Annotated in this window: 98 protein-coding genes, 1 tRNA gene and 2 pseudogenes (1 of these 101 only partly in view); 40 read left to right on the top strand and 61 right to left on the bottom strand. The window is 73.3% G+C overall.

The features are described from left to right. Positions 1-1148 carry the final stretch of a glycoside hydrolase family 2 TIM barrel-domain containing protein gene (locus ABEE00_RS12910; RefSeq protein ID WP_345745544.1) on the top strand. The gene continues 1831 nt to the left of window position 1, outside the view, so only the last 1148 of its 2979 coding nucleotides appear in the window; the start codon falls outside the window, past its left edge; its stop codon occupies positions 1146-1148. A gap of 177 nt (positions 1149-1325) precedes the next feature. Here ABEE00_RS12910 and ABEE00_RS12905 read toward each other — a convergent pair whose 3' ends face one another. From ABEE00_RS12905 to ABEE00_RS12895, 3 genes are all read right to left on the bottom strand, one after another. Further along, entirely contained in the window at positions 1326-2153 is an 828-nt protein-coding gene (locus ABEE00_RS12905) for an SAM-dependent methyltransferase (protein ID WP_345745543.1), read from the bottom strand. Between the two features lie 64 nt (positions 2154-2217). Further along, entirely contained in the window at positions 2218-2460 is a 243-nt protein-coding gene (locus ABEE00_RS12900) for a DUF397 domain-containing protein (protein ID WP_345745542.1), read from the bottom strand. Between the two features lie 3 nt (positions 2461-2463). Next, a complete protein-coding gene (locus ABEE00_RS12895; protein ID WP_345745541.1) occupies positions 2464-3333 on the bottom strand; it encodes a helix-turn-helix domain-containing protein in 870 nt (289 codons plus the stop codon). A gap of 137 nt (positions 3334-3470) precedes the next feature. Here ABEE00_RS12895 and ABEE00_RS12890 point away from each other — a divergent pair, with 137 nt between their 5' ends. Together ABEE00_RS12890 and ABEE00_RS12885 are read left to right on the top strand one after the other, a co-directional pair. Next, a complete protein-coding gene (locus ABEE00_RS12890; RefSeq protein ID WP_345745540.1) occupies positions 3471-3974 on the top strand; it encodes an ATP-binding protein in 504 nt (167 codons plus the stop codon). Positions 3975-4224: 250 nt separating this feature from the next. Continuing rightward, positions 4225-5253 (top strand): DMT family transporter, encoded by a 1029-nt coding sequence (locus ABEE00_RS12885; RefSeq protein WP_345745539.1) that lies wholly within the window; start codon positions 4225-4227, stop codon positions 5251-5253. Between the two features lie 38 nt (positions 5254-5291). Here the strand turns inward: ABEE00_RS12885 and ABEE00_RS12880 are convergent, their stop codons facing one another. After that, complete coding sequence (locus tag ABEE00_RS12880) at positions 5292-6773, bottom strand: amino acid permease (protein ID WP_345745538.1); 1482 nt, start codon at positions 6771-6773, stop codon at positions 5292-5294. 262 nt (positions 6774-7035) lie between these two features. Between ABEE00_RS12880 and ABEE00_RS12875 the strand changes: the two genes are divergently transcribed. Then, positions 7036-7308, top strand: a complete 273-nt coding sequence (locus ABEE00_RS12875; RefSeq protein WP_345745537.1) for an SGM_3592 family protein — start codon at positions 7036-7038, stop codon at positions 7306-7308. 149 nt (positions 7309-7457) lie between these two features. Continuing rightward, positions 7458-8606 carry a sigma-70 family RNA polymerase sigma factor gene (locus tag ABEE00_RS12870; RefSeq protein ID WP_345745536.1) on the top strand — a complete coding sequence of 383 codons (1149 nt, stop codon included), beginning with the start codon at positions 7458-7460 and terminating at the stop codon, positions 8604-8606. Between the two features lie 51 nt (positions 8607-8657). On the opposite strand, the gene xylA is transcribed toward ABEE00_RS12870, so the two are convergent. Then, positions 8658-9830 (bottom strand): xylose isomerase, encoded by a 1173-nt coding sequence (xylA, locus tag ABEE00_RS12865; RefSeq protein ID WP_345745535.1) that lies wholly within the window; start codon positions 9828-9830, stop codon positions 8658-8660. Between the two features lie 143 nt (positions 9831-9973). Between xylA and xylB the strand changes: the two genes are divergently transcribed. The 3 genes from xylB (at position 9974) to ABEE00_RS12850 (ending at position 13741) form a co-directional block, all read left to right on the top strand. After that, on the top strand, positions 9974-11401 hold the full coding sequence (gene xylB / locus ABEE00_RS12860) for a xylulokinase (RefSeq protein WP_345745534.1): 1428 nt from the start codon (positions 9974-9976) through the stop codon (positions 11399-11401). A 101-nt stretch (positions 11402-11502) separates the two neighbouring features. Beyond that, positions 11503-12834 (top strand): ROK family transcriptional regulator, encoded by a 1332-nt coding sequence (locus ABEE00_RS12855; RefSeq protein WP_345745533.1) that lies wholly within the window; start codon positions 11503-11505, stop codon positions 12832-12834. Between the two features lie 262 nt (positions 12835-13096). Next, a complete protein-coding gene (locus ABEE00_RS12850) occupies positions 13097-13741 on the top strand; it encodes an N-acetylmuramoyl-L-alanine amidase (protein ID WP_345745532.1) in 645 nt (214 codons plus the stop codon). A 54-nt stretch (positions 13742-13795) separates the two neighbouring features. On the opposite strand, the gene ABEE00_RS12845 is transcribed toward ABEE00_RS12850, so the two are convergent. After that, positions 13796-14257 (bottom strand): MarR family winged helix-turn-helix transcriptional regulator, encoded by a 462-nt coding sequence (locus tag ABEE00_RS12845; protein WP_345745531.1) that lies wholly within the window; start codon positions 14255-14257, stop codon positions 13796-13798. A 117-nt stretch (positions 14258-14374) separates the two neighbouring features. Between ABEE00_RS12845 and ABEE00_RS12840 the strand changes: the two genes are divergently transcribed. Both ABEE00_RS12840 and ABEE00_RS12835 read left to right on the top strand, forming a co-directional pair. Then, a complete protein-coding gene (locus ABEE00_RS12840; RefSeq protein WP_345745530.1) occupies positions 14375-15838 on the top strand; it encodes an acyl-CoA synthetase in 1464 nt (487 codons plus the stop codon). 75 nt (positions 15839-15913) lie between these two features. Next, on the top strand, positions 15914-17239 hold the full coding sequence (locus tag ABEE00_RS12835; RefSeq protein ID WP_451918573.1) for a carboxyl transferase domain-containing protein: 1326 nt from the start codon (positions 15914-15916) through the stop codon (positions 17237-17239). Positions 17240-17533: 294 nt separating this feature from the next. On the opposite strand, the gene ABEE00_RS12830 is transcribed toward ABEE00_RS12835, so the two are convergent. The 3 genes from ABEE00_RS12830 to ABEE00_RS12820 are packed head-to-tail and all read right to left on the bottom strand — an operon-like array spanning position 17534 to position 20520. Further along, on the bottom strand, positions 17534-18559 hold the full coding sequence (locus tag ABEE00_RS12830) for an MsnO8 family LLM class oxidoreductase (RefSeq protein ID WP_345745529.1): 1026 nt from the start codon (positions 18557-18559) through the stop codon (positions 17534-17536). Between the two features lie 24 nt (positions 18560-18583). Continuing rightward, positions 18584-19270, bottom strand: a complete 687-nt coding sequence (locus ABEE00_RS12825) for a response regulator transcription factor (RefSeq protein WP_345745528.1) — start codon at positions 19268-19270, stop codon at positions 18584-18586. Then, positions 19267-20520 (bottom strand): sensor histidine kinase, encoded by a 1254-nt coding sequence (locus ABEE00_RS12820; protein WP_345745527.1) that lies wholly within the window; start codon positions 20518-20520, stop codon positions 19267-19269. Before ABEE00_RS12820 ends, ABEE00_RS12825 begins: the two co-directional genes overlap by 4 nt. Positions 20521-20646: 126 nt before the next feature. On the opposite strand from ABEE00_RS12820, the gene ABEE00_RS12815 reads away from it, so the two are divergent. Beyond that, positions 20647-20853, top strand: a complete 207-nt coding sequence (locus ABEE00_RS12815) for a hypothetical protein (protein WP_345745526.1) — start codon at positions 20647-20649, stop codon at positions 20851-20853. Between the two features lie 31 nt (positions 20854-20884). Here the strand turns inward: ABEE00_RS12815 and ABEE00_RS12810 are convergent, their stop codons facing one another. Together ABEE00_RS12810 and ABEE00_RS12805 are read right to left on the bottom strand one after the other, a co-directional pair. Beyond that, complete coding sequence (locus ABEE00_RS12810) at positions 20885-22162, bottom strand: FAD-dependent monooxygenase (RefSeq protein WP_345745525.1); 1278 nt, start codon at positions 22160-22162, stop codon at positions 20885-20887. A 77-nt stretch (positions 22163-22239) separates the two neighbouring features. Beyond that, positions 22240-24807: an excinuclease ABC subunit UvrA gene (locus ABEE00_RS12805; protein WP_345745524.1), complete on the bottom strand. Its 2568-nt coding sequence runs from the start codon at positions 24805-24807 to the stop codon at positions 22240-22242. Positions 24808-24902: 95 nt separating this feature from the next. Between ABEE00_RS12805 and ABEE00_RS12800 the strand changes: the two genes are divergently transcribed. Beyond that, a complete protein-coding gene (locus ABEE00_RS12800) occupies positions 24903-26339 on the top strand; it encodes a lipase maturation factor family protein (protein WP_345745850.1) in 1437 nt (478 codons plus the stop codon). An 89-nt stretch (positions 26340-26428) separates the two neighbouring features. On the opposite strand, the gene ABEE00_RS12795 is transcribed toward ABEE00_RS12800, so the two are convergent. The 3 genes from ABEE00_RS12795 to ABEE00_RS12785 all read right to left on the bottom strand — a co-directional run bounded on the left by ABEE00_RS12795 (position 26429) and on the right by ABEE00_RS12785 (position 29249). After that, entirely contained in the window at positions 26429-27541 is a 1113-nt protein-coding gene (locus ABEE00_RS12795; protein WP_345745523.1) for a glycosyltransferase family 2 protein, read from the bottom strand. Continuing rightward, positions 27517-27681, bottom strand: a complete 165-nt coding sequence (locus tag ABEE00_RS12790) for a hypothetical protein (RefSeq protein WP_345745522.1) — start codon at positions 27679-27681, stop codon at positions 27517-27519. Before ABEE00_RS12790 ends, ABEE00_RS12795 begins: the two co-directional genes overlap by 25 nt. Before the next feature lie 221 nt (positions 27682-27902). Beyond that, on the bottom strand, positions 27903-29249 hold the full coding sequence (locus ABEE00_RS12785) for an NAD(P)/FAD-dependent oxidoreductase (RefSeq protein WP_345745521.1): 1347 nt from the start codon (positions 29247-29249) through the stop codon (positions 27903-27905). Between the two features lie 197 nt (positions 29250-29446). Here ABEE00_RS12785 and ABEE00_RS12780 point away from each other — a divergent pair. Beyond that, positions 29447-29520: transfer RNA gene (locus tag ABEE00_RS12780), tRNA-Pro, on the top strand. A gap of 140 nt (positions 29521-29660) precedes the next feature. Here the strand turns inward: ABEE00_RS12780 and ABEE00_RS12775 are convergent. Next, the gene (locus ABEE00_RS12775; RefSeq protein ID WP_345745520.1) at positions 29661-30485 is read right to left on the bottom strand and encodes an NmrA family NAD(P)-binding protein; all 825 of its coding nucleotides are present in this window, start codon (positions 30483-30485) and stop codon (positions 29661-29663) included. Positions 30486-30578: 93 nt separating this feature from the next. Here ABEE00_RS12775 and ABEE00_RS12770 point away from each other — a divergent pair, with 93 nt between their 5' ends. From ABEE00_RS12770 to ABEE00_RS12755, 4 genes are all read left to right on the top strand, one after another. After that, a complete protein-coding gene (locus tag ABEE00_RS12770; RefSeq protein WP_345745519.1) occupies positions 30579-31574 on the top strand; it encodes a helix-turn-helix transcriptional regulator in 996 nt (331 codons plus the stop codon). A gap of 386 nt (positions 31575-31960) precedes the next feature. Next, positions 31961-33517: a sugar ABC transporter ATP-binding protein gene (locus ABEE00_RS12765; RefSeq protein ID WP_345745518.1), complete on the top strand. Its 1557-nt coding sequence runs from the start codon at positions 31961-31963 to the stop codon at positions 33515-33517. Between the two features lie 200 nt (positions 33518-33717). Further along, positions 33718-34548, top strand: coding sequence for a trans-aconitate 2-methyltransferase (locus ABEE00_RS12760; RefSeq protein ID WP_345745517.1), 831 nt, complete (start codon positions 33718-33720; stop codon positions 34546-34548). A 369-nt stretch (positions 34549-34917) separates the two neighbouring features. Then, a complete protein-coding gene (locus ABEE00_RS12755; protein WP_345745516.1) occupies positions 34918-35547 on the top strand; it encodes a class I SAM-dependent methyltransferase in 630 nt (209 codons plus the stop codon). A 45-nt stretch (positions 35548-35592) separates the two neighbouring features. On the opposite strand, the gene ABEE00_RS12750 is transcribed toward ABEE00_RS12755, so the two are convergent. Continuing rightward, positions 35593-36387: a VOC family protein gene (locus ABEE00_RS12750; protein WP_345745515.1), complete on the bottom strand. Its 795-nt coding sequence runs from the start codon at positions 36385-36387 to the stop codon at positions 35593-35595. Between the two features lie 135 nt (positions 36388-36522). On the opposite strand from ABEE00_RS12750, the gene ku reads away from it, so the two are divergent. The 3 genes from ku (at position 36523) to ABEE00_RS12735 (ending at position 38938) form a co-directional block, all read left to right on the top strand. Continuing rightward, positions 36523-37527, top strand: coding sequence for a non-homologous end joining protein Ku (gene ku / locus ABEE00_RS12745; RefSeq protein WP_345745514.1), 1005 nt, complete (start codon positions 36523-36525; stop codon positions 37525-37527). A gap of 98 nt (positions 37528-37625) precedes the next feature. Beyond that, positions 37626-38192: a DUF2243 domain-containing protein gene (locus ABEE00_RS12740; protein ID WP_345745513.1), complete on the top strand. Its 567-nt coding sequence runs from the start codon at positions 37626-37628 to the stop codon at positions 38190-38192. Beyond that, entirely contained in the window at positions 38189-38938 is a 750-nt protein-coding gene (locus ABEE00_RS12735; RefSeq protein WP_345745512.1) for a cytochrome c oxidase assembly protein, read from the top strand. Before ABEE00_RS12740 ends, ABEE00_RS12735 begins: the two co-directional genes overlap by 4 nt. Positions 38939-38950: 12 nt before the next feature. Here ABEE00_RS12735 and ABEE00_RS12730 read toward each other — a convergent pair whose 3' ends face one another. Further along, positions 38951-40831, bottom strand: a complete 1881-nt coding sequence (locus tag ABEE00_RS12730) for a glycoside hydrolase family 15 protein (RefSeq protein WP_345745511.1) — start codon at positions 40829-40831, stop codon at positions 38951-38953. A 176-nt stretch (positions 40832-41007) separates the two neighbouring features. On the opposite strand from ABEE00_RS12730, the gene ABEE00_RS12725 reads away from it, so the two are divergent. Further along, the gene (locus ABEE00_RS12725) at positions 41008-42171 is read left to right on the top strand and encodes a C45 family peptidase (RefSeq protein WP_345745510.1); all 1164 of its coding nucleotides are present in this window, start codon (positions 41008-41010) and stop codon (positions 42169-42171) included. A 57-nt stretch (positions 42172-42228) separates the two neighbouring features. Further along, positions 42229-43116 carry a MurR/RpiR family transcriptional regulator gene (locus ABEE00_RS12720; RefSeq protein ID WP_345745509.1) on the top strand — a complete coding sequence of 296 codons (888 nt, stop codon included), beginning with the start codon at positions 42229-42231 and terminating at the stop codon, positions 43114-43116. Between the two features lie 483 nt (positions 43117-43599). On the opposite strand, the gene ABEE00_RS12715 is transcribed toward ABEE00_RS12720, so the two are convergent. Together ABEE00_RS12715 and ABEE00_RS12710 are read right to left on the bottom strand one after the other, a co-directional pair. Beyond that, on the bottom strand, positions 43600-44865 hold the full coding sequence (locus ABEE00_RS12715) for a pyridoxal phosphate-dependent aminotransferase (RefSeq protein ID WP_451918572.1): 1266 nt from the start codon (positions 44863-44865) through the stop codon (positions 43600-43602). A gap of 227 nt (positions 44866-45092) precedes the next feature. Further along, positions 45093-45302, bottom strand: a complete 210-nt coding sequence (locus tag ABEE00_RS12710) for a DUF2277 domain-containing protein (protein ID WP_345745507.1) — start codon at positions 45300-45302, stop codon at positions 45093-45095. 290 nt (positions 45303-45592) lie between these two features. Here ABEE00_RS12710 and ABEE00_RS12705 point away from each other — a divergent pair, with 290 nt between their 5' ends. Next, entirely contained in the window at positions 45593-46570 is a 978-nt protein-coding gene (locus ABEE00_RS12705; protein ID WP_345745506.1) for a PRC and DUF2382 domain-containing protein, read from the top strand. 124 nt (positions 46571-46694) lie between these two features. On the opposite strand, the gene ABEE00_RS12700 is transcribed toward ABEE00_RS12705, so the two are convergent. From ABEE00_RS12700 to ABEE00_RS12680, 5 genes are all read right to left on the bottom strand, one after another. Further along, on the bottom strand, positions 46695-47822 hold the full coding sequence (locus tag ABEE00_RS12700; RefSeq protein ID WP_345745505.1) for an aromatic ring-hydroxylating oxygenase subunit alpha: 1128 nt from the start codon (positions 47820-47822) through the stop codon (positions 46695-46697). Continuing rightward, positions 47819-49030: an N-methyl-L-tryptophan oxidase gene (solA, locus tag ABEE00_RS12695; protein WP_345745504.1), complete on the bottom strand. Its 1212-nt coding sequence runs from the start codon at positions 49028-49030 to the stop codon at positions 47819-47821. Before solA ends, ABEE00_RS12700 begins: the two co-directional genes overlap by 4 nt. Before the next feature lie 36 nt (positions 49031-49066). Beyond that, positions 49067-51526: a GcvT family protein gene (locus tag ABEE00_RS12690; protein WP_345745503.1), complete on the bottom strand. Its 2460-nt coding sequence runs from the start codon at positions 51524-51526 to the stop codon at positions 49067-49069. Between the two features lie 153 nt (positions 51527-51679). Then, on the bottom strand, positions 51680-52780 hold the full coding sequence (locus ABEE00_RS12685; protein ID WP_345745502.1) for an S-(hydroxymethyl)mycothiol dehydrogenase: 1101 nt from the start codon (positions 52778-52780) through the stop codon (positions 51680-51682). 245 nt (positions 52781-53025) lie between these two features. Continuing rightward, complete coding sequence (locus ABEE00_RS12680) at positions 53026-53835, bottom strand: IclR family transcriptional regulator (RefSeq protein ID WP_345745501.1); 810 nt, start codon at positions 53833-53835, stop codon at positions 53026-53028. A 152-nt stretch (positions 53836-53987) separates the two neighbouring features. Here ABEE00_RS12680 and ABEE00_RS12675 point away from each other — a divergent pair, with 152 nt between their 5' ends. After that, positions 53988-54308: a bifunctional 3-phenylpropionate/cinnamic acid dioxygenase ferredoxin subunit gene (locus ABEE00_RS12675; protein ID WP_345745500.1), complete on the top strand. Its 321-nt coding sequence runs from the start codon at positions 53988-53990 to the stop codon at positions 54306-54308. Next, positions 54305-55489, top strand: a complete 1185-nt coding sequence (locus tag ABEE00_RS12670) for an NAD(P)/FAD-dependent oxidoreductase (protein WP_345745499.1) — start codon at positions 54305-54307, stop codon at positions 55487-55489. Before ABEE00_RS12675 ends, ABEE00_RS12670 begins: the two co-directional genes overlap by 4 nt. A 76-nt stretch (positions 55490-55565) precedes the next feature. On the opposite strand, the gene ABEE00_RS12665 is transcribed toward ABEE00_RS12670, so the two are convergent. Together ABEE00_RS12665 and ABEE00_RS12660 are read right to left on the bottom strand one after the other, a co-directional pair. Then, positions 55566-56096: a DUF5709 domain-containing protein gene (locus ABEE00_RS12665; protein ID WP_345745498.1), complete on the bottom strand. Its 531-nt coding sequence runs from the start codon at positions 56094-56096 to the stop codon at positions 55566-55568. 121 nt (positions 56097-56217) lie between these two features. Further along, positions 56218-56904 carry a hypothetical protein gene (locus ABEE00_RS12660; protein ID WP_345745497.1) on the bottom strand — a complete coding sequence of 229 codons (687 nt, stop codon included), beginning with the start codon at positions 56902-56904 and terminating at the stop codon, positions 56218-56220. Between the two features lie 258 nt (positions 56905-57162). Between ABEE00_RS12660 and ABEE00_RS12655 the strand changes: the two genes are divergently transcribed. From ABEE00_RS12655 to ABEE00_RS12645, 3 genes are read left to right on the top strand one after another with little or no spacing between them, the layout of a single operon-like run. Beyond that, entirely contained in the window at positions 57163-58470 is a 1308-nt protein-coding gene (locus ABEE00_RS12655; RefSeq protein ID WP_345745496.1) for a (Fe-S)-binding protein, read from the top strand. Continuing rightward, a complete protein-coding gene (locus ABEE00_RS12650; RefSeq protein ID WP_345745495.1) occupies positions 58467-59975 on the top strand; it encodes an FAD-binding oxidoreductase in 1509 nt (502 codons plus the stop codon). The genes ABEE00_RS12655 and ABEE00_RS12650 overlap by 4 nt, the downstream gene beginning before the upstream one ends. After that, on the top strand, positions 59972-60292 hold the full coding sequence (locus ABEE00_RS12645) for a hypothetical protein (protein ID WP_345745494.1): 321 nt from the start codon (positions 59972-59974) through the stop codon (positions 60290-60292). The genes ABEE00_RS12650 and ABEE00_RS12645 overlap by 4 nt, the downstream gene beginning before the upstream one ends. Here ABEE00_RS12645 and ABEE00_RS12640 read toward each other — a convergent pair. The 3 genes from ABEE00_RS12640 to ABEE00_RS12630 all read right to left on the bottom strand — a co-directional run bounded on the left by ABEE00_RS12640 (position 60261) and on the right by ABEE00_RS12630 (position 63921). Next, positions 60261-61565, bottom strand: coding sequence for a sensor histidine kinase (locus ABEE00_RS12640; protein ID WP_345745493.1), 1305 nt, complete (start codon positions 61563-61565; stop codon positions 60261-60263). The genes ABEE00_RS12645 and ABEE00_RS12640 overlap by 32 nt on opposite strands. Before the next feature lie 92 nt (positions 61566-61657). Then, positions 61658-62809 carry a polyprenyl synthetase family protein gene (locus ABEE00_RS12635; RefSeq protein WP_345745492.1) on the bottom strand — a complete coding sequence of 384 codons (1152 nt, stop codon included), beginning with the start codon at positions 62807-62809 and terminating at the stop codon, positions 61658-61660. Next, positions 62806-63921 (bottom strand): tetratricopeptide repeat protein, encoded by a 1116-nt coding sequence (locus tag ABEE00_RS12630; RefSeq protein ID WP_345745491.1) that lies wholly within the window; start codon positions 63919-63921, stop codon positions 62806-62808. The genes ABEE00_RS12635 and ABEE00_RS12630 overlap by 4 nt, the downstream gene beginning before the upstream one ends. A 381-nt stretch (positions 63922-64302) precedes the next feature. On the opposite strand from ABEE00_RS12630, the gene ABEE00_RS12625 reads away from it, so the two are divergent. Next, the gene (locus ABEE00_RS12625) at positions 64303-65781 is read left to right on the top strand and encodes a dihydrolipoyl dehydrogenase family protein (protein WP_345745490.1); all 1479 of its coding nucleotides are present in this window, start codon (positions 64303-64305) and stop codon (positions 65779-65781) included. 309 nt (positions 65782-66090) lie between these two features. Here ABEE00_RS12625 and ABEE00_RS12620 read toward each other — a convergent pair whose 3' ends face one another. From ABEE00_RS12620 to ABEE00_RS12605, 4 genes are all read right to left on the bottom strand, one after another. Next, on the bottom strand, positions 66091-66414 hold the full coding sequence (locus ABEE00_RS12620) for a putative quinol monooxygenase (protein WP_345745489.1): 324 nt from the start codon (positions 66412-66414) through the stop codon (positions 66091-66093). A gap of 139 nt (positions 66415-66553) precedes the next feature. Next, the gene (locus ABEE00_RS12615) at positions 66554-67387 is read right to left on the bottom strand and encodes an IclR family transcriptional regulator (RefSeq protein WP_345745488.1); all 834 of its coding nucleotides are present in this window, start codon (positions 67385-67387) and stop codon (positions 66554-66556) included. 84 nt (positions 67388-67471) lie between these two features. Then, on the bottom strand, positions 67472-67801 hold the full coding sequence (locus ABEE00_RS12610) for a plasmid stabilization protein (RefSeq protein WP_345745487.1): 330 nt from the start codon (positions 67799-67801) through the stop codon (positions 67472-67474). A gap of 111 nt (positions 67802-67912) precedes the next feature. Beyond that, on the bottom strand, positions 67913-69124 hold the full coding sequence (locus ABEE00_RS12605; RefSeq protein ID WP_345745486.1) for a zinc-dependent alcohol dehydrogenase: 1212 nt from the start codon (positions 69122-69124) through the stop codon (positions 67913-67915). A 179-nt stretch (positions 69125-69303) separates the two neighbouring features. Between ABEE00_RS12605 and ABEE00_RS12600 the strand changes: the two genes are divergently transcribed. Together ABEE00_RS12600 and ABEE00_RS12595 are read left to right on the top strand one after the other, a co-directional pair. Continuing rightward, on the top strand, positions 69304-70548 hold the full coding sequence (locus ABEE00_RS12600; RefSeq protein WP_345745485.1) for a hypothetical protein: 1245 nt from the start codon (positions 69304-69306) through the stop codon (positions 70546-70548). Next, on the top strand, positions 70545-71018 hold the full coding sequence (locus ABEE00_RS12595; RefSeq protein WP_345745484.1) for a hypothetical protein: 474 nt from the start codon (positions 70545-70547) through the stop codon (positions 71016-71018). Before ABEE00_RS12600 ends, ABEE00_RS12595 begins: the two co-directional genes overlap by 4 nt. On the opposite strand, the gene ABEE00_RS12590 is transcribed toward ABEE00_RS12595, so the two are convergent. Then, a complete protein-coding gene (locus ABEE00_RS12590; protein ID WP_345745483.1) occupies positions 70969-73380 on the bottom strand; it encodes an ATP-binding protein in 2412 nt (803 codons plus the stop codon). The genes ABEE00_RS12595 and ABEE00_RS12590 overlap by 50 nt on opposite strands. Positions 73381-73643: 263 nt before the next feature. On the opposite strand from ABEE00_RS12590, the gene ABEE00_RS12585 reads away from it, so the two are divergent. After that, a complete protein-coding gene (locus tag ABEE00_RS12585) occupies positions 73644-76799 on the top strand; it encodes an AfsR/SARP family transcriptional regulator (RefSeq protein WP_345745482.1) in 3156 nt (1051 codons plus the stop codon). Between the two features lie 376 nt (positions 76800-77175). On the opposite strand, the gene nrfD is transcribed toward ABEE00_RS12585, so the two are convergent. The 10 genes from nrfD to ABEE00_RS12535 form a co-directional block, all read right to left on the bottom strand. After that, a complete protein-coding gene (nrfD, locus tag ABEE00_RS12580; protein ID WP_345745481.1) occupies positions 77176-78138 on the bottom strand; it encodes an NrfD/PsrC family molybdoenzyme membrane anchor subunit in 963 nt (320 codons plus the stop codon). After that, positions 78135-79112: a 4Fe-4S dicluster domain-containing protein gene (locus tag ABEE00_RS12575; protein ID WP_345745480.1), complete on the bottom strand. Its 978-nt coding sequence runs from the start codon at positions 79110-79112 to the stop codon at positions 78135-78137. The genes nrfD and ABEE00_RS12575 overlap by 4 nt, the downstream gene beginning before the upstream one ends. Beyond that, entirely contained in the window at positions 79109-82372 is a 3264-nt protein-coding gene (gene fdh, locus ABEE00_RS12570; RefSeq protein WP_345745479.1) for a formate dehydrogenase, read from the bottom strand. The genes ABEE00_RS12575 and fdh overlap by 4 nt, the downstream gene beginning before the upstream one ends. 163 nt (positions 82373-82535) lie before the next feature. Further along, complete coding sequence (locus ABEE00_RS12565; protein WP_345745478.1) at positions 82536-83393, bottom strand: SigB/SigF/SigG family RNA polymerase sigma factor; 858 nt, start codon at positions 83391-83393, stop codon at positions 82536-82538. 265 nt (positions 83394-83658) lie between these two features. Then, a complete protein-coding gene (locus ABEE00_RS12560) occupies positions 83659-84147 on the bottom strand; it encodes a DoxX family protein (protein ID WP_345745477.1) in 489 nt (162 codons plus the stop codon). A gap of 292 nt (positions 84148-84439) precedes the next feature. Then, the gene (locus ABEE00_RS12555; RefSeq protein WP_345745476.1) at positions 84440-85981 is read right to left on the bottom strand and encodes a PTS ascorbate transporter subunit IIC; all 1542 of its coding nucleotides are present in this window, start codon (positions 85979-85981) and stop codon (positions 84440-84442) included. Between the two features lie 68 nt (positions 85982-86049). Next, the gene (locus ABEE00_RS12550) at positions 86050-86871 is read right to left on the bottom strand and encodes a PTS sugar transporter subunit IIAB (protein WP_345745475.1); all 822 of its coding nucleotides are present in this window, start codon (positions 86869-86871) and stop codon (positions 86050-86052) included. A 49-nt stretch (positions 86872-86920) separates the two neighbouring features. Then, positions 86921-87889, bottom strand: coding sequence for an ABC transporter substrate-binding protein (locus ABEE00_RS12545; RefSeq protein ID WP_345745474.1), 969 nt, complete (start codon positions 87887-87889; stop codon positions 86921-86923). Positions 87890-88043: 154 nt separating this feature from the next. Continuing rightward, positions 88044-89057 (bottom strand): ABC transporter permease, encoded by a 1014-nt coding sequence (locus ABEE00_RS12540; RefSeq protein ID WP_345745473.1) that lies wholly within the window; start codon positions 89055-89057, stop codon positions 88044-88046. 71 nt (positions 89058-89128) lie between these two features. After that, the gene (locus ABEE00_RS12535) at positions 89129-90856 is read right to left on the bottom strand and encodes a sugar ABC transporter ATP-binding protein (protein WP_345745472.1); all 1728 of its coding nucleotides are present in this window, start codon (positions 90854-90856) and stop codon (positions 89129-89131) included. A gap of 147 nt (positions 90857-91003) precedes the next feature. On the opposite strand from ABEE00_RS12535, the gene ABEE00_RS12530 reads away from it, so the two are divergent. Continuing rightward, positions 91004-91654 (top strand): class I SAM-dependent DNA methyltransferase, encoded by a 651-nt coding sequence (locus tag ABEE00_RS12530; protein WP_345745471.1) that lies wholly within the window; start codon positions 91004-91006, stop codon positions 91652-91654. Positions 91655-92812: 1158 nt separating this feature from the next. Here ABEE00_RS12530 and ABEE00_RS12525 read toward each other — a convergent pair. Both ABEE00_RS12525 and ABEE00_RS12520 read right to left on the bottom strand, forming a co-directional pair. Continuing rightward, on the bottom strand, positions 92813-93085 hold the full coding sequence (locus ABEE00_RS12525) for a hypothetical protein (RefSeq protein ID WP_345745470.1): 273 nt from the start codon (positions 93083-93085) through the stop codon (positions 92813-92815). 68 nt (positions 93086-93153) lie between these two features. Next, positions 93154-93378 (bottom strand): hypothetical protein, encoded by a 225-nt coding sequence (locus tag ABEE00_RS12520; RefSeq protein ID WP_345745469.1) that lies wholly within the window; start codon positions 93376-93378, stop codon positions 93154-93156. Between the two features lie 205 nt (positions 93379-93583). Here ABEE00_RS12520 and ABEE00_RS12515 point away from each other — a divergent pair. After that, positions 93584-93939, top strand: a pseudogene (locus tag ABEE00_RS12515) (hypothetical protein); the annotation flags it as partial. A gap of 345 nt (positions 93940-94284) precedes the next feature. Here the strand turns inward: ABEE00_RS12515 and ABEE00_RS12510 are convergent. Then, positions 94285-94677 carry a hypothetical protein gene (locus tag ABEE00_RS12510; RefSeq protein WP_345745468.1) on the bottom strand — a complete coding sequence of 131 codons (393 nt, stop codon included), beginning with the start codon at positions 94675-94677 and terminating at the stop codon, positions 94285-94287. Between the two features lie 279 nt (positions 94678-94956). Continuing rightward, on the bottom strand, positions 94957-95184 hold the full coding sequence (locus ABEE00_RS12505; RefSeq protein ID WP_345745467.1) for a hypothetical protein: 228 nt from the start codon (positions 95182-95184) through the stop codon (positions 94957-94959). A gap of 276 nt (positions 95185-95460) precedes the next feature. On the opposite strand from ABEE00_RS12505, the gene ABEE00_RS12500 reads away from it, so the two are divergent. Next, positions 95461-96027, top strand: coding sequence for a GlcG/HbpS family heme-binding protein (locus ABEE00_RS12500; protein ID WP_345745466.1), 567 nt, complete (start codon positions 95461-95463; stop codon positions 96025-96027). Between the two features lie 170 nt (positions 96028-96197). Further along, positions 96198-96773 (top strand): ankyrin repeat domain-containing protein, encoded by a 576-nt coding sequence (locus ABEE00_RS12495; protein ID WP_345745849.1) that lies wholly within the window; start codon positions 96198-96200, stop codon positions 96771-96773. 12 nt (positions 96774-96785) lie between these two features. Here ABEE00_RS12495 and ABEE00_RS12490 read toward each other — a convergent pair whose 3' ends face one another. After that, positions 96786-98000: a pyridoxal phosphate-dependent aminotransferase gene (locus ABEE00_RS12490; protein ID WP_345745465.1), complete on the bottom strand. Its 1215-nt coding sequence runs from the start codon at positions 97998-98000 to the stop codon at positions 96786-96788. A 147-nt stretch (positions 98001-98147) separates the two neighbouring features. Between ABEE00_RS12490 and ABEE00_RS12485 the strand changes: the two genes are divergently transcribed. Continuing rightward, a complete protein-coding gene (locus ABEE00_RS12485) occupies positions 98148-98804 on the top strand; it encodes a winged helix-turn-helix transcriptional regulator (RefSeq protein ID WP_345745464.1) in 657 nt (218 codons plus the stop codon). 112 nt (positions 98805-98916) lie between these two features. On the opposite strand, the gene ABEE00_RS12480 is transcribed toward ABEE00_RS12485, so the two are convergent. Both ABEE00_RS12480 and ABEE00_RS12475 read right to left on the bottom strand, forming a co-directional pair. After that, entirely contained in the window at positions 98917-99315 is a 399-nt protein-coding gene (locus ABEE00_RS12480; RefSeq protein ID WP_345745848.1) for a hypothetical protein, read from the bottom strand. Between the two features lie 84 nt (positions 99316-99399). Next, positions 99400-100032, bottom strand: coding sequence for a sigma-70 family RNA polymerase sigma factor (locus ABEE00_RS12475; RefSeq protein ID WP_345745463.1), 633 nt, complete (start codon positions 100030-100032; stop codon positions 99400-99402). A 134-nt stretch (positions 100033-100166) separates the two neighbouring features. Here ABEE00_RS12475 and ABEE00_RS12470 point away from each other — a divergent pair, with 134 nt between their 5' ends. Continuing rightward, positions 100167-101147, top strand: a complete 981-nt coding sequence (locus ABEE00_RS12470) for a MerR family transcriptional regulator (RefSeq protein ID WP_345745462.1) — start codon at positions 100167-100169, stop codon at positions 101145-101147. 72 nt (positions 101148-101219) lie between these two features. Here ABEE00_RS12470 and ABEE00_RS12465 read toward each other — a convergent pair whose 3' ends face one another. Beyond that, positions 101220-102581: a cryptochrome/photolyase family protein gene (locus ABEE00_RS12465; protein ID WP_345745461.1), complete on the bottom strand. Its 1362-nt coding sequence runs from the start codon at positions 102579-102581 to the stop codon at positions 101220-101222. Between the two features lie 227 nt (positions 102582-102808). On the opposite strand from ABEE00_RS12465, the gene nagB reads away from it, so the two are divergent. After that, entirely contained in the window at positions 102809-103591 is a 783-nt protein-coding gene (gene nagB, locus ABEE00_RS12460; RefSeq protein WP_345745460.1) for a glucosamine-6-phosphate deaminase, read from the top strand. Positions 103592-103676: 85 nt separating this feature from the next. Here the strand turns inward: nagB and ABEE00_RS12455 are convergent, their stop codons facing one another. From ABEE00_RS12455 to ABEE00_RS12415, 9 genes and pseudogenes are all read right to left on the bottom strand, one after another. After that, positions 103677-104885, bottom strand: a complete 1209-nt coding sequence (locus tag ABEE00_RS12455; RefSeq protein WP_345745459.1) for a cysteine desulfurase-like protein — start codon at positions 104883-104885, stop codon at positions 103677-103679. Positions 104886-105047: 162 nt separating this feature from the next. Further along, positions 105048-105959 carry an NmrA family NAD(P)-binding protein gene (locus ABEE00_RS12450; RefSeq protein WP_345745458.1) on the bottom strand — a complete coding sequence of 304 codons (912 nt, stop codon included), beginning with the start codon at positions 105957-105959 and terminating at the stop codon, positions 105048-105050. A 52-nt stretch (positions 105960-106011) separates the two neighbouring features. Continuing rightward, the gene (locus tag ABEE00_RS12445) at positions 106012-107064 is read right to left on the bottom strand and encodes a saccharopine dehydrogenase NADP-binding domain-containing protein (protein ID WP_345745457.1); all 1053 of its coding nucleotides are present in this window, start codon (positions 107062-107064) and stop codon (positions 106012-106014) included. Positions 107065-107439: 375 nt separating this feature from the next. Continuing rightward, entirely contained in the window at positions 107440-108372 is a 933-nt protein-coding gene (locus tag ABEE00_RS12440) for a spore germination protein GerW family protein (protein ID WP_345745456.1), read from the bottom strand. Between the two features lie 158 nt (positions 108373-108530). Further along, positions 108531-108731: a hypothetical protein gene (locus tag ABEE00_RS12435; RefSeq protein ID WP_345745455.1), complete on the bottom strand. Its 201-nt coding sequence runs from the start codon at positions 108729-108731 to the stop codon at positions 108531-108533. Positions 108732-108841: 110 nt separating this feature from the next. Beyond that, positions 108842-109228 (bottom strand): amidohydrolase family protein, encoded by a 387-nt coding sequence (locus tag ABEE00_RS12430; protein WP_345745454.1) that lies wholly within the window; start codon positions 109226-109228, stop codon positions 108842-108844. 83 nt (positions 109229-109311) lie between these two features. After that, positions 109312-109896 (bottom strand): annotated as a pseudogene (locus ABEE00_RS12425) (amidohydrolase family protein); the annotation flags it as partial. Positions 109897-109954: 58 nt separating this feature from the next. Further along, entirely contained in the window at positions 109955-111391 is a 1437-nt protein-coding gene (locus tag ABEE00_RS12420) for an APC family permease (RefSeq protein WP_345745453.1), read from the bottom strand. A gap of 356 nt (positions 111392-111747) precedes the next feature. Then, complete coding sequence (locus ABEE00_RS12415) at positions 111748-112026, bottom strand: GlsB/YeaQ/YmgE family stress response membrane protein (RefSeq protein ID WP_345745452.1); 279 nt, start codon at positions 112024-112026, stop codon at positions 111748-111750. Between the two features lie 168 nt (positions 112027-112194). Between ABEE00_RS12415 and ABEE00_RS12410 the strand changes: the two genes are divergently transcribed. After that, on the top strand, positions 112195-113346 hold the full coding sequence (locus ABEE00_RS12410) for a hypothetical protein (RefSeq protein WP_345745451.1): 1152 nt from the start codon (positions 112195-112197) through the stop codon (positions 113344-113346). Positions 113347-113607 lie beyond the last annotated feature (261 nt).

Raw genomic sequence — 113607 nt, 5'->3', positions numbered from 1 at the left:
TCTGCTGGTCGTACGCGGTCGGCGGCGTGGCGCAGGGCGAGGGCTCGCTCAGCGTGCCGCCGCTCTCCCCCGGCGAGTCGGCCGCGGTGAAGCTCCCCGCGCCGCCGGACACGACCGCCGCCGGCGAGGCGGTGTGGACCGTACGCGCCGTGCTCGCCCACGACACGGTGTGGGCCGCGCAGGGTCACACCGTGGCCTGGGGCCAGCACGCCGGGGTGCCGGTTCCCGGGGGCGGCCGGCGTCCCGGGCCCTTCGCGGTTCCGGTGCCCGTGTCCCGTACGACGGACAGCACGGGCGTGGACGTACTCCGCCTCGGGCCCGGCGAGTTCGACCCGGCGAACGGCGTGCTGCTGCGGCTCGGCGGCATCCCGCTCACGGGGCCGCGGCTGGACGTGTGGCGGGCGCCCACCGACAACGACATGGGCGCCACGTGGCAGCCCGACCCCCGCTTCGGCGCGCTCTGGCGCAGGAACGGGCTGCACCGGATGCGGCACCGCACGGTCGCCGTGGACACCGCCGACGGCGCGCTGGAGGTGCGTACACGGGTGGCCCCGGCCGCCAAGGGCCTCGGCCTGACCACCGTCTACCGCTGGACCAGCGACGGCGAACTGCTGCGCCTCGCCGTCGCGGTGGAGCCCGAGGGCGAGTGGACCTTCCCGCTGCCGCGACTGGGCGTACGGATGGGCCTGCCCGCTTCCTTCGGCGACGCGCGCTGGTACGGCGGCGGCCCCGGCGAGGCGTACCCGGACACCCGCAGCGCGTCCATGACGGGCCTGTGGCACAGCACGGTGGACGCGCTCCAGACGCCGTACGTGTTCCCGCAGGAGAACGGGGCGCGCGCGGACGTGCGCTGGGCCGAACTCCGCGATGCTGCCGCAGGGTCGGGGAGCCCGCGGGTGCTGCGGGTGGAGGCGGACTCCGCGCGGTTCTGGTTCACCGCCAGGCGCTGGACCAGCGAGGAGCTGGACGCGGCGCGGCACACCACGGACCTGGTGCCGGGCGGCACGGTGTGGGTCAACCTGGACCACGGCCAGCACGGCATGGGCTCGCAGTCCTGCGGCCCGCCGGTGCTGCCCAAGGACAGGCTGGAGGTGGCACCGGCGGAGTTCTCGCTGGTGTTCCGGGCCGGCGACGACGGGGACGTCTGAGTACGGGCACGAGGTCCTGAGCCCTCAGTCCTGAGTCGCCAGTCCTGAGTCGCCGTCAGGTGTGACGGGCGGACGGTCCACCGGTGCGCGCAGGCGCCGGCGGACCGGCCGCCCACCCCCGATTCCCCCGCCTCCCGCGTCGGCGGGGGCGTACGGCCCCGTCGCCCTGCGGCGTCCTCAACCGCGCTGCGGCACGCCGCCCTTGACGCCGAAGCCCGCGTAGCCGATGTGCCGGGGCAGCTCGGCCGCGTCCGGCACGGGGCCGTCGGGGCGCCACAGCGGAATCTGCACCAGTCCGGGATCGACCAGGTCGAAGCCCTTGAACAGCGGCAGCACCTCGTCCTTGGTGCGGATCGCGAGATCGGCTGTCGCGTTCTTGTAGACCGAGGCGGCCTGCTCCACCGCGGCGCCGCCGTCGAAGTCGGCGGTGATGTGCGTCATGGCCAGGCAACTGCCCTCGGGGAGCCGCTCGGTGAGCGCGGCCACCAGCCCCTGCGGGTCCTCCTCGTCCCTGATGAAGTGCAGCACCGCCACCATCAGCAGCGCGACGGGCCGGTCGAAGTCGATGAGCTCCTTCAGCTCGGGGTGTTCGAGGATCGCCTGGGGATCCCGGAGGTCGCCGAGCACGAATCCGGCGTTCCCCGAGTTGGTCAGCTTCGCCCCCGCGTACGTGGCGACGATCGGGTCGTTGTCGACGTACGCCACCCGCACCCCGGGGTCGTGCTCGCGGGCCACCTCATGGGTGTTCGGCGAGGTCGGGATGCCGGTGCCGATGTCGATGATCTGCCGGACGCCCATGCCGACGGCGGTGCGCACCGCGCGGTGCAGGAACCCGCGGTTGCTGTGCGCCGTGTCCCGGTAGGACGGGGCGAGGGTGAGCACCTTGTCTGCGGCGTCCCTGTCGACCTCGTAGTTGTCGAAACCGCCGAGGTAGTAGTCGTACATCCGGGCGGGATGCGGCTTGCTGGTGTCGATCCGCTCGGGGGTGAAGCCCTCTTCCGGCACGACGTCGTCCCTCCATGCTTGCTGTGGTCCCCGGGCGGGCAGGGAGCGCCCGCCCGGGCGAGGTCTAAGCGATCAGGAAGTCGGCCTCGCCGGCCTTCGCTCCCCTGATGAAGCTCTCCATCTCGTGCGGCGTGTAGATCAGCGCGGGCCCCTCGGGGTCGGTGGACTGGCGCAGCGCCACCCGCCCGTCGGCGAGCTTCAGCGCCTCGACGCAGCTTCCCCCGTTGCCCCCGCTCCAGGGCTTGCGCCAGCCCTCCTTGCCGAGCCGCGCGGCCGGCATGCCGTTGTAGATCTGTGTCGTGGTCATGGCTCACAGCTCCTTGCGCATCGCGCTGAGAATCGCCCCGGTGCGGGACACCGGCGCGGCCTGGGCGCACATGCGGTCCAGCGCCTCCAGGAAGGAGGCGACCTCGGGGCGTTCATCGAAGTAGACGGCGCCCACCAGGCTCTCCGCGCAGGCGACGTCCGGCAGTTCCTCGATGGGGAACCTGAACAGATGGAAGGGTCCGTACATCGCCGGGTGCGGCCCGACGCTGAACGGCAGGATCTGCAGCCGCACATGGGGCTGCGCCGTGGACTCCAGCAGGAAGTCGATCTGCTCCCGCATCACCCCCGCACCCCCGATGGGGCGGCGCAGCACGGTCTCGTCCATCACCACCCACAGCATGGGCGGACGCTCCCTGCGCAGCACCGTCTGGCGCTCCATCCGGAGCGCGACCTGACGCTGGATCTCCTCCTCGGGCGCCTGCGGCATCCCGGCGCGCAGGACGGCCCGCGCATACGACTCGGTCTGGAGCAGCCCCGGCACGTAGTGCGGCTCGTACGCGCGGATGACCTCGGACTCGCTCTCCAGGCTGACGAAGGCACTGAACCATTCGGGCAGTACGTCCCGGTAACGGTGCCACCAGCCGGGCCTGTTGGCCTGCCGGGCGAGCCCGACGAACTCCTCGATGTCGTCCTCGGCGGTCACGCCGTAGGTGCCAAGGAGCTTCTCGACGTAGGGGACCTTGAGGCCGACTTCCGCCTTCTCCATCCGGCGGACCGTGGCGTGCGTGACGTCCAGTGCCCGTGCGGCCTGCTCGTACGACAGTCCGGCCTTCTCCCGCAGGTGCTGCAGCCGCTTGCCGAGCACCACCCGCAGAACGGTCGGAGCGCCGCCTCCCGCGCGTGAGTCCGCCACTACCGCTCGCCTCCAACTGACCTCATGGACAGGCAGTTTGGCATGCCGCTCCGTACAGCGACAGCCTGAGAACCGTGATTCTGTAATTTACAGAATGATCCTTGCCATCCACCTGTGAGCAGCCGCATAGTGGTCCGGTGGCTTCCCCCCATGACGCCCTCCGTGACTCGCTCACCGACGCGCTCGCTCTCGAACGCCCCGGTGGCGCCCCGCTCGCCCGCCCCCTCAGGGACGCCTTCCACCTCCCCGCGGCGGAGGCCTCCGTTCCGGCGGCCCGCAGACTCGTGACCGACCGGCTGCGCGAGTGGCATGTGGACCAACCCTCTCGCGAGGACGCCCAGTTGCTGGTGTCCGAGCTCTTCACCAACGCGGTGCGGCACACCGACAGCGAGCGGGTGAGCTGCGAACTCTGGGTCATAGGCGTGCGCCTGCGCCTGGAGGTCACCGACCAGGGCGGAGGCGGGGAGCCCGACGCGCCGGAGGGCGCGGAGGAGGACACCGACGGGGAGGGCGGACGCGGGCTGCTGCTGGTCAGCGTGCTCGCCGACGAATGGGGGATCCGCCCGGAGGGCGAGGAGGGCGAGGGCGACAAGGGCCACGCGGTGTGGGCGGAGCTGCCCTGCACGCGCACGCTGGTCTGAGACCTGAGCGCACCCCCATGCCCCGCGTCCCGCGCCTCGTTTAGGGTTCTCGTCATGGACACCACGTACTGGCACACGGTCACGCCGCCTCCCGCGTCCCGCTGAGGGCGCACACACGACGGCCACCGCGGCGGCCCCGCAGGGCCGCGCCGCAGTCGGTGCTGTTCAACTCCGTACGGATTTCTCCGTTTCCTGTGCGCCCATCCGTCTTCTCCCTCACCGGACCTCAACGGATCAGGACGCATCCCGCATGACTCTCCCCACCACGGCTCCCGCGCCCGCGGGGCCGCTCTCCGCGCCGCGCTCGGCCGCCGGACCGCTGCTCGTCCTGCTCGCCGCCACCCTGTGGGGCACCACGGGAACGGCCGCGAGCTTCGCGCCGTCCGGCGCCTCCTCGCTGTCCATAGGCGCCGCCACCATGGGCCTCGGCGGACTCCTCACGCTGCTGCTCGCGGGGCGCTCCGCGCTCGCCGTGCTGCGCGGCGGCGGACGCGCGGCACCGGCCCGCGCCCTGCTGGGCGGCCTCGCCGTCGCCGTCTACCCGCTGGCCTTCTACACCTCGATGGCCTGGGCGGGCGTCGCCACCGGCACCGTGGTCACCATCGGTTCCTCGCCGGTGTTCGCCGCGCTGCTGGAACGCGCACTGGACGGCACCCGGCTCACCGCGCGCTGGCTGGCCGCGACTGCCTCGGCCGGCGTGGGCTGCACGGCCCTCGTGCTGACCGGCCATGCGGGATCCGGCGACGCCGCGGGTGACCGTCCCGCCGCCGGGGTCGCGCTGGGCCTGCTCGCGGGCGCCGCGTACGCCGTCTACACCTGCTACGGCTCGCTGCTGATCCGCGCGGGGCACTCCTCGCGCGCCGCGATGGGCGCCATGTTCGGGCTGGGCGCCGCGGTGCTGCTCCCGGTGTTCGCGCTGACCGGCGGGGCGCTGGTGGGCGAGCCGCGCGGGCTCGCGGTCGCCGGGTACCTGGCGGTGGTGCCGATGTTCCTCGCCTATGTGGCCTTCGGCGCGGGCCTGGCCCGGGTCACGCCGAGCGCGGCCACCACGCTCTCCCTCTTCGAGCCGGTGGTCGCCGCGGCGCTGGGCGTCGTGGTGGTCGGCGAACGCCTGGGCGCCTGGGCGTGGGTGGGCATCGCGCTGGTGTTGGCGGGGCTGCTGATCCTGACCGTACGCAGCAGCCCTCGACGCCCTGGACGCCGCACGACCACTCAACTCCGCCGCAGCGGAAAGCAGTCCAGCGAAAGCGGTCGGCGGTCTCAGCGCAAACCGCACTGAGACCGCCGACAGGCGCGACAGACGACAGGCGAAAGGACTCAGCCCTGGTCGCTCTCGGCACCCGTCGCGGAGTGACCGCTCACAGGCGCGTGACCGCTCACCCCGGCGTGCCGCTGGGCGAAGTGCTGCCGCACGAAGCCGCCGGCCAGCACGAGCGCGCCCACGACCACCGACATCACCATCATCTTGCGGCCCTCGGGGTCGTAGAACATGTAGCCGATGACGAAGACGATGAGCCCGATCGTCACGTACGTGAGGTACGGGTGCAGCCACATCCGCACGGTGTGCCGCTCCGGCATGTCCCGCTCGATCACCGGGCGCATCCGCAGCTGCGAGAGGCAGATGACCAGCCACACGAAGAGGGCGACCGCTCCCGAGGAGTTGAGCAGGAACTCGAAGACGGTGTCCTTCGCGGTGTAGTTGAAGATCACCGCGATGAAGCCGACGGCGACCGAGGACCAGATCGCGGCCGCGGGCACACCGCGCCGGTTGACCCGCCCGAAGGCGGCGGGCGCGTCCCCGCGCTGGCCCAGCGAGAACGCCATCCGGGAGGCCGTGTAGAGGCCGGAGTTGAGACAGGACAGCACCGCGGTCACCACGATCACGTCCATGATCGTGCCGGCGTGCGGGATGCCGATCTGGTTCAGCGCGGCCACGTACGGGCCGTCCTTCACCACCGCCGGGTCGTTCCACGGCAGCAGCGTGACCACGACCAGGATCGAGCCCAGGTAGAAGGTGCCGATGCGCCAGATGACGCTGTTGGTGGCGCGCCGCACCATCTTCGAGGGCTCGGCCGACTCGCCGGCGGCCAGCGTCACGATCTCGCTGCCCATGAAGGAGAAGACCACGAGCAGCATGCCGGAGAGGATCGCGCCGGGCCCGTGCGGCAGGAACCCTCCGTGACCGGTCAGATTCGCGGCGCCGGGCGACTCGGTGCCGGGCAGCAGCCCGAAGACCGCGAGCCCGGCGATCACGATGAACACCACGATGGAGACGACCTTGATCCCCGCGAACCAGAACTCGAACTCGCCGTAGGAGCCCACCGAGGCGAGGTTGGTCGCCGTCAGCACCACCATGACCAGCAGCGCCCAGGCCCACTGGGGCACGGCGGGGAGCCACGAGGTGAGGATCGCGGCGGCGGCCGTCGCTTCGACGGCCAGCACCACGGCCCAGAAGAACCAGTACAGCCAGCCGATGGTGAAGCCAGCCCAGCGGCCCAGCGCGCGGTCGGCGTACGTGGAGAAGGACCCGGACACCGGGTCGGCGGCCGCCATCTCGCCCAGCATCCGCATGACCAGCACGACGAGCGTCCCGGCCAGCGCGTACGAGAGGAGGATGCCGGGGCCCGCCTTGGCGATGCCCGCACCGGAGCCGACGAAGAGGCCCGCGCCGATCACACCGCCGATGGCGATCATCGACAGATGCCGGTTCTTCAGCCCTGCTTTCAGCGAATCCCCGTGGGCCGCTTCGGAGTCTGCGGATTCCGTCGCGCCCGCCGGGTTCGGCGCCTGCTGAACCATGGAACTTTCCTTTGATTTACGGGGTGGAAACCCCGTACCGACCCGTAGCCTCTACACCCTTGTGAGGCATCGACCATGGGTTTCGTCACATCGGTGGGCCATGACACCCCGCCTCGACGCACCCGTCAATGTGATCCACGCCACGAACCGGAATCCGGGCGTGGAACACCCGTTCCTTCTGTGACGTTCTCCGTTTACCGGACTCGGCCCGTTGACCGCGATCGCCCGGACGCATCGCTACGAGGCACCACGGAGGCAGCTCATGGCACACGGACCCCCGGACCGCGCCGGCCCTCACGGGGACGGCGGAGAGGACCGCGAGGGCGGCTGGGACGAGGAGCTGGTGCTCGACGAGGACTTCATACGCAGCGCCGAGGTCTCCGAGCCGGCGGCCCGCACCCGCATGCTGCGGAACAGGTGGCGGGACAGCCCGCCCGAGCCCCAGCCCTGGCGCGCGGACGAGCCGCCGGCCGGCTGGTTCTTCAGCAAGGCCCGCCGCAGGTCCCGCCGGAGGCGCAAGCGCGGGGGCGAGTGAGGCCGGTCGGGGCGAGTGGGATTCCTACGGCGGCTGACGTGCCCGGCGGGCCGCCGAGGTGCCGATATCCCGTCGCGCGGCGGGGCGTTGTCAGTGGCGGCTGTTAGAACTTCCCTATTGCGGCCGGACCGGCGAAGGGCGGGCAAGTGATGGCTGACAGCACCGAGGGCACCACGGCGGAGTCACCCGGCACGTCCGACGGACCAGGCGAGCCCAGCACGCCCGGCACCCCCAGCACACCCGGCGCCTCCGGCGTCACGGACGGCGACGAGCTCCTGGGCCTCGCGCATCCGTACCGTCGCGAACTCCTCGCGCACTGTTACCGCATGCTCGGCTCGGTCCACGAGGCCGAGGACCTGGTGCAGGACACCTATCTGCGCGCCTGGCGCGCCGCCGACCGCTTCGAGGGCCGCTCCTCCCTGCGCACCTGGCTCTATCGCATCGCGACCAACGCCTGCCTCACCGCGCTGGAGAGCCGCGGCCGCCGCCCGCTCCCCTCGGGCCTCGGCGCGCCCGGCGATCCCGAGCGCCCGGTCGTGGAGTCCCCCGAGGTCCCGTGGCTGGAGCCGATGCCGGACGCGATGCTGAGCGGGGGCGGCGGCGCGGCCACCGACCCCGCGGCCGTCGCGGTGTCCCGCTCCAGCACGCGGCTCGCCCTGGTCGCCGCGTTGCAGCACCTGCCGGCGCGGCAGCGCGCCGTGCTGCTGCTGCGCGACGTGCTCAAGTGGCGCGCGGCGGAGGTCGCCGAGCTGCTGGACACCACCACGGCGAGCGTCAACAGCGCATTGCAGCGCGCACACGCCCAACTGGAGAAGGCGGCCCCGGTCGAGGAGGAGATGGCCGAGCCGACGGACCCCGAGCAGCGCAAGCTGCTGGACCGCTATGCGGCGGCCTTCGAGAGCGCCGACACCGCCGCGATCGTGGAGCTGTTCCGCGAGGACGCGGTGTGGGAGATGCCTCCGTTCCCGGAGTGGTTCACCGGGCGCTCCGACATCGCCACGCTCATCTCGACGCAGTGCCCGATCGGCCCCGGCGACGGCCTGATGCTGCCCACCTCGGCCAACGGCCAGCCCGCCTTCGCGCTCTACAGCAAGCACGAGGGCGGCGACTATCTCCCCTTCCACCTCCAGGTGCTGACCCTGGACGCGGAGGGCCGGGTGCGCCAGGTGTCCGCCTTCTTCGGCCCGCACCTCTTCCGTCAGGCGGGGCTCCCTGAGGCGATTCCCGCCGACGCGCCGAAGGAGATACCGGTGATGCAGCGCGACGCCGGCGGCGCCTGGGTACGAGGGGAGGGCTGAGCCACCGAGACCCGGCCGCCCGGCCCTCCCCCGCGCACCGATCGGCCGCGCTCAGCCCCGTACGCCCGTGAGGTGATCCATCGCGAGCTGGTCGAGCCGTTCGAAGGCCATCCCGCGCCGGGCAGCGGCCTCCACGTCGAAGTCCTCGAACGCGGCGCGGTCGGCGAGCAGTTGACCCGGCGTCTCGCCCGCGCCCAGGGTGGGCGTGGCCAGTTCGTGCACCCGTGAGGCGTGCAGCGCCTCCTGCACCTCGGGGTCGGCGCGGAAGGCGGCCGCGCGCTCGCGCAGGATCAGGTAGTTGCGCATGCACCCGGCGGCCGAGGCCCACACGCCCTCGTAGTCCTCGGTGCGCGGCGGCTTGAAGTCGAAGTGCCGCGGCCCGTCGTAGCCCGCGCTCTCCAGGAGGTCCACGGTCCAGAAGGCCTGCCGCAGATCGCCCGCGCCGAAGCGGAGGTCCTGGTCGTACTTGATGCCGGACTGCCCGTTCAGGTCGAGGTGGAAGAGCTTGCCCGCCCACAGGGCCTGCGCGATGCCGTGCGGGAAGTTGAGCCCGGCCATCTGCTCGTGGCCCACCTCCGGGTTGACGCCGAAGAGTTCGGGGCGCTCCAGCCGTTCGACGAAGGCGAGCGCGTGGCCGACGGTGGGCAGCAGGATGTCGCCGCGCGGCTCGTTGGGCTTGGGCTCGATGGCGAAGCGCAGCCCGTAGCCCTGCTCGTGCACGTAATCGGCGAGCAGGTCGAAGGCCTCCTTCATGCGGTCCAGCGCGGCGCGCACGTCCTTGGCCGCGCCGGACTCGGCGCCCTCCCTGCCGCCCCAGGCGACATAGGTGTGCGCGCCGAGTTCGGCAGCGAGGTCGATGTTGCGCAGCGTCTTGCGCAGGGCGTAGCGGCGTACGTCGCGGTCGTTGGCGGTGAAGGCGCCGTCCTTGAAGACGGGGTGGGTGAAGAGGTTGGTGGTGGCCATCGGCACGGTCATCCCGGTGGCGTCCAGCGCCTGCCGGAAGCGCTTGACGTGCCCCTCGCGCTCGGCCTCCGTGCTGCCCGCAGGTATGAGGTCGTCGTCGTGGAAGGTGATGCCGTAGGCGCCGAGTTCGGAGAGCCGCCGCACCGCCTCGACCGGGTCGAGCGGCGCGCGCGAGGCGTCGCCGAAGGGGTCCCTCCCCTGCCAGCCCACCGTCCACAGTCCGAAGCTGAACTTGTCCTCGGGTAGCGGCTGATAGCTCATCCGTGGCCCTCACTTCCGGGTCGTCCCGCGCGCCGCGGCCGCGTGCGGACTCGCGCACGGCGCCGCGCACCTATTCGTCATGTCCGTTGACAAATTAGTATGCGCGCACCGTACGCACCGAGGGAAGAGGGAGTCGGGTTCCCATGTCGGCACCAGAAGGACCGCTCGTCATCGGCGTGGACAGCTCCACGCAGTCCACCAAGGCGCTGGTGGTGGACGCCGCCACCGGCACGGTGGTCGCCCAGGGCCAGTCCGCGCACCCCGCCTTCCCCGGACCCGAGCGCGAGACCGATCCGCGCGAGTGGTGGCGGGCCCTGGAGTCGGCGCTCGACCAGTGCGGCGTCGCGGCCCGCGAGGCGGCGGCCGTCTCGGTGGGAGGCCAGCAGCACGGCCTGGTCACCCTGGACGCGCGCGGCGAACCCGTACGGCCCGCGCTGCTCTGGAACGACGTGCGCTCGGCGCCCCAACGCGACCGCCTCGTCGAGGAGTTGGGCGGCACGAAGGCTTGGGCCGAGCGCACAGGGAGCGTCCCGGCGGCCTCGTTCACGGTCACCAAGTGGGCCTGGCTGCGGGAGAACGAGCCGGAGGCGGCGGCCTCCACGGCGGCCGTACGGCTCCCGCACGACTATCTGACCGAGCGGCTGACCGGCCAGGGCACCACGGACCGCGGCGACGCGTCGGGCACCGGCTGGTGGTCGAGCGCGACGGGGTCGTACGACGAGGAGATCCTGCGGCACGTCGGCCTGGACCCCGCGCTGCTGCCGCGCGTGCTCGCCCCCGGCGAGGCGGCGGGCACGGTGCGCCCCGGACTGCCGCTTCCCGAGGGCGCGTTGGTGGCCCCCGGCACCGGCGACAACATGGCGGCCGCGCTCGGACTCGGCCTGCTGCCGGGCCGGCCGGTGCTCAGCCTGGGCACCTCGGGCACGGTGTACGCGGTCTCCCCGCACCGGTCCACGGACCCGAGCGGCACCGTCGCGGGCTTCGCCGACGCGCGCGGCGACTGGCTCCCGCTGGCCTGCACCCTCAACTGCACCCTCGCCGTGGACAAGGTGGCCGCGCTGCTCGGCCTGGACCGCGAGGCCGTGGAGCCGGGCGGCGACCTCGCCCTGCTCCCCTTCCTCGACGGCGAGCGCACCCCCGACCTCCCCTACTCCTCGGGCCTGTTGACCGGGCTGCGGCACGACACCACGCCGGGCCAGGTGCTCCAGGCCGCCTACGACGGAGCGGTGTACGCGCTGCTCCGCGCCCTGGACGAGGTACTGGACGAGGACGCGGCGCGGGACACCCCTCTCCTGCTGATCGGCGGCGGCGCCAAGGGCACGGCGTGGCGGGAGACGGTGCGGCGGCTGTCCGGGCGGCCCGTTCAGGTGCCGCGCGCGGAGGAGCTGGTCGCACTCGGCGCCGCGGCACAGGCGGCCGGGCTGCTGCTGGGCGAGGACCCCGCGGCGGTGGCCCGGCGCTGGGGCACCGCCGACGGACCCTCGTACGAGGCGGTACAGCGCGATGAGCAGGCACGCGACCGGCTCGCCGCGACCCTGTCGGGGGCGGATACGCTGCTGCGGCAGCGCTGAGCGGACGCGTCCCGCCACGCGCGGGCTCCCGCAAGCCCCGTACGAGCGCGCACACCCCCGTACACCCGCCCGCCCCCGCAGAAGACCGCACAGGAGCCGTCATGGCAGCCCCGACGCCCACGTCCCAGCGGGAGATGCGGCGGCGCAACCTCTCCCGTGTGCTGTACGCGGTGGCGGGCGAGGGCCCCTCGTCCCGCGCGGGTGTGGCCGCGCGCATCGGGCTGACCAGGGCCGCCGTGTCCACCCTCGTCGACGAACTGCTGCGCGCCGGGCTCCTGGTGGAGCTCGGCCCCGGGCCGTCCAGCGGGGTGGGCCGCCCGGGCAGCGCGCTGGCACTGGCCGACGAGGGGCCCTGCGGGCTCGGCGCGGAGATCGGCGTGGACCATCTGACGGTGTGCGCCGTGGATCTGCGCGGCGAGGTACGGGCGCGCGGCCGCGAGGAGGCGGCGTTGCGGGGCAGCGATCCCGCGGCGGCACTGGAACGGCTCGGCGCCCTGGCGGACCGGGTCGCCGGGGAGGCCGCGGCGCAGCGGCTGCGGCCCGCGGGGCTCGCGGTGGCCGTTCCCGGCCTGGTGGCGCGCGGTGCGGCGGGCGTGGTGCGCGCCCCCAACCTCGGCTGGCACGGCACCGACATCGCCGCGCTGCTGCCGACCCCGCTCCCCCTCCGGGTCGACAACGAGGCCAACTACGGAGCGCTGGCCGAACTGTGGCTCGGCGACGGCCCCGCCGCACCGCACAGCCGGGACTTCATCCACGTATCGGCGCAGATCGGCATCGGCGCCGCGCTGGTGCTGAACGGGGAACTCCTGCGCGGCACCCGCGGCTTCGCCGGCGAGCTCGGCCACGTACCGGTGTGGCCGGAGGGACCGCCGTGCGCGTGCGGGGGACGCGGCTGCCTGGAGCAGTACGCCGGCGAGTCGGCCGTGCTGAGCGCGGCGGGGCTCGACGGGGGGTACGAGGCGGGGCCGGGCGGGACGGCGTCCGGCCCGGTGGCGCCCGGTGAGGCCACGTCAGGCCAGGCGGCATCCGGCGGCGCGGCCGTCGGCAGCCGTGCGGCAACCCGCGACGCCGCGCTGCGCGAGCTCACAGCCCGCGCGAGAGAGGGCGACGCCGCGGCGCGCCGCGCCCTGCGCACCGCTGGGCGCGCCCTCGGGATCGCGCTGTCCGGAGCCGTCAACCTGCTCGACCCGCACGCCGTGGTGCTCGGCGGCACGCTGCCCGCGCTGCGCACCTGGCTGCTGCCGCCCCTGGAGCGGGAGCTGACGCGGCGTACCGCGATGCAGGACGCCGCGCCGCGGGTCGCCTTCTCCGCGCTGGGCGCCGACGGGCCGGTGCTCGGGGCCGCTCACTCGGTCGTACGCGAGGTCCTGGACGACCCGCTCGCCCACTCGGGGGACCGGCACTCGCGCGTCCCGGAGCGCGGCCGCCCGTAGCGGAGACACGCCCGCCGCTTCCGCGCCAGGACCGCAACCTCCGTACGCAGGGCGGAAGTTGAGCGCTTCCTCCGCCGTACGGAGGCTCCGCGGTCGCCTCCTCCTGGCCCCGATGACCACAGTCGTTCACAGTCGGTCCACGAAACGGCCAAGCCAGTCACTCTTGGCAGCATCCGGTCGGAGTGCGACTATCGACGCGCGTCAACTTGTCATGCACGTGCCCCCCTTGGCCCCCGCTCCTCCCCCCACACCGGGAGACACCATGACCTCAGCACGGCACCATGTCACCGACTCCCCCACCACCGCCGCCACCTCGCGCCGCGCGCTGCTGCGCGGCGGGCTGGCGCTCGGCGCCGCGGTCACCACCGCGGCGGCCACCGCGCACACCGCCGTGGGAGCGCCCGGCGCGCTGCCGGGACCCGCGGACTATCCGCCGATCGAGTTCATCCCGGCGCACTCCTCCAACTACTCGTCCGCCGGACGCCCTTCGGACAACCCGATCGCGTTCGTGGTCATCCACGTGACCCAGGGCGGCTATGCGGGAACGATCAGCCACTTCCAGAACGCGGGCGCGAACTCCTCGGCGCACTATGTGCTCCGCTCGCGGGACGGGCACCTCGCGCAGATGGTCCGCGAGAAGGACATCGCCTGGCACGCGGGGAACTGGGACTACAACACGCGCAGCATCGGCATCGAGCACGAGGGCTTCATCGACGACCCGAAGTGGTTCACCGAGGCGATGTACAGATCCTCGGCGAAGCTCACCGCCGCCATCTGCGACAAATACGCGATCCCCCGCGAGCGCAGCCGCATCATCGGCCACCACGAGGTGCCGGGCGCGACCCACACCGACCCCGGCAAGCACTGGAACTGGGACCTGTACATGCGGCTGGTCGCGGAGGCGTGAGCGGCGGACCGGCCGCCAAGGCGTGAGCGGCGGCCGCCGGACCGGTGAGTCCCGCTACTGCTCCGAGATCTCGTTGAAGCGGCGCAGATACGCGGCGAAGCGCTCCAGGTCGTCGGCCTGCCAGTCGGCGAGCCTGGTGCGGAAGACCGTGGCGCGCGAGGCGTGCGCCTGGGCCAGCACGGCGCGCCCCTCCGCCGTCAGGTCCAGCACGTGCACGCGCTGGTCGTCGGGGTCGGGCCGGTGCTCGACGTAGCCGAGCTGCTTCAGCGCCGCGACCTGCCTGCTGACCGTGGACTTGTCGAGCATGTAGTGCGCCGCCAGGTCCGTCGCCCGGCAGCCCCGCCGCTCCTCCAGGTGGGCGAGCAGCGTGAAGGAGACCAGCGACAGCTCCGGGTGCAGATGCGCCGCGGTCGCGCGGGCGCGGCGCGCGAAGGCGGTCAGCTCGCGCTGGATCACGGCGATGGAGTCGTCGACGGACGCGTCAGCGGGGTCGGAGGCGGATTCGTCCCGATGCATGGTTGCATAGTACAACTCATGGGGATGCCCCGTGCTCCCGGGCCCTGCTGCCGCGCGGGGACCGGGCCTGATGAGATGCTGACGGCCCGAGAGCCGAGATCACATAAGGAGTCCCGGGTGTCCTTGCTCTTCCCCGCGCTGCACGCGCAGTCCTCGAAGACCGCGCTGCACTTCGGCGACCGCGCCCTCAGCTACCGGCAGCTCGCCGCGGCGGCGAGCGAGGTGGCCTCCCGCATCGACCAGACAGGACGGGTCGCGGTGTGGGCCACGGCCGAGCTGGAGACGGCGGTCGCCGTGGTCGGCGCGCTGCTGGCGGGGGTCCCCGCCGTGCCGGTCAATCCGAAGAGCGGCGAACGGGAGCTGGCCCACCTCGTCGGCGACAGCCAGCCGGCGACGGTGCTCACCGCGCCGGGCGCCGAACTGCCCAAGGAGCTCGCGGGATTGCACCGTACGGAGGTCGTGCTCGACCCCGAGGCGCCCGAGCACGGCGCGACCTGGCAGCCGCTGGCCGAGCCCGACCCGAACTCCCCCGCGCTGATCGTCTACACCTCCGGCACCACCGGGCCGCCGAAGGGCGCGGTGCTCTCCCGGCGCAGCGTGACCAGCACCCTGGACGCGCTGGAGGACGCCTGGCAGTGGAGCGAGGACGACGTGCTGGTGCACGGGCTGCCGCTGTTCCACGTGCACGGGCTGATCCTGGGCGTGCTCGGCCCGCTGCGGCGCGGGGGCACGCTGCGTCACCTGGGCAGGTTCTCCACCGAGGGCGTGACGCGCGAGCTGGCGTCGGGCGGCACCATGCTGTTCGGGGTGCCGACGATGTACCACCGGATCGCCGAATCGCTCGACGCCGAGCCGGAGTTGGCGCAGGCGCTCTCCCGCGCGCGGCTGCTGGTCTCGGGCTCGGCCCCGCTGCCGCTGCCCGACCACGAGCGGATCACGGAGGCCACCGGGCGGCATGTGATCGAGCGGTACGGGATGACCGAGACGCTCATGAACACCAGCGTGCGCGCGGACGGCGCCCCGAAGCCCGGCACCGTGGGCGTGCCGCTCAAGGACGTGGACCTGCGTCTGGTGGACGACTCCGGTGCGCGGATCGAGGTCTGGGACGGTGAGACCGTGGGCGAGGTGGAGGTGCGGGGGCCGAACCTCTTCACCGAGTACCTCAACCGCCCCGACGCGACCGCCGAGGCCTTCGACGGCGGCTGGTTCCGCACAGGGGACATGGCGACCGTCGACGCGGACGGCTATGTGCGGCTGGTCGGCAGGAAGGCCACCGACCTGATCAAGAGCGGCGGCTACAAGATCGGCGCCGGCGAGATCGAGAACGTGCTGCTGGCGCACGCCGGGGTGGCCGAGGCGGCCGTCGCCGGGGTGCCCGACCCCGACCTGGGCGAACGGGTCGCCGCGTGGATCGTCCCCGTCGACGCCGCGAACCCGCCCGCCGAGTCGGAGCTGTCCGAGCGCGTCGCCACCGAGCTCGCGCCGCACAAGCGCCCCCGCGCCGTCCACTTCGTCGAGGCGCTGCCGCGCAACGACATGGGCAAGATCCTGAAGCGGGAGCTGCCCGGCAGGGAGGGCTGAGTGTCCTCGCAGGGGCGGGAACGCGACGGGGCGGAGTCCTCGCAGGGGCGGGAACGCGGCGGTGCGCGGGCCGCGCTGGCTTCGGTCGCGGACGGCTTCGCTGAGCTGCCTCCGCCGCCCGCCTCTGAATCCTCCGGCGCGCCGGACGGGCCCATCGGCTGGGACGGGTACGACGCCGCGCGGGCCCGCGCCCGGGAGCGCACCGGGGAGCAGGAGTCGGTGGTGTGCGGCACCGGGGTGGTCGACGGCGTCGAAGCGGTGCTGGTCTCCTTCGAGTTCGGCTTCCTGGGCGGGTCACTCGGCGAACGTACGGGTGACCTGCTGGAGTCCGCGTTCGTCCACGCCCGTGCGCGGCGGCTGCCGCTGGTCACGCTCGTCGCGACCGGGGGCAGCCGCATGCAGGAGGGCATGCGCGCGCTGTCCCAACTCCAGCGTGTGGCGCGGGAGTCTGCGCTGACGCGGGCCGCGGGGTTGCCGCAGATCGCCGTCGTACGGGACCCGGCCACGGGTGGCGGGTGGGCGACGCTGGCCGCCGGGGCCGACGTGACGCTCGCGCTGCCCGGCGCGCAGGCGGGGTTCGCGGGCTCCCGGGTACGTCCGCCGGGCGCGCCGGCCGAGGCGTACGCCGCCGAGGGGCAGTACGCGGCGGGCCAGATCGACGCGGTCGTCGGGGAGGGCGAGCTGCGGGGTGTGCTGGGGCGGTGGCTCTCCCTGCTGACGGCGGGCGGGGGCGGCGAGGCCGCTGCGCCGCCGCGCGCGATTGCCTCCGGCGGCTCTGACGGGGAGCTTCCCGAGAGTGGCTGGGAGGCCGTGCGGCGTGCGCGTGCCGCCGAACGGCCGCGGGCCGGGGCGTACTTGGACGCGTACTTCGACTGGTACGAGGAGCTGTCCGGGGACCGGTGCGGGGGTGTGGACGCGGGCATGCGGTGCGGGTTCGGGCGTGTGGGGGACGCGACCTTCGCCTTCGCCGCGCAGTGCGGGACCGCTACGCGGCCCGCCGGGTTCCGGACCGCCGAGCGGCTGGTCCGGCTCGCCGGGCGGCTCGGGGTTCCCGTGCTGACGCTGGTGGACACGCCGGGTGCGGACAACGGGCCCGAGGCGGAACGCGCGGGGGCCGGGGCCGCGATCGCCGGGTGCTTCGAGGCGGTGGCCTCGGTGGGGGTGCCGGTCACCACGCTGGTCGTCGGCGAGGGCGGGTCCGGCGGCGCGTTGGCGCTGGCCGCGCCCGGGCGCACGTGGGTCACGCCCGACAGCTACTTCTCGGTGATCGGACCCGAGGCGGCGGCTTCGATCCTCAAGCGGGATGCGGGCTCCGTGCGGTGGACCGCTGATCAGTTGCGGTTGCGTCCGCAGGATGTGGTCGCGCTGGGCGCCGCGTGCGGAGTGGTCCCGTATTCGTAGGCCCGCCGAGTGGGGTGGGTGGCCGCGCCCGGCTTGGGCGGGTCGCTTCGCGCCTTGACCGCCGGTCAGGACCGCTTCTTGTCGCTTCCCGCTGCGGCGGGTTTTGGGTGGGTGGTTGCGCCCGACTTTGTGCGTTGCGGCCCGCCCGGCAACGCTCCGCGCCACCGGACGGGCCTCCGCCCGGTCTGCGGCGTCCGCGGATTACGTACGAACGAGCCGTCGCGCCACGCTGCTGGTCGCCCACCCCACGACTCGCTGCGGACAGCCGCGGCAGCGACCCCGCTCCCGACGGGGCTACAGCCCCGCGAGCCTCGCCAACCTCGCGTAGGAGTCCCACCGCGCCGCCGGCTCATACGTGTTCAGCGTGAGCAGCAGCTCGTCGGCCCCCGTGCGGGCCACGAGGGCGGACAACGTCGCCCTCATCTCGGCCGCGGTCCCACGAAGTTGAGAGCCGCGCGCCTCCTCGTACAACGAAGCCTCACGCGGGGTCATCGGACGCCCCGCCACCTCCTCCGGCGGCAGCAGAGGCGCGAACACCCCCCGCGTACGCGACTCCACCGTCGCCCACGCCTCGGAGGTCTGGAGGCGCTCGGCCTCCTCCGCCGTGGCGGCCACCGCCGCGTTGACGGCGACGACCACGTACGGGACGGCGCACTGCGCGGAGGCGACAAAAGACGCGCGGTACGACTCGATCGCGCGCAGAGTACGGGACTCGTCGCGATGCCCCGCGATCACCAACGGCAGCCCCAGACGGCCGGCGACCGAGGCCCCGGACCCGACGGCCAGCACGAACGCCGGCACCCGCAGCCCCTCAGCGGGCAGCGCCCGCACCGTGCCCCCACCCTCGAAGAAGCGCAGCACCTCGGCGACCTGCTCCTCGAAGCCCTCGGCCGCCTCCTTGCCGACGCCCAGCGCCCTGCGTACGCCGTCGGTGAAGCCCACCGAGCGCCCGAGCCCCATGTCGATACGCCCCGGATGGAGGGACTCCAGCACCCCGAACTGCTCGGCCACCACCAGCGGCCGGTGATTCGGCAGCATCACGCCGCCCGTCCCCACGCGTATGCGAGAGGTCGCGGCGGCCACGGCCGCGGCGAGCACGGTCGGCGCCGAGCCCGCCACCCCCGGCACACCGTGGTGCTCGGCCACCCAGAAGCGGTGAAAACCCAGCTCCTCGGCCTGCCGCGCGAAGTCGACCGTCTCGCGCAGCGCCGTCGCCGGATGCTCGCCCTCGCGGGTCAGCGCCCGGTCCAGTACGGAGAGGCGCGCGGTGCCCAGGGGTGCTGCTGCGGGCCGCGGGGCGGCGGAGGTCTGCGTACTCACCCTCCGTACAACGCATCCGCGGGCTCAGGATTCCCCGTCCTCCAGCAGCCCCGCGTCGTGCGCGAGCAGCGCGATCTGCACCCGGTTGTTCAGGTCCAGCTTGGTGAGGATGCGGGAGACGTGGGTCTTCACGGTGGGCACGCCCATGAAGAGGTCAGCGGCGATCTCCGCGTTGGACTTGCCCTGGCCCACGGCGACGGCCACCTCCCGCTCGCGCTCGGCGAGGCCGTCGAGTGCCGCGCGGGCGCGGGCCCGCCGGGTGTCCCGGCCGGACTCGGCGACGTGCCGGATCAGCCGCTGGGTGACGGCAGGGGAGAGTACGGGATCGCCCGCCGCGACCTTCCGTACCGCGTCCAGGATCTGCGCGGGCGGCGTGTCCTTGAGCAGGAAGCCCGCCGCCCCGGCGCGCAGCGCCCGCAGCACGTGCTCGTCGGTGTCGAAGGTGGTGAGCACGACGACCTCGGGCGGCTCGCGGCGGGCACGCAGCAGCTCGGTCGCGGCGAGGCCGTCGACGGTGGGCATGCGGATGTCCATGAGCACGACGTCGGGCGCGTGCTCGGCGACGAGCGGCGGCACCTCGGAACCGTCCGACGCCTCGCCGACGATCTCCACGTCCTCCCGGCCGCCGAGCATCAGCCGGAGCCCGGCGAGTACCAGCGGGTCATCGTCGACGAGGAGGAGGCGCACGGCGCGCGGAGCGGGGGTCGTCATGGCGACCACGGTAGCCAGGCGGTCAGTTCGAAGGCGTCGCCGGTGGGGCCGTACCGCAGGTCACCCCCGGCGAGGGCCACGCGCTCGGCGAGCCCCGTGAGCCCCTGGCCGGCGCCCGGGATCCCGCCGGGGAGCGCGGCGGCCCCCTCGCGCCCGCGCCCGCCCCCGTACTCGCCGCCGTGCCCGCCGCCGTTCTCGCCACCGTGCGGGAGCCGGTTGCGCACCCGTACCGTCAGCCCCTCCCCCGGCGCGCCCTCCACCGTGACCCGCACCGCCGAACCGGGCGCGTGCTTGCGGGCGTTGGTCAGCCCCTCCTGGACGATCCGGTACGCGGCGCGGCCCACGGTCTGCGGCACCCGTTCCGGCTCGCCGACCTGCTGGTCGAGGGTCACGGGCGCTCCCGCGCCGCCGGATTCGCCCGCGAGGCGGGGCAGGTCGGCGAGGGTGGGCTGCGGGCGGCCCGCCTCCTCGGACGACTCGTCCGCGGCGTCCGGGGGCCCGGCGCGCAGCACTCCGATCACCTCGCGCAGCTCCTCCAGCGCACGGTGCGCGCTGTCCCGGATGACGCCAGCGGCCCGCGCCACATCGCGCGTCGGCGCGTCCGGGCGGAACTCCAGCGCCCCCGCATGCACGCTGAGCAGCGACAACCGGTGCGCGAGCACATCGTGCATCTCCCGCGCGATGGCCTCGCGCTCGGCCCGCTGGGCCCGCTCGGCGCGCAACTCGGCCTCCGCCTCGGCGCGTTCGGCGCGTTCCTGGAGGGACGCCACGAGCTGACGCCTGGACCGTACGAAGAGGCCCCAGCCGATCGCGCCGCCCACCAGCACGCACCCGATGAACAGGTCGCTCGCCCTGCCCGTGTCGGGCACGGGCCGCACCAGCCACTGGAGCGGCAGCGTGGCCAGGCTCGCCGCGCCCAGCACGGCGGTGGTGCGGAACGGCCTGTGCACCGCGACCGTGAACAGCGCCGCGAGCTGCGGGCCCGCCACGAAGTGCGAGAAGACCCCGGCCACCACCAGTACGGCGGCGAGCGTCACGGGCCACCTGCGGCGCAGCCACAGCGCGCAGCAGGCGAGGGCGCCCGCGATCTGGTCGGCGATCAGCGCACCCTCGGGAATCCGGGGGTCGTCGACGACCGCCTCGGAGGTCAGCACGCTGAACGCGGCCGCCAACACGAACGCCGCCAGGTCCACGGCCCAGTCGCGACGGCCGCGCCGGACCGCGGAGCCCGTGTCGTGAGGGTGCTTCATGGGCCCGAATGTACTGCTCGGAGGGGGTGCGGCGGCCGTACCGGCACGGTCGCGGATACCGAAGTCGCCGCCCCGCATACCTTCGGCCGACCCGCGCGCCGGCGGGGCCTCCGTAGCGTCCCCGGCATGAAGTCACTGCTGGGGTTCGTCTCGTTCGTGCTGATCGCGCAGGGCGCGGGCGCGCTCGTGCACCACTTCGTGGGCTGGTTCTCGCTGTGGACCCTGGTGCACCGCGTCGGCTTCCTGTCGGGGTACGAGGTGTACGCGGGGATCGTGCTGCTCGTGCTGGGGGTGGCGGTGGGCGCGGCCTCGGACAAGGTCGAGGACGGTTGAACCGGGGACGGCTGAGCCGGCGACGGCTGGGTCATGGGCGGTTGAGGGGTGCCGGCGCGACGGGCTCGTCCCAGGCGATGCGGTAGTGGGTGAGCCAGGTGCTGGTGCCACCCGGCGGCCTGTCCCCCGCGGCGCGCTCCCCTGCGGCGCGCTCCTCCGGGACGCCCTCCTCCGGCACGGACTTCCCCGGACCGGCCTTCTCCGGCGCGGCCCTCTCCGGACCGTGCACGGCGTGCGCGTTCAACTGCGCGCTCTGCCGTACCAGGCGCTCCACCCGCTCCCTGCGCAGGTGCTCGTACGCGGCGAACGCCCCCTCCGGATGCGGCAGATCGCGCAGGCACTTGGCGAGGACGACGCCGTCCTCGATGGCCATGGAGGCGCCCTGACCCGCGTTGGGAGCCGCGGCGTGCGCGGCGTCGCCGAGCACGGCGAGGGGACCGCTGTGCCACACGGGGGTGCGGGCGATGTCGTACGCGTTGCTCCCGACGATGCCCTCCCCGCTCGCTCCGACGACCGCGGCGGCCGGGGTCCCGTCCTCCGCGAAGAGGGCGCGCAGCCGCTCCCGCCACTCCCCCGCCGTGACGGCGGCGAGCTCCTCCCTGCTCATCTCCTCGCCCGGGGTGTTGGCGAACCACCACACCTCGCCGTCCGGCGCCCGCGTGCAGCCGAGGAAGGCGCGCTTGCCGTGGAGCATCCGGTACGTGCCGACCGCCGGCGACAGCTCGGGGCTCAGGCCCCGCGCGTAACCGCACACCGTGATCTGGCCGGTGTGGCGGGGGCGCGGCGCGTGCGGGTCGAGCAGTCCGCGCACGGTGGAGTGCAGGCCGTCGGCGCCGAGGAGCAGGTCGCCCGTGGCCGAGGTGCCGTCGGCGAAGCGGGCGGTCACCCGGCCGTCCGGCAGGGTCTCGGCGCCGGTGAGCCGCTTGCCGTGCTGTACGTCCACGCCGCGGCGGGCCGCCTCGTCGTGCAGCACCCGGTAGAGCGCGGCCCGCTTGAGGGTGTGCGGGCCGAGGACGCCCGCGCCGTCCTCGTCGCGGGTTCCGGAGGCCGGTCGCTCGGCGATCAACTCGCCCTCGGCGGAGAACAGTTCGACGCTCCCCGCCGGGAACGCGGCGTCCAGCACCGGCTGGTGCGCGCCGATGGTCCGCAGCGCCTCGAGCCCGTTGTTGAACAGCACGAGGAAGGCGCCGACGTCATCGGCGCCGACCGGGTACGCCTCGTACACCGTGGCCCCGATGCCCGCCTTGCGCAGCGCCATCGCGGTCACGGGACCGGCGATCCCGCCGCCGATGATCAGCACATGGGTCATGGGCCCTCCAGGATCGTCGCCGCTGCTGCTGCTGCCGCCGCCGCCGCCGCCGCCGCCGCAACGGAGGACGACGGGCGTCACTCCATGGTTGCCCTCAAGTACCGCGCCGTCGCGCCCTCTCCGCCGCGCGCGACCTCCTCGGGCGTACCGGCCGCGACGACCTTTCCGCCCTGGTCACCGCCGCCGGGGCCCAGGTCGATGACCCAGTCGGCGCCCGCGGCCACGCTCATGTCGTGCTCGACTACCACCACCGTGTCGCTCGCCTCGACCAGCCCGTGGAGCCGCTCCATGAGGAGTTCGGTGTCGGCGGGGTGCAGGCCCGTGGTGGGCTCGTCCAGCAGGTAGAGCGTGTGGCCGCGGCGTACCCGCTGGAGCTCGCCCGCCAGCTTGATCCGCTGCGCCTCGCCGCCGGACAGCTCGGTCGCGGGCTGGCCCAGCCGCAGGTAGCCGAGGCCGACCTGCTGGAGGGTGCGCAGTCCGCGCGCCGCCGCCGGTACGTCGGCGAGGAACTCCGCCGCGTGGTCCACCGTCATCCCGAGCACGTCGGCGATGGTCGCGCCGCGGTAGGTGACCTCCAGCGTCTCGGCGTTGTAGCGCGCGCCGCGGCAGTCGTCGCAGGGCGCATAGGTGCCGGGCAGGAAGAGGAGTTCCACGGCGACGAAGCCCTCACCCTGGCAGGTGGGACAGCGCCCCGGCGCGTTGTTGAACGAGAACCTCCCCGCCTTGTACCCCCGCGCCCGCGCCTCCTCCGTCCCCGCGAACACCTTCCGCACCGCGTCGAACAGCCCCGTGTACGTGGCCAGGTTGGACCGCGGCGTCCTCCCGATCGGCCGCTGGTCCACCCGCACCAGCCGGTCCACGGCGTCCAGCCCCTTCACCGAGGCGACCGTCGCACCCGGGGAACCGGCTGCGACCGCGTCCTCCTCCTCTTCGCCCTCGTCCTCGGGCGCCCCGCCGGCACGCGACCCGGTGTGCTCCCCCACGAGATCCGCCAGCACCTGGCTGACCAGCGTGGACTTCCCGGAACCCGACACTCCGGTGACCGCGGTGAACAGCCCCAGCGGGAACGCCGCGTCCAGCCCCTCCAGGTTGTGACAGGTGACCCCGGACAGCTCCAGCCACCGCCCGGGCGCCGGGCTGCGCGGGACACGCCGCGCCCCGGTGGGCCGCCCCTCGGGGAAGAGGTACCGCCGGGTCGCCGAGCGCTCGTTGTGCGCGAGCTCCTCCACCGGGCCGCTGTGCAGGACCTCGCCGCCGTGCTCGCCCGCGCCGGGGCCGACGTCCACCAGCCAGTCGGCGCGGCGGACCAGCGCCATGTCGTGCTCCACCACGAACAGCGAGTTGCCCGCGGCCTTGAGCCTCCGCAGCACGGTGAACAGCGCCTCGGTGTCGGCCGGATGCAGCCCGGCAGACGGCTCGTCCAGCACGTACACCACCCCGAACAGACCCGACCGCAACTGCGTCGCCAGCCGCAGCCGCTGCAACTCCCCCGGCGAGAGCGTCGGCGTCGGACGCCCGGTGCTGAGATAGCCCAGTCCCAGTTCCGTCAGCACCCCGATGCGCGCGACCAGGTCACGCGCGAGCGTCACCGCGACCCCGTGCGCGGCGCTCGACTCCCCGCCGCCCGACGGCCGTTCACCTCCGTCGCCAACCTCGGCCCCGCCCTCGGCACCTCCCTCGGCGATGGGACGCAGCACCTCGGCGAGGGTGCCCACCGGGAGCGCCGCCATCTCCGCGATGGTGCGCCCGGCGAACGTCACCGCCAGCGCCTCGGGCCGAAGCCTCCGACCGCCGCACGCCGAGCAGTCCGCGCTGACCAGGAAGTTCTCGACCCGCCTGCGCAGCGTGGCGCTCTTGGTACCCGCGTAGGTGTGCAGCACATACCGCTTCGCGCTCTGGTACGTGCCCTGGTACGGCCGGTGGATGCGCCCCGCCTCCCGCACCGGGTGCACCGTGACCACCGGCTGCTCGTCGGTGAAGAGGATCCACTCCCGGTCGGCGCGCGGCAGTTCGCCCCAGGGCCGGTCGATGTCGTAGCCCATCGCGTCCAGGATGTCCCGCAGGTTCTTCCCCAGCCACGCCCCCGGCCAGGCCGCGATCGCTCCTTCCCTGATGCTCAGCGAGGGGTCGGGAACCAGCGAGTCCTCCGTCACCCGGTGCACCGTCCCCAGGCCGTGGCACTCCGGGCAGGCCCCGGCCGCCGTGTTCGGCGAGAAGGCGTCCGAGTCCAGCCGCTCCGCCCCCTCCGGATAGGCACCGGCCCGCGAGAACAGCATCCGCAGCGAGTTGGAAAGCTGCGTCACCGTGCCCACCGAGGACCGCCCGCCCGGCGCCGAACGCCGCTGCTGCAGCGCCACCGCCGGCGGCAGCCCGGTGATCTCGTCCACGTCCGGCGCGCCCGCCTGCTGGATCAGCCGCCGCGCGTACGGGGCGACCGACTCCACGTAGCGGCGCTGCGCCTCGGCGAACAGCGTGCCGAAGGCCAGCGAGGACTTGCCCGAGCCCGAGACCCCCGTGAACGCCACCAGCGCCCCGCGCGGAACCTCCGCCGTCACGTTCCGCAGGTTGTGCTCGCGCGCGCCGCGCACCCGCACGAACCCGTCCACGCCCTCCGTCAGCCCGTCCACCGGTGCGTCCTCGTCCATGGAACCAATGGTCACACGGGGCACATGGGTCACGTTTCCGTCAGGGGGCCTGCCGAGGTCATGCCGTGCCGCTCACGGTGGTACCCATGGCCGCCATGGAGTGGTTCACAGCGGACGGCTACTGGCTCGGCAGGCTCGTGCTGCAGCGCGCCCTGGCCGGGGTGTATCTGGTCGCCTTCCTCTCGACGGCGCTCCAGTTCCGGGCGCTGATCGGCGAGAACGGCATGACCCCCGTGCCCGACCTGGTGCGCAGGATCCCCTTCCGCGCGGCGCCCAGCCTCTTCCACTGGCGCTATTCGGACCGGCTCTTCGCGGGCTGCGCCTGGGCCGGCGCCGCGCTGGCCGCGGCCGTCGCGGCGGGCGCGGCGGACGCCGTACCGCTGCCTGCCGCGATGGCCATGTGGGCGCTCCTGTGGCTGCTGTATCTGTCGGTCGTGAACGTCGGCGGCCGCTGGTACGCGTTCGGCTGGGAGTCCCTGCTGCTGGAGGCCGGATTCCTCGCGGTCTTCCTCGGCAACGCCGAGGTCGCGCCGCCGCTGCCGATGCTGATCCTGCTGCGCTGGCTGCTGTTCCGCGTGGAGTTCGGCGCCGGGCTCATCAAGTGGCGCGGCGACCGCTGCTGGCGCGAGCTCACCTGCCTCTACTACCACCACGAGACCCAGCCGATGCCGGGGCCGCTGAGCTGGCACTTCCACCACCTCCCCAAGCCGCTGCACAAGGTCGAGACCGCCGCCAACCACGTGGCCCAACTGCTGGTCCCCTTCGGCCTCTTCCTCCCGCAGCCCGTCGCCACCGTCGCCGCGCTCGTCGTGCTCGTCACCCAGCTCTGGCTGGTCACCTCCGGAAACTTCGCCTGGCTGAACTGGCTCACCATGGTCCTCGCCTTCTCCGCCGTGGACTTCACCGTGCTGGGCCTCCCCGACGCCGCGGCCCCCGAGGGGCAGGCGGCACACGCCGGAGCGCCGCTCTGGTACGCCGTGCTGGTCTGCGCCGTCACCCTCCTCGTCGCCGTGCTGAGCTACTGGCCCACCCGCAACCTCCTCAGCCGCGAACAGAGCATGAACCGCTCCTTCAACCCCCTCCATCTGGTCAACACCTACGGCGCCTTCGGCAACGTCACCCGGGTCAGGCACGAGATCGTCCTCGAGGGCACCCGCGCGGAGCGGCTGACCGAGGACGCCGAGTGGCGGGCCTACGAGTTCAAGGGCAAGCCGGGCGATGTGCGGCGGCTCCCCCGGCAGTTCGCGCCCTACCACCTGCGGCTGGACTGGCTCATGTGGTTCGCGGCGCTCTCTCCCGCGTTTGCGCGCTCCTGGTTCAGGCCGCTCGTCGTGCGGCTGCTGGACGGGGACCGTGACACCCTCCGGCTGCTGCGCGGCAACCCCTTCCCCGACGCTCCGCCCACCCACGTCCGCGCGCTGCTCTACCGCTACCGCTTCACCACGCGGCAGGAACACCGCGAGACGGGCGCCTGGTGGCACCGGACCTACGTGAGGGAGTTCCTGCCGCCGGTGCGGGCCGAGCGGGAATGAGGCCCCGGGGCGCGCGGGAATGAGGCTGCCCCTTCGCGCGGAGGCAGAGCCCCGGTGGGAGGGCCGCGCCCTCACGCCCCGTGTGCCTCCTAAGCCACCGGCGCCGGCACCACCGTCCCCGCCCCCGCCCCCGCTATCGCCGTCGGCCCGCGCCCCTTCTCGTACACCGTCAGTCCCCGGGACAGGCGCAGCGGCACCAGGATCAGCTCGACCACCAGGGCCTTCCACGCGTACCAGAGGTTGACCAGCTTGGTCGGGTAGACGCACGGGACGTTGAGCAGCACGCGCCACAGGCTGAGGCCGCGTCTGCGGGCCGCGTACACCAACGGCGGGAGGGTGCAGAGCACTTCGGCTCCCAGCCACCAGCCGAGGGTGTCGCCCACGGGCCTGCCCAGGCCCAGGGTCAGCACGAACGGGGCCGCCCACCACAGCGGGGCCGTCAGGATCTCCAGGAGCGCGAGCAGCACCCACAGGGCGAGCAGGGGTTTGCGCAGCAGCAGCCGGCCCGCGTGCCGCCGCACGTTCTGGCAGAAGCCCGCCATCCAGCGCCACACCTGTTTTCTGAGGTAGGTGAGGGTCTCGGGGTCGGCTGCCCAGGCCACGGCCCCGCTCACATATCTCGCCCGCCGCCCCGCGATCTGGCGGCTCCAGGTGTAGTCCATGTCCTCGACGATCGTGCCGACGGGGAAGCCGCCCGCGGCGCTCAGCTCCTCGCGGCGGAAGACCGAGCAGCAGCCGCTGCACACCATGGGGCTGTCGGTGAGGGCCTGGATGGGCCGGTGCCAGTGGAAGCCGAAGAGATACTCCACCGAGCGGCCGCGCTCCCACACCGTCCTGGTGAAGCGGGTCTGCACGGTGCCCGCCGCGACCGCCACCTCAGGGTCGTCGAAGGCGGGGACGACGCGCTCGATGTAGTCGGGCGCGAGGACCGTGTCCGCGTCGACGGCGAGGACGAGGGCGGTGGTGCAGTGCGGCAGCGCGGAGTTCTGCGCCCTGGCCTTGCTGCCCAAGTTGGCCGGCGGGCGCAGCACTTCGGCCCCGTACGCGCGGGCCACCTCGGCGGTGCGGTCCGTCGAGGCGTCGTCGACGACGATCACGCGCTCGGCCGGCAGGGTCTGCCGCAGCACCGAGTCGAGGGTTGCGGGCAGCCCGCGCTCCTCCTCGTGCGCGGGGATGATCACAGTGACGCCGCTGCGCCGCATGCGGCCGCCCTCCCCCGCTGCGCGAGGGCCGGACCACCGCCGCGTACGAGCCTTCTGCGCGCCCTCGCCCACCCGCGGTGCAGCAGCGCGAGCGCCCCCACCGCCCCGTACACCAGCATGCTGAACCCGACGACGGGCATCCCTCCGAGCATCGGCGCCCCGCCTCCCCTCTCATCCCGTGACCACGACCGTGGCCGTGGCCGTGACCGCCGCGGTCCGGAGGTCACGGAACGAAGGTAGGCAGGGCGCCGAACACCGCGATGATCATGGCCGTTCCCTGTGGAGGACCAGCGAGCTGTGGACAACTCGCTCACCCCCACGGGGCATCACGCGGCCATACGGAGCCGAGACGGCCGCCCCCCTAACCCGAAGAAGCCTTCTGCCGCTCCCCCGGCCGATGCGCCACCTCGGGCGAAGCCGTGTCCAACGGCACCGACCACGACCTGACGAGCCCCAACTGCACGGCCTGGCGCGGCAGTACGGCGTCCAGCAGCCAGTCGGCGGCGACCCGCACGCGGTTGCCCGGCATCGCCGCCAGGTGGTAGCCGCGGGTGACGGCGCTGGCCAGCGGCCCGGAGAGCGGCACGTGGAGGGGGTTGGCCGCCGCCTGCATGCCGCCGAGATCCACGGTGAACCCCAGGTCACGGTGCCGGTAGGGCTGCTTCTGGCCGTGGCCGAGGGAGGCGGCGACGTTCCGCGCCACGGTCTTGCCCTGTCGCCACGCGTGTTGCGCGGTCATCGGCGTGTACTGCCCCGGCTTCGTCAGATCGGGTACAGCCGCCGCGTCACCGCAGGCCAGCACCTCGGGGTGACCCGGCACCCGGAGGTACTCGTCCACGCACAGCCGCCCCTTCTCGGTGGGCAGCCCCAGGTCCTCGACCAGCGGGTCGGGCCGCACGCCCACGCACCAGATCAGCGAGTGCGTACGCACCAACTCCCCGTCGTCCAGGAGCACTCCCTCGTTCGTGGCCTCCTTCACCGACATCTCCGTACGGACCTCAACGCCGCGCTTGCGCAGCACGCGGTGCGCGGTGTCGGACAGCCGCCGGTCCATCTCGGGGAGGACGCGCGGGGCGATGTCGAGCAGCATCCAGCGGGGCCTGGCGTCGTCGCGCAGCCAGCCGCCGCGCGCCTTCCCGTGCTGCCGGGCCAGCGCGTCGGTGAACAGCTTGCCGTGCGCGGCGACCTCGGTACCGGTGTAGCCGGCTCCGACTACGACGAAGGTGCAGCGCGCCTCGCGCTCGGCGGGGTCGTCGGTGGCCGAGGCGAGCGCGATCTGCCTGCTCACGTGGTCGCGGAGGTAGAGGGCCTCCGGCATGCCGCGGAAGCCGTGCGCGTGCTCGGCGACGCCGGGGATCGGGAGGAGCTTGTTCACGCTGCCGACGGTCAGGATCAGCCGGTCGTAGCCGAGCTCTCCCCTGCGTCCTTCGGGGTCGGTGTACGTGAGGGTGCGGCCCTCCAGGTCCACCGAACCGACCTCGCCGAGCACCAGCCGTACACCGCGCAGCGTGCCGGCCAGCGAGACCGAGACGCGGCGCGGCTCCAGCGCGCCCGCAGCGACTTCGGGCAGCAGGGGCACGTACAGGAAGTAGTCGTTGGGGTTGACCAGCACGATCTCCGCGGCGTCGCGGTAACGGCGGGACAGGGTGCGCGCCGCCTGGTATCCGGCGAACCCGGCGCCGACGATCACTATGCGGGACCGGTTCACATCCGACTCCAGTGCTCGGGGGCCTGCACGGACAGGTCTCCCGTGGTTCCCGTGCCCCTGATCGGCAAACCCCCAGGTGGGAAGCCGGTGGGGAGGGGCTGGGAGGCGTGTGGGGGGTGGGAGCGAGCACCCCCGCACGTCATGTATTGTTCTTTGTGCGCGAGCGGCGAGGGGACAGCCCCGAGCCGGACGGGCACCGGGACGTGGCGCAGTTTGGTAGCGCACCTGACTGGGGGTCAGGGGGTCGTGGGTTCAAATCCCGCCGTCCCGACAGCGAAGAACCCGAGGGCCGGTCTCCTTGATCAAGGAGACCGGCCCTCGGTCGTGTGTACGCGGGCCGGGCTCAGCCCCTGGGCGTACGAGCGCACCCAACTCGGACCGCATCCCGCCCCGTTGGGCGGACGTCGCCGGTCAGCCCCCGAACATCCCCGCGTTCTCCTCCACCCACTGCGCGAAGGTGCGCGGCGGCTTGCCCGTGATCTTCTCGACCGTGGGGAGCACCGTGCGGCCCGCCTCGGGCGGATTCGTGCGCATTGCCACGAAGAATGCGATGTCGTCCTCGGAGTAACCCTCCCGGCGCCACTGGGCAATGATCTCGTCGCGGGTCAGCTCCACGTAGCGGATCTCGCGGCCGAGCACCTCGGCGATGACGCGGACCTTGTCCGGGGCGGTGAGCGCCTCGGGGCCCGTGAGCCAGTACTCCTGGCCCGCGTGGCCCTCCGTGGTCAGCGCCGTCGCGGCGACGGCCGCGATGTCCGCCTCGTGGATCATCGCGCTCCTGGCCTCGGGGAACGCCTCGCGGACCACGCCCTCGCTGCGTACCGAATCCGCCCACTCGCAGGCGTTCGACATGAACTCCACCGGGGAGAGGCGGGTCCACTCCATGCCGCCCGCTTCGAGCGCCTCCTCCAAGGGGCTCTTGGACACGTCGCCCTTGAGGACGGTCACCCTGCGCACCCCGGACTTCTCCGCCAGCGCGGCGATCTCCGCGCCGTTGGCCAGCGGGGCGAAGTCCGCGCCGTCGAAGCTGATCAGGTGGGCCGCGGTGACCCCGTCGAAGGCTCTCTCCAGGCTCGCGGTGTCCGCCAGGTCGCCCGCCACCACGTCGACGCCCGCGGGCAGGTCCGCCTTCCCCGGGTTGCGGGTGAGGGCGCGCACCGCGTGTCCGGCGGCGGCGAGCCGCTCGACGAGGGGGCGTCCTACGGTGCCCGTGGCTCCGGCGACAAGGATGGTCATGGCGATCTCCGTCCGGTGTGTGACCGACTGTGCGACCGACGTTAGAAGCGATCGCGGTCACCTTCTGTCCGCGGTCGGTGCGAGGCTTTCCCCATGCTGGAGACATCGGCGCGGCTGCTGCGGCTGCTGGCCCTGCTGCAGGCCCGACGCGACTGGCCGGGCGAGGAGTTGGCGTGCCGCCTCGGGGTGAGCGCGCGCACCGTGCGGCGCGACGTGGACAAGCTGCGGCTGCTGGGTTACCCGGTCGAGGCGACCGGCGGCGTGGGCGGCGGCTACCGGCTGGGCGCCGGCGCCGCGCTCCCGCCCCTGCTGCTGGACGACGAGGAGGCCGTGGCCGTCGCGCTCGGCCTGCGTACGGCGGCGGGCGGCGGGGTCACGGGCATCGCGGAGACCTCCGTACGGGCGCTGGCGAAGCTGGACCAGGTGCTGCCCCCGCGGCTGCGCCACCGGGTCGGCACGATCGGCTCCGCGCTGGTCACGCTGCCCGCGGCGGGGCCGACGGTCGATCCGTCCGTGCTGACCGCGATCGCCTCGGCCGTGCGCGACCGCGAGCGGCTGCGCTTCGACTACGTGTCGTACGAGGACGAGGGGAGCGTGCGGGACGTGGAGCCCTGCAAGCTCGTGCACAACGGGCGGCGCTGGTATCTCTTCGCGTGGGACACGGGGAGGGCGGACTGGCGCAGGTTCCGGGCGGACAGGATGACGCTGCGCGTGCCCAACGGGCCGCGCTTCGCGCCGCGCCCGCTGCCGGAGGGCGATCTCGCGGAGCTCCTGGCCCCGGGCGGCGCCGCGGAGGGCTTCCGCTACCGCGCTGTGCTGACGCTGTACGGCTCGGCGCAGGAGGTGGCCGAGGAAGTGCCGCCCACGCTGGGCACGGTGGAGCCGGTGGACGGCAACCACTGCCTCGTGCGCATCGGTTCGGACAGCCTCGACCATCTCGTGGTGTGGGTGGCCGCCTTCGGCTTCGACTTCGACGTGCACGAGCCGCCCGAGCTGGTGGAGCGCGTGCGGACACTGGCGGCGCGCCTGTCCAGGGCCGCGCGCCCGGCGCATGAGCGCACGCGGGACGGGCTGGGGCACGTTCCGTAGGGGCCCGCGCGTTCCGGAGGTCCAGGTTCTGCGGCCGCCCTGCACCCCCGGCGCGGCGCCGCACACCTCGTACGGCCCTTGTAGGAGGACGGGCAGCACGTGCGGGACTGGCTGCACGTGGACGACCACGTGCACGGACGGTCGCCTGGTAGCGCGCCCACCGCTCCTGGTGGGAGCCGCTGCTCCGGGAGGCCGCGGTGCCGCAGCCTGGCTGAGCGGCCCGCGGGGGTACGCGGCCGGGCGCCGGGCCGTACGCCGCCCCGCCCCTGCACCTTGACGCGCTCACGGCGCCCTGGCTTACATGTCCGCGACAGGCGACACAGGACACGGGAACACACACGGGACACACGGGCGGCCGGCCAAGCCGTCGGAATCGGCGGAGGAGCATGACAGCGACCACGGCCCCCGCGCTGCTCGGCGTGCAGGGCCTGCACAAGTCCTTCCCCGGCGTACGGGCCCTGGACGGCGTGGACTTCCAACTGCGCGCGGGCGAGGTCCATGTGCTCCTCGGCGAGAACGGCGCGGGCAAGAGCACGCTCATCAAGGCGCTGTCCGGCGCGCACCGTCCCGACGGCGGGCGGATCACGGTGGACGGCGCCGAGGTGCGCATCCGTTCCGCGCAGGACGCCGAGCGGCTCGGGATCGCCACCATCCACCAGGAGTTCCACCTGGTGCCGGGCATGACGGTCGCCGAGAACGTCTTCCTCGGGCGCCAGCCGCGCCGCTTCGGCCTGGTCGACAAGGCGCGGATGACCGAGGACGCGCGCGCGGTGCTCCGGCGCGTGGGCCTGGAGGTCTCCCCCACGACCCCGGTGCGCGAACTGGGCATCGCGCAGCTCCACTTGGTGGAGATCGCCAAGGCGCTGAGCCTGGAGGCCCGCGTACTGATCATGGACGAGCCCACCGCTGCGCTCACCTCGGAGGAGGTGGACCGGCTCTTCGGGCTGGTGCGGCAACTGCGCGACGAGGGCGTGGGCATCGTGTTCATCACGCACCACCTGGAGGAGATCGCCGCGCTCGGCGACAGGGTGACCGTGCTGCGGGACGGCCGCAGCGTGGCCGAGGTCCCGGCGGACACCGACAGGGACGAGCTGGTGCGCCTGATGGTCGGCCGCGACATCGGGCAGCAGTATCCGCGCGAGTGCGGCGAATTGGGCGAGCCGCTGCTGCGCGTACGGGGCCTGACCCGGCACGCGGGGCCGGGCGCCGACGGGCACGACGACGGGGCGCCGGCCGCCTCCTTCCACGACGTGGGCTTCGAGGTGCGGGCCGGCGAGGTGGTCGGCCTGGCCGGGCTGGTCGGCGCGGGCCGCACGGAGGTGGCCAGGGCGGTCTTCGGGGTGGACCGGTACGCCGCGGGCACGGTCGAGGTCGCGGGGCGGCCGCTGCCCGCTGGCGATGTGCGGGCGGCGATGCGCGCAGGGCTCGGCCTCGTACCGGAGGACCGCAAGGGGCAGGGTCTGGTGCTGGACTCGGACGTGCGGGAGAACCTCGTGCTCGCCCGCCAGGGCAGGGACCGCAGAGCGGGGCTCGTGGACCGCGCGGCGCAGCGCGAGAAGGCGGAGCGGGTCGCCGAGCGGCTGCGGGTGCGGATGAGCGGGCTGGGGCAGCCGGTGCGCACGCTCTCCGGCGGCAACCAGCAGAAGGTGGTGATCGGCCGCTGGCTGCTGGCCGACGCGCGGCTGCTGATCCTGGACGAGCCGACCCGGGGCGTCGACGTGGGCGCCAAGGTGGAGATCTACCGGCTGATCAACGAACTGACCGCGGCGGGCTGCGGAGTGCTGATGATCTCCAGCGACCTGCCGGAGGTGCTGGGCATCAGCGACCGGGTGCTGGTGATGGCGCAGGGCCGGATCGCCGGGGAGCTCTCCGCCGAGGAGGCGGGCCAGGACGCGGTGATGCGGCTCGCCGTCGCGGGAGGGAAGCCCACGGGAGAGGCGTGACGATTCCTCAACTTCCCCTGGCAGCGGGACAGTTGAGGTTACGTCAGTGTCAGGTGCGCGGCTCTCCCCCGTACGGACGAAAACCCGTGACCTTCTCTCGAAGCGGGTACCGAACGCGGCTATCCCTGTGACGTCACCCGGCGATTGCGCACGCAACCGCCGGGCGGTCCGACCGACCGCGACCCACAGGAGGCCAGGCCATGCCGCCCACCCACACCGCAGCGCCCGTCTGGGACCCACGCCAGTACCTGCGCTACGCGGAGCACCGCACGCGCCCCTTCCACGACCTGCTGTCCCGGATACCCGAGCTGCCGGCGCAGGGGCGCCCGGCTCGCATCGCCGACCTGGGCTGCGGCCCCGGCAACGTCACCGCGCTGCTGGCGGTGCGCTGGCCCGACGCGCACATCACGGGCCTGGACAGCTCGGCCGAGATGCTCGACGCGGCGCAGCGCCGGGCGGGACCGACACCCGGGGGCGGGATTCTGGACTTCGCGTTCGCGGACGCCGGGAGATGGGAGCCGGAGGAGCGCTACGACCTGATCGTCTCGAACGCCGCGCTCCAGTGGGTCCCCAACCACCCGGAGGAGCTGCCCCGTTGGCTCGACTCCCTCGCGCCGGGCGGCACCCTCGCCTTCCAGGTGCCGGGCAACGCGGTGCTGCCCAGCCACGCGCTGCTGGGCAAGCTGTGCGGCACGCCGCGCTGGCGCGACCGGCTGGGCGGTCACGGGCGCGGCTTCACCCACCTCCTCGACCCGTCGCAGTATCTGGAGCGGCTCTCGGGGCCCGGGCGCTCGGTGGACGCGTGGGAGACCACCTATGTGCGGCTGCTGCCGGGGCGTGATCCGGTGCTGGAGTGGGTCAAGGGCTCTGCGCTGCGTCCCGTGCTGACCGCGCTGGAGGACGACGCCGAGGCGTGCGCCGCGTTCCTCGCCGAATACCGGGAGCTGCTGCGCACGGCGTATCCGCCGGGGCCGCACGGCACGGTCTTCCCGTTCCGCCGGATCTTCGTGGTCGCGCGCCGCGAGGGGTGAGGCCGGCGCCGTCACCGGTCCGCGGCCGGCGGGAGTCCCGTCGGCCGCGGGCGCCGCGCCGGCCCCGCAGCGCACCTCGCGCACCGTGACACCCAATAAACGGAGGGTGCTCACCGGCGGGTTGCCGCCGTCCGGGAGGGATGTCTCACGCCCCCTGAGCTGCCCTGTTGCCATGCGGTGTCGATAGCGTGGCCGGTAGGGCCGTACAGTGCGGCGTACGGGGCGTGTCCATACTGCTATGCGGCAGTTCCGTGAGAGATTCGTGCAACAGCAGTGCCGGTGCCCGACCTGCGCATGCCGCACGGGAGTTGCGGATGCCCCCGCGCCCGCCACGCTCTGCTGCAGAGGCCGACGGGAAAGGGAAAGAGCGTGGTGTCTTCGGCTGCGCGGCGCTGGCAGGAGCGCCTGCGGTTCATCGCGGCGATCGCGAGGAAACCCAAACAGACCGGGGCGATCTCCCCCAGTTCGCACTGGCTGGCCAAGGCCATTGTCGAGTCCATGCCGGAGCGGGAGCACCCCACGGTGGTCGAACTCGGCGCCGGCGCCGGGGCGTTGACCGGCTCCCTGCTGGAGCGCACGGGCTCCGGGGGACGGCTGCTGTCCCTGGAGGTCGACCCCGACCTGGCCCGCTATGTCTCGGGGCACTTCCCCCAGGCCGAGGTGTGGGAGGCGGACGCCGCCGACCTGTCCGGAATCCTGGAGAAGGCGGGCGCCGAGCAGGTGCAGGCGGTGGTGAGCGCGCTGCCGTGGTCGCTGTTCCCGCCGGACAAGCAGCGGGTCATCCTGGAGCAGGCGCGCGACGCGCTCGCGCCGGACGGCACCTTCGTGAGCATCAGCACCGTGACCGCGGGCCTCACCGCGGCGGGGCGGCTCTTCCCCAGCCTGCTGCCCGAGTACTTCGCCGGCACGGGCCGCCGCTTCGTGCCGGGCAACTTCCCGCCCGCGTACGTGTACGTGGGCTGGCAGCCGGTGCGGCGCGGGGGCACGCAGCGGTCCTAGCCGCAAGAGTCCCGGCCGCGTAAGGCCAGCTCCCGCGCGTACGCCTCAGTGCCCGGTCGCGTGCTGTTCGTGCTGTTCCCAGGGCCGGACCGTGAAGAAGGCGCCCTCGGGGTCGCACAGCACCGCCGCGCCGTCCGGCCGCTCCTCCGCCCTGCTGCCGCCGTGGTCCAGGGCGGCGGCCACCGTTCCCGCGACGTCGGCGACGGGGAAGGACACCTCCCAGCGTGGCCGCACGCGCGGGTCGGGCGCGCTCTCGACCGCGCCGCCGTTGAGGGTGGCCACCGTGTGCTTGCCCACTCGCACGCGGACGGTCTCGTCCGCGTACTCCACCTCGCACGGGCCGTCCTCGGCGGCCCAGTCGAAGAGCTGGCCGTAGAAGATCGCGGCGGCGAAGGCGTCCCGGGTGCGCAGGTCGAGCCGCGCGGGCGGGCTGCCGCCCTCCGCGTGCCAGTTCGCCAGGACGTGCCCCTCCCAGAAGCCGAACCTCGCGCCGTCCGGGTCGGCGGCCACCGCGGTGCGGCCCTCGCCCAGCTTGAGCGGGCCCACCGCGACCGTCCCGCAGCGCTCGGCGACCCGCCCCGCGATGGCGTCGGCCTCGTCGACGGAGAAGAACGGGGTCCAGGAGACCGGCATCCGCAGCCGCCCGGCCACCTCGCCGATCCCGGCCACCGGCACGCCGTCGGTGAGCGCGACGGCGAACTCCTCGCCGAGGCTCGCGCGGCGGAAGGTCCAGCCCAGCACGGCGCCGTAGAAGTCCCTCGCCCCCGCCAGTCCGTGCGTCGCGAGGCTGACCCAGCAGGGAGCCCCGTGTGCGGGCGCGATCCTGTCCACGGTTGTCACGGTGTCTTCGCCTTTCGGGGGGCCGGTCGGGGGTGGGGCTGCTGCTCTCCGGAGTGCCATGAGGGGCGCCGCGTAAACCCGGGCATGGGAGTGACGGCGCGCGGCAACCCGTACGCCGCGAAGGAGGTGACCGGAATGGCACGCCCCGTCTGGTCGGGTTCCGTCACGTTCGGGCTCGTCTCGTTGCCGGTGTCGATGATGGCGGCGACCACGTCCCACACCGTCCGCTTCCACCAGTTGCAGCGCGGCACCTCGGACCGGGTGCGGAACAAGAGGGTCAACGAGCGCACCGGCAAGGAGGTCCCGTACGACAAGATCGTGAAGGGCTATCCGCTGGGGGACGGCGAGTACGTCGTGGTCGAGCCCGAGGAGCTGGACGAGATCGCTCCGGGGCGCTCGCAGGAGATCGAGATCACCGGCTTCGTGGAGCTGGAGTCGATCGACCCGGTCTTCTTCGACGCCACCTACTACCTCCAGCCGCGCAAGGGCTCGGACAGCAAGGTGTACTCGCTGCTGCGGGACACCCTGGAGGAGTCGGAGCAGGCGGGCATCGCGACCATGAGCATGCACCAGAAGGACTACCTGGTCGCGGTGCACGCCGAGAGCGGGGTGCTGGTGCTGCACACGCTGCACTGGTCCGACGAGGTGCGCGATCCCCAGGACATCCTCGGCAACCTTCCCTCGGGGACCGAGTCGCGGCCCCAGGAGCGGAAGATGGCGCGGCAGCTCATCGACACCATGGCCATGGAGTTCGACCCGGAGGACTACCGGGACCGTACGCAGGAGCGGGTGCGGGAGCTGGTGGAGGCCAAGCGGAAGGGCGAGACCGTCCAGCGCAGCGAGCCGGCGCCCGAGCCCACGAACGTGGTCGACCTGATGTCCGCGCTGCGCGAGTCGGTGGAGTCCGGCGGGCGCGGGCGCCGAAGCGGAACCAAGAGGCGGGCCGCTTCGAAGAGCCCGAAGAGCTCGAAATCCTCGGGAACCTCGAAGTCCTCGGGGACCTCGAAGAGCTCGCGGGGCCGTGAGCTCGACGGTCTGACCAAGGCCGAGCTCTACGAGCGCGCCTCGGAGGCGGAGATTCCCGGCCGTTCCAAGATGTCCCGCGACGAGCTCCAGCGGGCGCTGCGCAAGGCCGCGTAGCCGTACCCGGGGCCCGCGGGCCCGTACGGGGCGAGCCATTCGGGCCATTCCGGCGCGGGACCGGGGCGCCCCGCGCCGGAGCGGGCACTCGCTGCGCCATGCGAAAAGGCATCACGCTCCCGGGCATCCTGCTCGGCGTCGGGCTCGGCGGGTTCGTCGACGGGATCCTGCTGCACCAACTGCTGCAGTGGCACCACATGCTGACCAGCGCGGCCACCTCCCACATCGGCCTCCGCCCGTACCCGGCGGACACCGTGCCGGGCCTGCGCATGAACACCGTGTGGGACGGCGTCTTCCACACCGTGTGCTGGCTCTCCGTACTGAGCGGGCTCGCGGTGCTCCACTCCCGCGTCACGCACGACCGCCGCCGGGTGTGGGGCTCGCGCGTGCTGTGGGGGTGGATCCTCGCGGGCTGGGGGCTGTTCAACCTGGTCGAGGGGGTGCTCGACCACCACATCCTGGGCATCCACCACGTACGGAGCGGCCCCGGGCAGCTCTGGTGGGACCTGGGCTTCCTCGCCCTGGGCGCGCTGCTCCTCGCGGGCGGCTGGGCTCTCCAGCGGAGCGGCCGTCCCCTCGGAACGGGACATCCCACCGACGCAGCCGGCGCAGCCGCGCCCACCGAGGACGGCTCGCACGCCCGGCACGCGAGGAGCCGTCGGTGAACGGCGTACGGGACACCCCCGGGCGAGCGCTCAACGCCCTTGCCACGCACGGGAGTTGGCGTCTCGCCAGCCTGCTGACGGGTGTGCTGCTGCTCGCGGTCGCACTGCTGCCGCCGGTCGCCCCGCACGCGCACCACGACTTCCGGCTGCACATGCTGCAGCACCTGCTGATCGGCATGTACGCGCCGCTCGCCCTGGTGCTCGGCGCGCCGGTCACCCTCCTCCTGCGGGCCCTGCCCGCGCCGCGCGCCCGGCGGCTGACCGGCGTGCTGCGCGGCCGGGTGCTGCGGGTGCCGGCGCATCCGGTGACCGCGCTGGTGCTGAGCGTCGGGACGCTGCCCGTCCTCTACTTCACGCCGCTGTACGGGGTGGTCGCGGGGCACCATGCCGCGCCCTGGGCGCACTGGCTGCTGCACGCGCACTTCCTGCTCTCCGGCTGCCTGTTCGCGTGGGCCGTCGCGGGGCCCGATCCTGCGCCGGCCCGGCCCGGGGTGCGCGCCCGGCTGGTGGTGCTCGGGGTCGCCGTGGCCGGGCACGCGGTCGTCTCGCAGCTCATGTACGCGGGCCTGTCCGCGGTCCAGGCGCCGGAGGCGCAGGTCAGGGGCGGTGCGGCGCTCATGTACTACGGCGGGGACATCGCCGAGCTGCTGCTCGCCGCCGCGCTGGTGGCCACCTGGCGCCCCGTACGCGTCATGCGCCAGGCCGGCGCCGGAGCCGAGGCCGGAGCCGCCACGGGGACGGGCTGACCACCGGCCCGCTCACCGAGGCGCCCCGCCCTCGCGTGCCGGATCGCCCAGGCGCAGGGACGCCTCCAGCATCAGCGCGTGCACGAACGCCTGCGGCAGATTGCCCCGGAGCTGGCGCTGCTCGATGTCGTACTCCTCCGCGTACAGGCCCGGACCTCCGGCGGCGGCGCGGTTGCGCTCGAACCAGCGGTACGCGGAGATCTCCCTTCCCTGCTGCTGCTCGGCCAGCGCGACCACGAAGCCGCAGAGCAGGAAGGCGCCCTCGGCCTCGGCGAGCGGGCGCTCGTCGTGCCGGAAGCGGTACGCGAAGAAGTCGTCGGTGAGGTGCGCGAGGTAGGCGTCGAGGGTGGCCCGGGTGCGCGGGTCCTCCACCGGCATCCCGCCGCGCACGGCGGGCAGCAGCAGCGCGCCGTCCAGGCGCGGGTCGCCGGGCGCGCGCTGCCAGCGCCCCACGGGGTGCAGGCTGTGCGCGGCGGTGTCGGCGACCAGCCGGTCGGCGAGCGCGGTCCACTCGGCGGAGCGTGCCGGGGGCGCACCGGCCGCGGCCATCCTGCGCAGTCCCGCCGCGCAGATCAGGCGGCTGTGCGCCCAGGGCCGGTCGTCCAGTTCCCAGATGCCGGCGTCCGGTTCGCGCCACCGGTGCGCGATCGCCCCGGCCGCGGTGCGCGCGGCCTGCCAGCCCTCGCCGTCCAGGCGTCCGTGCCGGGCGGCAGCGGAGAACAGCAGCAGTGCCTCGCCGAAGGAGTCGAGCTGGAACTGCTTGGTCACGTGGTTGCCCACGAGATCGAAGCCGCCGGGGTATCCGGGCAGGTCCAGCGGCCGCTGGTCGGGGATGCGGCCGCCCTCGGCGGTGTACGCGGGGGCCAGCGCGGGCCCGTCGTCCAGGAGCCGGGCCGAGACGAACCGCACGGCGGCGTCGAGGAGTTCGGGCGCCCCGGCGGCGGCAGCGGCCTGCCCGGCGAAGCACTGGTCGCGGATCCACACGTACCGGTAGTCGTAGTTCCGCCCCTCCTCGGCGCGCTCGGGCAGGCTCGTGGTGGCCGCCGCGACCATGCCGTCGCCCGTGCCGGTCAGGCCGCGCAGCACCGCGTACGAGCGCAGCGCGTCCCCCGCGGCGATGCTGCCGCGCAGCGGCGGAACGGTCTCGGCCCACGCGGCCTCGGTGGCCCGCCACTCCCGCGCCGGGTCGGGCGGCCCGGCGGGCAGCGGCCGGTCGGACAGCTCCAGTACGAGGTCGCGGCGCTCGCCCGGGTGCAGGGTCAGCACCGTCTCCAGGCGGTGTCCCGCGCGCCCCGCCGGACGCGCCTCCTCGCCGCCGCTCCAGCGCATCCGCAGGTCACCGGCCGTGCCCGTCCACACGCCCGCCTCGTCCTTGGCGAGGCCGGTCAGCGGCCGCCGCCCGAACCCGGCGCGCGGCTCCAGCACCACCCGCACCCTGGCCGGCGCGTCGCGGGCCTCGATACTGCGGAGGATCACCGCGCGGTGCGGGTCGCCGGGGAAGGCCAGCGCCTCGCGGCAGTCCACCACGCCGTCGTCGGTGACCCAGTGGCTGCGCCAGATCAGCGAGCCCTCCTCGTAGCTGCCGCCCCACACGAAGCGGCCCGTGGGGGTCACCGCGTAGGTGCCGGTGCCGCCGACGAGGGTGGAGAACACCGCGTCGGAGTCCCAGCGCGGCGCGCACATCCACGCGTACTCGCCGCGCGGCCCGACCAGCGCGCCGCGCTCGCCGTCAGCGAGCAGGGCGTATTCACGCAGGGGCTGGGGCAGGCAGGCGGTGGGGGTGGCGGGGTCGGCGTGGCCCGCGTGGTCGCTTGGGCCGCCTCGGTCGCTTCCCGCGCGGTCGTCGTGTGCCTCGCGGCCCTCTCCCGCGTGTGCCGCGTCGCCGCTCACCATGTGATCGCCTCCACGGGAGCCGGGGTCCCTCGCGGACCGACGGCTAAACGTGGCGGGTCCGCACCCAGCCGGTGCAACGTGAATTGCGCGCGCTAGCATGTACGCAATTCCCATGACAGCCACGTGCGTGGCGCGCACGGCGCGTGACGTCCTGAGAGTGCGAGGAGGCCGGGCCCTTGCGCGTCCGTACCCATGACCGCGTCCGCATCCGCGAGCAGGAGTGCGCCGGGATGCGGTGGCTGGTGGCCGAGGGGGAGCGCGAGGACGTGTTCCGCGCTCTCGGCGCCGCCGCCCGCGAGGACGTCCACGCCGTGCAGGAGGCGCTGCCCGAGGGCGGGGCGCTGCGCACCTGGGCCGCCTCGCCGCGGGGCCGCGCACGGCTGGACGCGCTGCTGCGGTGCGCGCGGGAGCGGCACCCCGAGGAGGTCGCCGAGCTGCGCGCGCTGGCCGAGGGCGCGCAACTGGACTTCGAGCGGCTGCTGTTGGCGAATCTGCGCGGCGACATCGGCGGCGAGGACGGGGATGCGGGAGAGGGCGATGTCGGCGGCGCCGGGGACGGCACGGGGTGTACCGATCTGGCCTGGCGCAGGGAGCGCGCGTTCGTCGCGCACAACGAGGACGGCGCGCCCGCGCTGGACGGCCGCCTCACGCTGCTGACGCTGCGCCTCACGGGCGAGGCGCCGGTGACCGTGGAGTGGTATCCCGGCTTCCTGCCCGCCAACACCTTCACCGCCACCGGCAACGGACTGGTGTGGGGCATCAACCACATCCAGGCCGCGCGCCCCGCGACCGCGCCCGGACGGCACTTCGTGGCCCGCGCGATGCAGCGCGCCCGCGACCTGGACGAAGCGGTCGCCCACCTGCGCGGACACCCCTCGGCCGGTGGTTTCGCGTACACCGTCGGGGAGTGCGGTACGGGCCGGATCGCCGTGGTCGAGGCGGTCGCCGGGCAGGTCGCGGTGACCCTCCCTGACGCGCGGGATCCGCTGCACTGGCACACCAACCACCTGCGCCGGCTGCCCGGGCTCGACGCGTCCGAGGACTCCGGTGCGGGCCGCAGCCTCGGCCTGTACGAGGAGAGCGTGGCGCGCGGTGCGGCGCTCTCCCGGCTCGCCGCGCCCGAACGGGAGCCGGACGCGCGGTGGTTCACCGAGGCGCTGACCGGGGCACCGCTGCCGGAGGGCGTGCACCGTACGGCGGCCGGCTCCGACCCGCTGATGACGCTGTGCACCGCGGTGGCCGAGCTCACCGGCGATCGGATCACCTTCCGGGGCGCGCACGGCGAGACGCGGCGGCTGCGGCTGTCGGCGTGCGCCCGCGGCGAATCCGTCCCCGCCTGACGACCGTCCCGCTCCACTTCCCGAACCGCTTCCCCCCTCCCCCATGGAGAGTTCCACATGGCCGACGCTTCCTCCGCTCCTCGTACGTACGACGAGCTGCTGGACGAGCTGCGGCGGCGCGGCTCCGCGCTCACCCGCTCGCAGCGGCTGCTCGCCGACCGGCTGATGGCCGACCCCGAGGGGGTGGCCTTCATGACGGTCTCCGAACTGGCCGCCGCCGTCGGCGTCAACGAGGCCACCGTCGTCCGCTTCGCGACCGGGCTCGGCCTGGAGGGCTACCCGGGCCTGACCCGGCTGTGCCGCGAACGGCTGCGCGAGCAGGCCCAGTTGCTGCGCCGGTACGAGAGCCTGGAACGGCTCGGCGCGGGCGAGGAGGACCTCGTGGAGCAGTCCGCCGCGCTGGACCGCGCGAACGTGGCCCGCACCTTCGCGCGCATCGCGCCCGCCGTGTGGGAGTCCGCCGTGGACGCGCTGGCCACGGCGCCGCGGGTGCACATCATGGGGCTGCGCAAGTGCCATGCGCCGGCGTATCTGCTCGGCTATCTGCTGCGGCTGCTGCGCGAGGAGGTGGTGACGCTGGGCGCCGGGGCGGGGACGCTCACCGATGAGCTGCGTACGGTGCGCGAGGGCGACTGCTTCGTGGCGATGTCCATCCACCGGTACGCGGCGGAGACAGTGCGGGCGGCGGAGTGGGCGCGGGGGCGGGGGGCGCGGTGTGTGGCGCTCACCGACAACCCGTCGTCGCCGCTGGCCGCGTCCGCCGACCAGGTCTTCTACGTGGACGCCGCGGGGCCGTCGGTGCTGCGCTCCCTCACCGCGTTCACGTCCCTGACGCAGGCGCTGTCCGCCGCGGTGGCGGCCCAACTGGGCCACGAGGCCCGCTCCTCGCTCCTCCAAGAGGAAACCTTGCTGAAGGAGTTCCACACCTACCACGACCCGGAATAACCCGGACCTCTTCCCGCACTGAGGTGTGGGGCGCTGCGCGCCGCGCCGCCTCCCTCCCCCCCCACTTAGGTGTGGGCGTGCGTTCCGCTGGGGCGGAACGGGCGGGCACACCGGAACCGCCAGCCGCGAGGCCGTCCCCACCCCGCACCCAACCCCGCGCTCGCCGCGGGCGCTCACGGGGCTGCGCCCCGGCCCCCGTCGGGTGGGTGGTGGCGTGGGGCGCGGGGGCTGCGGTCCGGTTGTGCCCACCCTCCCCCAAGCTCTCCGGCTTCGCTCCGAGCAGGGAGGTACCCCCCTCGCCCCAGCGGAACGACTGCCCACAACCTCCGAGCGCCCAAGCCGGGACCGTGGGCCACAACTGCGTACGGGTGCAGCAGCCCGCAACCTCGTGCGGGGCGGCGGGTGGGCAGAGCCCCCCGGCTTGACCGCCACCCACAACCTCGCGCGGGAGCGGGTGGGGGGGGCAGAGCCCCGGCCGGTTGGTCATGTTGTCGCGGTCAAGTCCCCCAGGGCCGTGCGCAGATGGGACAGCGCGTCGGACACCCACGGCAAAGACGTCGGGTCCTCCGCGTGCAAGGACGTCCAGCGCTGCTCCGCGCTGTCGCCGTACAGCAGGCTCGTGGCCACCCGCGCGCGCAAGCCCTCCGGCGCGTCGCCGAAAGACGCCCCGGGGAGCACGCCGACCCCGTACCGCGACAGCAACGCGTCCGCCAACTGCCGCCCCGTGGCGATCCCCTGCCGCTCCAGCGCAGGCCGGACCGGCTCGAAGTCGGGGTAGAGGTAGAAGCCCGCCTCCGGCGCCCGGCACCGCGCGCCCGCCGCGGTGAATTCGGCGTGCACCGCCCCCGCCACCGCCGCGTGCAGCGCACCCGACCGCGCGATGTGCGCGGTCACCTCCGGCGGGTCCTGGAGTACGTGCGCCGCGGCCGCCTGCTGAGGCGCGGCCAGGCTGGACCACACCTCACTGGCCACACCGGTGAGTTCGGCCCGCAGCCTGCGCCCCCACGCTCCGTCCGGCACCCGCGCGAAGCCGATCCGCCAGCCGCCCAGCGCCATGGACTTGCTGAGGCCGGTGGTGACCACGGTCCGCTCCGGGAGGTGATCGGAGGCGCGGGGCGCAGAGCCGGCCTCGCCGGAACGACCATCGCCGTGGACCAGCTCCGCGTAGATCTCGTCCGCGATCACCGCGAGCCCGTGCCGCGAGGCGATCGCGCACACCTCGCGCAGGTGGTCCGCGCGCGCCACCGTCCCGGTCGGGTTGTCCGGCACCGTCACCACCAGCACGCCGGGCTCGGCCCCCGCGGCCCGCGCCCGCGCCAACTCGCCCTCCAGCAGCGCGGGATCCGGCACGCCGCCCGCCTCCTCCGGCACCGGTACGCCGATGACCCGCTTCCCCGCGAGCGCGCTCTGCGCCGCGTAGCTGACCCACGCGGGGCGCGGCAGCACCACGTCGCCGGGTATGCACAGGAGCAGCGCGAACAGCAGCGCCTTGCTGCCCGGCGCGAAGAGGACCTGGTCGGGCCCGGTGGGCGTGCCCCGGCGCCCGAACCACCCCGCCGCCGCCTCGCGCGCCTCGGCCGAGCCGACGACCGCCCCGTAACCGTTCCGCTCCGCCGCCCCGGCCAGCGCCGCGGCGACCCCGGCGGGCACGGGCAGCCCCGCCTCGCCGAAGCCGAGGTGCAGTACGCGTTCGCCTGCCGCCCTGCGGGCCCGCAGGGTCTCGTCGATGGCCAAGGTCGCCGAATGCATGGTCACGGCGCCCACACTCCTCACGCTGCTCCGGTGCCGGGTGACGGCAGGCCGCGGGACCGGGCCACGCCGGCCGCAACCGGACCTGCCGCGGCCAGGCTATACGCAAGGGAAATTGCACAGCCCGGCCGGGGTGCAAGCGGAGCCGCAAGCAGGGCCCGCAAACGGAGCGGCCGCCACCCCTCGTACGGCGCCCACGAGCCCTCGTACGACCTACGAAAACGGGCTCAGCTCCCCCGCACCTCAAGGGAGTCGAGCAGCTCCTCCGTCGCCTCGGCGATGCGGTCGACCGCCGCGTCGAAGGCGGCCGCGTTGTGCGCGGCGGGCCGCCGGAAGCCGGAGATCTTGCGGACGTACTGCAGCGCCGCCGCGCGCACGTCCTCCTCGGTGACGGACTCGGCGTAGGGCGGCCTCAGGGTCTTGATGCTTCGGCACATGCCCCGAAGGTACGGCCGCGGGAGCCCGTGCGCGCCCGGTTCCTCCGTTCACCCGTTCGGCCTAATGCGGGGAGAGCCGCGTACACCTGCCGCCGGGTCCCGGAGGCCCGCGAGTACGGGGGCACGCTCGGCTCGTGGCGCACCGCGCGCCGCGCAGCCCGCCGCGCGGAAGACGGCGCGTGCGGAGCGCGGTTGCGGCGTCGCCCGAGGCGGAGCGTGATGGGTGCTGCGGGTGCCAAGCGACAGCGGCACAGTGCTGTCGGCGCTCACGGACAAGAGGAGTGGTCTGCATGACAACCGACGGTGAGCTGCAGGGCCTGACGGTGTACGACGACGAAGGCAGCCGGATCGGGAACGTCGGACAGGTCTATCTCGACGACCGGACCGGGCAGCCGGAGTGGGTGACCGTCAAGACGGGCCTCTTCGGCTCCAAGGAGAGCTTCGTACCGCTGGAGAACTGTCAGCGGCAGGGCGACGGCCTGCACATCCCGTACAGCAAGGAGACGGTCAAGGAGGCCCCGCGCATGGAGGCGGGCGAACACCTCGACCAGCCCGACGAGGCGCGGCTGTACTCCCACTACGGGATCGGCGGTACGTCGGGTACCGGCACCGGGAAGGACACCGGCGACACCTCCGGGCGCGGCGGGCGGCAGGACGCCATGAGCGGCGGCGACATGTCCGGCACGGCGACCGGGACCGCGGGCATGGCGGGCGCCGGCGCGGGTGCGGGCATGGGCGCGGCGGGCATGACGGGCCGCGGCGAGCGCGGAACCGGGCACGACGCGTCGATGCACGCCGACTCGATGCGCGGCACCTCGTCGAAGCACGACACCTCGATGCGCGGCACCTCGAAGGAGGGGACGGGCACGGGCTCCGCCGGCGACCAGAGCATGATCCGCTCCGAGGAGCAGTTGCGGGTCGGCACGGAGGAGCACGAGAGCGGCCACGCGCGGCTGCGGAAGTACGTGGTCACCGAGCACGTCACCACGACCGTCCCGGTCAGCCACGAGGAGGTCGAGGTCATCCGCGAGCCGATCCCGGAGAAGGACCGCGGCTCCTACGCGGGCGGCGACATCGGCGAGGCCGAGGTCGAGGTGGTCCTGCACGCCGAGGAGCCGCGGGTCAGCAAGGAGACCGTGGCCGTCGAGCGGGTCAGGCTGCAGACCGAGAAGGTCACCGAGCAGCAGGAGGTCTCGGCCGACGTGCAGAAGGAGCAGGTCGACTACGAGAACGACGCTGAGCGGAAGGGCAAGGGCCGCCAGCAGTAGCGCCGCACCGCCGGCACCGGCCCCCGTACGGGCGCGTCGACTCCACTTCCCCTTGCGGGAGTCGGCGCGCCCTTACGACGGCCCCGGACGGCCTCCGTGCCCCGCGCCCGGCTCAACGCCCCGGCTACAGCGCTCCGTCCAGCATCCCGGTCACCCAGTCGTGGAACGCCCTGATGTGGTGCTCGCTGGGGACGAGGACGCCGCCGTGCCGGTAGGCGCGGGAGGCCATCGCGGGCTGGGTACGCTCGCACGCGTCGAAGTCCTGCGTGTTGACCCGGTGGAAGAGCTCGGCCGAGCGCTCGATGTCGGCGCCGGACTCGATCACCTCGGGCGCGTACAGCCAGTCGCACTCGACGACCGTGCGGTCGTGCGCCATCGGGAACATCCGGTGCACGATCACGTGGTCCGGCACCAGGTTCACGAAGACCTGCGGCTTGACCGTCATCGCGTAGTACCGCCGGTCCTGGTCCTCCGCGAGCTCGGGCAGCCGCGCGAAGCCCGGGCTCCCGTCCACCGTGAAGCCCGAGGTCTCCTCGGAGAAGGCCGCGCCGTGGCCCACGTAATATTGCGCCGCGAGACCGTTCGCGAACTCCGGGAGCACCTCGGTGAGTTCGGGGTGGATGGTGGCGCAGTGGTAGCACTCCATGAAGTTCTCGACGATGAGCTTCCAGTTGGCCGCCACGTCGTACGTGGTGCGCCTGCCCAGCGCCAGGCCCTCGGTGCGGTAGCGCTCGATGGAGGCGGCGTCGCCGAGCCGTTCGACGGCCGCGCCGATCACGGTCTCCTCGAACGAGGGCGGATCGGCCGACAGGCACACCCAGGCGTAGCCCAGCCACTCGCGCAGCGACACGGCGCGCAGCCCGTATTCATCCCGGTCCACGTCGGGCATGCCGCCGAGGTTGGGCGCGGCGGCGAGCCGTCCGTCCAGGTCGTACGTCCACGCGTGGTAGGGGCACTGGAGCGCGCGCCGCACCTGACCGCTCTCCTCGGTGCACAGACGCGCGCCGCGGTGCCGGCACACGTTGAGGAACGCGCGCAGCTCGCCCTTCCTGTTGCGGGTGACCAGCACGCTCTCGCGGCCGACCTGAACGGTGCGGAAGGCGCCGGGAGTTGCCAGGTCGGCCGAGCGCACGGCGCAGAACCAGAGCGATTCGAAGATCTTCTCCTGCTCCTGCCGGAAGACCTCGGGGTCGGTGTAGCAGTGTCCGGGGAGGGTGGCGATGAGGCTGGTGGCCTCGGGCGTCATGGTCATGGGCGCGCTCCGTGCAGCAGGTGGGCCGAGGGGGATGCGGAGGAGGATGCGGGGAGGGTCGCGGAGGGACGGCGCGGGTCGAAGAGGCCGATGGGGTGCCCCGTACTGCCGGTCAGCGCGAGATCGGCGGCGATCTCCCCCACCACCGGCGCGAACTTGAAGCCGTGCCCGGAGAACCCGCAGGCCACGACCGTGGTCCCGGGATACTCCGGATGCGGCCCGAGCACGAAGTTCTGGTCGGGGCTGGTGGTATACATGCACGCCACCGACTTCAGGTGCTCCCCCGGCAGCGTGGGGATCCGCGCGGCCAAGTGCTCCGCCATGTCCGCCACTTCGTCCGGGTGCACCGTGCGGTCGAGGGTGTCCGGGGTGCACACGGTGCCGCGCCGGAAGAAGGCCACCTTGGCCCCTCCCGAGGGACCGTCCAGCGCGGGGAAGCCGTACATCTGGACGCCCTCGGTGTCCTCCCACAGATAGACCGGGTGCGTCGCGGGGTCGTAGGGCCCGGTGCCCCCGCTGGGCCGGAACCAGTGCATGAGCTGCCGCTCGACGGTGAACGGCACGCCCAGGTCGTCGAGCAGGCCCGGGGCCCAGGCCCCGGGGCAGATCACGAGCCGGCCCGCCGTGTAGGTGTCCTGGGTGGTGTGCACGCGTACACCGGTGCCGCCGGGCAGTTCCTCCCAGCGGATCACCGGCTCCTCGAAGTGCAGGTCGGCGCCGCCGCGCAGGGCCAGTTGGAGCTGCGCCGCGACGGTGTTCTCGGGGCGCAGGAACCCGGCGCGTGCCTCGTACAGCGCCACCTCGTCCTCGCGCGGGGTCAGGGTCGGGAAGCGGCGGCGCACCTCGGCGGCGTCCAGCGTCTCGTGCGGCAGCTCCCACTTCCGCGCCGAGCGCAGGCTGCCGGAGACGGCGCGGCTCTCCGGGCGGCCGATCATGATGCCGCCGCACAGCGTGGCGATGTCCCGGCCGGTGTCCCGCTCCAGCTCCCCGTACAGCTCGTACGCGCGCAGCAGCAGCGGTACGTAGGCCGGATCCTCGAAGTACGCCTGCCGGGTCAGGCGCGAACCGCCGTGGCTGGAGCCGCGGTCGTGCACCGGGCCGTGCCGCTCCAGGCCCAGCACCCGCGCGCCGCGCGCGCTCAGATGGTGGGCGGCGGCGCTGCCCATGCCGCCGAGGCCGATGACGATCACGTCATGGAGAGGAGCCATGGATGCCTCCCGAGGTGGTGCTGCGACGTGTGGGGCTCAGCGGCGGATGCGGGTCATCCGCGGGTCGAACAGCGGCTCCTCGGCGACGGTCGCGGGGACCTTCTCGCCGAAGTACTCGATGTGCACGGGCGTGCCCGGTACGGAAGCGGACGCGGGCAGCCAGGCGTAGGCCACGCAGCGGCCGAGGGTGTAGCCGTAGGCGGCGCTGGTGACGTAGCCCGCGGACTCCCCGTCCACGAACACCGGCTCGTTGCCCAGCACGATCGCGGCCGGGTCGTCGGCGGTGAGGCAGGTCAGGCGGCGCTCCGCGGTCTCCTGGGAGCGGCCGGCGATCGCCTCGCGGCCGACGAAGGAGCCCTTGTCGGGGCGCACCGCGAAGGCGAGCCCGGCCTCGTACGGATCGTGCTCGGTGGTCATGTCGGCGCCCCAGGCGCGGTAACCCTTCTCCAGGCGCAGCGAGTTGAAGGCGCTGCGGCCTCCCGCCACGATCCCGTGCGGCCGCCCGGCCTCCCACAGCGTGTCCCAGAGCCGGAGCCCCAGGTCGGCGGTGGTGTAGAGCTCCCATCCGAGCTCGCCGACATAGCTCACGCGCAGCGCGGTGACCGGGACGTGTCCGATGTGCGCGCGCTTGGCCCTGAAGAAGCCGAAGCCCTCGTGCGAGAAGTCCTCGCGGGTGAGCGGCTGCACCACATCCCGCGCCCGCGGCCCCCACACACCGACGCAGCAGGTGCCCGCGGTGATGTCGCGCACCTGCACGCCGGGCGGCGCGTTGCGGACCAGCCAGTCGAGGTCGGCGGGGCTGTTGGCGCCGACCTGGAAGTGGTTCAGGCCGAGCCGCGCGACGGTCAGGTCGCTGCGGATGCCGCCCGCGGGGTCGAGCAGCAGCGTGTAGGTGACCGAACCGACCCTCTTGGCGAGCTGATTGGTCGTCATGAACTGGAGGAAGTCCAGCGACCCGGGCCCGCTGACCTCCAGCCTGCGCAGCGGCGTCATGTCGTACAGCGCCACCCGCTCCCGCGTGGCCAGCGCCTCGGCCGCCGCGACCGGCGACCAGTAGCGCGCCGACCACGCGTCACGCTCGGGGAGTTCCAGTCCGTGCGCGAGCGGCGCGTTGGCCTCGTACCAGTGCGGGCGCTCCCAGCCTCCCGCCTCCAGGAAGAACGCGCCGAGCTCCCGCTGCCGCGGATAGAAGGGGCTGGTACGCAGCGGGCGCGGCTCCTCCATGGGCTGGAGGGGGTGGATCACGTCGTAGACCTCGGTGAAGTTCCGCGCGCCGCGCTCCTCGACGTACGCGGGCGAGCGCTGGGCCTCCTCGAAGCGGTGCAGGTCGCAGCCGTGGATGTCGGTGGTGCTGCGCCCGTCGGTCATCAGCTCGGCGACCGCGCGCGCCGCTCCGGCCGAGTGCGTGACCCACACGGCCTCGGCGAGCCAGAAGCCGCGCAGCGCGCGGGACTCGCCCAGCACCGGATTGCCGTCGGGGGTGAAGGAGAAGACCCCGTTGAAGCCGTCGGCGACCCGCGAACCCGCCAGCGCGGGCAGCAGCTTGACGCTGTCGTCCCAGCTCGGCGCGAAGTCCTCCTTGGTGAAGGGCAGCGAGGACGGCATGACCTCGCTGTCGTCGTAGGAGGGCACGGCGAACGGGTCGACGGGCAGCGGCCGGTGCGCGTACGTCCCGATGCCCAGGCACTCGGCGCCCGGAGTCAGGTGCTCCCGGTAATAGAGGTCCCGGTCCTGGAAGCGCAGGATCGGCCGCCGCGCCTCCTTGAGCCCGTCGCCCCTGCCGTCCAGCGCGGGCAGCGGCGCGGTGGTCGCGTACTGGTGCGCCAGCGGCAGCAGCGGTACGTCCACCCCGGCCATCCGCCCGATGACCGGGCCCCAGAAACCGGCGGCGGAGACCACGTGATCGGCGGGGAACGTGCCCCGGTCGGTCACCACTCCGGTGACCCGCCCGTCCTCGCGCTCGATCCCGGTGACCGTGTGCCGCTCCAGAAAGCGCGCCCCGCGGGCGGCCGAACGTTCCATCTGCGCGCGGCAGGCGGGCACGGCGCGGGCCAGCCCGTCGTCGGGGGTGTGCAGTCCGCCGAGCACGACGTCGGGGTCGAGCATCGGCCACAGCTCGTGGCACCGGCGCGGGCCCACGAGTTCGGCACTGATCCCCCAGGAGGCGGCGAGCCCCGCCTTGCGGTGCAGGTCGGCCCAGCGCGCCTCGGTGGTGGCGACCTCGAGCCCTCCGACGGGGAGGAAGCAGGAACGGCCGTCCGCCTGAAGGGAGCTCAGCTTCTGCACCGTATAGATCGCGAGGTCGGTCATGGTCTTGCAGGCGTTGGTACGGAAGACCAGGCCCGGGGCGTGCGAGGTGGAGCCGCCCGGCGCGGGCAGCGGCCCCTGCTCCAGGACGGTGACCTCGCGCCAGCCGCGCTCGGTGAGCTCGTCGGCGAGGGAGCAGCCGACGATGCCGGCGCCGATGATGACGACCTTCTCGCGGGTGGCAGACATACCGCTCCTCCTGAGAAACGGGGGCTCTTCTGCTGAGGTGCTGCCGAGCGGACGGCGCCGGTGCGGACGCCGGTGTCTGTAGGTGCTGGTGGAGGAGCGTGCGGGGGCTGCGGCCGACAGTTCTTCCAGAGGCTGGAGTTCAGGGACCGGGCCTCAGAGGACGACGACGGAGCGCAGCACCTCGCCGCGCTGCATCGAGGCGAAGGCGGACTCCACCTCGTGCAGGGAGATCTTCTCGGTGACGAAGGCGCGGAGATCGAGCTTGCCGTTGAGATAGCGGTCGATCAGCACGGGGAAGTCCCTGCTGGGCAGGCAGTCCCCGTACCAGGACGGCTTGATGGCGCCGCCCCGCGCGAACACGTCGGCGAGCGGCAGGTCCAGGCGCGCGCCGTGCCCCGGCACGCCGACCTGGACGAGCACTCCGGCGAGGTCGCGCATGTAGAAGGCCTGGCGGAAGGTCTCCGGGCGGCCCACGGCGTCGATCACCACATCGGCCCCGTAGCCCCCGGTGAGCTCCCGCACGGTGTCCACGGGGTCGCCCCCGAGGGCCGTCACCGCGCGGGAGTTGACGGTGTGGGTGGCGCCGAAGCGGGAGGTCAGGTCCAGCTTGGCGTCGTCGATGTCCACGGCGATCACCCGTCGGGCCCCGGAGTGCGCCGCGCCGGCGATCGCCGCGTTGCCGACCCCGCCGCAGCCGATGACCACGACGGTGTCGCCGTTGCCGACCTCTCCGGTGTGCGCGGCCGCGCCGTAGCCGGCCATCACGCCGCAGCCGACGAGCCCGGCCGCCTCGGGCCGCGCCGCGGGATCGACCCGCACCGCCTGGCCCTCGGCCACCAGGGTCTTCTCGGCGAAGGCGCCCACGCCGAGCGCCGGGGTGAGCGGGGTGCCGTCCACGAGGGTCATGGGCTGCGCGGCGTTGCGGCTCTCGAAGCAGTACCACGGGCGGCCGCGGCGGCAGGAGCGGCAGCTTCCGCAGGGGGCGCGCCACGCGAGCACCACGAAGTCGCCGGCCCGGAGCGTGTCCACGCCGGGCCCCGTGGCCTCGATGATTCCGGACGCCTCATGGCCGAGCAGAAAGGGGAAGTCGTCGTTGATCTCGCCGTCCCGATAGTGCAGATCGGTGTGGCAGACTCCGCACGCCTGGACGGAGACCAGCACTTCCCCGGGACCCGGATCGGGAACGGTGATCGTCTGGACCTCGACCGGAGCGTCCCTCTTGGCAGCGATGACAGCACGAACGTCGTAAGGCATGCCTGCACCTCTCGCTGTTGCGCACTGCACGACCAGTTGCGCTATGAGAGACATCGTGAAGAGCACCCAGGGTCACCGTCAAGAGCTGTGGGTTAACCCGGTGTAAGAACGCGTTCCGCACGCGCCGACGTGGGGAAACGGCGGAGGAAGGGCGCGGATGACGGCGCGTCGGGAGAACGGCCCCGCACACGGAACCGGGGCCGGAGGAACACCCTCCGGCCCCGGCCCGGGAGAACGCGGGAACGTCAGAACGCGTAGCCCATGCGCCGCGAGAGCTTCTCGGCCGCCGCCATGGTGCGCTTCGCCAGATGCGGCAGCCGCTCCTCGTCCAGCCTGTACGCGGGACCCGACACGCTGATCGCGCCGATCACCGCGCCGTCGTGCCCGTACACCGGCGCGGCGACCGCGTGCAGTCCGACCTCCAACTCCTCGACGGCGACCGCGAATCCGCGCTCGACCACGACGGCCAGCTCCTCGCGCAGATCGTTCGCCGAGGTGACGGTGCGTTCGGTGAAGCGCGGCAGCTTGCGGCCCAGCACACGGTCCTGCACCGAGGACGGCTCGTACGCGAGCAGCGTCTTGCCGCTGGACGTCGCGTGCAGCGGCGTGCGCCGGCCGAACCAGTTCTGCGCCGTGACCGACGAAGGGCCTCTGGCCTGCATGATGTTGACGGCCGCGTCGTCGTCGAGCACCGCGATGTTGGCGGTCTCGCCCAGCTCCTCGGCGAGCTCCCTGCACACCGGCGCCCCGGCCTGCGAGATGTCCAGCCGTACGGCGGCCGCCCCGGCGAGCCGCAGGATCCCGGCTCCCAGGTAGTACTTGCCGCGGTCCTGCTCCTGGGCGATCAGCCCTCGGCTCTCCAGCACGCCGATCAGGCGGAACGCGGTGGACTTGTGGACTCCCAGCTCTTCGGCGACTTCGGTGACGCCCGCCTCACCCCGTTGGGCGAGTATCTCCAGAACGCTCACCGCGCGGTCCACCGACTGCACAGAACCAGCAGATCCTCGCGTCGCCTTCTCCTCCGTGCCCGTGCCGTCCTCCGTCTTGTTGCTCATACGTCAGTTCTCACCACCCGGCGGCCTGGTGAGGGCCGATATCACTCGGAGAGCGCTTGACGCGCACTCTCCCTATATGGATTCTGTTGCGCATCGCGCATCGGTGCGCGCCATACGAAACTCAATGATACTGAGGAGTATGAGGGGGCCCAATGATTCCCGCCTGCCACCTCGATGACCTGCCTGCGGGCGAGTCCGTACGTATCGCCACCGAACCTCCGATCGCCGTCTTCAACGCCGACGGCGAGGTGTATGCCGTCGACGACACCTGCACCCACCAGGACGCCTCGCTCTCGGAGGGCTGGCTGGAAGGCTGTCTGGTCGAATGCCCGCTGCACGCGGCTTCATTCGATCTCCGTACCGGCGCCCCCACCTGCCTGCCTGCCCGCCGGCCGGTGCGCACCCATCCCGTGACCGTGGAAGACGGCTGGATCTACGTCCACCAATTCGCCCAGGAAGGCTCAGCCGCATGAGGACCGTCACCATCGTCGGCGCCTCGCTGGCTGGACTATACGCCGCCACCGCGCTGCGCTCCCAGGGCTACGACGGGCGGCTGGTGATCGTGGGAGACGAGCGGCACGCTCCCTACGACCGGCCGCCGCTGTCCAAGAACTTCCTGACCGGCGCCGCCGTCGAGCACCAACTCGCCCTGGCGGACGCGCAGGACACCGACGAGCTCGCGGCCGAATGGCTGCTGGGCACGCGCGCCCGCGCGCTCGACCCCGCGGGGGGAGCCGTCCACCTGGAGGACGGCTCAGCCGTGCCGACCGACGGCGTGGTCATCGCCACCGGCGCGAGCCCGCGCACCCTGCCCGGGCCGCGGCTGGCCGGGGTGCACACCCTGCGCACCCTCAACGACGCGTACGCCCTCAAGGCGAGCCTGTCGCGGGGCCAGGCGCGGGTCGTGGTGATCGGCGCGGGCTTCATCGGGGCCGAAGTGGCCAGCTCCTGCAGCTCGTTGGGCCACCATGTGACCGTGATCGAGGCGGCGCGGCAGCCGCTGTCGCCGCAGCTCGGCGAGGAGATGGCCGGGCACTGCACGGCGCTGCACGCGGATCACGGCGTCACGCTCCTCACCGGTACGGGAGTCGCCGCGCTGCACGGCGACGGCTCCGGGCCCGGCGGCGCGGGCGGCCGGGTGGCCTGGGTGGAGCTGGACAACGGGCGGATGCTGCCCGCCGACGTGGTGGTGGTCGGCATCGGCGTACGGCCCAACACCGACTGGCTGGAGGGCTCGGGGCTCACCGTCGAGGACGGGGTGCTGTGCGACGCGGGCTGCGTGACGGCGCTGCCGAACGTGGTGGCCGTCGGCGATGTGGCCCGGGTCAGCGGGGTGCGCAGCGAGCACTGGACCAGCGCCTCGCAGCAGCCGGAGACGGCGGTGCGGAATCTGCTGGCGGGCGGGACGGTGGAGACCCACAGCGGGCTCCCCTACTTCTGGTCGGACCAGTACGGCGTGCGCATCCAGTTCGCCGGGCGGCGGGAGTCCGGCGACCAGGTGCGGGTGGTCGAGGGATCCCCGGACGACCGCAGCTTCCTCGCGGTGTACGAGCGCGAGGAGCGGACCACGGCGGTGCTCGCGCTCAACAGGCCGCGCCCCTTCACGCGGTTGCGGCGGCAACTGGCCGGGGCCGCGCTGCCGGCCACGGCCTGAGCTGTCGGCTCCGGCCTGAGGGAAGCGGCCTGACGGGCGGTCCGGGAGCGGGGCGGGGCCGGGGCGGCGTACCGCCTCAGCCCGCCTCGCGCTCCCGGTAGCCGTTCTCGTACTCCTCGGCGATGCGCTGGACGGCGGCCTCCTCCTCGGAGGCCGCCGTCTCGCCGCTGCCGTCGTCGGAGGCGATCAACTCGCTCTCCTCGTCCGCCTCCAGGCCCTCGTCGGGCGAGACCAGATGGCCGGCCCGCACCCGCGCCGCCTCCTCGCGGTCGCCCTCGGGATCGGTCCACTCCGGGTCCAGCGGCTCGCCGTCGGGGGTCCATCCGTCGTCGGCGCCGTCGCCGTCCGGCACCACGACGTCCGGCTCCTCCTCGGCGAGGTGCTGGTCCAGCGATTCGCCGCGTTCCCGCTCGGCGGCGGTGTCGCCGTAGTGCTCCGCGCCGAGCGGCCGGTCGGGTGGCGCATAGCCCAGGTCGTAGGGGTCCTGGGGTGCGCCGAGACTGTCGGTGAGGAGGGTGTCCTCGGCATCCAGCAGTCCCTCGTCGTCCTGCACCTCGGACCCGTCGGGCTGGTAGACCTCGTCCCCGAACACTGAGTCGCCGTCCACGTCCGCCTCCAGGGTCTCCTTCACTCCAGGGTGCCAGTCCGCGGCCGTGCTCGCGGTCCGGGGCCCGGGCCGCGCGGAGGGCGGGGCGCTGCGGGAGCCCGCGCCGGGGCCGGAGCGCGGGTCAGCCGGCCGCCGAACCCGCCGGGCTGCGGTCGGCGGGCACCGCGTCCCACTGGCTCCTGTCCGTGGGGTACCAGCGGTCGCCGCGCTGCTCGGCCAGCCCGTAACGGGCCAGCCCCGACAGATGCTTGCGCACGGTCGCGGGGGTGTAGCCCGCGCTGCCGCTGAGCTCCTCGGCCGTGCTGCCGCCTTCGCCGCTCTCGCCCAGCGCCTCCCACGTACGGGCCGCCGTCCTGCCCAGTCCCCCTTCCTTGGCGGGGCTGGTGAAGACGGGCGCGTACTGCTCACCGCCGGAGGCGGCCCCGGCGGCCGTCCCGGCGGCGGCTCCTGCGGGGGCGGCTTCGGCCTTGGTGCGCTCGCCCGGGGCGCCCTGCGCCGGTGTCGTGGAGGAGGCCGGTTTCGTGGCCTGGGCCGGTGTCGTGTCCCGGGCCGTGGCCTGCGCCTTCGCCGTGCCCGGGGGTGCCGGGCGCTCTCCGCCGCCCGCGTGGGCGGGGGCCGGTGCCGTGGTGGCCGGTGCCGTGGTGGCCTGTGCCGTGGTGGCCTGTGCCGTGGTGGCCTGTGCCGTGGTGGCCTGTGCCGTGGTGGCCGCGGTCCGCTCCGGCTCGCGCGCGCGTTCGCGTCCGGGGCCTGCCGGGCGGGGCGTGCGGTTCACCGTGCGGTGCTTCCGTCCCTTCTGCCGCTTGCTCATCGCGTCGTGCCTCCATCTGTGTCGTGCGTTCGGTTTTCGATCTCTCCTGTGCCAACGAGGGGGCGCGGCGGCGGGCGTTCCGCCAATCGGGCTGTCGCGACTCCTCCGTACGCGTGCCGCACGTCCGCCCGAGGGCCGCGGGGGCGGGCGTACGGGCCGGTGCGGGGCCATTTCGCGACCCCTTGCCGGAGGAGGCGGGAGGCCATACGTTCGCGAATCCGTACGGTCCCGGCCGCTACCAGCGTGGAGGCGTCGAAGATGACCGGACACGAACCGGCCGCCGAGCCCGCGGGCCCCGAGGAGGCCGGGGTACCCGCGGCGGACGGCGGGGAACACCACGGGGGTCACCGCTCCCCCGTGACCGCCGAGTTCATCGCCGACTGGCGGAACGCCGCGTACGGCTGCTTCTCCTCGGGGCACAAGTTCTGCCGCGAGGTGTGCCCCGTGATGCAGGTGACGCGGAACGAGTCCTGGACGCCCACGGCCTTCCACGCCGACGTGGTGGCGATGGAGCAGGGCGAGCTGTCCGTGGAGGACGTCGCCGAGGACTTCGTGAACTGCACCCAGTGCGGCGCCTGCGAACTGCGCTGCCCCAACACCCTCTTCACCGGCGACTTCTACCGCTTCCGCACGCGCACCGTCGACCTCGTCAAGCAGATGCGGGCGCTCGCCGTGGACGAGGGGGTGCACCAGCCCGGATACCGGCGCTGGAACGCGCTCACGGAGCAGCGCTCCCACGAGCCCGTGCTCGGCGACGTACCCGTGGACCAGGCGCACGTACGGGACTGGGCCGCGGGGCTCGGCCTTCCCGTCGGCGGCGAGACCGTGCTGTTCGTGGACTGCGAGGCGGCGTTCTTCCGTACGTCGGTGCCGCGGGCGGTGGCCCAGGTGCTGCAACTCGCGGGCGTGGACTTCGGGTTGATGCGCGAGCAGTGGTGCTGCGGCGGGCCCGCGGCGGAGATGGGGTACCGGGACCAGGCGCGGCGGTTCGCCGAGCACAACCTCGCGGACTGGCGGGCGAGCGGCACGCGGCGCGTCCTGGTGCTGGACCCGCATGACTACGTGACATTTACAGAGGACTACGCGGCCTACTTCGGCGAGGACTTCGACATCGAGGTGGTGCTGGTGGTGGAGCTGCTCGCCGAATTGATCGCGGACGGGACCCTCACCCCGAGCGTGCCGGTCGAGCGCACCGTGACCTACCACGATCCGTGCCGCCTCAATAAGCGGAAGGGCGTGTGGGAGGAGCCGCGCGCGATCCTGCGGGCGATCCCGGGGCTGGCCTTCCGCGATGTGGACCGGGTGACGCAGTGGTCGTACTGCTCGGGCGCGGGCGGCGGACTGCCGGTCGAGAAGCCGGAGTTGACCGCCCGGATCAGTGCCTCGCGCATGGAGAAGGCCGCCGAGCTGGAGGTGGACACGCTGGTCTCGGCCTGCCCCTGGTCGGAGCGGCCGCTGTCGGAGGCGGGGGCCGAGCGCGCGATCGACGTGGTGGACCTGCACGAACTGCTCGCGGAGTCGCTGGGCATCGAGGCCGGCGGGAGCACGGGAGGGGGTGCGCGATGACCGCCGCGCCGCAGCTCTCCGACCGCGTGCTGGCCGAGCTGACCTGCGTACTCGGCGGGGAACACGTGCTGACCTCGAAGACCGCGCGAATGAACCGGGCCAGGGTGCCCGCGCCCTTCCCCGTACACAGGTGGCGGGAGCGTGTGCCGGATCTGGTGGTGCTGCCGGGGTCGGGCGAGGAGGTCGCCGAGGTCGTGCGGATCGCGAACGCGCACCGCATCCCGATCGTGCCGCGGGACGGCGGCACGGGGCTCACCGACGGCGCTGTGCCCGAGCGCCGCGGCATCGTGGTGGACGTCAAGCGGATGAACGCGGTCGAGGAGATCGACACCGACAACCGCACGTGCACGGTGGGCACCGGCATCAGCATGCTCAAGCTGAACGAGGTGCTGGCGCCGCACGGCCTCATCTATCCCGACGACCCGGCGTCCTACCCGTGTTCGCTGGTCGGCGGGCGGATCGGGACGAGCGGGTGGTCGCTGGTGGGGTCGCGGTACGGGCACTCCAGGGACCTGGTGCTGAGCTTCGAACTGGTCCTGCCCACCGGGAAGTTGATCCGGGTCGGCGACGGCGGCGGCGCCAAGGTGTCCAAGAGCTCCAGCGGCTACCAGCTCAAGCACCTGTTCATGGGCCACCAGGGCACGCTCGGGATCGCGACCCGCGCGACGCTGAAGCTGTATCCGAAACCCGAGGCCGAATTCTCGCCATTCTGGGCGTTCGCCGACTACGACGCGGCGCACCGCTGCGTACAGCGGCTGGCGCACGCCGGGGTGGCGACCTTCGCGGGAGCGGTGCTCTTCGACGAGTGGAAGGTGGACTACCTGCGCCGGGACGACGAGGCGTACATCCCGCAGCCGGCCGACGTGAAGGCCCTGGTGTGCGCGGTCGCCTACGGGAACGAGGACGAAGTACGCGCAGGTGGGCGCCGGTTGATGCGCACCGCGCGGGACGCGGGCGCCCGCTATCTGGGCGACGAGATCTCGCAGGGCGACTGGGCGGCACGGCACGACCGCTACGCGACGCCGCTGCACGGCCGCACGCGCGAGGGCCAGGTGGTCCCGATGAGCTGGCACTGCGAGGACGCGGCGATCAACTGGACACGGCTGCCCGCGGTACGCCGCGAGTGGCACGGGATCGTACGGAGGCTCCGCGAGCGGCACGGGATCTTCGACGACTGGGGCATGTTCTGCTACACCAGCGCGGACACCGGCGTCGACTATCTGACCGAGATCGACGTCGGCATCTGGGAGCAGGAGCTGGACGACGCGGCGTGGGCCGCGTGGGTGGAGGCCAAGCGCGAGATCGCCGCCGTCGCCCTCGCGCACGGCGGCTCCATCTCCGCGTGCCACGGCTCCTGCCGCGAGGGCGAGGTGGACCTCGTACCCCTCGAACTGGGCGGCGGCTACGACGTGATGCTCGGCGTGAAGCGCGCGCTGGACCCGAACGGCATCATGAACCCGGGCAAGTACGGGCTGGACCGCGCGTACGAGGAGGGGGAGGCATGATGAGCGGCTATCGGTACGAGGACGAGCACACCCCTCCGCCCGCGCGGCGTGCCAGCGAGGTCGCGGTGGAGCGCTTCCCGCACCTCTTCGAGGTGGACCCGCGGCTGATGACGGTGCACGTGGCCCAGCAGGTCTTCCCCAACTGGGACACGCTCCGGATCGCCGCAAGCCGGGCCGGCCACCTGGAGTGGATGCACCGGCACTGGGCAGCGCGGGTGATCTCGGGGCAAGAGCTCCTGGACGGGCTCGACGCGCCGGACGGCCCCGCCCCGCAGGACCCTGGCGCTACTCCGGGTCCTGCGGCGCGGGAAGGCTGATGGCGATCTCGAAGCCGCCGTCGGGGCGCGGGCCCGAGGTCATGGTGCCCCCGGCGAGGCGCACCCGTTCGCCGAGCCCGATGAGGCCGTGGCCGCCGCTGGGCAGCAGGGGCTCCCCGGCACTCTTGGGCCCGGGGCGCGAGTTGGCCACGGTCACCCGCAGCTCCCCCACCCCGTAGTCGAGCCGCACCTGCGCGTCGGAACCCGGCGCGTGCTTGTGCACGTTGGTGAGCCCCTCCTGCACCACCCGGTGCGCGGCGCGCTCGGCGGGGTCGGGCAGCGCCCGGGGCTCGCCCTCGACCAGCAGCTCGGCGTGCAGTCCCGCGGCGCGCGAGGAGTCCACCATCGCGGCGACGCGGTCCCGCAGCGTCTGGGGCGCGTCGGCCTCCTCGCCCTTGTCCTCTCCCGGCGTGCTGCGCAACACCCCGATCATCTCGCGCAGTTCGTCGAGCGCCTGGCGCCCGGCCGTGCGGATGGTGGCCGCCGCCTCCTTCGTGGTGTCCGGGTCGTGCGCGATCGCCTCCAGCGCGTTGGCGTGCACGACCATGAGGCTCACCTGGTGGGAGACCACGTCGTGCATCTCCCCCGCGATGCGCGTGCGCTCCTCGACCCGCGCCGCCTCGGCGAGCAGGAGCTGCTCGCGCTCGGCCCGTTCGGCGCGCTCCACGAGCCCGGCGAGCACGGCGCGCCTGGCCCCCACGTACAGGCCGATCACCAGGGGCAGCAGCACCTGGACGGCGAAGCCGAACATGACCCAGTTGAAGAAGACGCCGAGCGTGAGGTGTGTGAAGTAGCCCCACGGCGCGAAGGCCAGCAGGCCCAGGCCCGCCGTGCCCCAGGTGACCAGGCGGTTGCGCGGTCCGCGGTAGGCGCCGACCGCGTAGAAGGCGAAGAGCGGGCTGAACAACGTGGAGTGCAGCAGGTGGCCGCCCATCGCCACCACCGCGACGCCGCCGGGCCAGCGGCGCCTGGCGAGCAGCGCGAGCGCGAGGACGGCCGCGAGCACATGGTTCATCCACGGCGTGCCGAAGGGCCCCATCATCGGGTTCTTCACGCTGCTGGTCACCGCGAGGAACACCTCAACGGCCGTCACCAGCACGTCCGAGACCACCGGGCGGCGCAGCCACCGCCAGGCGCGGCGCGCCCAGAGGGGTGCGCCGCCCGCGGCGGTCCGGCCCGTCACCTGGCGGTGCTCCGCCGGGTGTCCCGCCAGGTGCGCGGGGCCCGTGCCCGCTGCCGTTCTCGCGCCGTCCGCGCTGCTCTTGTCGATCACCCCTACGAGGGTAGGCAACCCGGCGGCGGTCTCCGCCCCCGCCCGGCCTCCCGGCGGGGGCGCACCGTGCGGAACCCCCGCCGGAGGACCCTTCACACGCTGCGGTCGATCAGGAAGGGCAGCAGCGCCTGCACGTCCTGAACCGCCGCGCGCTCCAGGGGCAGCGCGGCGAGGCAGCCGCGCGCCGCGTCGAGCTGGGCCCGCGCCTCGCGCAGCGCCGCGGTGCGGCCGCCGGCCTCCTCGACGAGCCCCGCTGCGGTGCGCGCTGCGGTGGCGTCCAGCGGCTGCGCGGAACCGAGCAGCGTGCCGAGCCGCTGCGCCGCAGGGCCCCCGTCCTCCAGCGCGCTGAGCACCGGATAGGTCTTCTTGGCCTGCCGCAGGTCGTTGTGCACGGGCTTGCCCGTGGCCGCCGGGTCGCCCCAGATCCCGAGCAGGTCGTCGACCGCCTGGAACGCGATCCCCAAGTGCCGCCCCGCGCTGTCGAGTCCGTCGGCGACGGAGGCGGGCGCCCCGGCGAGCACGGCGCCGAGCGCCATGGCGGAACCGAGGAGGGCGCCGGTCTTGTTCTCCGCCATCGTGCGGTACTCCCCCGGGCTCACCGCCTCGGGGCCCCTCCACGGGCGGCTCTCGAAGAGCAGGTCGTCGGACTGGCCGCGCACCAGGTCGCCGAGCGCGGCGGCGAGCCGGCGGACCGCGGCGCCGCCCTGTGTGCCGGGCGTCTCCGCGAGCAGCTCGACGGCCTGCGCGAACAGCGCGTCGCCCGCCAGCACGGCGGGCCCCGTGCCGTACGCCTTCCAGGCCGTGGGCCGCTGCCTGCGCATCTCGTCGCCGTCCATGACGTCGTCGTGCAACAGCGAGAAGAGATGGACGAGTTCGACGGCGACGGCAGCGGGGACGCCGGTGTCGCCGGGTGCCCCGGCCGCCTCGGCGCCGAGCACCGCGAGCGCCTGGCGCACGCCCTTGCCCTCGGCACGCGGCCCCGGCTCCGGGGTGCCGCCGACCGCGCACCAACCCAGCGAATAGGCGGTCATCTCGCCGGGATACGGGTGCACCCGCCGCACCGCCTCGGCCAGCGCCGGCCGTACGAGGTCACGGCACCGCTCCAGCACCTCGGGGGCGTCGGGTCGTGCGTCGGCTCGTGCGTCGGGCTGATGGGGGCGGTGCGGCGCGGCGGTCTGGGGCGCGCCGGTCTGGGGCGCCGCGTCCGCGAGGGGCGGGTTCGTCGTCTCGGAGGGCGCGGTCATCGCATCGCTCCCACGGGCTCGGCGTGCGCCTCGGCCGGCATCTCCGGGTGCTTCGGCTTCGCGTCGGAGGCAGCCTCCTGCGCGCGGGGCTCCACGCCCAGCTCGGCCTGCGCCTTGTCGACCATGTCGCGGGCGTGCCGCAGCCCGATGCGGTCCAGCTCGGCGCGCAGCGCGCGCAGGTCGGCCGCGGTCTGCTCGGGGTCCCTGCCCAGGTGCGCGAGGGACTTGACGAGGCCGAGCCTGGAGAGGGCCTCGCCGCGCGGCTCGCTCATCCCGCGGAACTGCCCGAGCGCGCCCTCGTACATCCCGCGCGCCTCCTCGTACCGCCCGGCGCGGAAGAAGACGTTGCCGCGCATCTTGTGGTTGTAGGCGAGTGCGCTGGTCAGGTTCATCTCGCGGCATATCGCCTCGGCCTCGGAGAGCAGGTCGAGCGCGGGCTGCGGGTCGTCGCCGCGTACGGAGAGGATGTCGGCCACGCCGCGCAGCGCCCAGGCGTGCCCGCGCCGGTCGTCCGCGTCGCGCGCGATCTGCGCCGCCTCGCGGAACATGGCGAGCGCCTTGTCGTACTCCCCGGTGTTGCGGTGCATCTGGGCTATGCCCTCCAGGGCCCAGACGGTGTGCCGGGCCTCGCCGCGCTTGCGCGCCTCGGCGAGGAGCTGCTCGTGCAGCTCGCCGACGGCCTGGTAGTCCCCCTGGATGCGGCCGGTCTCGGCCATGCCGGCCAGCGAATAGCCGCGGGCCACGACGTCGTCGCCCTCCTTGGCGAGCCGGGCCGCCAGGCCGAGCAGCCGGAAGGCCAGCCGGAGGTCGCCGCGCTGCCGCGCCAGGGTGCCGCCGCTCCAAACGGCCCAGGCCATGGCGCCGGTGGCGCCTGCGGCGCGCGCGTCGCGGTAACTCGCCTTCCACGCCTGGTCGGCCTCCTCGACCTGGCCCAGTCTGCGGTGCGCCTCGGCGACGGCCAGGCCGCAGCGCGCCATCTCCTCGCGGGAGCCCTCGCGCCGCGCTGCCCGCAACTGCTCGGTGCCGCGCGCGAGCACGTCCTCCAGCGAGGAGTTCACCGACAGCGAGCCGAGTGCGCCCTGGTATTCGGGGGCGGATGCCTTGCTGTACATGAAGCCCTTTCTGCTGTGCCGCTGCTGTCTCGGTCCTGCGTCGCCCGAGCCCAGTGAGTCGCCGGAGCATGTGCGACTCACTATGCACTGGACGTATACATGGCGTGCATAGTTCCGCGTCGCCACAGGTTTCTCCTGTTCTGCGGAGCAGGACCCGTGATGCGGCCGGTCGGTGAGGACCGCGGGGGTGCCGCTATGGATCAAGGACGCGGAGTTCGCCCCGGAGGTTGACTCCGTTCGCACAGGTTTCTGTTTTTCTCCTCCGGCGCTTTGTGCGCAGGACGGCGCGGCCCGAGCCAGGAAGGATGGTGCGTAGCCGCCGAGTGCGGGAAACCGGGACGGGTGCGGGGGCGCATCCGTCACGCGATTCCGGAGGTCGAGATGAGCCGTTCCGAGGACACGCCGGGCACAGCGGAGGACGCCGGGGGCGCGGCGCGTGCCTACGACGTGATCGTCATCGGCGCGGGCCCCGTGGGCGAGAACGTCGCCGAGCGCGCGCACGCGGCCGGGCTCAGCACCGTGATCGTCGAACGCGAACTGGTCGGCGGCGAGTGCTCGTACTGGGCCTGCATGCCGAGCAAGGCCCTGCTGCGCCCGGTCGCCGCGCGGGCCGACGCGCGCCGGGTCGCGGGCTCCGCGCAGGCCGTGACCGGCGCGCTGGACGCGAAGGCCGTCCTGGAGCGGCGCGACGGCTTCGCCTCGCAGTGGAAGGACGAGGGGCAGGTGTCCTGGCTGGAGGGCGCCGGCATCGACCTCGTACGGGGGCACGGCAGGCTGGACGGTCCGCGCCGCGTGGTGGTGACCGGGGCCGACGGCAGCCGTACGGCGCTGGAGGCGCGGCACGCCGTGGCGGTCTGCACCGGGAGCCGCGCGGCGCTGCCCGGGCTGCCCGGCATCGCCGAGGCGCAGCCGTGGACGAGCAGGGAGGCGACCTCGGCGCAGGAGGTTCCCGGGCGGCTCGCCGTGGTCGGCGGCGGCGTGGTGGGCGCCGAAATGGCCACCGCCTGGCGCGCGTTGGGCTCCGAGGTGACGGTGCTGGTACGAGGCGACGGGCTGCTGCCGAAGATGGAGCCGTTCGCCGGGAAGCTGGTGGCCGAGGCGCTGGCGGAGGCGGGTGCCTGCGTGCTGACCGGGGTGTCGGTCGAGCATCTGGACCGGCCCGTCCCCGACCGCCCGGTGACCCTGACGCTCAGCGACGGCGCGCGGCTGGTCGTCGACGAGGTGCTGTTCGCCACCGGCCGCGTGCCGCGCACCGACGACATCGGCCTGGACACGGTGGGCGCCGACGCGGGCAACTTCCTGTCGGTGGACGACAGTTGCCGGGTGGAGGACGTGCAGGGCGGCTGGCTGTACGCGGTCGGCGACGCCAACGGCCGCGCACTGCTCACCCACCAGGGCAAGTACCAGGCGCGCATCGCGGGCGCGGCGATCGCGGCGCGCGCCGCGGGGGTGCCGCTGCTGGAGACCGACCGGTGGGGCGCGCACGCGGCGACCGCCGATCACGACGCGGTGCCGCAGGTGGTGTTCACCGATCCCGAGGTGGCCTCGGCGGGGCTGACCGCTGCCGAGGCCGAGGCGCGCGGGCTGCGCACCCGGGTCGTGGACTACGACCTGGGCAACGTGGCCGGCGCGGCACTGTTCGCCGACGGCTACCGCGGCCGCGCGCGCATGATCGTGGACCTGGACCGCGAGGTGGTCGTCGGCGCCACCTTCGCCGGCCCCGGCGTCAGCGAACTCCTCCACTCCGCGACCCTGGCGATCGCCGGGGAGATCCCGTTGGACCGCCTGTGGCACGCGGTCCCGGCGTATCCGACGATCAGCGAGATCTGGTTGCGGTTCCTGGAGGAGTACAGGGGTTAGGACCGGGGTCGGGGCACGTCACGCTGCCACCGCCGAACGGGTCCGCGTCCGGTCGCCTTCCGCCGCGGCGGAATTCAGGCCTACGGCCTGCGGGGCCGCCCCGGCCGATCCTGCGATGCTCCGTGCCTCCGGCGGCCGGAGGCACGGAGCATCGCAGGACGCTGCATCGCAGGGTGCTCGCGAGGCACGAGGGGGAAGCGGCCGCCGGCTCGCTGCCCGCCGCGGCGCGGAGCGACCACGCGCGGGAGCGGCCGGCGGCCGGTGCGCTGCGCGGCCACGCTCACCGGCGCGAGCACGGCGCAGCGTGCCTCACTTCGGGGTGACCTCGGCCATCTTCTGCCAGCCGTCGACCGGGGCGTCGAAGTTGATGATGTCGGGGGTCGTGGCGACCAGGCCCGACATGAGCTCGATGGCGGTCTGGAAGTGCTCCGACTTCACGTGCTCCTCACCGGCGGCCGGCGAGGCGAAGCCCTCCAGCAGCACGTACTGGTGCGGGTTGTCCACGCTGCGGGACCACTCGAAGAACACGTTGCCGGGCTCGGCGCGGGTGGCCTCGGTGAAGTCGTGCACGTGGTCGAGCCAGCTGTCGGCGTGCTCGGCGCGCACGGTGAACTTGACGGCGATGAAGATCACGACGGCTCCTCGGCTGTCTGCTGTGACGGATGTTGCGGTACGCCATCGTGGCGCGGCCGCGCCGCGCGCGCAGAATCCCACGCGGCGGATTCCGGCGCTGCCGGAAAATCGCCCCACGGTGCTCCTGGTGCCTCCGGTGCTACGCCTGCGCCGCGTACCGCTCCGCCGCCCGCCCCAGCGTGCTGATGAGCTGCGGCGCGCGGTCCTTGAAGGCGACCGTGGGCAGCGAGACGGACAGCGCCTGCGCCGCCGCGCCCGGCCCCGTACCCGCGTACCCCGCTCCGGGACCGCTCCCGGGCAGCGGCACCGCCACGCACGTGAGCCCGAGGTCGAACTCGCCCACCGAGACGGCCACCCCGTCCCGGTGCACCCGCTCCGCCTCCCGCTCGAAGCGCGCCGGGTCGGTGATGGTGCGCTCGGTCATCCGCGCCATGCCGTGCTCGGCGAGGTAGCGGCGGCGCGCGGCGCCGGGCAGCGCGGCGAGCAGCACCTTGCCGTGCGCGGTCGCGTGCGCGCTGCGGTCGCGGCCCACCGCGAAGGGGTCGCTGCCCTCCACCGCGGGCGCCGTGCTGTCCAGCACGGTGACCTCGCCGCCCCGGTAGGTGCTGAGGTACGCCTCGGCCCCGGTGCTGCGCCGCACGTGTCCGAGCAGGTCACGCACGTCCTGGCCGACCTCCATGTGCCGCTGGTACGCGCGGTGCAGCGCGGGCACGCGCGGCCCGAGGATGAAGCCGCCCCCGCTGCGCGCCAGGTGCCCGCGCTCGGTGAGCGCGCCGAGCACGCTGTACGCGGTGGACAGCGCGCAGCCCAGGTGCCGGGCCAGTGCCTTGGCGGTGACCGGGTGCGGCGAGGCGGCCACGGCGTCGAGGGCGTCCAGGGCGCGGTCGACGGACTGCGGCCCGGTGGCTGCTGAGGCGGGAATGGCCGGCTCCTTCCGGGGTGCGGGGCGTGGGTCGCGTACGGCGACGGACAATTCTCCCCCACCGTCGCACGCCCGCGCCGCCGCCCCGGAAGCGTCCGGCGCCCCTGCCGCGCTCAGTGGCCGAGTCGGCCGGTGTCAGTGGCCGAGCGCGCGCTCGAGCTGCCGCTTGTTCATCTTGGAGCGGCCCTCGATGCCGCGCTGCTTGGCCTCGTTGTAGAGCTGGTCGCGGGTCGGGCTCACCGGGCCCTGGCCCTTGCCCGAACGCTCGCCGCCCCGCTTCGGCGCGGGCTTGTCCTTGACCGAGGTGCGGCTGGCCTTGCGGGACTCGCCGCTCTGGGCGCGCTCCTTGTTCACGGTGCGGGACGCGATCTCCTTGGCGCGCTCCTTGGAGGCGCCCCGCTCCCTCTGGCTCTCCTTGATGTGCTCGTACTGCCGCTCGCGCTTGGCGTTCGCTCCTGCGGGCATGGCGATGTGCCTCCGTCGTTCTGTCGAGTGGTGCGGGCGGGCACGCGGCCCGTCCGCCGGGCGGGGACTTCGTTCCTCCGGCCCCGTCCATCGTTCGGCCGGGCCGCGGGGTCAGCCAGCGGGGGACGCGGACGCCGTGGCATCCGGGCGCAGCACGATCTTCACCGCGCCGTCGGCCTTCTTCTGGAACATGTCGTACGCCTTCGCCGCCTCGCCCAACGGCAGGTGGTGGGTGGCGAATTCGTCCACGCCCAGCACGTCGTCGCCGCTCAGCAGCGGCATGATGTCGGGGATCCAGCGCTTCACGTTGGCCTGGCCCATGCGCAGCGTGACCTGCTTGTCGAAGAGGGTGAGCAGCGGCAGCGGGTCGGCCGCCCCGCCGTACACGCCGGACAGCGAGATGGTGCCGCCGCGGCGTACGAGGTCGATGGCCTGGTACAGCGCGGCGAGGCGGTCCACCCCCGCCGTCGCGATCGCCTTCTCGGCGAGCTTGCCGGGCAGCATGCCGCCGAGCGTCTGGAGGGCCTTGCCGCCGGGGCTGCCGTGCGCCTCCAGCCCGACCGCGTCGATGACGGAGTCGGCGCCGCGCCCCGCGGTCATCTCCCGTACGGCATCGCCCAGATCGTCGACCGCGCTCAGATCGAGCGTCTCGGCGCCCCGCTCGCGCACCCGGCGCAGCCGCTCCGGTACGAGGTCGACGCCGATGACCTTGCCGGCGCCGTGCTCCAGCGCGATGCGGCAGGCCATGTCGCCGATCGGCCCGAGCCCGAGCACCACGAGGGTGCCGCCCTTGGGCAGCTCCGCGTACTCGACGGCCTGCCAGGCGGTGGGCAGCACGTCGGAGAGGAAGAGGAACCGGTCGTCCGGCGGCCCCTCCGGCACCTTCACGGGGCCGTAGTGCGCCTGCGGCACGCGCAGGTACTCGGCCTGCGCGCCGGGCACCGAGCCGTACAGCTTCGTGTAGCCGAACAGCGCGGCCCCGCTGCCCTGTTCGCGCACCTGCGTGGTCTCGCACTGGGTCTGGAGCCCGCGGTCGCACATGTAGCAGTCACCGCAGGCGATCTGGAAGGGCACCACGACGCGGTCGCCGGGAGCGAGGTGCGGCACCCCGCTGCCGACTTCCTCCACCACGCCCATGGGTTCGTGTCCCAGGATGTCGCCGGGCGTCATGAGCGGCGTGAGCACCTCGTACAGGTGCAGATCCGAACCGCACAGCCCACTGGACGTGATCCGCACGACCGCGTCCGTCGGCTCCCGCAGCCCGGGGTCCGCCGCGTCCTCGACCCGCACATCCCGCTTGCCGTGCCACACGACTGCCTTCATCTCGGCCTCACCTCCCGGGGGTGGGCGCCGGGTACCCGCGGGCGCGGTACGCAGTCATGACGCGGCGCGCGCGGGAAACGGGCCGCAAGGGTTCTGCAAGCCCGCCGCAACCAATCCGCGCGCGGCGCCGGGCAGCCACCCACCGGTTTCACCGCAACCGGCATACATGGGGGGATGTCATGTCTGCTGACCACGAAGAAGCACGGTCGGCGCTGCTCCAGCAGAACCAGTGGCTCACCGTGAGGGGCTGCAAGAGGGTCCTGGTCCTGGTGCACACGCTGACCTACGCGCAGCGGCTGCGGGACGCGTTCGCGCTGCTCGAACCCGATCTGCGCATCCAGGTCCTGTTCACCGCCGCGCCGCACGCCTTCGGCCGCGGCGTGGCCCGGCACCTGCAGGACCTCGGTGCCGCGGCGGTGCCGTGGGACCTGGCGCTGCGCACGCCGTTCGACCTGGCGCTGTCCGCGGGCTCACGGGGGATCGAGCGGCTCAGGGCGCCGCTGGTCCGGCTCGCGCACGGCGCGGGGCACAACAAGCCGCTGCGGGCGCCGGACGCCGGAGCGCCCGCCCCTTCCCGCGTTCCGAGGATGCTCAGCCGCGAGAACCTGGTGCACGGCGACAGGCCCGTGCCCGCGGCGATCGCCCTGTCGCACCGGCGGGACCTCGAGGCGCTGGCCCGCACCTGCCCGGAGGCGCTGCACGCGGCGACGGTGGTGGGCGATCCGTGCCACGACCGGCTCGTGGCGAACCTGCCGCGGAGGGAGGAGTTCCGACGCGCTCTGGGCATCCGTCCGGGGCAGCGCCTGGTGATGGTCACCTCGACGTGGGGGCCGACCGGCTCGCTCGGCGGGTTCGGCACCCTGTTGCCGCAGGTGCTCGGCGAACTCCCGCCGGAATACCGCATCGTCGTCTCGCTGCACCCCAATGTGTGGGCGGGGCACGGCGAACGGCAGATCCGCGGGTGGCTCGCAGCGGGCGGCCGCGGGCGGCTGGCGCTGCTGCCGCCGGGGGCCGACTGGCAGGCCCCGCTGATCGCGGCGGACCACGTCATCGGCGACCACGGCTCGGTCACCGCCTACAGCACGCTCACCGGCGTGCCGCTCCTGCTGACGCACTGCGCGGACCGCGCCACCGTGCCGGACTCGCTCGCCGACCGGCTGGCCGCGTGCGCGCCCGCGCTCTCCCCGATGCATCCGCTCGCCGACCAGCTCAGGTACGCCGCCGAGGAGCACCGCCCTGAGCGCTATGCGCCGGTGGCCCGCCTGCTGTCCTCGGCGCCCGGCTGCTTCCACCGCCACATGCGGACGCTGATGTACCGCCTGCTGCGGCTGGGCGAGCCGGCCTACCCGGCATCCGCTCCACCGGTCCCGGTTCCACCGCCGCTGGACGACTTCGAGATCCACTCGGCGGAGGTGCGCCGATGAGCGAGCACGCGCCGCAGCGCATGGCGTCGCCGGCAGTCCGGTACGCGGCTTCGTCCCCGCCGCACCTGAGTGTCGATCCCGATGCCACGGGCTCCGCGCGCTGGACCCCGTACGCCGATGTGCTGGCCTCCACCACGTCGCTCCCCGCGGGCGCCGCGCGCCGCCGCGTGGCGGTACTGCTGGCGCGTCACCCTGGCTGTCTCGTCGCCGCGGTGCCGGTCCGCGGCGGGGCGTGCTGCCTGAGCGTACGCGGCGGACCGCTGCTCATCGCGCCCCGGGGCCCGAGCAGCACCCACGTGCTCGCCTCGGCCCTGCACGACTGGTTGGTGGCGGGTGGCCGGTGCGGGGACCTGCACACCGTGACCCTGTACGCGGACGGCAGACCGGTCGTGCTGCACGTGGTGCACCGGCGCCCGGCGGTCAGAACCCGCCGAGCCGTTCGTCCAGCCGCTCCGCGTCGGCGGGGCTGAACTGGCGGTAGAGCGCGAGGGCTTGGGCATAGCTGTCGCGCGCCGCGTCCTGGTCGCCGCTCTGCCACGCGGCGCGGCCGAGCATCTCCAGTGCGCGGGCCTCCCAGTGCCGGGAACCCAGTGCCCGGAAGTCCTCCAGGGCTTGCCGGAGATGCGCGGCCCCGCCCGCGGGGTCGCCGCCGTCCGACCTGGCCTGTCCTAGCAGGGCGAGCGCTCGCGCGGCGTCGTACGCGTCGCCCTCCTTCAGGAGTTCGGCGCGGGCACGGGTGAAGAAGGCGACGGCGGCCTCCTCGTCGCCCCGTGCCTGCGCCGTCTCTCCCAGGCACACGCGGGAGAGCGCGGCGCCCCGGACGTACCCGATGGACTCCCGGAGGGCGAGCGCGCGGGAAAAGGCGGACTCCGCCGCGTCCAGCCGCCCGGTGCGCAGGTGTGCGTTGCCCAGTCCGTTGAGCGCCTGCGCCTGTTCGCGCGCGCCGCCGTCCTCTTCCGCGTGGCGCAGTGCCTGTGCGTACCACTCGGCGGCCTCCGTATGACGGCCCGCGTTGCGCAGGCCAGCGCCGCCGGAGGTCAGCATCCTGTTCTCGCCCGCCCGGTCGCCCGCGCGGCGTGCCGCGGCAAGGCCCAGCTCATGCGCCTCGACCCACAGATCGGCGGGACGGAGGCGGAGGAACAGCGGCCACATGGCGTCGGCCAACTGCCAGCAGGTGCTGTCCCATCCGGCCTCCGCGCTGTGCCGCAGCGCGCCCATGAGCGCGTCGCGGTGCGTCTTCAGCCAGGACAGGGCCGCGGCGGAGTCCTCGAAGCCGGTGCCGGGCTCCGGTGGCTCCGCATAGGTGCGCGGCAGGGTCCGGTGGCTGGGCGAGAGCAGCGACTCGGCCGCGGTGGCCGTGTGCAGGCACCAGTCCGCGAACCGCCGGACGGTCTCCTGCCGTTCCCCTTCGGAGTCCTCGGCCAGCGCGCGCTGCCCGGCGTGCGCCCGTACGAGATCGTGGAAGCGGTACGTTCCCCTGCCGGTCTCCTCCAGCAGGTTGGCCTCCACCAGGGACCGCACGGCCAGGACCGTTTCGCCGGGCGGCACTCCGCCGGCGGCCGCAGCCATGTCCAGGTCGTACTCGGGTGACGGCAGCACGCCCAGGCGCCGGTAGACGGCGGCCTCCACGGGCGGCAGCAGCCTGTACGACTCGTCGAGCGCGGCACGCACACCCGCCTCCCCTTCGGAACGCAGCGCCTCCAGCGGGCCCGGGCCGTGCGAGAGCGCCCCGGCCAACTGCGCCACGGGCTGCCGCGGATGCACCGCGAGCTGGGCCGCCGCCAGGCACACGGCGAGCGGCAGGCACGCGCAGAGCGCGACCACGTCGCGAGCCGCGCCGAGGTCGCGGCCGACCCGGTCCCCTCCGCCGCCCCGCGCGAGGAGCTCGACGGCGGCGTCCGGAGCGAGCACGTCGAGCTGGTGCAGCGCGGCGCCGTCGACCAGCAGTCCCGTCAGGTGGCTGCGGCCGACGGCGACCACGAGGCTGTGCGGGGACGCGGGGAGCAGCGGGCGCACCTGGGCCGCGGTGAAGGCGTCGTCGAGCATCAGCGCCACCCGCAGGTCGGAGGTCAACGACCGCCACAGCGCCGCGCGTTCGGGGAGGGCCCCCGGCACCGTATCGGCGCCGAGCGCCCTCAGGAACTGCTCCAGCACATCGCCGGGCTCCACCGGACCTGCCGCCGCATGCGCCCCCAGATCGGCGTAGAGCTGCCCGTCGGGGAACTCCTCGGCATGCGCGCGCAGCCATCGTGCGACGAGCGCGGTCTTCCCCACGCCCGCCGTTCCGCTGACCACCAAGAGCTGCGGAGCACCGGCGGGCCTGCCGGCCCGCAGCCGGTCGAGCGCGCACTCATCCTCTTCCCGGTTCACGAAGTGACCGCGCTCCGGCGGAAGTTGGCGCGGTACGGGCCTGTCCGGGCGCGTCGCCGCGTGGAGATGCACCCCGCCCGTGATGTCCCTGGCCTGCACCACCGGGCCGTGCACCCGGGCGGCGCCGCCGATCACGGAGGACTGGCGCGCCGCATCGTCAGCGGGCAGGGTCCCGCCGGTGCCGTGCAGCCGCGCCCAACGCCGCAGCTCCGTTGCCACCGAAGGGTCCGCTGCCGCCTTCTGCGCCAACACCTCTGCGAGGCGGCCCAGTTGTGCGGGCTCACGACGCGTACCGCTGAGCGCGTCCCACGCTTCGGCCACGGCCGGGTCCGCCGCTGCCAGCGGCGCAACGATTCCGCCCAGCTCCCGCCAGGCGACCGGCTCATCCGTTCCGCGGTCGGCGTCCGTGCCGCAGTCGGTCATGGCCGATAACAGCTCCGCAGCCACATCGGATTCCGGCACGGGTGCTCCTCACGCCCTTCGGGAGTATGCGACGGGCCCCGGGGCCACAGGGGCTTTCGAGGTCCGGCAGTACCGTGACACGGGCATACGCCACATCACTGCCTGCTCCTGCTGCCTCTACCCGAACCCGTGACGGTCCGACCAAGTCCGTTCCGTGAGGCGCTTGTTTCAGTCATTGACGAAGCGATTCTGGCTACCTTCGGAGGTACGTGTCACTCTCTGCACCGAAGGAGCCGCGCCGGTCGAGGGGTCGGGAGGCGCTGGTGACGGATTTCCGGATCACCCTGCTCGGCCCGGTCGGCATACGGGCCGGAGACCGGCGGTGCGACCTCGGTCCGCCCAAGGAGCGCTCCGCGCTGGCCGCGCTGGCCTGGGACGCGGGACGCCCGGTGAGCGTGGACACGCTCACACGCCGCATCTGGGACGAGGACCTGCCGGACGAGCCGCGCAATGCGCTCCGCTCCTACCTCTCACGCATCCGCAAGACCCTGTACGAGGTGGGTGGGGACGCCGCGCCCGCGCTGACCAACCGCACGCACACGTACGCACTGGAAGCGGACCCGGACACCGTCGACCTGTGCCACTACCTGCGCCTCATCGAGCAGTCCCACACCCTTCACGCCGCCGGCGAGACGGGGCGCGCGCTGCTCGCGCTGGAGGAGGCGGCCGGTGTCTGGGGCGGCGAGCCCCTGGCCGGCCTCGGCGGTTCATGGGCCGAGCACGTACGGGCGACGGCCGCGGAGAAGCGTGTGGCGGCCACCGTGCTGCGGGCCGAGATCACCCTGTCCCAGGGCCGCTTCGCCGACTCCATCGCCGAACTGCGGCCGCTCGCCGAATACAGCCCGCTGGACGAGTCGGTCGCCGGGCTGCTGGCGGTCGCCCTGTACGGATGCGGCCGCGGCTCCGAGGCCACCCGGCTCCTCCAGCACACACGGCGTGCGCTGCTGCGCGAACTCGGGGCCGAACCGGGCGAGGAACTGCGCCGCATACACGAGGGAATCCTCAACCACGCACCCGCTGCCTCGCTGCTTCCCGCGGCGGCGAGGTCCCCGGAACCGCCGGCGGACCTTCAGTCGCTGCCCGCCCCTGCCGTGCCGGACAACCTGCCCCGCGACGTGTCCTGGGTCGGGCGCCGCGACGAACTGCGGCGGCTCGTCGAGGCTTTGCCCGGCCCCTCCCCGGGCCCGGAGCCCGTCGGAAGGCTTGAAGCCATCGACGGCATGCCGGGCGTCGGCAAGACCTCCCTCGCGGTGCATGCCGCGTACCAGCTCCACGAGCGGTACCCCGACGGGCGGATCCTCGTGGACCTCCGCGGCCACGCGCCGGGACAGCCCCCGCTGACCCCGGCCGCGGCCCTGTCCGAGCTGCTCCGCCATCTGGGCACGCCCACCGAGGCGATTCCCCAGGACCTCGCGCGGCTCACGGCGTACTGGCGGTCCGCGGTGCGGGACCGGCGCGCCGTGATCATCCTGGACGACGCGGCCGGGGTCGAGCAGGTGGCCCCGCTGCTCCCCGGCACCTCTTCCTCTCTGGTCATCGTCACGAGCCGGCGCAGGCTCACGGGGCTTCCCGATGTGCGCCCTGTCTCCCTCGACGTATTGCCGCAGAACGACGCCGTGGCGCTTCTCCGGCGCCGCATCGGAGATGACCGCGCACCCACACCGGTACAGGCGGCACACATCACGCGTCTGTGCAATCACATCCCCTTCGCCATCGAACTCGTCGCGGGCCGCTTCCTGTCCCGGCCGTCCTGGAAGGTTTCCGATCTTCTGGAGCGGCTGAGCGCCAGGACCGCTCGCATCCCCGAAATACGGGATGGCGACAAGGCGATGGCGCAGGCCATCGAGCTGTCCTATCGGACCTTGTCCCCGACCGGGCAGCAGGCCTTCCGGCGCCTGGGACTGCACATCGGCCCGGAGTTCTCGCCGGAGGCCGCAACCGCTCTCACCGGATTCCCGCCCGCCGAAACCGACCGTGTCCTGGACGAACTGTTCACCTGTCACCTCGTTTTCGAGGCCTCGGCCGACCGCTATCGCATGCACGATCTGCTGCGCGAATACGCCACGTCTCTCGCCGACGAGTACGAGGACCGGTCGACGGTGCGCAGGCTGGCGGATCACTACCTGCGCAGCGCGGACCGTGCCGACCGGCAGCTCTTCTCCTTCCGCGTCCGCATAGACATGCCCGAGGACGCCGCGGCCGGCGCCTGCCGGACGGAGCACGCCCGGGCACACACCGGTGGTTACGCCGCTGCTCAGCAGTGGTTCGTCACGGAGGGGCCCAATCTGCTCGCCGTCCTGGACCACACGCGCGCCCAGGGGACTCCGGAACGGCTGGCCCTGTTCACGCACGTACTGGCGAGCTTCCTCGACACCGAGGGATATCTCGCCACCGCGCTTCCGCTGCTCCGGCAGTCCGTGCACCATTGGCGAGGAACAGACGACCGTCATGCACTCGTCCGGGCGCTCCTCGATCTCGCCTCCGTATGCGGGCACGCCGGCGACTGCGAAGAGGCCGAGCAGGCGGCGTACGAAGCGCTGGAACTGGGGCGTGCTCTCCACGAGAGCGAGGCGGAGGCCGAGGCCCTGCACCAGCTCGCCATCGCTTACTGGCGCACGGGGCGATATCAGGAGGGGCTCTCCCGACTGCGCGGAGCAATCCGGCTGCGCAGCAGAGAGGAACAACGGGTGCAGCAGGCCAGGAGCTTCAACCTTCTGGGAATTATGCTGCTGCATCTGGACCGGGACAGCGAATCGTCAACGGCATTTGCGGAAGCACTTACGCGATTCCGGGAAATCGAGGACCTGCGCGGCCAGTTCCGCACGCTCAACAACATCGGAGAAATACAACAGAAGACGGGCGATCTGGTAGCGGCAGAGCGCGCATACCGAGAGGCCATGACGCTGTCCCGGCGGACGGGAAGTCAGAGCGAATTCGCCACGCTGCAGATGAACCTGGCCGGCACTCTCCGGTCAGCAGGACGCATCGGGGAGGCGCTGCACCTCTACCGCGAAGCGCTGCCGCCCTTGCGCAGCGCGGGAGATCTGCACAGCGAGGCGATCATCCAGCACGGCATCGGCAGTTCCCTGCACCGAGCAGGACGCCACGAGGAGGCCCTCCCCCACCACGCCGCCGCGCTGAAGCTGACCCGGAAGATCGGCGCTGCGCACGAAGAGGCCCAGGTGCTGCGGGACTTGGGGCGCGCGGAGGCGGCGACGGGCCGCTGCGCACGCGCGGCCGAGCACCTCGCCGCGGCACTCGCCGCCGCCCGGCGCCTGGGGGCCCACAGCCAAGAGGCCGAGGCGCTGCGGGCGCTGGCCGAGTTCCACGATGACGGCGGCAGCGCCGTCGAGGCGCGGCAACTACGCGACCAAGCCCGCGCGCTCTCCGCGGAACCGGGCGGTCCGGAATCCGGCTAGAGTGACTTGGACGCGGCGTCAATAATTCGGCCCCCAACTCCCGCTCCCGGCAAGGGGCGCACGCCGGCACCTCGCGCAACCACCTTCTCCTTGCATGCTCTTGCTGCGGAGCGGTGATCCATGCTGAGATCTCGGATGATCACAGCGCGGAGATCTTCCGCGTACTCACTTTGCCATGACAAATTCGACAGGAGTACGCCCGTGATAGCAGTGCCCCGTTGCGTCAAGCGCGTAATGTGGATGACCGTCGGACTCTTCGCGACGGGTTGTATTTTCGCGCCGAGCGCGGCAGCCGTCTGCTGGCCTTACTGAGGGGCCACGGGCAATGTGCCGGGAACACAGGTTCCCGGCACACTTTCATTCCGGCCCTCCCCCGTCAACTGCCCGCCGAGCGCGCTCCTTCGGGCTCCGCCGCCCTCGCGTCGAGCCGCTCCCTCTGCGGCACCACCGTGTACTTCGGGTCCTCGGCCGAGGCGATTCCCGCGTGGAAGACGGCCAGGCGGGTGCAGGCCGAGGCTGTCAGGAGGGTCAGGCCGGAGAGGGTGGCGGCGGGGCGGCTGCGGGAGAGAGCCGCTGCTCCCAGGGCGCCTGCTGCCGTCAGGGTTTCGGCGGCGCGCATCAGGCGGCCGGCGCGGCCCTTGCGGTAGGTCTCGGCCACGACGCCGAGGCGGCGTTCCATGTGCCGGGCCGCGGCGGTCTCCAACGCCGCGCCGAACACCGCCGCAGCGCGGGCCGGGGCGTTCTCGCGTACGGGTGCGGCCAGCAGGGCCATGCCGGAGGCGGCGGCCGCGGCCGAGCCGGTGAACACGAACGGCAGCTCGCGGCGCGCGTCGTGCCAGGCCGGGACGGCGGTGTCGGCGGCCAGGACCGCGGTGTACGCCGCGACCCCGGGCCCCAGCAGCGCGGCTCCCGTGGTGGCCGCCGTGCCCGCGCGCGGCAGCCTGCCCGTCACATCGCTGAGCGCCGCCGCGCCGGCGAGCGGTCCGTACGCGGCGAGCAGCCAGGAGCCCACGCTCATCGGCGAGGTCGGCTTGATGACCCGCAGCATGTTCGCGAAGCGCGACGGGCGGCCCAGGTCGTGGATCAGCGCCGCGGCCGAGCCCGCGACGGCCGCGGTCGAGGAGATCTTGAGGGAGCGCGCCATCACCGGGCGCCCGGTGAGGTGCGCGCCCGCGGCGAGCACCGAGCCGGCGCCCGCGAGGCCGCCGAGGAAGAAGTACCCGGCGATGTTGCCCGGCTTCCATGCGGGGATGTTGAGCACCCGCCGCCCGTAGTAGGAGGTGAACTCCGCGTCGGGGACCACGGTCTGCTCGCCCTTGCGCCGCCTCGCGCCCCTCATGAGCGGCCCCCCTTCGCGAAGCCGAACGCCGCGGTCAGCCCGCCGAGCAGGGTGAGCGCTGCGGCTCCCGCGTACTTCCACATCTCCGGCAGGTCGCGGGTGGCGACGACCGGGTCCGGGGGCAGCCCGTACACCTCGGGCTCGTCGAGGAGCAGGAAGAACGCGCCGTCGCCGCCGACCCCGTTCTCCGGGTCCTGCCCGTACAGACGCGCCTCGGTGACGCCGGCGTGGTGCAGCTCCGCGACCCGCTGCTCGGCGCGTTCACGCAGCTCATCGAGGGGGCCGTACTGGATGGACTCGGTGGGGCACGCCTTAGCGCAGGCCGGTTCGAGCCCGTCGCCGAGCCGGTCGTAGCACATCGTGCACTTGAACGCGCGCCCGTCGCCCGGGCGTTGCTCGATGACGCCGTACGGGCAGGCAGGTACGCAGTAGCCGCAGCCGTTGCAGATGTCCTCCTGCACGACCACCGTGCCGAACTCCGTGCGGAAGAGGGAGCCGGTGGGGCACACGTCCAGGCAGGCCGCGTGGGTGCAGTGCTTACAGACGTCGGAGGACATCAGCCAGCGGAGTTCGCCGGGCTGTTCGGAGCCGGGGCCCGATGAGCCCGAGGAGGCCATCGCGAGCGCGTCCACGCCGCCGTGGTCCGGCGCCTCCGGAAGCCCGGCGGCCCCCGGCCCGCCCTGCGCCACCGGCCTGCTCTGCTCGATGAACGCCACATGCCGCCACGTCGAGGCGCCCAGCCCCTCGCTGTTGTCGTAGCTCATGCCGGTGAGCGAGAGGCCGTCCTCGGGGATCGCGTTCCACTCCTTGCACGCCACCTCGCACGCCTTGCAGCCGATGCAGACGGAGGTGTCGGTGAAGAAGCCCGCGCGGGAGGGCGGGGCGTCATGCCCCGCGTCGCCCGCCGGGTCGGGCTCGGGCCCCGCGAGCAGGTTGCGGCCGACGAGGGAGCCCGCTTCGGGCAGGGGACTCATCCGCGTACCTCCATGCCGGTGTGTTCGGTGATCCCCGCGCGCTCGCGGTACTCGGCGAGCAGCGCGGGCAGTGCGGGACCGCGCGGCCGGCGCCCCGGCCTGATGTCCGCGGTCAGGGCCTTGACCTCCTGGATGTGCACATTGGGGTCGAGCGAGATGGAGGTCAGCTCGTTCGCGGCGTCCCCGGTCGAATGCCCGTTGCGGCCCCAGTGGTAGGGCAGCCCGATCTGGTGCACGTACCGTCCGCCCACCACCAGCGGCGCCATGCGCGCGGTGACCAGCACCCGCGCCTCGATCACGCCGCGCGCGGTGACGAGGGTGGCCCATCCGGCGTTCTCCAGCCCGCGTTCGGCGGCCAGTTGGGGCGAGACCTCGCAGAAGAACTCGGGCTGGAGCTCGGAGAGATAGGGCGACCAGCGCGTCATGCCGCCCGCCGTGAAGTGCTCGGTGAGCCGGTAGGTGGTGACGACGTACGGGAAGACCTCGGAGCCCTTGTCGAGGGCGCCGGGGTGATAGCGGTTCCCCTCGCGCGAGAAGATCTGCCGCACGGGGCTGCGCTGTTGGTGCGGGTACAGGGGATTCCGTACGGGCGAGTCCTGCGGCTCGTAGTGGGTGGGCATCGGCCCGTCCACCAGCCCGGCGGGCGCGTACAGCCAGCCCTTGCCGTCGGCCTGCATGATGAACGGGTCGTTGCCCGCGAGCGCTTCGGGCCCGGTCGCCTCCGGGTCTGGCCGGTACGAGGGCGGCCGGTCGGCGATGAAGTCGGCGTTGTCGTATCCGGTCCACCGCCCCTGCGAACCGTCCCACCACACCAGGGACTTGCGGTCGCTCCACGGCTCGCCGTCCGGGTCGGCCGAGGCGCGGTTGTAGAGGATGCGCCGGTTCGCGGGCCAGGACCAGGCCCATTCGGCGGCGATCCAGTCCTGCTCCGTGTGCGGCTTCTTGCGCGCGGCCTGGTTCACGCCGTCCGCGTACACGCCGCAGTAGATCCAGCAGCCGCACGCGGTCGAGCCGTCGTCCTTGAGCTCCTGGTAGCGCGAGAGCGGACTGCCGTCCGCGTGCCGCCCGTTGATCTCCGCGAGCACGGCGTCCGCGACCGGTTCCTCCAGCGCGCCCTCGACGGGATAGTCCCAGGTCAGATCCAGTACGGGGCGATCAACGGGATCCTCGGAACCGCGCAGCTTCTCCCTGATCCGCCGGCCCAGGTGGTACATGAACCACAGGTCGCTGCGCGCCTCGCCGTCCGGCTCCTTCGCCGGGTGGTGCCACTGGAGCATGCGGTTGGTGTTGGTGAAGGAGCCCGCCTTCTCGGTGTGCGAGGCGGCGGGGAAGAAGAACACCTCGGTCCCGATGTCCTCGGTGCGCATCTCCCCCGTCTCGATCTCGGGCCCGTCCTGCCACCAGGTCGCGGACTCGATGAGGGAGAAGTCCCGCACCACGAGCCAGTCGAGGTTGGCCATCCCCTTGCGCTGCATCGCCGCGTTGGCCGAGCCGACGGCCGGGTTCTCGCCGAGCAGGAAGTAGCCCTTGCACATCCCGTCGATCTGCGCGAGCACGGTCTCGTACGTACTGTGCGAGCCGGTCAGGCGCGGGAGGTGGTCGAAGCAGAAGTCGTTGTCCTCGGTCGCGGCCTCGCCCCAGTACGACTTGAGCAACGAGACCAGATACGCCCGCATGCTGCCCCAGTAGCCCTTCTCCGTGCTCACCGCCCGCACGAAGGTGTCCAGGTCCTCGCAGCGGTGCGCGTGCGGCATGGGGATGTAGCCGGGCAGCAGGTTGAAGAGCGTGGGGATGTCGCTGGAGCCCTGGATGCTGGCGTGCCCGCGCAGCGCCTGGATGCCGCCGCCGGGACGGCCGATGTTGCCGAGCAGCAGTTGCAGCACGCAGGCCGTACGGATGTACTGCGCGCCCACCGTGTGCTGCGTCCAGCCCACCGCATAGGCGAAGGCCGAAGTGCGGTCCCTGCCGCTGTTGTTCACCAGCGCGCGGCACACCTTCGCGAAGGTCTCCCGAGGAACCCCGCAGGTCTCCTCGACCATCTCCGGGGTGTAGCGCGCGTAGTGCCGCTTGAGGATCTGGTAGACGCAGCGCGGGTGCTGGAGCGTCCTGTCGTGCCGCCGCTCCTGGGACACCTCCGGGCCGCCGGAGCCGTGCGATTCGGCATGGCCCGAGGTGGTCAGCGTCCGCCCCTGTCCGGTGCGCTCCTCGTACAGCTCGTCCCGCTCCCCCGCGGCCGCCTGCACCATGCCGCCCTCGTACTGCCAGGTCTCCACGTCGTAGTGGCCGGTCTCCTCGTTGAGTCCGGAGAAGATCCCGTCCAGGTCCTCGGTGTCCCGGAAGTCCTCGCTCACGATGGTGGAGGCGTTGGTGTAGTCGAGGACGTATTCGCGGAAGTCCGATTCCGTGCTCAGCACGTGGTTGATGATCCCGCCCAGGAAGGCGATGTCCGTGCCCGCGCGGATCGGCACGTGCAGGTCGGCGAGCGCGCTGGTCCGCGTGAACCGCGGGTCCACATGGATGATTTCGGCCCCGCGCGCCTTCGCCTCCATCACCCACTGGAAGCCGACCGGGTGCGCCTCCGCGAAGTTGGAGCCCTCGATCACGATGCAGTCGGCGTGCTGGAGATCCTGAAGGAAGGTGGTCGCGCCGCCCCGCCCGAACGAGGTGCCGAGCCCCGCGACCGTGGAGCTGTGGCACACCCGCGCCTGGTTCTCGATCTGCACGACGCCGAGCGCCGTGAACAGCTTCTTGATGAGGTAGTTCTCCTCGTTGTCCAGCGCGGCTCCGCCCAGCGCGGCGAGGCCCATGGTGCGGTTCACGGTCACGCCGTCCTGCTCGCTCTGCCAGCCCTCGCGCCGGGTGCCGATCACGCGGTCGGCGACCATGTCCATCGCCGTGTCCAGGTCAAGGCGCTCCCAGTCACTCGCGTACGGGCGCCGGTAGAGCACCTCGTGGCGGCGCGCGTCGCCGGTGGTGAGCTGGAGGGTCGCCGAGCCCTTGGGGCAGAGCCTGCCGCGGCTGACCGGCGAGTCGGGGTCGCCCTCGATCTGCACGACCCGCTCGTCCTTCACGTACACCTGCTGCCCGCAGCCGACCGCGCAGTACGGGCAGACCGACTGCACCACGCGGTCCGCGTCCGAGGTGCGCGGGCGCAGCTCCCGGGTGTGCTCCGAGGAGGCGGCGGCGCCGCGGCCCAGCGGGTCGGTGCCGGTGAGCTGCCGGTAGACGGGCCAGTTCTGGATCCAGGTGCGTACGGACATGCCGCGCCTCCGGTGGGCAGGGGCAGGGGTGTGCGGAAGCAGGGATGTGCGGAAGCAGGGGTGTGCGGATGCGCCGGACCGGTTTCCCCGGGCCGCGGGCAGCACACATGAAGTACGTCGTACGGGGCCGGGCGCGGGATCGCGGGGCAGCGGGGCGCGGCTGTCAGGCCGCCGCGGGCTCGTCCGCCGGGGGTTCGGCGGGGCCGCCGTGCCGCCGTGGCCCCTCCCGCTCGGCGGCCTCCACCTCCTCGCGGATGCGCCGGCACGAGCGGCTGATCAGCCGGGACACGTGCATCTGCGAGATCCCGAGCTGGTCGGCGATGCGGGACTGGGTCATCTCGCAGAAGAACCGCAGATAGAGGATCAGCCGCTCGCGCTCCGGCAGGTGGCACAGACAGGGCTTCACCGACTCCCTGTCCACCACCTGCTCGTATCCCGGCTCCTCGCTGCCCAGCGTGTCCAGCAGCGTGCAGCCGTCCTCCTGCCCCGCCATCTCGGCCTCCAGCGACAGCGAGCTGTAGCTGCGCAGCGCCTCCATGCCGAGCTGTACGTCGTCCTCGCCGAGCCCCGTGCGCTCGGCGATCTCCGCGACCGTGGGCGCGCGGTCGTCGGAGCCCGCGCTCAGCTCGCGTATTCCGGCCCGCACCTTGTTGCGCAGCTCCTGCACGCGGCGCGGGACGTGCACGTCCCAGGAGTTGTCCCGGAAGTGCCGCTTGAGCTCGCCGGTGATGGTGGGCACCGCGAAGGACTCGAAGGCGTGGCCCAGCGAGGGGTCGTACCGCCCGACCGCCTTGACCAGGCCGAGCGCCGCGACCTGCTCCAGGTCCTCGACGGCGATGCCCCTGTTGCGGAACTTGCGGGCCAGCCGCTGCGCCATCGGCAGCCAGGCCGCCGCCACCTCCTGCTGCAATCCGGCCTTCTCGGGTCCTTCCGGCAGCGCGGCCATCCGCCGCAGCGTCTCGGCGGTGTCCGGTGCGTCGTCGTGCGGGTGCCGCGAGCGTTTCGTACGAACGGTGTCCATGGGCTTGGCTCACTCCCAGCAGGAACCCTGTCGTCCCCGGCCGCCCGGGGAGAGCGGGTGCGGCCGGGCCTTGTACCAACGTCGCAGCAGTTCGCCGGAACGGCATCCGGACCCGTCACCGCCGGTCACGGGGCCGACGGCCACGGGCCCGACGGTCACGACGCGGGCCGGTGTGCGCCGCTGTGCGCCCGGCTCGGGGCCGGCTCGCGGTCGGCCGCGCGCCGGGGCCGGGACGCCGGGGCTCAGCACGCCGGGGCCGGGAGGCTCAGCCGCGCGGGGACCAGCGGCAGCGGGAGCGGCCCGGCAGCGCGCTCTTGCCGTTGAGCGCGTGCTTCGTGCGCCAGGCGAGGCTGGGCCTGCCGCGCGCGTCGCCCAGCACCCCGAGCAGCCCGCCCATGATCGAGGCGTTCTTCAGGAACTGGGTCTTGTGCTGCGCCCGCATCACCGGGTCCTCCTGCTCCCACCAGGCATGACCCGCGAAGGTGGTGGGGGCCAGCGAGGCGGCCAGCGCCAGCGCGGAGAGCCGGGGCGCCTTGCCGAGCGCCAGCATGCAGCCGGCAGCGAGCTGCACCGCCGCGTTGGCGCGCACCGAGACGGTGTCGTCCTCGGGGAGGGCCGGCACCTTGTCCCGCAGCCGCCGCAGCGTGGGGGCGGCCAGCTCGGCCGCCGGGCCGGGGTTCTGGAGTACGTCGTAGCCGCTGATGATGAACACGGCGCCGGTGAGGGGCCGCGCTGCCAGGCTGAAGATGCGCATCTGTACCTGCTCACTTCCCTTCCGCGGGGCGCCCTGCTGCGCCCCTGAGCACATGCTGGTCGACGGGCGCGCACCGCGCCCGCCGGACCGGTACCCACGAGTGCGGGAGGACCAACGGGGCGGGGGCGCGCGTTCCGCGGTGCCTCCCACGGAGGTGTGGGCGTGCGTTCCTCCCCCAGCTACCGCTGGGAGGTGCCCCCTGGGGCGGAACGGGCGGGCACACCGGAACCGCCAGCCGCGAGGCCGCGGAGTGGAGCGGTCGCCCGCAGCCTCGGTGCGGTGGCGTGTAGGTCTAGCTCTCCGGGGGTGGGGGTGGAGTCGGGGCTCCCTGTGGGGGGCGGAGCTTTGTGTGGGGAGCGGAAGGGGCCTCCGGGGCGGCTGAGTCGCCCTCGTAGGGGCGGCCCGCACCGGGGTCCCAGCCCGTGTCTACCACCCGGCGTTGGACGAGGATCGCGGCCGACAGCACCACCGCGCCGACCACCAGCATCAGGATGATGCCGCCCGCGCCACCCGCCTTCGCCGAATAGCCGATCAGCGTGCCGAACCAACCGAAGTCCGCGTCCCCGAACGTCGTGTTCGCCTTGCCGAAGTCGCCCAGCACCTTGAGCAGCACGGCGGGAAGGAAGGTGATCAACACGCCGTTGAGGAAGGCGCCGAGGGCCGCGCCCCGTCGGCCGCCCGTCGCGTTCCCGTACACCCCGGCCGCACCGCCGGTGAAGAAGTGCGGGACCAGGCCGGGCAGCACCAGGGCCAGGCCGAAGGCCGGGCCGAAGACGCCGGAGAGCAGAGCGAGGCTGACCAGCCCGCCGAGAAACGACGACACGAAGCCGACGAGCACGGCGTTCTGCGCGTACGGGAAGACGATCGGCGCGTCCAGGGACGGGACGGCCCCCGGAACGATCTTCGCGGCGATCCCCTGGAAGGCGGGGACCAGTTCGCCGAGGATCGTACGGACGCCGAAGAGGATCACCGCGACCGCGATGCCGAACTGGAGCCCCTGCATCACCGAGGTCATCAGGTAGTTGCCGACATCCGTGGCGGCCGTCCCGCCCTCCACCGCGAACGCCTTGAAGGCCGCCGCCTTGCCCGCCTTCGCGAGGAAGAGCAGCGCGAGCACGAAGTAGATCAGCACCATGGACAGCGCGGTCGCCACCATCGAATCGCGCAGGAAGCGCAGCCCCTCGGGCAGCTTCATGTCCTCGGTGCTGCGGCTGCGCTTGCCGACGAGCTGCCCCGTGGCGCCCGAGAGGATGTACCCCGCCGTACCGAAGTGCCCGATCGCGACCGTGTTGTTGCCGGTCACGCGCTTGGTCCATGGATGCGCGAACGCGGGCATCGACACCAGCATGATCCCGAGCAGTACGCCGCCGACGATCACCACGACGACCGAGGACTCCCCGTTGATGGCGAGCACCATGGTCAGCAGGGTGGCCATGAACAGCATGTGATGCCCCGTCAGGAACACGTACCGCAGCGGCGTGAAGCGCGCCAGCAGCAGGCTGATGCCGAAGCCCACGATCATCAGCCAGGCGACCCGCGCCCCGTACTTCTCCTGCGCGATTCCGACGATCGCCTCGTTCGTGGGCAGCACGCCGTGCGCGCCGGTCGCGCCCTGGATCATCTCGCCGAGCGGCGCGAGCGCGCTGACCACCAGGCCGGCGCCCGCTGTGACCAGCAGCAGCCCGAGGCACGCCTTGATGGCGCCGCCGACGACCTGGCCCGCTGACTTCTTCAGCGCGATGAGTCCCGCGGCCGTGATCAGCCCGATCAGGTACGCGGGTTGGCTGAGGATCTCGTTGACGAGGAACTCGGCGATGGATACGAGCCAGCCCATGGGTGCCGCCTCTCCCTTCTCGGACGTCTCTCAGGCGCCGTACGTGTCGGACGTCGCAGTCGTACGTGTCAGACGTCGTAGGTGTCGCGGAGCGTGCGGTCGACCTCGGCGGACGAGGTGAAGTCGTTGACGACCTTCACCGGGACCCCGACGTCGCCGAGGGTCCTGGCGATCTCCCGCGAGGTGAGGATGGCGTTGGCCTCGCCGGCCTTGCCGCGGGCCGAGATGGTGTCGGTGGCCTCGACGGTGACGTACCGGGACCAGCCCCAGCGGTCCAGCACCTGCTCCAGGGTGTTCTTGAGGAAGAGGCTGGTGCCCACGCCGTTGCCGCACACGGTGAGGATCTTGTGCATGCCGTGGCCGCCGCCCTCGCCACTGATGCCGTCCTCGGGGGTCGCGCCCGCGGGTCCGGCGGCCGGCTGGGAGCCGCCCCGCTCCCCCTCCCGCCCCTCCAGCACCGCGTGCAGCTCCTCCGCCGTACCCGCGTCCTCCAGCCGGCGCTCCTTCTCCGGGTCGGCGAGCAGCCGGGCGAGCGCCGCCATCGCCGCCGTGTGCTCGCTCGCGTCCTGCGCGGCCAGCGCGACGACCAGGTGTACGGGGTCGTTGGACTCGTGCCCGAACTCCACGGGCTCGGCGAGCCGCACCCAGGACATTCCGGTACGCAGCACGGCCGGCGTGGGCCGGGAGTGCGCGAAGGCGAAGCCGGGGGCGACCACGATGTACGGGCCGTTCTCCTCGACGTTCCGGATCATCTCGGCGGTGTAGCCCCTGGTGGCGGTGCCGTTCTCCACCAGCAGATCGCCCGCCGCCCGCACCGCGTCCCGCCAGCCGTCGGCGTGGACGTCGAGCCGGATGGCATCGACGGGGAGGAGCTCGCTCAGTGTCGCCATGGCTGTGATCTTGACATGTGCCCTTCTCCGCCGCGCATCCGGCGGCCCGTCAGTGGTACAGCACGGACTGGATCTTGCGGTCGTCGAGGTTCCGGCGGTCGTACCAGTAGAAGCCGGTGTCGATCACCTTGGGCAGCTTCCTCCCGTGGACCGCCTTGAGCGCCGAGGCCACCACCTGGCGCCCGATGGCCAGCGGGTCCTGGGTGATGGCGCCGGTCATGTCGCCCTCCTCGATGGCGTTGATCTGCCCCTGCCCCGAGTCGAACCCGACCGTGCGGATGCCCTTGCGGCCGCTCTCCCTCACGCCCTGGATCACGCCGGTCGCGGAGCCCTCGTTCGCCCCGTAGATGCCCTTGACGTCGGGGTTCGCGGCGATGATCGCCTTGGTGATGTCGGCTGACCTGGCCTGGTCGCCGCCGCCGTACTGGACCGGCAGCAGCTTGATGCCCGGCGCGTGCTCCTTCATCCATTGCGTGAAGCCGTCGCGCCTGTCGATGCCCGAGCCGCTGGTCTGGCTGTGGACGACGAGGGCCACCTTGCCCTTGCCGCCGACGGCCTTCGCCATGTGCCGGGCGGCCTCCGCTGCGGCGGCCTTGTTGTCGGTGGCCGCCGTGGTGGCCGGGATGCCGCTGTCCACGCCGGAGTCGAAGGCGATGACGGGGGTGTGGCGGTGCTGGGCCTTGCGCAGCATGGGCTTGACGGCCTGGGAGTCGAGGGCGGCCAGGCCGATCGCGTCGGGTTTCCGGCCCACGCTGTTCTCCAGCATCGTGACCTGGGCCTCTACATCGGTCTCCGTGGCGGGGCCCTGGAAGCTGATGGTGGCGCCGCGTTTTCGTGCCTCTTGTTCGGCGCCCTTTTTCACTGCTTGCCAGAATTGTTGTTGGAAGCCTTTGGAGACTATGGCGATGTACGGGCGGTCGCTGGCGCTTCCGGTGGGCTGACCGGTGCAGGCGCTCAGCGTGAGGGCGGTGGTGAGCAGTGGTGCCGCTAGGGCGGCAGTCCTGCGGCTGGGGTGCATGGTGGGCAACTCCCTTGTGCTGCTGGGATTTCGGGGCTTCGCCCCGGGCCCCGTCGGGTGCGGGGCTGGGTGGGACTCGCGGCTGGCGGTTCCGGTGTGCCCACCCGTTCCGCCCCTTGCGGAACGACTGCCCACACCTCCGTACGGGGAGCTGTCAGCGTTTCCGTTTCCGGGCCTGGTCCGCATACACAGCAGCCACGATCACGCAGCCCAGAATCACGTTCTGCCATTCCTGGGGGACCGAGGTGATCTGGAGGCCGTTGTTGAGGACCGAGATGATCAGGGCGCCTATCAGTGTGCCGACGATGGAGCCCTTGCCGCCCGACAGCGAGGTGCCGCCGATCACCACCGCGGCGATGGCCTGGAGTTCGTACCCCATCCCCGTCGCGGGCTGTGCCGAGCCGAGGCGGGCCGAGATCAGCACGCCGGCGAGGCCGATGAACACGCCGGACAGCACGTACACCGCGGTCTTCCACTTCCGCACGTTCACGCCGGAAAGGGCGGTGGCCTCCTCGTTGCTGCCGATCGAGTACGCGTACCTGCCCAGCAGCGTGCGGTTGAGGATCACGCCGCCGACCAGCGCGGCGAGCGCGAGGATCAGTACGGCGTTCGGGAAGTCGGCGCCGGGGACGATGCTCCCGGTGGAGATCTCCGTATAGCCGGAGCTCTCCGCGAAGTAGATCGGCGCGCTGCCCGAGACGACCAGCGCGAGGCCCTGCGCGACCAGCATCATGGCGAGCGTCGCGATGAACGGCGGGAGCCCGAGCACGGTCACGTTCAGCCCGTTGACCAGGCCGATGAGCGCGCCGAACAGCAGCGTTCCCAGGACGCCCAGCGGTACGGGCAGCCCCGCGTGCACGATCAGCACCCCGGACATCACGGCGCACAGCGCCATCCCCGTACCGACCGAGAGGTCGATGCCGCCGGTGACGATCACGAACGTCGCGCCCAGTGCCAGCGCGCCGATCACCACGGTGGAGAACAGGACCGAGGTGATGTTGCTGTAGTTGAGGAAGTTCGGGCTGGCAACCGAGAAGAACACGAAGATCGCGATCAGGCTCGCGAAGGCCAGTAGCTGCTGGAACCTGCTGGTCAGGCGGGCCCGCATCCCGGCGTCCCCGGTCCCCTCCCGTTCCCGCCGCGGCGCGGCGGCTGTGGAGGCTGTCATGTCTCTCCTGCCTTCGGTCGGACGTCGGACGGTCGGACGGTCGGACTCGTTGTCGCGGCGCTCAGCGGCGTTCAGCGGCGCTCAGTCGGGAGGGTGCCGGTGTCGGAGGGGGCGCCGGTCTCGGAGGGGGTTGCGGTGGGGCTCGGGGCTCCGGCCGTCGCGGGCCGCCTCGTCGCGTACTCCATGACCCGCTCCTGCGTCGCCTCCTCCGCGGTGAGGCGGCCGGTCACGTGGCCCTCGCTCATCACCACCACGCGGTGCGCCATCCTCAGCACCTCGGGCAGCTCGGAGGAGATCATCACGATTGACTTCCCTTGCGCGGCAAGGGCGTTGAGCAGGCCGTAGATCTCCTCCTTGGCGCCGACGTCGATGCCCCGGGTGGGCTCGTCGACGATGAGCACGTCGCAGTCCTTGACCAGCCAGCGCGCGAGCACGACCTTCTGCTGGTTGCCGCCGGAGAGCTGCCGTACGGGCTGGTCGAGGGAGGGGGTACGGATGCGGAGCGCGGCCACCTGCTGCTCCGAACGGGCCCGCATCGCCCGGTCCTTGACGAAGCCGAAGGACTGGAACAGCTCCCCCAGCGCGCCCAGGCCGATGTTGGCGTTCACGTCCTCGTCCAGCATCAGGCCGAGGTTCTTGCGGTCCTCGGCGAGGTAGCCGATGCGGTGCCTGGCGGCGTCCGCCGGGTTCCGCACGGTGATCCGGCGGCCGTTGAGGGTGACGGTGCCGGACTCGACGGGGTCGGCGCCGACCAGGGCGCGGGCGAGTTCGGTGCGGCCCGCGCCCATGAGCCCGGCCAGGCCCAGGATCTCGCCGCGTTGCAGGTCCAGGTCGACGTTCCGGAGGAGGGTTTTCGTGCTGAGGCCGCGGACTTCGAGGACGGTGTCGCGGTCGTGGCGTACGCCGACGGGCGCGGCGCCGGTGGCTCCGGTGCTTCCGGTGGCTCCGATGGGGGCGCTTGTGGCTCCGGGGTCGAGCTCGCGTCCGACCATCCGGGAGATGACGTCCTCCATGGAGGCCGATGCGGTGTCCAGGGTGTCGACATAGCGACCGTCGCGGATGACGGTGATCCGGTCGGTCAGGGAACGGAGTTCGTCCATGCGGTGCGAGATGTAGATGACGCCGGTCCCGCTCCCGCTCTTCTTCTCCGGAGTGCCGGGCTCCGGCGCCGTCCCGGGCCGTACGAAGCGGCGTATGAGCCCGTGCAGCACCTCCACCTCGGCGTCGTTGAGCGCCGCCGTGGGCTCGTCCATGATCAGGACCTTCGCCTCGTACGACAGCGCCTTGGCGATCTCGACCATCTGCTGCTGCGCCACGGTCAGCTCGGCCACGCGCCGGCGCGGGTCCAGCGGCAGGCCGAGGCGGTCCATCAACTGACCTGCCCGCTCGTCGAGTTCGCGGTCCCTCAGCAGGAAGCGGCCGCGGGGCTCCCGGCCGATGAAGATGTTCTGCGCGACCGTCAGGTCGGGCATCAGGTGGAACTCCTGGTGGATGATGCTGATGCCCAGTTCGCGCGCGTGCCGCGGACCGCGCACGGTCACCGGGCGGCCGTCGAGCGCGAACGTGCCCTCGTCCGGCGCGTGGACGCCGGACAGCAGCTTCATCAGGGTCGACTTGCCGGCGCCGTTCTCGCCCACGAGGGCCAGCACTTCGCCGTGCCGGAGGTCGAGGTGCATGTCGCGCAGGGCCTGCACGCCGGGGAAGCGCTTGGCCACGCCGTCGACCCGGAGGAGCGGGGGCCCGGTCCCGCCGGGGGTTCCGGCCGTCGCGCCGTGATCGTCCGCCCTCTGGTCCGCCATCCTCAGCGCCCTCCTACGACGTGCCCCGCCTCGGAGAAATCGATTTCGAAGAACGTAGGGAGCGGCCGCCGCGCCGTCAATGACCTTCACACGGGGACTCGTTCACCCCGCCGTACCGCGCGGTCGGCGACCCGCTACGGTCGCCTGGTGACCGAACCCCGCACCCTGCGCGCCACCAGCGATTCCTACGACGCCATCGCCCCCACCTACGCGGAGATGTTCAGCGACTCGCTGCGCGAACGTCCCCTGGAACGCGCGCTCCTGAGCGCCTTCGCCGAGCTGGTACGGGGAGAGGGCGAGGGCGGCGCGGTCGCCGATCTCGGGTGCGGGCCGGGTTACGTCACGGCCCACCTGCACGGCCTGGGCCTGAACGCCTTCGGCGTCGACGCCTCCCCCGCGATGGTCGGGCTGGCGCGCGAGGCGCACCCCGGCCTCCGCTTCTCGGTCGCTTCGATGGCCGCGCTGGACCTCGCGGACGGCGCGCTGGCCGGTGCCGTCTCGCGGTGGTCCGTCATCCACACGCCGCCGCGCGACGTGCCCGCGGTGGTGTCCGAGGTCGCCCGCGTACTGTCCCCCGGCGCCCACCTCCTGATCAGCTTCCCCGCGACGGACGGCCCTCACGACGAGCCCCAGCCCTACGACCACGCGGTGACCACGGCGTACCGCTGGTCCCCCGACCACTTCGCGGCGGTGCTGCGCGAGCACGGCTTGGCGGAGAGCTCCCGCACTGTGATCGAGCCGGAGGCGACGGACCGCCGCCAGTTCAGGGAGGTCCAACTCCTGGCCCGCAGGGCGTAGTCGGGGTGGGTCTCCCCCGCGAGATCCTGCGGCTCCCACCCCTCCGACATGCCGCCGCACCGCACCAGACGGAGCGCCCGGCAGCCGTACGGTCCGGGCCTGGTCACCGAGCACACCCTGCTCAAGTAGCACTCAGGGGCCACCCCCTGGCCCCAGACTCTCCAGCGGACCGCGCTGCACTCCGTAACCGACCTCGACGACGACCACGCAGGCTTCGTCCGACCCCGCAGGCGGGTTGCCCGCTCTCAGGAGGAACCACCTGTTGGACCGCCACCACCGGAACCGCGCTGGCCATCGCCACGTCTGCCGCTGCGGCGACGCGGGTGGGGCACAGTGACATCTTCCCTCTGGAAGTGCGGTTCGCCGGCGATCACCGCCACGGTGGGCGCCGCAGCATCGAGCAGGCCGCGATCGCCCTGGCGGACGAGGCCATCGCCTTGCAGCACACAGGCGCAGCGAGTCAGCGCGTACGGGCGAGGCTGTACGGGCGCGCGGCGGCGTTCACGTCCTCCGCGCTGTGGGCGGCGATTGACGGCGGGCGCTGGTGGACCACGCGTCGCGGCGGGCGGCCTTGTCCGGAACCAGGCGATCCAGTGCCGCATCTGGTCGCATGCCGGGAGCCTCTACCGGCACACGCAGCGCCCCGCGGACGCCCTCGCGGCCAACGACGTGGCCCGCAGCCTGCCCCTGCCCCTGCCCCTGCCCCTGCCCCGCAGCGACCCGATGTTCGCCTCCCGCGGCCACGCCCGCCACGCAGCTATCCTCGGCCTCACCGGCAACACCGGGGCGGAGCAGGGAAGGGCGGGGTTTATCCCCCTGGTCGTGAATTCCGACGTCGTGATTTTTGTGTTCTGACGTGGCCGCTTCCGTCGTCACCGTCATCGAAATTTGCCGTTGCACTAAATTGCGTCGCCGTCCCGGCAGTGCGCTTCGCCTTCCGGCGCTTGCGGAGGACCTCGACCAGTACGAGGACCCCACTTGTCAGGGCGATCGTCACTAGCCAGGCAGGAATCGCAACGGCCAGGCCGTAGGACTTGAAGTGGTTCTCCACGGTGACTGCGATACCCACGCAGATACACAAGGGCCAGTTCTCGCGCAGGGTCTGAGGTCCGTGGCGGATGTTGGCCCTCAGGCGCGCTGCAAGGCGCTGGCTCCAGTTCACTGTTCGGCCCTTCGCTTCTTCTGGACGAAGAACACGGCTTTCCGGGCGACCCACCTGGTGACACAGAACGTCAGCATGCCCGCAGGCATCGCTACGAACAACCCGTAGCGGTCGCGCGTGAGGCCGAGTACCTGGAACGTGACGAGCGCGGCGCAGATCCCGATCCAGCCCTCCCGGCGCGGGTGGGCGTTGAATCGCAGGCGGCCACGCACGATCAGGCGGTCGTAGGCAATCTCGCGCCATTCGCGCAGCAGGGTTGGTGCAGGCATGGGGGTGTGGGGTTGGGTGCCGGGCGCAACCATCGTGGCAGCCCGGCACCGGTGCCCCTCGCTGTTGATCAGGTGATGATCGACACCCAGAAAGACAAAGGGTCGTGGATGTGCTGCCACTCAGCGTTGTTAAGGGCGGCGGAGGTGACGTCGGCGGCGTATCGCTGCCATACGTCCGCCGTGAACTCGGTGAGATGCTGCTTCGGGTCGAAGGTTTCCCAAAGGGAGCTGAGGACACCGGGGTTGGGGTTCGGGAATTCCCATGCGGTGGCGACGGCGCGCGTGGCTTCCACAACGCACTCTGCGCCGACCGCCCCGAATCCCGTACAGGACTGGCCGTCAAACCCGATGGCCGACGACGGCAAGGTCCAGCGCCTGTACGAGTCCTGGCGCTACGCACCGATCGGCAGCCAGCAGCCGTCCCCGGACTCCCCGCCGCTCGTCGCGATGTTGCGGTACGTCGTGCGGCACGGCCACCCGCAGGGGCGACGGAATGAACCCGATGCGTGGTTCGCCGAAGCGGTGCTCGGCCATGGGGGCGCCCTCGAGGTCGTCGTACCTGCCGCCGAATATCGCGCCGGGCTGCCCGAGTGGCATCACGCCGCCTACGACCGGCTGTTCACGCGGGCGCGGGAAGTCCACGAGACCGGGCTGACCGCCTCCGCCCCCAGGCGCACATGGCAGGCGGCGAAATCCTCGTCGCCCTCGCCGACGAGCTGGCGGCCGTCTGGGACGGCCGGGCGGCGCGCGATTACGGCGGTACCGCGGACGTGGTCGCGTACGCGGAGAAGACGGGCACCCCGGTGCGGGTGATCTGGCCCGAGGGCGTCGGCCGACAGCCCACCGAGCCGTGAGTCGTCTACTTTCCGCTCCGCCATTCCTGGACGGACACGATGACGAAAAGGGATCCCAGGACCAGGAAGAAGCCTGCGATCAGGACCCCTGTGCTGTGGATTTGGTGGATCCCGATGAGGATAGCGAGGAAGGCGATATGGGCTATGACACCCCGGCTCTCACCCACCGGTACGCGGCGAGGGCCAGCACTCCGCCCGTACCGATCGCTGCCCAGCGTGCGGGCTCGGATGGGGTGAGGGTGTACGTGAGGGCCGGTATTCCGAACAGGGTCAGTGCTGGGAGCCATGAGCTGCGGAGCAGTTTGCGTACCGCCCGCGCCGCTCGCTCCGTTGTCGGGCGCATCGCTAGCACAGCCCTTCGTCCGCTCTCGGGCATGTCTTCATCATCCATGCCGTGAGCGCGAGCAGACCTGCGATGCCGAGTATCAGCAGCGCGAGTTGGAGGCTGTGGCCCGCACGCGTGGACAGGAAACGGGCGAGCCAACCCGGGGCGGCCGCGTTCCGGGACCGCTTGAACCGTGTGACGGCCCAGGCGCCACATACGCCACCGACGCACAACGCCGCGACCGCCACGGACAGCAGCACGACACCGAACAGCCCTTGCACGAGCCCGCCGACGAAGGAACCGCCCAGCGCGAGATACACGAACCGGGTGAGCGCGACCGTGACCTTCCCTGGCTTCTCGTCACTGGCCCCGGCGCCGGGCCCCTGGGTCGGGGAAGGGAGGCTGGCGCTCACAGCATCACCTCCCCGCTCCGGCTCCACTCCGGGCCCCCGCTCCGGTTCGCCGTCGTCGCCGTCTGCCCTCGTCCTGGAGTCGCCGTCCGCCCTCGTCCTGGAACTGCGGCTGCACATAGCCGTAGGGGCCGCCGCCGCTCACGGCTCGCCGCGGGAGCGGACTGCGGGGTCATGCATGACTCCCTCTCCGATCGGTCCGGCCCCCTGATGCCTGACGCGGTGACGCTAGGCGGTGGCGGAGGGGCGCGGGAAATTGATCAAGGGGGTCTGTTGTACGGCTCACGCACCGGAGCCGGGGCCCCTGCGCAGCCCCCACGCGCGGAAACGGCGTGCCGCGTACAGGCCGATGCCGATCGCCACCGCCAGACCGACGCCGTCGATCACCGGAGAGACGTGGAAGACGGCCGAGAACGCCAGGGCCATGCCGAGTGCGGAGACGGCCGTGACGGCCAGGAAGAGGAGGAGTTCCGCCCACCACATGCGAAGGGACGGGGAATGGTTCGGCACAGAAGGACTCCGCTGGTCGGCACACGCAGCGGGCAGCCGTGCCTCGCGCATGACCGCCCGCAGCGGAACAGCCTAGTCAAGCGCCCGTAGACGTCCGCGCGCGCCGCCGCATCGACCGATCGGCCGACCCCCGCGTCCCCCGCTCCGCCCCCGTACGCCAGCCGTCGTGGCGACCCCGGTGGGGCGGGGCGCTGCTGAGGATGGAGGGGCGGTGTACGGAGCGCCGTGCCGGGGTCGCCGAGCGGCCCGGGAACCACTCAGCAGCGAGGAATCACCATGCAGAAGACGCAGCGCAGCACCCGCCGTACCCGTGTCATGGCCGGTACGGCCGTGGGCGTCGTCGCGCTCGCCGGGATCGGTGCCTTCGGCGCCGTACAGGCCACCGCCTCGCCGTCGGCCGCGCAGGCGGCCCCCACAAAGGCGGCGAACGACAAGAACCTGACCACCACCAAGCACCTCTCCCTCGACGCGGCCACCGACGCGGCGCAGGCGGCGGTCGACGCGGCGAAGGAGGAGAACCAGAAGGTGTCCGTCGCCGTCGTGGACCGCGACGGCAACACCCTGGTGACCCTGCGCGGCGACGGCGCGGGGCCGCAGTCGTACGGGTCGGCCGTGAAGAAGGGCTTCACCGCGGTGTCCTGGAACGCGCCCACCTCGCAGCTCGTCAAGAACCTCGACAAGACGCCGAACCTCAAGGACATCCCCGGCACCCTCTTCCTGGCCGGCGGGGCGCCCGTGCAGGCGGACGGCGCGCCGGTGGCGGGCATCGGGGTCGCGGGCGCGCCGAGCGGCGAGCAGGACGAGAAGTTCGCGCAGGCGGGGGCGAAGGCGATCGGCGAGTGAGCGGAACCGGCCGGCGGCACCCGCGGAGGCCCGGCGCCGTGCTGGCCGCGGCGCTCGCGTTGTGTACGGCGTGCACGGCGCAGGGCGGAGGGGGCGCCGCCGGTTCTGCGTCGCCCTCGCCGTCCTCCCCCAGCAGCGCACCGGCCTCCTCCCCCGAGGCGGGGCGTGCGCTGATCGAGGCCGCGCGGGACGGGGACGGCGCGGGCGTGCGGGAGGCGCTGGCCGCGGGGGCCGCCACGGAGGTACGGGACGGCCGCGGTCGTACGCCGCTGCTGCTCGCCGCGCTCGGCGATCACGTGGAGGCGGCGCGGGCACTGGTGGACGCCGGGGCCGATCCCGATGCGCAGGATCGGCAGGAGGACAGTGCGTGGCTGGTCACCGGGGTGACGGGGAGCGTGCGGATGGCGCGCGTGCTGATTCCGGCCGAGCCGGATTACGGGCTGACGAACCGGTACGGGGGTACGTCGCTGATCCCTGCGGGGGAGCATGGGCACGCGGCGTACGTGCGGGAGGTGCTGCGCCGTACGGACATGGAGGTCGATCACGTCAACCGGCTTGGATGGACGGCGCTGTTGGAGGCCGTGATCCTCGGTGACGGCGGACGCGATCATCAACGGGTGGTGGCCCTCCTTCTCGACCACGGAGCGGACCCGGCGCTGGCCGACAAGGAGGGGACGACGGCGTTGCAACACGCTGAGCGGCGGGGGTTCGACCGCATCGCGGAGTTGCTGCGGGAGTCGGGTTGAGGCGGGAAGCTCTCAGTCCTGGCGGTAGCCCGACAAGAAGCGGCCGATCCTTCCGATCGCCGACTCCAGCTCGTCGACCGTCGGCAGGGTCAGGATGCGGAAGTGGTCCGTGGAGGGCCAGTTGAAGCCGGAGCCCTGGACGACCTGGATCTTCTCGCGGAGCAGCAGGTCGAGGACGAAGCGCTCGTCGTCGTGGACCGTGTGCACAGCGGGGTCGAGCCGCGGGAAGGCGTACAGCGCACCGCGCGGCTTCACGCACGAGACGCCGGGGATCTCGTTCAGCTTCTCCCACGCGCGGTTGCGCTGCTCATGCAGCCGGCCGCCCGGGGCGGTCAGCTCGTCGATCGAGTGCGGGGCGCCGAGCGCGGCCTGGATCGCGTACTGCGCGGGCGCGTTGGGGCACAGCCGCATGGAGGCCAGCATGGTCAGGCCCTCCAGGTAGTTGCGCGCGTGCTGCCGCGGCCCGGTGACCACGAGCCAGCCGGAGCGGAAGCCCGCCACCCGGTACGTCTTGGAGAGGCCGCCGAAGGTGAGGACGACGAGGTCGGGCGCGAGGGTGGCCACCGGGTGGTGCTCGGCGTCGTCGTACACGATCTGGTCGTAGATCTCGTCGGCGAAGACCATGAGCTGGTGGCGGCGCGCCAGATCGAGCATGCCCTCGACGATCTCGCGCGGATACACCGCGCCCGTCGGGTTGTTGGGGCTGATGATCACCAGCGCCTTGGTGCGGTCGGTGATCTTCGAGGCGAGGTCGTCCAGGTCCGGGTACCAGTCGGAGGACTCGTCGCACAGGTAGTGCACGGCCTTGCCGCCCGCCAGCGTGGTGACCGCCGTCCACAGCGGGAAGTCCGGCGCGGGGATGAGGACCTCGTCGCCGTCCTCCAGCAGCGCCTGCACCGACATGGAGACCAGCTCGGAGACGCCGTTGCCCAAGTACACGTCGTCCACGTCGAATTCGGGGAAGCCCATGCCCCGGTAGCGCTGCACGACCGCGCGGCGCGCGGAGAGGATGCCGCGCGAGTCGGTGTAGCCGTGCGCCTGCGGCAGCATCCGGATCATGTCCTGGACGATCTCCTCGGGCGCCTGGAAACCGAACAGCGCGGGATTGCCGGTGTTCAGGCGCAGCACGCTGTGCCCCGCCTCCTCCAGGGCGTTGGCCTGCTCTATCACCGGCCCCCTGATCTCGTAGCAGACCTCGCTCAGCTTGCTCGACTGCCGGAATTCCATGCGGCCCTCCCAAGGCTTCGTGGCGCCCGCGGCGCGACACCCGCTTCCCCGCGACGCGACACCCGCTGTGTGTCACGCGCTCGGCGCGTACTTGGTTCTACCAAGTGAAGGCTTGGCAAGTCCAACATCTTCTCTAGACTGCTCCGCATGCCTCGTATGCCTCGCCGCCGGAGCTACGCGCACTACTGCGCCGCCGCCCGGGCCCTGGACACCGTCGGTGACCGGTGGACCCTGCTGATCGTCAGGGAGCTGCTGGCCGGCCGGCGCCGCTACACGGACCTGCACGCCGACCTGCCCGGCATCAGCACGGACGTGCTCGCGGCCCGCCTCAAGGACCTGGAGCGCGAGGAGCTGGCCACGCGCCACAGGCTGCCCCCGCCTGCCGCCGCGTACGTCTACGAACTCACCGAGCGGGGGCGGGAGCTGCTGCCCGTGCTCACCGCGCTCGCCGCCTGGGGCGCGCCCGCGCTGGAGGAGCGGCAGCCCACCGACGCGGTGCGCGCGCACTGGTACGCGCTGCCGCTGCTGGAACCGCTCACGGAGGCCGCGGACGGCCTGACCGGCGTCGTCGACGTACGGCTGGAGGAGGGCACCTTCCACGTACGCCTCGGGCCCGACTCCGGAGCCCCGCTGTATGGGGACGGTCCGGCGGACGCGGCGGACGCCCGCCTGACCCTGCCCCAGGACCTGTGCAACGCCCTTGCCGCTGGCACCGCTTCGCTCGCCGAGGGCGTGAAGCGGGACCGCGTACGAGTGGAGGGCGACAGCGAACTGGCCGACAGGCTGCGCGGCTCGCGCGGCTGACCGCGAGGCGCCGGAGGCGCCGCTGGACCGCCGAAGCCAGGCGCGGCCGCGCGCACCGGCAATGCGCACGGCGTCCCGTACCGGCCCCCGCGCCGTCACCCGCCCCGCCGCCTCACATTCCGCCCGCGCGCGGGGAGTCGTCTCCGCCGCGGGACGCCAGCAGGCCCGCGACGGAGAGCGCGCCCCAGCCGGCCGAGACCGCGACGGCGCCCGCGCGCCGGGCTCGGCCCGGCAACGTCGCGCCGAGGAGCGCCGCGTCGCCGAAGTCGGCGGCGATGCGTACGAGGGCTGCCGTACGCAGTGGTTCGCCCTCGGGCGCCAGCAGCAGGGCGAGTCCGCTCACGGCGTCGCGCCAGGCGACGGGGCGCAGCGCGGTACGGGTCTCCCGCGCGACCCTCCCTCCGGGGCCGCTCAGCCCGGAGGGCCTGGCCAGCAGCCCGGGGGCGGCCGTCACCGCCGCGCCGTAGAGCGCCGTGGCGGCGCCGACCGCGCGCAGCAGGGTGACGCCCAACTCCTGTGAGGATGGCGCCACTTGGGCGGCGCGCCCGCCTCGTCGTACCGTCCTGCCCACGTCTCCGCTCCCTTCCTCGACGGTCTACCCAGGACGCTGGGCCTCCGTACCGCCCAGCGCGCCGCGCAGCCTCAGCAGGGCCCTGCGGGCGTGGCTCTTCACCGTGCCCAGCGGCAGCCCCGTGGCCTCCGCGATCTGAGGCTGGGTCAGATCACCGTAGAAGGCCAGCCGGAGTACGCGCTGCTGCACCGCGGGGAGCTTCGCCAGCTCCTGGGCGAGCAGTACGCGGTCGAGCGCCTGCTCGGGGCCGTACGGAGGGGGTCCGTACGGCGAGGGCTCGGCCGGGTCCGCGCGGCGCGCGCGGGAAGCGGGCAGCAGGTCGGCCGCGGCGCGCCCGCGCAGCAGGTCCGCGGTCTTGTGCCGGGCGATGCCGGCCAACCAGCCCGCCGGGCCGCCCCGTTCGGGCCGGTAGCCGGTGCGGCCGCGCCAGGCGGCTGCGAACACCTGCTGGGTCACGTCCTCCGCGTCCCGCAGGTCGGAGAGCGCCTGCCGGGCGATCCCGCGCACCAGCGGCGCCCAGCGGCGGTACGCGGCGACCAGACACCGCTCGTCCCCCGCGACCAGTCCCTCCGCGATCCGCGCGGCGGAAAGCTCCGCCAGATCGACGTCCCTGCGCACAACGACACCCCACACCTGCCCCTGCCCGCCGCCCGCCATGACACAGCTCCTCCCGCACCTCGTACGCGCCACCGTCCGGCCCCCGTCGGCGCGGTGCAACGTGCGTCGTTTCTGCGTCGTTCGGGCGGGACGAACCCCGGAGCGGGCCGGTGCAGCGGGCCTAACCTGAGGCCATGCGCGCCCCCGACGAACACGGCGACGAAGACGGCGAGGAGCCGGGCCCCGGTCTCAGCACCGGCGCCGTGGCCAGGCGGCTGGGTGTCTCCCCCACCACGCTGCGCTCCTGGGACCGGCGTTACGGGCTCGGCCCTGCCGCGCGGGAGCACGGCAGGCACCGGCGATGGACCCCGGGCGACCTCGCGGTGCTGGAGGAGATGTGCCGCCGCACCGCCCTGGGCGTCCCGCCGGCCGAGGCGGCGCGCGCCGCGCGGGCGAGCGCGGGGCGGCCCGTGCTGACGGCGGCCGACGCGCCTGCGGTGACCGTTCCGCGCCAGGACTCGCGGGGCCGCGCGGTGCCGGCCACCGTGCGCGAGGAGGCGCGCGGCCTGGGGCGCGCCGCGCTGCGGCTGGACGCGACGGCGCTGGACGGGCTGCTCACCGGGCTGATGTCCGAACACGGCCTCGTGCCCTGCTGGGAGGAGGTGCTGGTGCCCACGCTGCGCGCGGTCGGACGCCGGTGGGAGCGTGCGGGCGAGCCGTACGTCGCCGTCGAGCACCTCCTGTCCTGGCACATCTCCACCGCCCTGCGCAGCGCGCTCCCTGGGCCCGGCGCCCGGCACACCGCGCCGGCCGTGCTCGCCTGCGTACCTGACGAGTGGCACACGCTCCCGCTGGAGGCGCTGGCCGTGGGCATGGCCCAACGGGGGCTGCCCACGCGGATGCTGGGCGGCGCCGTGCCGGTGGAGGCGCTGGAGGAGGCGGTACGGCGCACGGGTCCCGCGGTCGTGGTGCTGTGGTCGCAGTCGCGCGCCACCTCGGGTACCGGGCTCGCGCACCGCCTCGGCGCGCTGGACACCGGCGTGCGGGGCGCCCGTACCCGGCCCCGGATCGTGCAGGCGGGCCCCGGGTGGGCGGGCAGGCCGCGCGGCACGGCACGCCGCCCGCACGGACTGCGCGAGGCCCTGGACCTGCTGACCGGCCTCTGTTCCCGGTGATGTCCCTGTCGACCGGGCCCCGGCGCGGAGGGGATTGCCCCACTGGGCGTGCGCCGGGGCCCGTCGCCCGCCTCAGGCGGCGCCGCGCGCCTTCGTGAAGCGGGCCGCCCTGTCGCCCGGGTCGACGAGCGGCGGCGGGTAGCCGGAGGGCGCGTCGCGCCCGGTGAGCGTCCACGGCGTGTGCACCGCGGCGCCCCCGATGTGCGCGAGCTCCGGCACCCAGCGCCGCACGTACGCGCCGTCCGGGTCGTAACGGCGGGCCTGGGCGAGGGGGTTGAGGACCCTGTTGGGGCGGGTGTCGGTACCGGTGCCCGCCACCCACTGCCAGTTCATCTGGTTGTTCGCGAGGTCGCCGTCCACCAGCAGCGCGAGGAAGTGCCGTGCGCCGACGCGCCAGTCCGCGTACAGCGTCTTGCTGAGGAAGCTCGCCGCCAGCAGCCGCCCCCTGTTGTGCATCCAGCCCTCGTGCAGCAACTGCCGCATCGCGGCGTCGACGAGGGGATATCCGGTGCGGCCCTCCCGCCAGGCCGCCGCCTCCGCCGCGTCCTCGTGCCAGGCGTCGTGCCGCGGCCTGTAGTCCTCGTACGAGGCGGCGGGGCGTGCCGCGAGCACCTGGTGGTGGAAGTCCCGCCAGGCGAGCTGCCGCACGAAGGCCTCGGCCCCGGGGCCGCCCTTCTTCCGCGCCCTGTGCGCCAGCTCGACCGCGGAGAGGGTCCCGAAGTGGAGGTGCGGGGAGAGCCGCGAGGTGGCGTCGCCCGCCAGGTCGTCGTGCCGCTCCTCGTACGCCTGCACCCCGCTGCGGAGCCAGTCGCCGAACCGCCTGCGCCCCTCCTCCTCTCCCCCGGCGGCCAGACCCGGCGAGCACCCGGCGACCTTCGCGCGCGAGGGCAGCTCCTCCGACCGGGCCTCCTCGGGGACGCGCACGCTGCGCGGCGCCGCCGACGCGTCGCGCAGCGCGGCCTGCCGCCAGCGGCGGAAGTACGGCGTGAACACCGCGAAGTGGTCGCGCCCCTGCGGCGTGACCGCCCCCGGCGGCAGCGCGGTGACCACGGCGTCGTGCACGACCAGGGCGCACCGCTGCTCTTCCAGTGCCCGGCGCAGCCGCTCCTCGCGGCGCTGCGCGTACCCGCTCACCCCCGCCGCGACGTGCACCTCGCTCGCCCCGCACTCGGCCACGGCGCGGCACACCTCGGCGACGACGGGCCCGCTGCGCAGCACCAGCCGCCCGCCGCGTGCGCGCAGCCCCGCGTCCAGCGCGGCGAGGCAGTCGGCCAGGAACGCGGCGCGGTTCGGCGCCTCGAAGCCCGCCTCCCGTACGCCCGGGTCGCGGACGAACAGCGGCAGCACCCGGTCGGCGCGGGACAGCGCCGAGCGCAGCACGGGGTTGTCGTGCAGCCGCAGGTCGGAGGTGAACAGGGCCACGGCAACGGTCATCCGCCGCTCCTCGGGTCGTACGCGAGCAAGCCTTCCGTCCCTCTCTTCGGCCCGCGGCGGCTCCGCGGATGCGCCCTTCCGTGAATTTCCGGTGTCCGGATGCCGGACTTCCCGTGCTGTGGTCCGCTGTGCCGGAGTGGCGGGCCGCACCCTCTGCTAGATTGGTCTAAACCACTGACCAGTGAATCTCTGTCCGAGTAGAGCGCTTTGAGGATCGGCAGGACCGCGTGGAAGTTGTCATCGTTCCGAACGCCGTCGCCGGCGGCGAACTGATCGCCGAGTCGATTGCCGCGCTGCTGCGGCGCAAGCCGGACGCGCTGCTGGGTGTGGCCACCGGCTCCACCCCGCTGCCCGTCTACGAGGCCCTGGCGGGCAAGGTGCGCGGCGGCGCCGTGGACGCGTCGCGGGCGCGGGTGTGCCAGCTCGACGAGTACGTCGGGCTGCCCGCGGGACACCCCGAGTCGTACCGCTCCGTGGTGCTGCGCGAGGTGGTCAGGCCGCTGGGCCTGACCGAGGAGCACTTCATGGGCCCGGACGGCGCGGCCGAGGACGTCCAGGCCGCGTGCGAGGACTACGACCGCGCGCTGTCCGAGGCCGGCGGCGTGGACCTCCAGCTACTGGGCATCGGCACCGACGGGCACATCGGCTTCAACGAGCCCTGCTCCTCGCTGTCCTCGCGCACCCGCATCAAGACGCTGACGCGGCAGACCCGGGAGGACAACGCCCGGTTCTTCGACAGCCTCGACGACGTGCCGCACCACGTGATCACCCAGGGCATCGGCACCATCCTGGAGGCCAGGCACCTGGTGCTGCTGGCCACCGGCGAGGCCAAGGCGGAGGCGGTCGCGCAGGCCGTCGAGGGCCCGCTCGCCGCGCTGGTCCCGGCCTCGGCGCTGCAACTGCACCGGCACGCCACGGTCGTCGTCGACGAGGCGGCCGCCTCCAAGCTGAAGCTCGCCGACTACTTCCGCGACACGTACGCGGCGAAGCCGGAGTGGCAGGGCATCTGATCCCGACGGCACGCACGAGGGGCGGTACGGCACATGGCCGGACCGCCCCTTTCGCGTGCGCGCCGCTCCGCGCCCCGCTCCGCGCTCAGTTCCGCGCGAGGAAGCCGGCCAGCCCCTCCAGCAGCCGGTCAGCGTCGTCAGCGGTGGTGTACGGGGAGAGCCCGGCGCGCAGGCCCCCGTCGTCGCCCAGGCCCATGTGGCGGGACGCCTCCAGCGCGTAGAAGGAGCCCGAGGGCGCGTCCACGTCGCGCGCCGCCAGGTACCGGTACGCCGCCTCCGTACTCGCTCCCTCGAAGGTGAGCAGCAGGGTCGGGGTGCGGTCGGCGGCGCGCGAGTGGACGGTGATCCGGTCCATGCCCGCGAGCTCCTTCTCGATGCGCAGCCGCAGCCCGTCCTCGTGGTCGCCGATCGCCGCGAAGGCGGCGGACAGCCGGTCCCTGCGCGCGCTCTCCGGGCGTCCGCCCAGCTCCGCGAGGAGGTCGACGGCCGCGCGTGCGCCCGCAAGGAGTTCGTACGGGAGCGTGCCGTACTCGAAGCGCTCGGGCACCTCGTCGCTGGAGGGCAGCAGCTTCTCCGGGTGCAGCTCCTCCAGCAGTCCTGGCCGCGCGGCCAGCACGCCCAGGTGCGGCCCGAAGAACTTGTACGGGGAGCAGGTGAAGAAGTCGGCGCCCAACTCCGCGATGTCCACGTGCCGGTGCGCCGTGTAGTGCACGCCGTCCACGTACAGCAGCGCGCCGGTCTCGTGCACCTCGGCGGAGATCGGCAGGATCGGCGGGCAGGTGCCGATGAGGTTGGAGGCCGCGGTGACGGCGACGAGGCGGGTGCGTTCGCTGAGCACCTCGCGGATGTGCTCGGCGCGCAACTCGCCGGTCTCCACGTCGAATCCGGCCCAGCGCACGGTGGCGCCGACCCGCTCGGCCGCCTGCACCCACGGCCTGATGTTGGAGTCGTGGTCGAGCCGCGTGACCACGACCTCGTCGTCCGGGCCCCAGTCCTGCGCGAGGGTGCGCGAGACGTCGTAGGCGAGCTGGGTGGCGCTGCGGCCGAGGACGATCTCGCGGGGTCCCGCGCCCAGCAGGTCGGCGAGCGCGCGGCGGGCGTCCAGCACCTGGGCCTCGGCGTTGCGCTCGCCGCGCGTCTGCCGGCCGCGGTTGGACAGCGGTTCGGCGAGCGCGGCGGCCATGGCCTCGATGACCGGCCGCGGCGTCTGGGTGCCGCCGGGTCCGTCGAAGTGGGCGCAGCCCGCTCCGAGTGCGGGGATCCGGTCGCGCAGCGCTGCGATGTCGTACGTCACGGGCACACTCCTGGTACGGGACTGCGGCGGCACGGCCGTGGCCACCCCGTCCCGGGGCCCGCTCACCACGCGCCCGCGGCACGGCCGTCACGCCCGAGATCTACCCGCCGACGCGGCGCGGTACAAGACCACGATGCGCCGCTTACGGTGCCGAGTACACGCTCATTCCGGTTTTTCCGCGGCAAACTCAGCAGAACCGGCGAACTCCTCCAAGGTGCGCGGCTCTTCGCCGCCGTACTGCCGGATCGTGCCGGTGACCTCGTACAGCTCGTGGTGGCTGCCGATCGCCCTGAACAGCTCCCACAGCTTGGTCAGGTGGGCCACGGTGTGGTCGTCGCGGTAGAGCTCGTGGGCGCGGCGCCGCCATGCGTCCGGGTCCGTCTCGGTGTAGGCCACCTTCGTGCCGGTGGCGCGCGCGAAGGCGTCGGCGGCCTCGCCGATGGTCAGCACCTGGCCGCAGAGGAGGACGACCGGCGGCGCGGCGGGCATCGGTTCGCCGAGCAGGCCCGCGGCGACGCGGGCCACGTCGGTGCCGGCGACCAGCGGCAGCACGGTGTCCCGCGGCCCCAGGGGCGCGGCGATCTCGCGGCCGCCGCCCGCCCTGAGCAGGAAGGCGAGGTTCTCGAAGAAGACCCCGGCGCGCAGGTGGACTGCGCCCACGCCGGCCCAGTCGAAGACCTGCTCGGAGACCCAGTGCAGCCGCATCCGCGGCGTGCCGGCCTGCGGGTCGGCGGCGAGCTGCGAGACCTCGACGACCCGCTCCACGCCCTCCTCCCGCGCGGCGGCAGCGAACACGCCGGGGGCCTCCAGGAGTCCGTCGGTGACCGGATAGGCGAAGTACGCACGCCGCACGCCGCGCATCGCGGGCCGCACGTCGGAGATCTCCCGCAGGTCGCCCGCCACCACCTCGGCACCGAGCGCGCGCAGGGCGTCGGCCCGCGCGTCCTCGCGGTGCACGAAGGCCCGTACGGCCTGGCCCCGTTGGCGCAGAAGCCGCACGAGATGCCGCCCGGTCGAACCCTGCTGCCCGCCGGCGGCGCCGGTGACGAGGACGGGGGCGTCGGCGGGGGTCACGACTCGGCTCCGGTGGCAGTCCGCGGCAGCATCGCCGCGGCGTCGGCGGCGCTCACGACTCGGCCCCCGCCGGGCTCTGCGGCAGGGTCATCGTGAAGGCGCCCTGCTCTTCCAGGGAGTGGAGGAACGGGGTCGGCTGGAAGGCTTCGGCAGGGGACAGTACGCCGGTCTTGGAGGGGCCGCGGCCCTCGGTGAGGCGTATCGCCGCCTCCACGCTCGCCAGCGCGCCGGCCCGCCACAGGTCGTGGCCGCTCAACGTGCCGACCCTGCCGCCGTGTTGGGTGATCGCCTGCGCGGCGACCGTGAACGCGCTGCGGGCCCGCGACGCCGGGTCCAGATCCTCGCTCTCGAAGACCTTCTCCTCCTCGAAGGTGCTCTGGGTGAGCAGGGTCTCCACCGTCCGTACGGGGATGTGCCGGGGGACGGTCACCGGCTCGAAGGAGGGCAGCGGCTTGAGCATCGTGCGCGGGCCCAGGGGCGGCGGGAAGGGGAACACCACGTTCACCGGCTCCAGTTGGCCGACCCGCAGCGTCCCGTCGGTGAACGTGATCCGCTGGGTCTCCGCGAAGAGCTGCGCCGCCGTGTTCTTGGCGCCCGTGGTGAGCCGCCAGCCGGTGACGGCGTACGCGACGATCAGCTTGTCCACCGCGCTCAGCCCGTCGGCGACGGCCCCCGCCAGCAGATCGCCCAGCCCGCCGTAGAAGCTCAGCCCCGGGATCATGACGCTGCCGGTGCGCTGCGCCGTGGCCTGCTGGGTGTCGAAGACGGCCTTCACGTGGTGCGGTTCGAGGGCGTGGTCGACGTAGGGGCAGCCGCTCTCCGCCGCGGCGGCGGCCACCGGCGCGCCGGTCACCGAGAAGGGGCCGGCGCAGTGCACCAGCACCCCGGCCTCGGCAGCGAGGCGGCGCAGCGCGTCCGGGTCCTCGACGGGAGCGGTGCGTACGGTGACCCGGCCCGGCGCCCCGAGCTCGGCGGCGGCCCGCTCCAGCGCCCCGGTGTCGCGGCCCGCGAGCACGATGTCCCGCCCGCGCGCGAGGAGTTCGGCGGCGACGAGCCGGCCGGTGTGGCCGTAGGCGCCGTACACGGCGATGAGCTGGGCTGTCATGTGCGACTCGCTTCCTGGGGCTTGGGGGGCTCGGCGTGGGGGTTCGGATTGCGGGCGCGGGTTGCGGACTCGACGTGTGGGCCCGGCGTGTGGGCCCGGCGTGTGGGCCCGGCGTGTGGGCCCGGCGTGTGGGCCCGGATTGCGGACTCGACGTGTGGGCCCGGCGTGTGGGCCCGGCGTGTGGGCCCGGATTGCGGACCCGACGTGTGGACCCGGCGTGGGCGCTCGGCCGGGGAGACCCGCATCCCGCGAGGTCCCGGTGCGCGCTGTCGGCGTGCACCGTCTGTGACGGACCCCGCGGGGCGGCCGGGCCCCCTCATCCGGCCTCTTCGGCGCTGGACTCGGCGGCCTGCAGCCGGGCGCCTCCCAAGCGGCCTACTTGGCGGAGGACTTGGCCTTGCCGCCGGACCTGCGGCCGGCCTTGCCCGCCGCCTGCGCCTGGCGCCCCGCCTCCTTGGCGGCCTCCTTCGCCGCCTGCTTCGCCGCCTCCTTCGCGGCATGCCTCGCTGCGTGCCTCGCGGCGTGCTTGACCGCCTGCTCGGCCTCCTTCGCCGCGTGCTTGCCCGCCTGCCCGGCGTGCTTGCCGGCGACCTCGGCGTGCTTGCCCGCGTGGCCCACGTGCCGGCTCGCGAGCTCGGCGTGCTTCCCCGCGTGACCTGCGTGCCCGCCATGCCCGGCGTGCCCCGCCTCTCCCGCGTACTTGCCCGCGATCGCGGCCCGCTTGCCCGCGTGCGCGAGCTGTTCCAGGGGCCCGGCCCCCTTGCCGCCCCGCCGCGCCGACGACTTGAGCCCGCGCCGCTGCGCGCTCCCCTTCCTGAGCCCCTTCTCATGCCCCCTCTCGTGCCGCGACCTGCCGCCGCGGCCACCGCGGCCACCGCGCCCGTCGAGGCTCCGCAGCATCCGGGGCAGCACGGTGCCCAGTACGAGGCCGGCCAGCGGCACCACGAGGTCCGACCAGGAGTCGCGGATCGGCTTGAACTCGGCGTTGCCGCCCTTCACTTCGATGAAGCCCAGCGGCTTGGCGCCCGCACCGCCCCCTCCCCCGCCGCCCTCGCCGGTCTTCGCCTCCGACTCCTCGCGCCCGGTTCCGCCGCCGAAGCCGAACCCGGCCTTGGCCACCGGGATGAGGGTCACGCCCTCGCACTCGATGGGATCTCCGTACACGGCGCTCACCGAGGCGCGCCCGCCCAGCCGGTCGGCCAGCCGCTCCAGCAGGGCCGCGGCACCCGCGGCAGCTCCGGTACGCGCGGCTCCCGCGCCCTCCGGCTGCCGGCTGCCGACGTCGCTGACGTTCTCCTGCACGGTCATGGGCGCCAGATTTCCAGCGGACGCCGCGCCGGTGAACGCCCGCGCCCGCACGCCCGTCCCGAATGGCCGTCCCGCCGGACCCCCGTGTCACGCCCGGTACGTAGCGCACCCGCCCAAGCAGGGGCCCGTGGCGCGGATGGGGCGCGGCCGCACGGCCGTCACGCCCGGTACGCGCTCTTCCCGCCCATCCGGGTGCCCAGCACCCGCACACGCCGCAGCCGCATCGGCCGCACCCCGCGCGTATCGGAGTCGAGCCACAGCAGGTCAGCCGGCGCGCCCGGTACGAGCCCGGCGGCGCGGCCGTCTGCGAACGTCTGGTACGCGAAACCCGTGCTCGCCGCGTCCAGTACCTGCTCCACGCTCAGCCGCTGGTGCGGGGCTCAGCCCTGCTCCGGCTCACCCGCGAACGTACGCCGGGTGACGGCCACTTGGATGCCCTCCAGCGGTGCGTACGAGCTCAGAGCCTGTGTCATATCCCCGGCCAGTCGCTGCCGAAGGAGAGCCGCGCACCGGAGGCGGCCGGTTCCGCGAACGGGCACTGCGCACTCGCCCGCTCCTCCCCCAGCCGCAGGACCGTCAGCTCCGTCTGCGGCGGATCGGGCCGCGCCCACAGCGGCTCGGCGTTCGCGATCACCCCGAGCGCGGCGAAGCGCGGCAGGTCGGCCGGGTCGACGAGCTGGACGTGGGTGGTCACGGGGCGCCTGTCCCGGCGCGGGTTGCCCCGTGCCGCGGCCTCCACGGCGTCGAGCGCGGCCCGCACGCCCGCGTCGCCGATGGCGTGGAGGTGGGTCTGGAAGCCGTCGGCGTCGAAGGCGCGCACGGCGTCGGCGAGTTCACGCGGCTCCCGGACCGGCATGCCGTGGCGGTGCGGGCGCCTCGCGGGATGCCCTCGTACGGGGCGAGCAGCGCGGCCGTACCGTACTCGCTCGCCCCGTCTGCGAAGAACTTCACGGTGCGCGCCGACAACTCCCCGCCCGCGGCGGCCACTTCCTCGCGGGCCGCGGCGAACTCCGTACGCTGCTCCCTCCACCGGTCGGGATCGGCCCGCAGCGCGAGGTTCGCGCGGAAGCGGAGCGCGCCGGCGCGGGCCGCCGCGAGGTGGGCGTCGACCATGTCCGGCTCGACCCACGCGTCCTGCACCCAGGTCAGCCCGGCGCGCGCGTACGCCTCGCCCGCCGTGCGCAGCGCCGCCGTCACCTCCCCAGCGGGGCGCGGCGGAAGCCGGCCCAGCACCAGGTCGCAGGCGTGCCATTCGCGGAGGGTGCCGAGCGGGGAGCCGTCGGGGCGGCGCAGGATGCTGCCGAGCCGCGGTTCCGGGGTCTGCTCGGTCACCCCGGCGCGGCGCGGCGCCTCGGTGTTGCACCACACCGTGTGGCAGCCGTACGCGCGCAGCACCACCGGCAGGCCGGCGACGGCTCGGTCCAGCCGGCGCGCGTCGAAGGCGCCGTACGGGGCGAGCGCGGGGTCGTAGGAGGCGCCGAACACCCACTCCTCTTCCGGGTGTCGGGCCGCCCGTCTCCCCACCTCGGCGACCACGGCGTCCGCCGACTCCAGGCCCTTGATCTGGTGGGCGCGGCAGGCCTCATGCGGCGGCCCGCTCCGCGTCGGTGGTGGTCAGCTCCGCGTACCGGCCGGGGTCGCGGCGCCGGATCATCAGCGCCCGCGCCACACCCGCCGCGAACAGCAGCGGAAGCGGTGCCAGCAGCGCCGCGTTGACGCCGGGCGAGGCGGCGGTGAGCAGGTCGAGGTTGGCCGCCACCATCACGATCAGCACCGTGAGTCCCACGCAGGCCGTCAGCGGCGCGGCGGCCACCCGCCAGGCGCGCTGCCCGCGCCGGTCGCGGCGGAAGAATCCGTACACCGCGAGCGCAGTGAGCGCCTGGAGCAGCATCACGCCGAGGATGCCGGGGCCGTTCGTCCACAGGAAGGTGACCTGGTACGGGTCGACGCCGGCGGCGAGGGTGAGCAGCACGACGGCGAGCGCGAGGGCGCTCTGGAGCACGACGGCGGCGGCCGGCGAACCGGTGCGCGCGGTCACCGTGCCGAGGCGGCGCGGGAGCAGGCCCTCGCGGCCGAGCGCGTAGAAGTAGCGGGCCGCGCCGTTGTGGAAGGCGAGGGTCGCGGCGAACGCGCTGGTGATCAGCAGGATGTGCATGGCGTCCGAGGCCCACGCGCCGGCCAGGCGTTCCGTCGCGCTGAAGATCATGGCGTCGCCGCCCGCGCCGTTGGCCACCTCCTGCGCGCGGTCTGCGCCGTACGCGGTGATCGCGGTCCACACCGTGAACGTGTAGAAGAGCGCGAGGAATCCGACCGCGACGCAGGTGGCGCGGGGCACGGTGCGCTCGGGGCTGCGCGCCTCCTCCGCGTAGATCGCGGTCGCCTCGAAGCCGATGAAGGCTCCGATCGCGAGCACGAACATGCCGCCGACGCCGGGTTCGAGGAGGTGTATGGGGGCGAGTACGCCGAGGTCGGGGCCGTGCGGGCCGCCGCCGTCCGCGAACACCCCCGCCTCGAACACCAGCAGGATCAGCACCTCCAGTACGAGGGCGACGCCCAGCACCTTTGCGCTGAGCGTCACTTGGAGATAGCCGAGCGCGCCGATGGCGGCGAGGCCCGCGAGCGCCCAGATCCACCAGGCGACGCGGATTCCGGCGACCTCCTGGAGCCCGCTCTCGCTGAACCACCCGAAGGCGACGAGCAGTCCGGCCTCGATCGCGTTGTACGAGAAGAGGGCCACGTACGCGGCGCCGGTCCCGGCGGGGCGGCCGAGGCCGCGGCCGACGTAGGCGTAGAAGGCGCCCGCGTTGCGCACATGGCGGCTCATCGCCGTGAAGCCGGCGGCGAAGATCAGCAGCAGCACGCCGGAGAGCAGGTACCCGAGCGGGGCCGCCTGCCCCGCCATCCCGATGGCCAGCGGAGCGACGCCGGACATCACGGTGAGCGGGGCTGCCGCGGCGACCACGAAGAAGACCAGATCCCCGGTCCCGATGGCACCTTCGCGCAGCGCGTCGTCCGACACAGGCGTTCCCACCTAGAGCTAGCCCAACACAGGACGCTAACGCCCACACAGAAGCCTGTGAAGACCACTTGTGATCAGCCGATCCCCAACCGCCGACGGACACCACTGACCGACTTCCCACTCCGGCGGAGCAGGGGTACGGCGGCCGCCGCAGCCACAAGGGCGTGACTCCCGCCCCGCCGGGGGCACTTCGCGCCACCGCGCCAGCGCAAACCCTCACCCACCGCCACACAACGCGCAGTTGGGGCCGCTCCCGCATCGCAGGGGCGCGGCGCCACCACGCGCGGGGCGCGGCCCCCGCACCGGACACGGCGCGCTGCTCCTCAGCAGCGCGCCCCGCCCCAGCGAAGCGCCCCTCAGCGGCGGCCGCTCCTCCTGCTGCTCTTCGCCCTGTCGATCGCCGCCACCCCCAGCGCGGCCAGCGCCACCTGGATCAGGAGTTCCCACCAGTCGATTCCGCGGGTCTCGGCCACTCCGACGCCGGCCGCCAGCGCCGTGCCGACCAGCGCGGCGACGATGCCGACGGCCACCGTCCACAGCGCGCCGATCCGCTGACGCCCCGGCACGACCAGCTTGCCGAGCAGGCCGATCACGATTCCGATGACGATCGCGCTGATGATGCCTGATATCTCCATGATGGGCGCTCCTCGCGTGCGGTGCGCCCATTGTCCTCCCACACGTTTTTCACCGGAACCCGTACCGCTATACGTACAACGCCCGATTGCCCGCGATCCCGCCCCCGGCGTTGCATACGGATCCCCCTCACCGTGAGGGGCGGGACCACGGACACGCATGGGGGCACCATGACGCTGCGTCTCAGAGCGACCGCGGGGGCGACCGCGGTGGCGGCCGTCGCCGCGCTGCTGACGATCACACCCGCGGAAGCCCGGCCCGCACCCACCCCCGTACCCAAGGGAACGGAACGCCTCAGCCTCACCGCCGACGGCGCCCAGGCCGACGGCGATTCGGGCGGAGCCGCGCTCAGCGCGGACGGCCGCACCACGGCCTTCTGGTCGCACGCACCGAACATGGGCGGCGACTACTTCAACGCCCTGCTCGTGAAGGACCTCCGCACCGGAGCACTCACCCGCGTACCCGGCACAAGGGGAGCCGGCGGTATCGCGCTCAGCGCCGACGGCAACCTCGTCGGCTACAGCTCCGGCTCCCGCTACCCCAACCCGTACGTCTACGACCGCACCACCGGCACCACCATCCACCTGGTCCCCACGAACCCGCCGGGCGGCTCCGAGTTCAGCGGGCTCGACGACATCAGCGCGGACGGCCGGTACGCCTCGTACACGGCGACCGACCGCCACCCCAGTTCGCCGAGAGTGCTCTACGTACGCGAACTGTCCACCGGCACCGACACGATGGTGACCCCGCCCGACGCGACGGACAGGTACACCTACACCTCGGGCGGCTCGCTCAGCGGGAACGGGCGGAAGGTCCTGTTCAAGGTGACCCGCAAGGACGACCCCGCGCCCTCGCACGCGTACGTGCGCGACCTCGGCGACGGCAGCGTGCGGCAACTGGACGTGAAGCCGGACGGCACTCCCAGCGCGGACGGCGCGGTCCCGGTGCAGCTCAGCGCCGACGGCCGCCACGCGGCGTTCACCTCATCGGCGACCGACCTGGTCCCCGGCGGCACCGGCGCGGAACAGCACAGCTACGTACGGGATCTGCGCACCGGCACGACCCGGCTGGTCGGCGAGGCCGGCGACACCGCGCTGGCGCTCAGCCCCGACGGCCGCAAGCTGCTGGTGCGGCGCGGAAGCGGACTGCACCTGATCGACGCGCGCAACGGCAGGAGCCGGTACGTGGCACCCGCGGGCTCCACAGCGACCGACGGGGCGCTGGACCGGCACGGCAAGGCGGCGGTGTTCGCCTCGTCAGCCGCCGACCTGGTGCCGGACGACACGAACAACGCCCAGGACGTGTTCCTCCGGCGCTGGTGAGAGGGGGAGGAAGCCGGGGCGCGCCCACAGGGGGCACACGGGACCAAGGCCCCGTAAAGACTGCGCGGCGCGGCGTCAACGCCCCGTCATGGCAGGGGTTTTCCGGGGATACGGGGGCATAGCGTCGCGTATCGCGGGTGCTGGCCGGCCAGCACCCGCACCGCACCCCCGAAGGCAGAACCGCACCCCCGCAAGCAGAGAGGACCCACCCCGCCATGAGCGACGAAGAGGCCGAGCCCTGTGAACGCCTCCCGGCCGGAC

This window comes from Streptomyces odontomachicola, assembly GCF_039605595.1.
Lineage (GTDB): Bacteria > Actinomycetota > Actinomycetes > Streptomycetales > Streptomycetaceae > Streptomyces.
Note: the sequence above shows the minus strand (reverse complement) of the source record. Positions and strands in the feature narration are given on the sequence as shown.

Coding starts and splice junctions, on each gene's coding strand:
- ABEE00_RS12900 (WP_345745542.1), bottom strand. CDS start 2,460: ATGACCACGACACAGATCTACAACGGCATGCCGGCCGCGCGGCTCGGC.
- ABEE00_RS12885 (WP_345745539.1), top strand. CDS start 4,225: ATGACTCTCCCCACCACGGCTCCCGCGCCCGCGGGGCCGCTCTCCGCG.
- ABEE00_RS12880 (WP_345745538.1), bottom strand. CDS start 6,773: ATGGTTCAGCAGGCGCCGAACCCGGCGGGCGCGACGGAATCCGCAGAC.
- ABEE00_RS12875 (WP_345745537.1), top strand. CDS start 7,036: ATGGCACACGGACCCCCGGACCGCGCCGGCCCTCACGGGGACGGCGGA.
- ABEE00_RS12870 (WP_345745536.1), top strand. CDS start 7,458: ATGGCTGACAGCACCGAGGGCACCACGGCGGAGTCACCCGGCACGTCC.
- xylA (WP_345745535.1), bottom strand. CDS start 9,830: ATGAGCTATCAGCCGCTACCCGAGGACAAGTTCAGCTTCGGACTGTGG.
- xylB (WP_345745534.1), top strand. CDS start 9,974: ATGTCGGCACCAGAAGGACCGCTCGTCATCGGCGTGGACAGCTCCACG.
- ABEE00_RS12855 (WP_345745533.1), top strand. CDS start 11,503: ATGGCAGCCCCGACGCCCACGTCCCAGCGGGAGATGCGGCGGCGCAAC.
- ABEE00_RS12850 (WP_345745532.1), top strand. CDS start 13,097: ATGACCTCAGCACGGCACCATGTCACCGACTCCCCCACCACCGCCGCC.
- ABEE00_RS12845 (WP_345745531.1), bottom strand. CDS start 14,257: ATGCATCGGGACGAATCCGCCTCCGACCCCGCTGACGCGTCCGTCGAC.
- ABEE00_RS12825 (WP_345745528.1), bottom strand. CDS start 19,270: ATGACGACCCCCGCTCCGCGCGCCGTGCGCCTCCTCCTCGTCGACGAT.
- ABEE00_RS12820 (WP_345745527.1), bottom strand. CDS start 20,520: ATGAAGCACCCTCACGACACGGGCTCCGCGGTCCGGCGCGGCCGTCGC.
- ABEE00_RS12815 (WP_345745526.1), top strand. CDS start 20,647: ATGAAGTCACTGCTGGGGTTCGTCTCGTTCGTGCTGATCGCGCAGGGC.
- ABEE00_RS12810 (WP_345745525.1), bottom strand. CDS start 22,162: ATGACCCATGTGCTGATCATCGGCGGCGGGATCGCCGGTCCCGTGACC.
- ABEE00_RS12805 (WP_345745524.1), bottom strand. CDS start 24,807: ATGGACGAGGACGCACCGGTGGACGGGCTGACGGAGGGCGTGGACGGG.
- ABEE00_RS12800 (WP_345745850.1), top strand. CDS start 24,903: ATGGAGTGGTTCACAGCGGACGGCTACTGGCTCGGCAGGCTCGTGCTG.
- ABEE00_RS12795 (WP_345745523.1), bottom strand. CDS start 27,541: ATGCGGCGCAGCGGCGTCACTGTGATCATCCCCGCGCACGAGGAGGAG.
- ABEE00_RS12790 (WP_345745522.1), bottom strand. CDS start 27,681: ATGCCCGTCGTCGGGTTCAGCATGCTGGTGTACGGGGCGGTGGGGGCG.
- ABEE00_RS12775 (WP_345745520.1), bottom strand. CDS start 30,485: ATGACCATCCTTGTCGCCGGAGCCACGGGCACCGTAGGACGCCCCCTC.
- ABEE00_RS12770 (WP_345745519.1), top strand. CDS start 30,579: ATGCTGGAGACATCGGCGCGGCTGCTGCGGCTGCTGGCCCTGCTGCAG.
- ABEE00_RS12765 (WP_345745518.1), top strand. CDS start 31,961: ATGACAGCGACCACGGCCCCCGCGCTGCTCGGCGTGCAGGGCCTGCAC.
- ABEE00_RS12760 (WP_345745517.1), top strand. CDS start 33,718: ATGCCGCCCACCCACACCGCAGCGCCCGTCTGGGACCCACGCCAGTAC.
- ku (WP_345745514.1), top strand. CDS start 36,523: ATGGCACGCCCCGTCTGGTCGGGTTCCGTCACGTTCGGGCTCGTCTCG.
- ABEE00_RS12740 (WP_345745513.1), top strand. CDS start 37,626: ATGCGAAAAGGCATCACGCTCCCGGGCATCCTGCTCGGCGTCGGGCTC.
- ABEE00_RS12730 (WP_345745511.1), bottom strand. CDS start 40,831: ATGGTGAGCGGCGACGCGGCACACGCGGGAGAGGGCCGCGAGGCACAC.
- ABEE00_RS12720 (WP_345745509.1), top strand. CDS start 42,229: ATGGCCGACGCTTCCTCCGCTCCTCGTACGTACGACGAGCTGCTGGAC.
- ABEE00_RS12715 (WP_451918572.1), bottom strand. CDS start 44,865: ATGCATTCGGCGACCTTGGCCATCGACGAGACCCTGCGGGCCCGCAGG.
- ABEE00_RS12710 (WP_345745507.1), bottom strand. CDS start 45,302: ATGTGCCGAAGCATCAAGACCCTGAGGCCGCCCTACGCCGAGTCCGTC.
- ABEE00_RS12705 (WP_345745506.1), top strand. CDS start 45,593: ATGACAACCGACGGTGAGCTGCAGGGCCTGACGGTGTACGACGACGAA.
- ABEE00_RS12700 (WP_345745505.1), bottom strand. CDS start 47,822: ATGACCATGACGCCCGAGGCCACCAGCCTCATCGCCACCCTCCCCGGA.
- solA (WP_345745504.1), bottom strand. CDS start 49,030: ATGGCTCCTCTCCATGACGTGATCGTCATCGGCCTCGGCGGCATGGGC.
- ABEE00_RS12690 (WP_345745503.1), bottom strand. CDS start 51,526: ATGTCTGCCACCCGCGAGAAGGTCGTCATCATCGGCGCCGGCATCGTC.
- ABEE00_RS12685 (WP_345745502.1), bottom strand. CDS start 52,780: ATGCCTTACGACGTTCGTGCTGTCATCGCTGCCAAGAGGGACGCTCCG.
- ABEE00_RS12680 (WP_345745501.1), bottom strand. CDS start 53,835: ATGAGCAACAAGACGGAGGACGGCACGGGCACGGAGGAGAAGGCGACG.
- ABEE00_RS12675 (WP_345745500.1), top strand. CDS start 53,988: ATGATTCCCGCCTGCCACCTCGATGACCTGCCTGCGGGCGAGTCCGTA.
- ABEE00_RS12670 (WP_345745499.1), top strand. CDS start 54,305: ATGAGGACCGTCACCATCGTCGGCGCCTCGCTGGCTGGACTATACGCC.
- ABEE00_RS12660 (WP_345745497.1), bottom strand. CDS start 56,904: ATGAGCAAGCGGCAGAAGGGACGGAAGCACCGCACGGTGAACCGCACG.
- ABEE00_RS12655 (WP_345745496.1), top strand. CDS start 57,163: ATGACCGGACACGAACCGGCCGCCGAGCCCGCGGGCCCCGAGGAGGCC.
- ABEE00_RS12650 (WP_345745495.1), top strand. CDS start 58,467: ATGACCGCCGCGCCGCAGCTCTCCGACCGCGTGCTGGCCGAGCTGACC.
- ABEE00_RS12645 (WP_345745494.1), top strand. CDS start 59,972: ATGATGAGCGGCTATCGGTACGAGGACGAGCACACCCCTCCGCCCGCG.
- ABEE00_RS12635 (WP_345745492.1), bottom strand. CDS start 62,809: ATGACCGCGCCCTCCGAGACGACGAACCCGCCCCTCGCGGACGCGGCG.
- ABEE00_RS12630 (WP_345745491.1), bottom strand. CDS start 63,921: ATGTACAGCAAGGCATCCGCCCCCGAATACCAGGGCGCACTCGGCTCG.
- ABEE00_RS12625 (WP_345745490.1), top strand. CDS start 64,303: ATGAGCCGTTCCGAGGACACGCCGGGCACAGCGGAGGACGCCGGGGGC.
- ABEE00_RS12610 (WP_345745487.1), bottom strand. CDS start 67,801: ATGCCCGCAGGAGCGAACGCCAAGCGCGAGCGGCAGTACGAGCACATC.
- ABEE00_RS12605 (WP_345745486.1), bottom strand. CDS start 69,124: ATGAAGGCAGTCGTGTGGCACGGCAAGCGGGATGTGCGGGTCGAGGAC.
- ABEE00_RS12600 (WP_345745485.1), top strand. CDS start 69,304: ATGTCTGCTGACCACGAAGAAGCACGGTCGGCGCTGCTCCAGCAGAAC.
- ABEE00_RS12595 (WP_345745484.1), top strand. CDS start 70,545: ATGAGCGAGCACGCGCCGCAGCGCATGGCGTCGCCGGCAGTCCGGTAC.
- nrfD (WP_345745481.1), bottom strand. CDS start 78,138: ATGAGGGGCGCGAGGCGGCGCAAGGGCGAGCAGACCGTGGTCCCCGAC.
- ABEE00_RS12575 (WP_345745480.1), bottom strand. CDS start 79,112: ATGAGTCCCCTGCCCGAAGCGGGCTCCCTCGTCGGCCGCAACCTGCTC.
- fdh (WP_345745479.1), bottom strand. CDS start 82,372: ATGTCCGTACGCACCTGGATCCAGAACTGGCCCGTCTACCGGCAGCTC.
- ABEE00_RS12565 (WP_345745478.1), bottom strand. CDS start 83,393: ATGGACACCGTTCGTACGAAACGCTCGCGGCACCCGCACGACGACGCA.
- ABEE00_RS12560 (WP_345745477.1), bottom strand. CDS start 84,147: ATGCGCATCTTCAGCCTGGCAGCGCGGCCCCTCACCGGCGCCGTGTTC.
- ABEE00_RS12555 (WP_345745476.1), bottom strand. CDS start 85,981: ATGGGCTGGCTCGTATCCATCGCCGAGTTCCTCGTCAACGAGATCCTC.
- ABEE00_RS12550 (WP_345745475.1), bottom strand. CDS start 86,871: ATGGCGACACTGAGCGAGCTCCTCCCCGTCGATGCCATCCGGCTCGAC.
- ABEE00_RS12545 (WP_345745474.1), bottom strand. CDS start 87,889: ATGCACCCCAGCCGCAGGACTGCCGCCCTAGCGGCACCACTGCTCACC.
- ABEE00_RS12540 (WP_345745473.1), bottom strand. CDS start 89,057: ATGACAGCCTCCACAGCCGCCGCGCCGCGGCGGGAACGGGAGGGGACC.
- ABEE00_RS12535 (WP_345745472.1), bottom strand. CDS start 90,856: ATGGCGGACCAGAGGGCGGACGATCACGGCGCGACGGCCGGAACCCCC.
- ABEE00_RS12525 (WP_345745470.1), bottom strand. CDS start 93,085: ATGCCTGCACCAACCCTGCTGCGCGAATGGCGCGAGATTGCCTACGAC.
- ABEE00_RS12500 (WP_345745466.1), top strand. CDS start 95,461: ATGCAGAAGACGCAGCGCAGCACCCGCCGTACCCGTGTCATGGCCGGT.
- ABEE00_RS12490 (WP_345745465.1), bottom strand. CDS start 98,000: ATGGAATTCCGGCAGTCGAGCAAGCTGAGCGAGGTCTGCTACGAGATC.
- ABEE00_RS12485 (WP_345745464.1), top strand. CDS start 98,148: ATGCCTCGTATGCCTCGCCGCCGGAGCTACGCGCACTACTGCGCCGCC.
- ABEE00_RS12475 (WP_345745463.1), bottom strand. CDS start 100,032: ATGGCGGGCGGCGGGCAGGGGCAGGTGTGGGGTGTCGTTGTGCGCAGG.
- ABEE00_RS12470 (WP_345745462.1), top strand. CDS start 100,167: ATGCGCGCCCCCGACGAACACGGCGACGAAGACGGCGAGGAGCCGGGC.
- ABEE00_RS12465 (WP_345745461.1), bottom strand. CDS start 102,581: ATGACCGTTGCCGTGGCCCTGTTCACCTCCGACCTGCGGCTGCACGAC.
- ABEE00_RS12445 (WP_345745457.1), bottom strand. CDS start 107,064: ATGACAGCCCAGCTCATCGCCGTGTACGGCGCCTACGGCCACACCGGC.
- ABEE00_RS12440 (WP_345745456.1), bottom strand. CDS start 108,372: ATGACCGTGCAGGAGAACGTCAGCGACGTCGGCAGCCGGCAGCCGGAG.
- ABEE00_RS12430 (WP_345745454.1), bottom strand. CDS start 109,228: ATGCCGGTCCGGGAGCCGCGTGAACTCGCCGACGCCGTGCGCGCCTTC.
- ABEE00_RS12415 (WP_345745452.1), bottom strand. CDS start 112,026: ATGGAGATATCAGGCATCATCAGCGCGATCGTCATCGGAATCGTGATC.
- ABEE00_RS12410 (WP_345745451.1), top strand. CDS start 112,195: ATGACGCTGCGTCTCAGAGCGACCGCGGGGGCGACCGCGGTGGCGGCC.